The organism is Ornithinibacillus salinisoli (assembly GCF_042684965.1).
Classification (GTDB): Bacteria; Bacillota; Bacilli; order Bacillales; family Amphibacillaceae; genus Ornithinibacillus; species Ornithinibacillus salinisoli.
Genome location: NZ_JBHUMI010000016.1, coordinates 288,358 through 403,700 on the forward strand (window position 1 = coordinate 288,358; position 115,343 = coordinate 403,700).

Below are 115,343 nucleotides of genomic sequence, written 5' to 3' on the forward strand. Positions count from 1 at the left end.
AGTAGAAGGAGTTCGTATTGTTGTTAGAGAATTGTAATATACGGTGTTCCATTTGAACCCGATATATAGATAAAAATTTAGGAGGAATGTTTCATGGAAATTGAAGGATTAATGCCGTTAATAATTATTGCGGTAATACTAATTGCAGTTGCAATTTTATTTACATTTATACCAGTTGCGCTCTGGATTAGTGCACTAGCAGCGGGTGTCCGAGTGGGTATCCTACAACTGATTGGTATGCGTTTACGTCGAGTGGTGCCTAATCGAGTTATTAATCCGTTGATTAAGGCTCATAAAGCAGGACTTGATGTGACTACTCCACAATTGGAGAGTCATTACTTAGCAGGTGGTAATGTTGACCGTGTTGTAAATGCATTAATCGCAGCACATCGTGCAAATATTGAACTTACTTTTGAACGTGCTGCTGCAATCGATTTAGCAGGGCGTGACGTATTAGAAGCAGTTCAAATGAGTGTTAACCCGAAAGTTATTGAAACACCTTTTATTGCTGGTATTGCAATGGATGGGATTGAAGTAAAAGCAAAGGCTAGAATTACAGTACGTGCCAATATTGATCGACTAGTTGGTGGTGCAGGTGAAGATACTGTTATCGCTCGTGTTGGTGAAGGTGTCGTTAGTACAATTGGTAGCTCAGAAACACACGCAAAAGTACTTGAGAATCCTGATTCCATTTCACAAAATGTGTTGAGTAAGGGTCTAGATGCAGGTACAGCGTTTGAAATCTTATCCATTGATATTGCTGATGTTGACATCGGTAAAAACATTGGAGCGATATTACAAACAGACCAAGCTGAGGCTGATAAGAATATTGCACAAGCGAAAGCAGAAGAACGTCGTGCAATGGCTGTTGCCCAAGAACAAGAAATGGTTGCTCGTGTACAAGAAATGCGCGCGAAAGTTGTTGAGGCAGAAGCTGAAGTACCACAAGCACTTGCAGAGGCATTGCGTTCAGGTAAAATGGGTGTAATGGATTATATGAATTACCAAAATATTGATGCTGATACAGACATGCGTGACTCTATTGGTAAATTATCAAAAGAAGATAGCGATGAAAATGATCAGTAATATCGATCAACCTTCAGGAAGGAGGGGTTTGGTTGCAAGAAATATTTGACTTTTTGGCTGGTAACATTATATTTGTTATTATTATTATTGGAGCTATACTCAGGCTTCTTGGAGGATCTAAAGAAAATGAGCAAGAGAAAAGAGGACAGAATCCAAGACCTAGACAAAATCCAGAACCACGGCCAACCGCAACTCCTTCAGGGGGACAGCGGCAAAGGAATAATCAACCAGTGAAGCAAAATGAAACAGCAGCTCAGACGATTTCAATCGAAGATCAACAACAGCAACAGTTGGAAAGGCTAGCTGGTCGTATGAATACTTCAAAGGATCAGTCGATGGATGATCTTACTGGTCACTCAAGTAATTTAGGTGAAACGTTTAAGCAACCAAAACGCAATATCGATTCTCATAAAGAAGAAAATTATCGCAAGCAAATTAAAGGTAATTTATCTCGAAATGGATTGGTTAATAGTGTTATTATGGCTGAAGTATTAGGTTCACCGAGGGCTAAAAAGCCATATCGTAGTGTCATAGCTGATCGGAAGCGTTAAATCATAAGCCATTTATAAGCAGATATACTGCTTATAAATGGCTTTTTTTGTGTTCTTATCTTTACGATTTTCACATAAACATTAATGTGAGAGGAGGCTGCATTTCGTGAAAAAAATGCATCAACGAGTTCGACCTTGGCTAATTAAAAAATTTGCACTTCCTTCTGATGTCGTATTGGAATTACCACGAATAACAATTATCGGTCAGTTACATGTATATATTGAAAATCACAAGGGATTAGCAGTATTTACCGACACGGAACTTAAATTAAAGACCACGAAAGGCTACATACAAATAAAGGGGTCATCATTTGTATTAAAAATGATGTTACCGGAGGAAATACTTTTAGAAGGGAAAATTTCTGATGTGAAATTTATTCCACATTAAATTAAAGTAGGATTTGAAGGGGGTAAATATGAAACAAATACAAGGATCATTCATAACTGGATATGTAACCATAGTAGTTAAAGGTCATATGCCAGAATTGTTTTTTCAGGATTGTATTAATAAAGGTGTTATGGTTTGGGAAATTAAAAGGGTGGATAAACAAGCATGTAGTGGAAATATCAAACTACAAGATATTAACAAAATAAAAAAAATAAAACGCGGAAAAAATTATAAAGTATCCTTCGTAAATAAAAAGGGTTACCCGTTTATCTTATCGCGCTTCTTCAGAAGAAAAGAGATTTTCATTGGCATGGTTCTCAGCATCCTCTTCATATTTTTTCTTTCTAATATTGTTTGGAAAGTTGAAGTTACTGGTGTTCCAAAGGATATTGAGGAGAAGATCAATAAACAGCTGAATAATTATGGTGTCCATCCGGGTGCCTGGTCATTTTCAGTGGACAAGCCAGGGGAAATACAACGAATGCTAACGGATGATATACCCGAATTATTATGGGTTGGTGTGCATAAGAAAGGGACAACCTTTATTCTTGAAGGTGTGGAAAAGACAATTGTAGAGGAAGAAGAAGTGCAGGGACCAAGGAACTTAATTGCAACTAAAAAGGGAGTTATTAAGAATATGTACGTTTCTAAAGGACTTCCTAAAGTGGAAATAAACGATTACGTTGAACCTGGTGATATTCTTGTTTCTGGTACACTAAATGAAGTTGAAACATCTGATGATGAGGGTGAAAAGAAGAACAAATCAATCGTTGTTGCATCTGAAGGTGAAATTATAGCTAACACGTGGTATGAAACGGAGGTTACAGTACCAATACAGGCTAATTATGAGCTATTAACAGGTAACCATGAAAAAAAGTATTATCTAGGCTTTGGTGATTTTCACTTACCAGTATGGGGGTTTGAATCACCAGACTATGAACATACACATCGAGAGGATACAGAAAATGCATTATATTTTTTTAAATGGAAGCTACCGATTTCATTTATCGAAACTACACTAAGCGAAAAAACGTATAATGCTATTGAGCGAACGAAAGAAGAAGCAATACAAGCAGGTATTCAGCAAGCAAAACAAGAGTTGCAATTGCAACTGGGGCAAGATGCGGAAATAATTTCAGAAAAAGTTTTGCATGAATCTGTTGAGAATGGTAAAGTAAAATTAAGTTTGTATATTACAGTAGAAGAAGATATAGCAAAAGCACAACCAATAAATCAAGGAGATTGATTATGCCCGAAAACTTAAATATGATTGATCTGCATGTATCTAGTCAACATGAAGCACTAGAATTATTTGGTACGAATGATAAATATTTAAAACATATTGAAGAGAAATTAAACGTTTCGATCGTTACCAGAGGAGAAAAAGTTGGCGTTTCTGGTAGTGAAGATGATATAAAAATGGTTCAGGACATCTTACTAACCCTTCTAACTGTTGTTAGGAAGGGACTATCGATTTCCGAAAGAGATATCGTTTATGCAATTGATTTAGCACAAGAAGGAAAAATAGATCAATTTGAAACCTTATTTGAAGATGAAATAACGAAGAACGCAAAAGGTAAATCTATTCGGGTGAAAACGTTAGGTCAAAAAAGTTATATTCAGGCGATAAAGTCAAATGACCTAGTTTTTGGAATAGGACCAGCAGGAACTGGAAAAACTTATTTGGCAGTTGTGATGGCAGTTCATGCACTGAAAAATGGTGCTGTTAAACGGATCATTCTAACTAGACCAGCAGTTGAGGCTGGAGAGAGTTTAGGTTTTTTACCAGGTGATTTAAAAGAAAAGGTAGACCCGTATTTACGTCCATTATATGATGCACTACATGATGTATTAGGTGCAGAACACACACTTCGATTAATAGAGAGAGAAACGATTGAAGTTGCTCCACTTGCATATATGCGTGGAAGAACATTGGATGATGCATTTGTAATTTTAGATGAGGCTCAAAATACAACACCTGAACAAATGAAAATGTTTTTAACTCGGTTAGGTTTTGGATCTAAGATGGTAATTACAGGTGATATTACGCAAATCGACTTACCAAAAGGTGTTAAATCGGGATTACACACTGCAAGTAATTTGCTCACAAACATCAAAGGCATCTCATTTATTCATTTAACACAAACAGATGTGGTAAGGCATCCATTAGTACAACGCATTATTCATGCATATGAAGAGAATAGTTAGTATTTTAGATGAATAGTAAGACCCCATCATGAGGGTCTTATTTCTATATCTATGTTGAAAATGAGGTGATACATTTGAAAATCAAATTCCATCATATACTAGATGTATTAAAGATAAAAACAAAGTGGGTAACACTATTATTACCAGGACTTATTTTAGGTATATTCTTTTTCGCAATTTCGTTAAATAATGTATTCACTGAAACATATGATATAGAAAGATTTACAAGTGCAAAACAAACGATCCGGTCCCCTATTACGATTGAAAATGAACAAGAAACCGAACGTAAAACTCGTGAAACCGTTCAGGCTGTGGAGGATCGTTATCTTATTTCAGATGAAGTAACACAAGAACAAATCGGATATATTGAGGAAATATTTGATGCAATAGGAAAATTGGAAAATGAAGTCTTAATTGATGAGGATTCGAGCGAAAATGAGTCTCCAGTTGTACTTACTAATCAAGAAAAAATAATCCGTCTTAAGGAAATTTTGTCACATGAAATAATAGAAAACGTAAATGATACTGTGTTTCTAAAATTAATGAAAGTATCTGAGGAAGCAAGAGAGGAAGGAAAAGAAGTCTTTATAACCGCCATGAAGGAAGTTTTAGAAAGTGGCGTGCGTATCGAAAATAAAAACAGCAGAGTAAATGTTGTGAAAGAAAGTGTAACATATACAACGTTGGATAACGAATTAATTAGTGCACTAGAAGAACTAAGTAGTTTTGCAATTGTTGAAAATTCTTTTTACGATGCCGAAAAAACAGCAGAAGCACGTAAAGAAGCAGCCAACAGCGTTGATCCGGTATTAATCAATGCTGGGGAGATAATTGTTCGCGAGGGACAAACAATTACCAATGAAGTATATGAAAAATTAACTTTAGTTGGCCTTCTGAATAATGAGCGTAATGTATTTCCAGTTATCGGATTATCTTTATTAATATTCTTAATTATAAGTGTTGTTACATATGAAATGATAGTACTTCAAAAACAGAGAAAGCTTGATAAAGGAAAAATTGCATCTATACTGTTAGTCAGTTTAATTGTTGTAACATTTATGAAAGTAATTAGCTTATATACAAACCAAACAAATCAATTATTTTTCATTGTTCCTGTTGCAACAGGGGTATTATTACTTAAATTACTAATTAATGAGCGTTTATCTATCGTTATGGCGAGTCTTTATGCCATCATTGGTTGTATTATATTTAATGGGCAAATACCTGGTGCATTAAATGTAGAAGCAGGAATCTATTTCTTTTTCTCCCAATTAGCAGGTATTATTTTTCTAAGAAATGTAAAAGACCGTTTTGCTATAGTTAAATCAGGATTAGGAATGTCACTAGCCAATAGTATAACCGTATTATTATTTGTATTTCTTTCATTTGAAAAATATTCGTGGTTGGATCTATTAATTCATACTGGATATGGAGTAGCAGCAGCATTATTATCAGCAGTACTAACGATAGGACTATTATCTTACTTTGAATCTGGATTAGGAATTTTATCGGATGTGAAATTATTACAGTTATCGAGTCCAAATCAACCATTATTGAAAAAGATATTAACAGAATCTCCTGGTACGTATCATCACTCGATCATGGTTGCAAATATAAGTGAAACAGCATGTGAAGCGATTGGTGCTAACGGGTTGTTAGCAAGGGTAGGTGCTTATTATCATGATATTGGCAAAACCGTAAGACCACATTATTTTATCGAAAACCAGTTGGCTATTAAAAATCCACATGATGTTATTTCTCCAAAGCAAAGTGCGGAGATCATAATTCACCATCCTTATGATGGTGCGGAAATGTTAAAAAAGCATAAATTACCGAAAGAAATTATTGATATTGCAATGCAGCATCATGGTACAACATTACTAAAGTATTTTTATTACAAGGAAAAGGATACAAATAAAAAAGTAAAAGAAGCAGATTATCGATATCCAGGACCAAAACCTCAAACAAAAGAAGCTGCAATTATTTGTATCTGTGATTCAGTGGAAGCAGCCGTTCGTTCATTGAAGGAACCTACGGAAGAAAAAATAGATGAAATTGTTGCTTCCATCGTTAACGATAGATTAATGGACGGACAATTAGATGAGTGTCCATTGACATTGAAAGAAGTCAAAATCATACACCGAACCATTTGTGAAACACTAAAAGGAATTTTCCATTCCAGAATTCAATATCCAATGAAGGAGGCTAAATAATGCATATCGATTTTCACGATAGTACAAATTCCGTAGAAACGGACTATATTGATTTAATCCATCGGTTAGTTCAGTTTACAGCAAAAAAAGAAAGAATATCAGACCAGGCTGAGGTTTCCATTAGCTTTGTTGATAATAGAGAGATTCAGGAATTAAATAGAAATTATAGACAAAAAGACACACCTACAGATGTAATCTCTTTTGCTTTACAAGAAACTGTTGAAGGTGAATTGAATGTGGTTGGAGAAGATTTGCCGTTAGTTTTAGGAGATATCGTTATTTCAGTAGATCAAGCGAAAGAACAAGCAAAAGATTATGAGCATACGTTAGAAAGAGAATTAGGATTTTTAGCAGTTCATGGCTTCCTTCATTTATTAGGTTATGACCATATGAATGAGCAAGATGAGAAAATAATGTTTCAAAGACAAGATGAAATTTTAGGAGAATTTAAACTTGAACGTTAAAAAAAGAAATATTGGAATTTCATATGCATGGAATGGCATAAAAGAAGTTTTTCGCTCAGAGTTAAATTTTCGTTTACATATTGTTGCGGCAATCGTTGTCATATGTTCAGGTGTAATATGTCATTTAACAAAAATAGAATGGGCTTTTATATTGATTTGTATCGCAATCGTATTAATTACAGAGATAGTGAACAGTGCTATCGAAAAAATGATGGATTTTTTAAATCCAGAACATCATCCATCTGTTAAAGTTATTAAGGATATTGCAGCAAGTTCCGTATTGATAGCGGCTTTTTTTGCTGCAATTATAGGGACAATAATCTTTGCTCCAAAAATAATTGACTTTATCCAAGGGCTCTTGTAGGAGTCCTTTTTATTATCAGAATTTGTCTTTGTGTAACAAAATAGATAAACTTTTCAAAGGTTTTGTCGAATACATGAAAGTAGTTTTTATTTGTAGTATTATATTAATTAACAAACAATAGATAGTGTAAAATGAAATCGGAGGACTCATCATGGAAAATAACTTCAAATCAGGGTTTATTACGATAATTGGTAGACCGAATGTAGGAAAATCAACATTCTTAAATAGGGTAATTGGACAGAAGATAGCAATCATGAGTGATAAACCACAAACGACTAGAAATAAAATTCAAGGAGTATTAACTCAGAGTGATTCACAGTTTGTTTTTATCGATACTCCAGGAATTCATAAACCTAAGCATCGTCTAGGAGATTTTATGGTAGGTCTTGCGGAGAATACGTTAAATGAAGTAGACGCAATCCTATTCATGATTAATGCAGATGAAGGTTATGGTAAAGGAGATCAATACATCTTAGACCTACTCCAAAAGGTTAAGAATCCAGTATTTTTAATTATAAATAAAATCGACTTAATTCATCCAGATGAATTATTTCCGATTATTGACCAATATAAAGATAAATGTAATTTTGAAGAAATTATACCAATATCAGCTTTACAAGGTAATAATGTAAATCATTTATTAGATATATTAAAGCAGCATTTACCTGAAGGACCACAATATTACCCAGCTGATCAAGTTACAGATCATCCCGAAAGATTTATCATGAGTGAATTGATTCGTGAAAAAGTTTTACAGCTTACAAGAGAAGAGATACCTCATTCCATTGCAGTAGTAATTGAAAACATTGAAAAAAGAGATTCCAATGCTGTATTTATTCAAGCTACGATTGTCACCGAGAGAAAAACGCAAAAAGGAATCTTGATAGGAAAACAAGGAAGTATGCTGAAAAATATTGGTAAGGATGCTCGGAAAGATATAGAGGCTTTGCTTGGTACTAAAGTATATTTAGAGTTATGGGTGAAAATTCAAAAAGATTGGCGTAATAAGCAAAGTCAGCTACAAGAGTTTGGTTTCCGAAGTGACGAATATTAGACATGGAAAAATTTATAACTAATTGTTTTGCTATCAGTGGTAATCCTAATTATATAAGGTTGCTGAAGAGACCTTACATTTGGTAAAGGGCGAATTATAGGTGTTGTTTTTTGGGCTGCATTTGGTGTTCTAACTTTAAAACATATACTTGAACAAGTATTAAAAGAAAGGGTGTTTTCTTGTGATCGACTTTACATGGAAATTATTTAGTCAAACAGGAAATATTGAAACCTATTTATTATTGAAAGAGTTAGAAAATGATCCTAATAAAACGGATAGTGAAAACTTAATGGATACAAGTGAGTTACCAATAGATACAAAGATGTAGCATACCGTATAGAAAATAGGTGAATGTGTGTGCTAGAAAAAATTGAGGGTATTGTAATTAAGACAATGGACTATGGAGAAACACATAAAATAGTTACAATTTTTAGTAGGAAGATTGGGAAGTTTTCTGCACTAGCTAAGGGAGCTAAAAAAACTAAGAGTAGGATGGCTGCAGTAACGCAGCCATTCATTTATGGCCAGTTTTTAGTGTATGTCAATTCAGGATTAAGCTCGATTCAACAGGGAGAGATAATCCAATCGTTTCGTACGATAAGAGAAGATATTATAAAAACAGCTTATCTTGCCTACATAACGGAACTAACCGAGAAGCTTATAGATGATCAAAGTCCAGATAGTTATTTATATGACCAACTTTATCAAACCGTAAGTTGGATCGCTGAAAACGAAGATGTGGATATCCCTATTATAATGTATGAATTAAAGCTATTTGCTAAAGGTGGGTTTGCACCTATTCTTGATAAATGTGTACACTGTGGTACAACAGAAAACCTTTCAGCTTTTTCGATTGTGGAAGGTGGTTTATTATGTAGAAAATGTTTATACAAGGATCAGCAAGCTATTTCTTTGTCAATTGCACTCATTAAGTTACTTCATATGTTTTCAAGAATTGGACTCGAGCAAGTTGGTAAGATTTCGGTGAAGCCAGAAAATAAATTATTGTTAAGGAAGCTATTGGACTCCTATTATGATCGATATGGTGGGTATTACTTAAAGTCAAAACGTTTTCTGAGTCAACTAGACCTATTAAAATAAGGACTGTATTCTATATTGCTACTTACGTATTAAACTTAATTTATAGTTGATGTAAAATGTACAGTACCTTAAAATGAAAAAATGTGAAATGATTAAATTTACTGCACCAAATCTCGCTCCAGAAATACTCTTCGCTTTCCGCGGGCGGCTGGTGAGCCTCCTCGAACTCCGTTCTGCGGGGTCTCACCGATGCCTTTCCTCCCGCCGGAGTCTACGTGTATTTCTTCCGCTAGAATAGTGCATGGAGACTTCATAACATGAATTCCCTAGAAATAACTTTCTGTACCATTGGGAAGAGCTCCACTAGTTGTTGAAATCATTAGCTAACACCATTCCATAGCTAGAGAATAACCACTAGCGAATATTCTTACGGAGCGGTTTTGTAGCACTCGACTGAGTTAGATTGTGAAAGTAAATCTACGCAAAGGTTATGTCGCAGTTTATGTAAATTGCAACAAACTGTACGAAAAGAGCATAAAATAAGAAATAAATCGTCCAGAGTTGACAACTGTGAGGAAAATAAAGTATTATTTGTACATATTTTATATAACTCTTTTGCTTTGATGGAGAATAGTACTTATGATTTGTCTATTAATAGCGAGTCCAGGATGGTGGAAGCTGGATAAATAGTCTATAAGGAATGGCGCTCTTGAGCAAGTATGATAAAGTGGCTCTATAACAAATGGAGCAAATAGGGTGGAACCGCGGATTAAAACCCGTCCCTATGTCAGAAATGACATAGGGACGGGTTTTTCATATTTCAAAAAAATTTTATGGAGGATCGTTAAGATGACAATTCAAGAAATGATATTAACACTTCAAAAATATTGGTCAAACCAAAATTGTATATTAATGCAAGCGTATGACGTTGAGAAGGGGGCGGGTACGATGTCACCGATGACACTTTTACGCAGCTTAGGTCCAGAGCCGTGGAATGTTGCTTATGTGGAACCTTCTAGAAGGCCTAACGATGGTAGGTATGGTAAAAATCCGAACCGTTTATATCAACATCATCAATTTCAAGTAATAATGAAACCATCCCCTGATAACATTCAAGAATTGTATTTGGATTCTTTGAAAGCATTAGGAGTAGATCCTTTACAACATGACATTCGTTTTGTGGAAGATAATTGGGAGAACCCAACCCTAGGAGCAGCTGGGTTAGGGTGGGAAGTTTGGTTAGATGGAATGGAAATTACGCAATTCACTTACTTTCAACAAATAGGTGGATTAGAAGCGAGTCCGGTAACGGTTGAATTAACTTATGGAATCGAACGATTGGCATCCTATATCCAGGATAAAGAAAACGTATTTGATCTAGAATGGACAAACGGAGTAACAGTTAAGGATATTTTCTTACAGCCAGAGTATGAACATTCGAAGTATACGTTTGAAGAATCTAATACAAAAATGTTATTTGAGTTATTTTCTATGTATGAACAGGAAGCGAAAGTCACGATGGAGAAGGGGCTTGTTTTTCCAGCCTATGATTATGTTTTAAAATGTTCCCATACATTTAATTTACTTGATGCGCGTGGCGTGATTTCCGTTACGGAGAGAACAGGCTATATATCAAGAATTAGAAACCTAGCCAGAAGTATAGCGAAAGCATATGTTGCTGAAAGAGAAAGCTTAGGGTTTCCGATGCTTAAGAAGGAGGAAGCTTAAATGACGAAAAATGTCCTATTTGAAATTGGTTTAGAAGAATTACCAGCCCGTTTTATTGATGACGCGGAAAAGCAATTAATAACGAAAACGACAAACTGGTTAAACGAATTGCGAATTTCCTTTGAATCGATTACAGGATATTCAACTCCAAGAAGGCTAGCCATATTAATTGAAAATATGGCAGAAGAACAAACAACCATAGAAGAAGAGGCTAAGGGTCCATCCATAAAAATTGCAAAAGATGAAGATGGTAACTGGACGAAAGCAGCTATTGGATTTACAAAAGGACAAGGAAAATCAACAGACGATATTTATATAAAAGAGATAAAAGGTGCATCCTATATTTTTGTAAAAAAACATATTGAGGGAAAAGCTAGCAAGGAATTACTACCAGCATTCAAGGAAATTGTAGAGGCTATTCCATTTGGTAAAAACATGCGCTGGGGAGAGCAGACACTTCGTTATGCTAGACCGATCAGGTGGTTAGTAGCTTTATATGGTAAAGAAGTAATTCCTTTTGAAGTAGCGAATGTAAAAAGCAGTAATATGACATTTGGCCATCGCTTTTTAGGAAAAGAAATTGTCTTAACTAATCCGCTATCCTATAAAGAACAATTAGAAAATAATTATGTCATTGTGGAAGCAAGTAAACGAGAAGAATTAATTACACAAGGAATAAATGATATTATAGAAGAAAAAAGTTTTGATATACCAGTAGATAAGGATTTGTTAAATGAAGTTCGTAACTTAGTTGAATTTCCAACTGTATTTGTTGGTTCCTATGAAAGAGATTACCTAAACCTTCCACCAGAAGTATTAATTACTACAATGAAGGAACATCAAAGATACTTTCCAGTGAAATCTCAGCAAGGGGAGTTGTTACCTTATTTTATAGGAGTACGTAACGGTAACGCCAATTCACTTGAGACTGTCATAAAAGGAAATGAAAAAGTACTCCGAGCAAGGCTATCAGATGCACAATTCTTTTATGAAGAAGATTTAAGACAGTCGATCGACAGTTTTCAGGATAAATTACAAAATGTTGTTTTCCAGGAAAAGTTAGGTACGATTAGTGAAAAAGTAACCCGAGTAGCATTCATAGCTACGAAGATTGCAGAGCTTTTAGAAGTAGAACCATCCACGAGAGAAAATGTTGTGAGAGCTGCTCACATAAGTAAGTTTGATTTAATGACGAACATGGTAAATGAATTTACAGAATTACAAGGTGTTATTGGAGAAAAATATGCAGTGAAATTTGGTGAGAACAAGCATGTCGCTCAAGCGATAAAAGAACAATACTTACCAAATAGTGCAACGGGTGCTTTACCACAATCTATAGAAGGTTCGATAGTTAGTATCGCAGATAAGCTTGATACGATTGTTGGATGTATTTTTGTAGGACTAAAACCAACAGGTTCACAGGATCCATATGGCCTTCGAAGGCAAGCAATTGGTATTTTACGTATTTTGCAAGCAATGGACTGGAATATTTCCGTAAATAAGTTAATGGAAATTCCAGTAAACCTCTACAAAAAAGCAAACATGGAGCAATTAACTAACAATGATTTATATGAAGAAGTTATGGAATTCATGAAACAACGGGCCACCTATTTATTAAAAGAATTAAATATTGAGGCAGATATTACAGAGGCAGTACTCCAAAAGAATGTTGGTATCTTACCATATTCCATTACAAAAGCAAAATTATTATCTAAAAAGCGTAATGATTCTACATTCAAGCCAGTACAAGAAGCATTAGTACGTATATTGAATTTATCTAAAAAAGCAGATGTTAATGAAATAGATCCATCGGTATTTGAAACACCTTCTGAATCCAAGTTATTTGAAGTATATCAACAAGTGAATAATGACTTTAACAGAATGGATTCTGAAAGAAAAGCAGAACAAGCCTTAGAAAGCCTTAGTATGCTGGCTGAACCAATTCATGATTTTTTTGAACATAATATGGTTATGGCCAAGGATGAGTCGATTCGAAATAATCGACTAGCGCTGGTAATGAGATTAGCAGAATTAATTACTAAATTTGCTGATCTTTCTACGATTGAATGGAAACAACAATTTTAGCAATTACTAATACATGTTTTGCTTGCTTCACAGATGAAGCAAGCAATCATGTTTGGAAATGATAGTAATCATCATTTCTTTTCCACTATGTATGAGATATAATTATTCATAAGTAGTATGTCATATTGACTAGGTGGTGAAATAGTGGAGTTATCTAAAAGGCAAGAAAAAATTATCGATATTGTAAAAGAGAATGGTCCTATTACTGGGGAAAACATTGCAGAGAAATTAAGTTTAACTAGAGCGACTCTTCGCCCGGACTTGGCAATTTTAACGATGGCTGGATTTTTAGATGCACGACCACGTGTTGGTTACTTTTACACAGGTAAAACTGGTTCTGAGTTATTAACCGAAAAAATCAAAAGCTATAAAGTACAAGATTATCAGTCAATACCGATTGTAGTACATGAAGGGGTATCTGTTTATGATGCCATCTCAACCATGTTCTTAGAAGATGTCGGTACATTATTTGTTGTTGACGACAAATCTTGTCTAACAGGCATACTCTCCCGGAAAGATTTATTACGAGCTAGTATTGGAACACAAGATTTAAATGTCGTCCCAGTTCATATAATTATGACAAGAATGCCAAACATTACAGTTTGTCGTAAAGATGACTTATTAATAGACATTGCTAATCTGTTAATAAATAAACAAATAGATGGCATCCCTGTCATTAAAGATACAGATAAAGGCTTAGAAGTTACGGGACGAATAACTAAAACAACCATTACCAAAGCTTTTGTTGAATTGATAGCCAATGATCAAGTGTAACTTCTGATCAGCTTCAGTTTATATTGGACTTACATATAGAGGGGAGTTTGAAAGTGATGAGTTATAAGACGTTAGTATATGTTCTATCGGATTCAGTAGGTGAAACAGCTGAATTAGTTATTAAAGCAGGTCTAAGTCAATTTAATAGTGGCGAGTATAAAATAATACGAATTCCTTATGTTGAGGATAAAAAAACTATATATGAATCATTACAATTAGCAAAAGAAGAAAAGGGCATTATTGGATTTACACTGGTAGATCCTGAGCTTAGGAAATATTTAAATGATCTAGCTGTCGAGATGAACGTCGAAGCAATTGATATCATGGGTCCAATGCTTTCCGCAATGGAAAGAGTTTTTCAAAAAACACCCAGACTTGAGCCAGGTCTTGTCCATAAACTAGATGAAGACTATTTCAAAAAAGTAGAAGCAATTGAATTTGCGGTAAAGTATGATGATGGCAGAGATCCTAGGGGTATTTCAAGGGCGGATATTGTATTAATTGGAGTATCAAGAACATCCAAAACACCATTATCCCAATACTTAGCTTTGAAGCGCTTAAAGGTAGCTAATGTTCCAATCGTACCAGAAGTAGATCCTCCTGAAGAGTTATTCGAGGTTGAACCTGAAAAGTGTATCGGTTTAAGAATTAGTCCTCAAAAATTAAATGATATTAGAAAAGAAAGATTAAAGGCTTTAGGTTTAGGTGATCAAGCTACTTACGCTAACATCGAAAGAATCCACCAAGAATTGGAATTCTTTGATAAAATAGTCGAGCGAATTGGTTGCTCTGTCGTTGACGTCTCCAGTAAGGCAGTAGAAGAAACGGCTAATAGTATCCTTCGAATAACACAAAAAAACTCAAATTAAATCAAGCTAAAAAGTAACATTCTACCTTTTAACGTAGAATGTTTTACTTTTTTAATCAAAAAATCACATTTATTGTAGTAATTTACTTAGAAATGTATTATAATTAATATTTGTGTAAAAATAGTATACATATACATTTAATGAGCTTTGTAGGAAGAGATTTTCTGAAAAATAAAACATTCGAAATTAAGAAGGATTCTTCGGTCCTTATGTAGAATTATAGTATTAGAATAGACCAAAGGTTTTTTCTTTATGCAACGATCATGTTATTAAATCGCTTCTTAACAACACAGAATAAACCAAATTAATCCTTCTAAGAGACTAACAATAAATAGAAGGAACTTTTTTTCGACCTTATGAAAAAAATGTCGAAAAATGAAGGGTTTTATTTATGAGTAGAGAATTATATTATACGGGGTGATTCAAAAGGTCTTTTTATCTTTTGGAATACGTTTGAAAAAGTATGGTGGGATATATGTCTAATCAAATACCTGAAGAAGTTATTGAAGACATTCGGAAGTCGAATGATATCGTAGATGTCATTGGTGAATATGTGCAACTAAAGAAACAAGGAAGAAACTATTTTGGACTTTGCCCATTTCATGGTGAAAAAACTCCATCATTCTCCGTAACACAGGAAAAGCAAATTTTCCATTGCTTTGGCTGTAAAAAAGGCGGAAACGTAATGACATTTATTATGGAAATGGAGAGTTATTCTTTTTTTGAGGCAGTTAAACATCTGGCCGATCGAAGCGGCATAAAATTACCTGAAACTGCGAATGGAAGAGAAAACTCCCTATCCGAAGAAAATCAGAATATCATTTCTGCCTATGAATGGTTAACAAAATTATATCATCATTTGTTAAGGTATACGAAAGATGGAAAAGATGGTTATCGATATTTTAAAGAAAGAGGTATTACCGATGAAACCATCGATGAATTCCAGCTTGGATTTGCACCGAACATAAAGGATTTTACTGCAACATTTTTAGAAAAAAAGGGTTTTCATAAACAACTACTTGTGAAAGTAGGAATTCTTACCCTACAAAATGATGATACTGTTACAGATCGTTTCAGGGGAAGAGTAATTTATCCAATCCGAAATCATCTAGGAAAAACAGTAGCATTTGGTGGACGAACAATAACAGACCAAGGACCTAAGTATTTAAACAGCTCCGAGAGTGATCTATTTCATAAGGGGAAAATTCTTTTTAATTTTGACTTAGCAAAAAAACATATTCGTAAGAAGAATGAAGTAATATTATTTGAAGGGCAAATGGATGTTATTTCTGCATACCAAGCTGATATTAAAAATGTAGTAGCAACGATGGGTACAGCATTGACAGAAATGCAAGCGAAATTATTACGACGATATGTTGACAAAGTTATAATTTGCTACGATGCTGATTATGCTGGTATTGAAGCTACTTACAAAGCAGCGATTTTGCTTCAAAGCGTTGGATGTCAAGTCAAAGTTGCAAGAATGAAAGATGGGATGGATCCAGATAATTTTATCCAATCGTCTGGCGCTGATGCATTTAGGACAGAAGTAGTTGAAGCAAGCGATACGTTCATGAGTTTTTACATGAACTACCTAAAGAAAGATTATAATTTAAGTCTTGAAGGAGATCGCATTCAATATATAGAAATTGTATTGAAGGAACTTGCAAAAATCGAAAGTCCTATTGAAAGGGAACATTATGTAAAAGAGTTAAGTAATGAATATGATTTGATGATGGATACATTAATAGATCAAATTCAGACTCATCGTCAAAAATCAAGTCCTCCTAAGGATAAGAGAGAAAAAGACAGATATACTAATAATGGACCAAAACAGTATCAAAAAAGAAAATTATTGCCAGCTTTCCATAATGCTGAAAGAAAGTTAATTGCATATATGTTGCAAGATCGTGCAATTACTGATAAGGTGCAGGAGGAATTAGGGGCTTCCTTTAACATAGATGAACATAAGATAATAGCAACGCATTTATATGCATATTATGAGGAAGGCCATCCGGTCGATGTGAGTATGTTCGTTGAAAAACTAACAGATGACAAATTAAAACAGTTAGTTATTGAGATCGCAATGCTTTCAGTTTATGAAGAGATAAGCGATACAGAGATAAATGATTATATTAGGATCATTCGCTCCGAGTCGAATGACATGACTAGTATCAAACAACTAAAACAAGAACAAAGATTAGCTGAACAACAAAAAGATCCAGTTAAAGCAGCTCAGATCGCAATGAAGATCATTGAAATAAAGAAACAAGTAAAGCATTAAAAAAAAGATTTAAGTAGTCTAAGAAGGAGGGGGACTCATGGCTGACAATAAACCTTCACAAACAAAAGAAAACGAGCCAGAGTTAACACTTGAACAAGCCAAAGATCAGTTATTGGAAATGGGTAAAAAACGCGGTGTTTTAGCATATGAAGAGATCGCTGATCGTCTATCCAATTTTGTAATTGAACCTGATCAAATGGATGAATTTTATGAGTTTTTAGGAGATCAAGGTGTAGAGATTATCGGAGATTCTGAAGAGGATCCGAACATGAAAGAAATTGCTAAAGAAGAAGAATTTGATTTAAATGATTTAAGTGTACCACTTGGAATTAAAATAAATGACCCTGTGAGAATGTACTTAAAAGAAATAGGCAGAGTGGATTTGTTATCTGCAGAAGAAGAAATAGAATTAGCTACTCGTATTGAGCAAGGTGAAGAAGAAGCTAAAAGACGTTTGGCGGAAGCTAATTTACGCCTTGTAGTAAGTATTGCTAAGCGATATGTTGGTCGTGGTATGCTATTCTTAGATTTAATCCAAGAGGGTAATATGGGGCTGATTAAGGCAGTTGAAAAATTCGATTACCGCAAAGGATTTAAATTTAGTACGTATGCAACGTGGTGGATTCGCCAGGCAATTACTAGGGCGATTGCTGATCAAGCTCGTACAATTCGAATACCAGTCCATATGGTAGAAACAATCAATAAATTAATACGTGTTCAGAGACAACTTTTACAAGATCTTGGTCGAGAGCCAACTCCAGAAGAAATTGGAGAAGAAATGGAGCTATCTCCAGAGAAGGTTCGCGATATATTAAAGATCGCACAAGAACCTGTTTCATTAGAAACTCCAATTGGAGAAGAAGATGATTCTCATTTGGGAGATTTTATAGAAGATCATGAAGCAGTTTCTCCATCAGACCATGCTGCTTATGAATTATTAAAAGAGCAATTAGAAGATGTACTAGATACATTAACGGATCGCGAAGAGAATGTGTTGCGATTACGATTTGGGCTAGATGATGGACGTACTAGGACATTAGAAGAAGTAGGGAAAGTATTTGGTGTAACTCGAGAAAGAATCCGCCAAATCGAAGCGAAAGCATTGCGCAAACTTAGACATCCTAGTCGTAGTAAACGTCTGAAAGACTTTATGGATTAAATGAAGTTTGATCATTGTCATGTATTCTATATGGAACAATAAACGATTATGTGACAACCCTCTCTTTCAAAAGAATCACATACTGTAGAAGAAATACTTGAATGAATACAAAAACAAGTATTTCTTCTTACATCATTGATACCGTTTTCATTTCTTGTATTTATTTTATACAATTATAAACGTTTTTGCAACTAGGTATTTTGATTCGTTTTCTAATTGAAACATAAAATGCAAGTGGTTCAATGATATTCAATGATATTTCAGTTATATTTTGATTTGAAATAAATTGTCTATAATTTTTCACATCTTTTTTCTTTAAACTATGTTGGTTTTCGAGTAAAATAAATATAGCTTTGTACAATATTATATATATTGGGGATACATAAGGAGGAAATACAATGAGAAAAAACCCAGTGATTCCATTTGCAATTATAGCTATAGTAGGAATACTTACAGTAATCGTTTTATCTTTTATTGGGGTAGATCAACGCAATAACATAGCGGGTGAAGACGGAGATCATGGTGGAGAAGCCGGCGAAACTGTTGCCGATCCTGATGTGATTTATGAGAATAATTGTTCGTCATGTCATGGTGCCGATCTTTCAGGAAGCTTTGGACCAGATTTAACACAAGTGGGTTCCAATCTTTCACCTGAAGAAATTTCTCAGATCATTCAGAATGGACAAGGAGAAATGCCACCTCAAGGTCAACTTTCTGAAGGAGAAGTTTCTTCCCTCGTAGAATGGTTAAGCGATCATCAATAAATATTAAGTTGTATTAAAAAGTAAGCTTTCTGCCAAAACAGAAAGCTTTTCTTTTAGTTTATGTGTCGGAGGTATGTATGGATCATTCAATTAAGCTGTCTAAAAGATTACAAATTGTAGCATCCTATTTGCCACAAGGAGCAAATTTTGCTGATATAGGTTCTGATCACGCTTATCTCCCATGCTATGTATGTGCAAATGATGTAACTGCGCGTGCAATTGCAGGAGAAGTTAATGAAGGCCCATATCAAAGTGCGAAGGATACAGTTACTTACTACCAAATGAATGGTTCAATTGATGTGCGTTTAGGTGATGGGCTAAATGTGGTTCGTCCAGCAGAAGTGGATCAAGTAGTAATTGCCGGAATGGGTGGAGCGTTAATAAAAAGTATATTAGAACAAGGGAAAGATAAACTTCAAGAAGTTAAGCGTATAATAGCCCAACCAAATGTAGATGAAAAGAATGTTCGTTCCTGGTTAATTAATAATGGGTATGTTATTACACATGAGGGTATTACAGAAGAAAATGGACACACCTATGAAATAATTGTGGCAGACAAAAGTGAAAATCAGATGTCATTAACAGATCAAGAAATACTATTTGGACCATTTTTATTAAAGAATAGACCTAGTGTATTCTATGATAAATGGAAACTCGAACTTGAAAAGCGTTTGCGAGTCATAGAGCAATTGCAACAAGCAAAGGTTAAACCAACGGATAAAATAAAACAGTTTGAGTCAGAATTGAATATGATTGAGGAGGTTTTAACAGATGAGACAAAAGTTAACTAACTCAGACGTATTTAAGATAATGGAACAGTGGGCACCACGTTCTCATGCATATGATTGGGATAATGTAGGATTGCAAATAGGTTCACATAATCAACCAGTTAAGAAAATAATGGTCACTTTAGACGTGATGGAATCAGTGGTAGATGAAGCTATAGATCAACAAGTAAACCTAATTATTGCACATCATCCAATGCTTTTTAAACCTATACGTCAATTGAATACAGATAGTTCCATAGGTAGAACAATAAAGAAGCTACTTGAAAACGATATAACTGTTTATGCCTCACACACTAATTTAGATGTTGCTGTTGGAGGCGTAAATGATATGTTGTCTGATCAATTAAACCTAGGATCAAGGAAAGTATTAGTTCCGACATATCGGGAGCCGTTATACAAGATCGCCATCTATGTTCCACACTCCCATAAATCGAAAGTGCTTGACGCATTGGGTGAAAATGGAGCGGGGCACATCGGGAATTATAGTCATTGCACCTTTCAAACAGAAGGTAAAGGATCATTTAAACCATTAGATGGTTCACAGCCTTTTATTGGAACTACGAATGAAATCGAAAAAGTTGATGAAGTGAAAATTGAAACAATTGTTCAGGAAAGTAATTTGAAAAAAGTTGTACAAGCAATGACTAATAGCCATCCGTATGAGGAGCCTGCATATGATATTTTTCCATTGGAAAATGAAGGAGAGCAGTATGGAATTGGTCGTATAGGTGAATTGGAACACGCGATGAATGTAGAGGCATTTTGTAATCAACTAAAGCTTACTTTAGGTCTAAAGAGTCTTCGAGTAACTGGAGATTTATCAAAAAACGTAAAGAAAGTAGCCGTTTTAGGAGGAAGTGGAGAAAAGTATATCCATGCTGCGAAAAGAAAAGGTGCAGATATTTTTATTACAGGTGATATGACTTTTCATGTAGCACAAGAAGCTTGGCAATTAGGATTAGTCGTTATTGATGCCGGTCATTACATAGAGAAGGTAATGAAAAACGGAACAAAAAATTATTTAGATAAAAGCCTAACAAACACAGGTATCGACATAATAACATCACATATAAATTCGGATCCTTTTCAATTTGTTTAATAGCAGATAATAGGTAAACAATAGAAATGAAAATTGTATTAAGATGATAGCATCATCAAAAGGAGTCAGCTTATGAATAATAAATTCAATGAATTTGCGTTTCAGCCTATTTTGCTGGATGTAATCGAAAAATTAGGTTTTAAACAACCGACCGAAATACAGCAAAAAGTAATTCCTGCTATATTAAAAGGGAAAAGTGTAATAGGTCAATCCCATACAGGTTCTGGAAAAACCCATGCCTATTTATTACCTTTATTTAATCAAATAGATGCTTCGAAAAGGGGAGTACAGTTTGTCATAACTGCTCCTACTAGAGAGTTAGCCACGCAAATATTTGATGAAGTAAAGAAAGTAATTACGTATGCTGAAATGGAACAAACATGGAAAGCCAAGTTATTAGTAGGTGGAACCGATAAACAAAAGATGATAGATAAATTGAAAGAACCACCACAAATTGTAGTTGGTACTCCAGGTAGAATATTAGATCTAGTCAAAAGTGAAGCACTTTCCCTTATTACTGCCAAATCCTTTGTCGTTGATGAAGCAGATTTAATGCTTGATCTTGGCTTTATACAAGAAGTAGATCAACTGCTTGTGCGTTGTAATCAAGAAATACAACTCTTAGTTTATTCTGCTACCATCCCACAACGATTAGAACATTTTTTCAAAAAATATTTAGAAAATCCATTACATGTTAAGATTGATGATCGATTATCACCTGAAACTATGGAACATCGACTAATAGCGGTAAGACATCGAAAAGAAGCAGATATTATACTCGAGCTTTCTAAGGCAATTCAACCGTATTTAGCGATCATATTTACTAACGGTAAAGAAAAAGCAAATGTGTTAGCAGATGAATTGCTACAAAAGGGGCTAGAAGTTGGTTTAATACACGGTGGATTAACTCCAAGAGAACGAAAACGCGTTCTTAAAGATATCCAAAATTTACGTTATCAATATATTGTTGCTACCGATTTAGCAGCAAGAGGAATAGATATTAAAGGTGTTAGTCACGTCATAAACGCACAAATTCCTAAAGAGGAAGATTTTTATATTCATCGTGTAGGTAGAACAGCAAGAGCTGGAATGGAAGGGACAGCAATTAGTTTATACCATGAGGATGATTTGCAGCTCATTCAAAAATTAGAACAAAAAGGATTGCAATTTACTTTTTCAGATATTAAAAATGGACAATGGCAAGAAGCAAAACCATGGAATGAAAGAAATTTAAGAACGAATGTCACGACGGAAGTTGAAAAAGAAGCTTGGAAGCAAGTACGTAAACCTAAAAAAGTTAAACCTGGATACAAGAAAAAAATGAAGAAGCAACAAGAGTCAATAAAGAGACAGATTACGAAAAAAACTAAATATAAAAAATAAGGATAAAAGGGAGAGGTGTACCAAGTGGTTAAAATAGGTTCACATGTATCAATGAGTGGGAAGAAGATGCTTTTGGGGTCAAGTGAGGAAGCTGTATCTTATGGTGCAAATACGTTTATGATATATACTGGGGCACCCCAAAATACAAGAAGAAAAGCAATTGAGGAATTAAATATTGACCAAGGATTAGAGCATATGAACACTAATGGTATTTCAGATATCGTTGTTCATGCACCATATATTATAAATATTGGAAATACTACAAAACCAGAAACGTTTGAATTAGGTGTTAACTTTTTACGAAGTGAGATTGAGCGTACAGCAGCAATCGGTGCAAAACAAATCGTTCTCCATCCTGGAGCACATGTAGGTGCAGGGGCAGAAAAAGGGATTCCAAGAATAATTGAAGGCTTAAATGAAGTTTTAGAAAAGGATAAGGATGTCCAAATAGCCTTAGAAACAATGGCAGGAAAAGGTTCAGAAATAGGACGCACCTTTGAAGAATTGGCAATGATTATTGACGGTGTAACCCATAATGAGAAACTGTCAATATGTATGGATACTTGTCATATCCATGATGCTGGGTACGATATCGTAAATGATTTTGATGGTGTATTAAATCAATTTGATAAAATTATCGGTATTGATCGTATAAAAGTTGTTCATATTAATGATAGTAAAAACGAACGTGGCGCACATAAAGATCGTCACGAAAATATTGGTTTTGGACATATTGGATATGAAGCACTGCATAAAATTATTCATCATCCACAATTAAAAGAAATACCGAAAATATTGGAAACACCTTATGTAGGCGAAGATAAAAAGAATAAAAAAGCACCATATAAATATGAAATAGAAATGATTAAAGATGGAAACTTTATTTCTGATTTGAAAGATATAATTGTTAATCAATAATAAAAAAAGGAATCTTGTCAATTTTGACAAGATTCCTTTTTAGTCATTGTTCGAATAATGACTCTAAACCATAGTATTTAACAATTTCTTGAAATAGTTTGTTTGCTTTTTTTGCCGTTTCAACATTTGTGATTCTTGCTAATTCCTTTAGCATTTTATTACGATCCTGTTTATTAAATGGATCAATCTTATTATTTTGTAAGTAATTCCAAATATCTCTTGCTTCCTTATTCGTTACAGTAAATCCATAATCTTTTCCATAAGCATGAATTTCCTCGGGTGTTAATTGTTTCATTTTACTTATTACAAGTCCTTTAATAAATGTAGACATAATGTAACTCCTTTTTTATGATTGTTGTTACACTATATGCAAGAACTAGGATTTTTCAACTTGTACTTCTATTCATTATGTGAAGGCAAAATTATAAAATATAGAAGGTATTGTTTATTTTCCCAAAAAGTAACATTATATTATGTGAAAGTAACCATAAACTATAGATGCACCTCAACTTAATAAAGGAGGTCTTGATTATGGATGAGTTTAACCGTAGAGATAATATTGAAGATGCTCCAAATCATGGTGACCCGATCGAAAGTGGTCCTGTAGCTCCAGGAAATTTCGATAAGCCGGAAAGAGTCGAGACGTATAGCAATAGAGACGAAGAAACTGCTGCTGAGCTAACTGCAGACGATTATCGTGAACAACGCGTTCAAATAGACGATGATGAAGGTGCAGAGGCTAACACAGCCTTTGGTTGGGTAGCTATTGCTTTGTCAATTGTATCATTCTTTTGGTTACCAGTTATTATGGGCGCAGCAGGTATTATTGTTGGGTTCATGGCCAGAGCTAGAAATGCTGATACTTTAGGTAATATTGCCATTATCGCAGGGGCAATTTCCATCGTATTTGCGCTTTTTATAGGACCATTTCTATAACTATGGAGGCTGATTTCGATCAGCCTCTTTTGTTTTGGTTATTTATTCTTTATATAATGGAAAGAAGTAATATGAGTGAGACTTAATATCATATGGATTAACATTTGGATTCAGTGTTTTAAAATCAGTTAGTATATCATCAATTACTAAGGGTGTATTTTCAAATTCATTCAATTGTTCCGCGATAGATAACACAGTTTCACCTGGTTGTACTTTTATTTTTATTGCTTGAAAGTGACGTGCTTGCTCAGAATCAACTGTAGTAGAATATTCGTTTTTATCTTCACTTATTTGTGTTCCAATTGTCATGTCTTTATAAATACTTACTAAGAATAGTATAATGAATAAATAAAGCAAAGTTTTTTTCATTAAAGTGGCTCCTTTTAGTGAAACTTTAACAATCTTACATACGTATTATGAATGAAAGGTAAAGGAGGGGGATGTAGATGGAAATTTTTAATTATGATTGGATAGGTATGGTAATAACTGGATTTGCTACTCTATTTTTGATTGGTGAAATACTTGTAAATATGCGTGGATTCTTTGCTTTACTAGGTATTGGATTTATTACGGTTTATTTTTCAGTATATTTAGAAACAAACTCCCTTATCATTATGCTTATTATATATTTTGTTGGATTATTACTGATTGTAATTGATGGTAAGCTATTAAATGATGGTACGCTAGCTACTATTGGTGTCGCTAGTATGTTAACAGCAGTTGCACTACCTGCACCAACGTTTACTGCTGGTCTATACGCTGTACTTGGGGTATTGGTCGGAGTAGGTTCATCGTTTTTATTTTTAAAAGTATTTAAACGCCGAAAAATGTGGACTAAACTTGCTTTAAAAGATCGGTTAACAAAAGAAGCGGGATATAGTTCCATGAATCAAGATTATGAAGGTTTAATGGGCCGTGAAGGAAAAACTCTAAATGATTTACGTCCAGTTGGGACTATACGTGTCGACTCAAAGGATTATAGTGCTGTTTCCAATGGTCAATGGATTCCAAAGAATAGTAATGTCCGAATAGTTGTTGTGGATGGAACGAAAATACTAGTAGAAAAAATTGCAGAAGAATAAATTATCAACTCTTGCCGAACCAATGCATCACTTAGGCAAGAGTTTTTATTTTGCCTATCTTTTCACTACGAATAATATAGGGAGGGTAGAAAATAATAGGAGTACGCCAAATGAGTAAGTAATTTGTTTGTAAATTTAATGTAAAGTTTTGCTTTACATACTTTACAAAACGACTATCTTCAACAATAATGATTAAGGCATGTTTAATATATTTCAACAACGTATATGAAGGGACGGAGTAATCATTGAGTAATATTGATCTACAGACACTCCTATTTGAGTTTATTGGAGGATTGGGAATTTTCCTGCTTGGTATTAAGTACATGGGGGAAGGTTTACAGAAATCAGCAGGTGATCGACTACGCGATATTTTGGATCGTTTTACGAGCAATCCTTTCTTAGGTGTTTTAGCTGGTATTATTGTTACTATACTTATTCAGAGTAGTTCTGGTACAACCGTATTGACCATTGGATTAGTTAATGCTGGATTTATGACACTTAGACAAGCAATTGGCGTTATAATGGGTGCTAATATTGGCACGACAGTAACAGCATTTATAATTGGAATAGATATTGGGGAATATGCCCTACCAATAATAGCAATTGGTTGTTTCCTTTTATTCTTCTTTAAGAATACTAAAATCAATAATATCGGTCAGACCGTCTTTGGTTTTGGTGCATTATTTTTCGGATTAGAATTAATGAGTGGTGGATTGAAACCACTGCGTTCATTGGAAGTGTTTCAAGAATTGACACTTGAGATGAGTCAAACTCCTATATTAGGAGTAGTCGTAGGTACGGTATTTACAGTAATAGTTCAAAGTTCAAGTGCCACAATTGGAATATTGCAAACACTTTTTGCGGATGGTGCAATGGACTTAAAAGCTGCACTTCCAGTATTGTTTGGTGATAATATAGGAACAACAATCACTGCGATACTAGCTTCTATTGGTGCAAGCGTTGCTGCTAGAAGAGCAGCGTTAACTCATGTGATTTTTAATGTTATTGGTACTACAATTGTATTAATTTTATTAACACCTTTTACAAATTATGTTGGATTTCTACAAGAGCAGTTCGTTCTAAATAAAGAAATGACCATAGCGTTTGCCCATGGTAGTTTTAATATAGTGAATACATTGATTCAATTACCATTTATTGGTGCTCTTGCCTGGGCCGTTACTAAGATTGTTCCGGGTAAGGATGTTATCATTGAATATAAACCGCAACACTTAGATCCAATATTTATTCAACAATCGTCCTCTTTAGCGCTTGATCAAGCTAAGGCAGAAGTTGTTCGGATGGGTGAATATGCATATAAGGGATTAGAGGAGACAAACCTCTACTTAACAAATCATCATCAGAAGCATTCTGAAATGGCTATTCAGATAGAAGGCGCATTAAATAGTTTAGATCGTAAAATAACTGATTATCTTATTGAATTATCTGGTGAGTCAATGTCTGAATTGGAAAGCGCAAGACATACAGCTTTAATGGATTCAGTTCGTGATATAGAGCGAATTGGTGACCACTTTGAGAATATTATTGAATTAATTGATTATAAAATATCAAATAAGGTCCAATTGACCGATCAGGCAATAGAAGATTTAAATAATATGTTCGATTTAACCATTTTAACGGTGAAACAAGCTATTAAGTCTCTAGATAACACGAATAGAGAAGAGGCTCTAGCTGTCGTTCAAAAAGAAGATCAAATCGATAAAATGGAGCGAGTATTCCGTAAAAAACATATCATTCGTATGAACGAAGGGTTATGTAGTGGTTCTGCGGGTATCGTCTTTGTTGATATCATTAGTAATTTAGAACGTATTGGAGATCATGCAGTAAATATTGCTGAAGCGGTTTTAGGTGAAAAATAATTTTTAAAGTGATGAAATTATTTTGATAAGTATCTTTAAAAGGTGCACAAATTATTATTTGGATAGCAAATCGTACAGTATATCAATTTTACTGTACGATTTTTGCTTTTATTTTTTGAAAATAACATCTTTGAAATTTTGTAAAAGTTTATATTGAAATCTTTAAGTGGAGATGGTATAGTAAATCTTGTCGTTTTAAACATACATATCCAAGTAACGCAAATGAAAAAGTAATTAAAAATTATTGACATATTCTTTATAACATGATAAATTATATTTCGTTGCTAATAAAACAAGCTTACTTGACTAGAAGCACAATGCTTCTATGAATTAACTAGAAGATGTAGGGGTCCAACATCTTTGATTAAGCTTTCAAAAGCAAGATCAGGGAACAATTTTAGATTATTCCACAGTAGCTCAGTGGTAGAGCTATCGGCTGTTAACCGATCGGTCGTAGGTTCGAATCCTACCTGTGGAGCCAAGTGGCGGCGTAGCTCAGCTGGCGAGAGCGTACGGTTCATACCCGTGAGGTCGTGGGTTCGATCCCCTCCGCCGCTACCAACTTATATATTAATTACATCTATGGCGGTCGTGGCGAAGTGGTTAACGCACCGGATTGTGGCTCCGGCACTCGTGGGTTCGATCCCCACCGGTCGCCCCATAAATTTAATATAACGGACCCTTAGCTCAGTTGGTTAGAGCTATCGGCTCATAACCGATCGGTCGCAGGTTCGAGTCCTGCAGGGTCCACCATTAATAACTCGGAGGTATACCCAAGTCTGGCTGAAGGGATCGGTCTTGAAAACCGACAGGGGTGTCAAAGCCCGCGGGGGTTCGAATCCCTCTACCTCCTCCATACATATTAGGGCGTTAGTAGCACCATTTAAAAACTGAAACAACTTGTAGATGTAGGGACACAGTGAATAAGATAAGCTTAGAATCACTACCTTTAATATAATTTATACTATGGCTCGGTAGCTGACCGCTAACATCAATGAAACAACACCTATGTGCAGGTCTGTCCCGAAGCACCAAACATCTCAGAATAGGCTTTTAGATGTAGGGACACAGTGAGTAAGATAAGCTTAATATTACTACCTATAATATTAATTAAACTATGGCTCGGTAGCTGACCGCTAACATCAATGAAACACACCTATGTGCAGGTCTGTCCCGAAGCACCAAACATCTCAGAATAAGCTTTTAGATGTAGGGACACAGTGAGTAAGATAAGCTTAGTATTACTACCTATAATATTAAATTAAACTATGGCTCGGTAGCTCAGTCGGTAGAGCAAAGGACTGAAAATCCTTGTGTCGGCGGTTCGATTCCGTCCCGAGCCACCATTAACTTTAAGAATCAACAAGCATACATGCTTGTTTTTTTAAATTGTCTAGGAAATTGGCGATAAATCAAGTTTATCTAATCTCCTTTGGGGTATCTTCCATTTAAATCACTATTTTCCGTAGTGACATCGAACCATCAACGTTGTGCTGACTAAGTCTCTACATCGCTAACCTGGCGTTAGTGCTTTTGTTTTTATATACATATCTTTTTCTCGTTTACATCGTGGAAAGTATGCATATGATTTGCAACAAATGGAAACCTTTGATAATCTTGCAATTAAAGGATGAATATTCATTCCTTTCATTTAATTAAAAGGAGGAGTTTTATTATGGCTAAATTTGAACTACCTGAATTACCTTATGCATATGATGCATTAGAGCCAACAATTGACAAAGAAACAATGAACATCCACCATACAAAGCATCATAACACGTATGTAACGAAGTTGAATGGTGCGCTTGAAGGCAATGCTGACCTTCAAGGAAAGTCTATTGAAGATCTTGTAAGTAATCTAGATGCAGTACCTGAAAACATTCGTACTGCAGTTCGTAATAATGGTGGCGGACATGCTAACCATAGTCTTTTCTGGAAAGTACTATCTCCAAACGGAGGCGGAGAGCCATCTGGAGAACTTGCAGAGAAATTGAATGCAAAATTTGGTAGCCTTGATAAATTCAAAGAAGAATTTGAAAATGCTGCTGCAACTCGTTTCGGCTCCGGCTGGGCTTGGTTAGTACTTAACAATGGAGAATTAGAAGTTACAAGTACTCCTAATCAGGATTCTCCTTTAATGGAAGGAAAAACGCCATTATTAGGTCTTGATGTTTGGGAGCATGCATATTACTTAAAATACCAAAACAAACGCCCAGATTATGCAAAAGCATTCTGGAACGTTGTTAATTGGGATGAAGTTGCTAAAAACTATAGCGAAGCAAAATAAAGTATAAGGAAAAACACGAGGGAATTCCTCGTGTTTTTTTGTGCTTGAAAAAGCTTGTGCATATCCAATTGTGAATTGCTTAAACTATAAATGGAAAGTAAAAGGAGCAATTCGATATGCAGAAAAATTTTCAACATTTATTTGGTAAAACGGAAGTAAATCGTGATCTTATTCTATTATTATTAATTGGTGGACTATACTCCTTAGGGATTTTCTTATCAAATACATTTGTAAATATATATTTATGGAAGCAGGCTGGGGATTATATTACAATTGCAGTTTATAATTTAGCTATCTTCCTATTTCAACCAATAACATTTATACTTGCAGGTAAAATTGCCAAAAAAGTAGATCGTATAATTGTATTAAGATTAGGTGTAATATTTTTATCCCTATTTTTTTTATGTGTGCTCTTTATTGGTGAAAAAGCTGCTACATATAATTTTTTGCTAGGGAGTTTATTGGGTATTGGCTATGGTTTTTATTGGTTAGCGTTTAATGTATTGACATTTGAAATTACTGAACCTGAAACGAGAGACTTTTTTAATGGATTTTTGGGTGTTTTACAATCTTTTGGGGGAATGATTGCTCCTATATCAGCGGGAATAATTATTTCGAGAATGTCTGAAAATGTAGGTTATACAGTTATTTTTACTGTGTCATTTATTTTATTTATTTGTGCTGTTGTCAGTAGTTTATTTCTAAAACGGCGATCAGCAGAAGGTAGCTTTTATTTTAAGAGAATCGTACAAGAAAGAAAACATAATAAAAATTGGGCTAGAATACTTAATGCCCATGTTTTCCAAGGGTTGCGTGAAGGGATTTTCATGTTTGTTATTTCGATATGGATTTATATTGTAACCAAGAGTGAACTGTCGCTTGGTATGTTTAACTTATTCTTCTCGGGATGTTCATTTATTTTTTATTTTTTAACAACAAAATTTGTAAAACAATCGAAACGTAAGCAATCCATCCTTTTTGGCAGTCTGCTTCTATATCTTTCACTTTTTATCATTTTAATACATGCCAGTTATGTAACACTTATTATATATGGAATTTTGATAGGAATTGCATACCCAATCATTAACGTTCCATATATGTCATTGACATATGATGTTATTGGTAAAGCACGTAAGGCAAAAGAATTACGAATTGAATATATTGTGGTCCGGGAATTTTTCTTAAATATCGGACGAGTGGTTTCTATCACTGTTTTTCTATGTGCGGTTTCGTTATTTGAAGCTGAAAAAATTATACCAATTCTGTTAATTATTTTTGGTGCTCTTCATTTATTTATATATATTTCAATAAGAAATATATATTTAACCAATCCACAAAAAGAAGTACTTATTAAAGATCAAATATCAGACGAAAAAAATCGTTAATACTATTCGTTTATAGTAAAAATGGTGATATAATATAGGGTAGTCTTATAAAAAAGTTTTAATGGGGGAGAAAGATGAAAAAGAATAAAAAGAAGAAGGCACAGTTGCCTTTTCGTTTAAATATATTATTTTTTATTGTGTTCTTACTATTCTCAGTTCTTATCCTTCAATTAGGTGTTGTTCAAATATTAAATGGAGAGAGCTTCCAAGAAGAGATCGATAAAACGATTCAAGATACGACGAAAATTCCAGTTCCGCGGGGAAAAATTTATGATAGAAATGGAAATGTAGTTGTTGATAACAAACCTTTATATGCAATCACGTATACGCCTCCTAAAGGTGTTCAAGCAATTAAAAAGTTAGATGTAGCAGAGAAGCTATCTAAATATATAACTATGCTTGCAAATTGTGAAGGAATTGATGATGCAGATCAATTAGAAGAATGTAAAGCAGAAAGAAATAGTCAGATCAAATCAATAACAGAACGAAATAAAAAAGAATACTGGTATTTAAAAAATCAAGAAGAAGCAGATGAACGTTTATCATTGGAAGAAGCGTCAGAAATGAGTAATGCAGAGCAATATAATGAAATATTGGACCGCATTACTGATGAAGAAATTAGCAATTTTACAGATGAGCAATATGAGGTTATCTTAATTAAGAAGGAATTAGATAAAGCTTATTCCTTATCACCACAAATTGTAAAAAATGAAAATGTTACCCCTGAGGAATATGCACAAGTAGCAGAACATTTGCATGAATTAGAGGGTATAAATGCGACGACTGATTGGGATCGTGAATATCCGTATGAGGATACATTCCGAAGCTTACTGGGATCAATAACTTCCCAAGATCAAGGAATCTTAGCTGAAAAAGAAGATCATTATTTAACCAGAGGTTATAGTCGAAATGATCGTGTTGGTAGAAGTGGATTAGAAGAGCAATATGAAGATTTATTACGAGGAAGAAAAGAACAAATACAATATACGACGAAAAATGGAAATGTTATTGATTCAGAAGTAGTTGTACAGGGGGAACGCGGGAAAGACTTGGTTCTAACCATTGATATGGAATTTCAAGAAAAAGTGGATGAAATTATTCGGAAAGAACTAAAAACAGCTTATGATGTAAATCCATCCGCAAACAAATATATGGAGGATGCAATTGCTGTTGTAATGGATCCTAAGACTGGTGAACTGCTAGCCGTTTCTGGCCAACACTATGATTCCAAAGAAAATGAGTTCGAAAATGTTGCTTTTAAAGCGTTATACGATGCGCATCGTCCTGGTTCAGCAATTAAAGGCGCAACTGTTTTAGCAGGTTTTGAATCTGGAGTGATTTCACCAGGTACATCTTTTTATGATAGTCCGATTACTATTGCAAGTGGGGAATCTAAAGGTTCTTGGACTTCAGGACTTGGATCACTTAATGATATTGGAGCATTACGACGTTCATCCAACGTTTATATGTTTTATGTCGCATTAAAGATGGGTGGGGAAAATAGATACCCATTCCCTAATGGACAGACAGCATCCTTCAACACAGATGCTTGGCAAAAGATGAGAAATTATTTTATGCAATTTGGTTTGGGTGTACAAACGGGTATTGACTTTCCATATGAAGAAACAGGATATAAAGGGGACGAAGCTTTCAATCCAGGTCTTCTAATGGACTTTGCTATTGGACAGTACGATACATTTACAACGTTACAATTAGCTCAGTATGTGTCTACGATTGCCAACGATGGCTATCGAGTTCGTCCTCATTTCTTAAAGGAGGTACGTAATCCTAGTAACACGGATGAACTTGGCTCGCTATTTAAATCTACAAATACAGAAGTCCTTAACCGTGTAGTTATGGACCAAAATCTACTCGATCGAGTTCAGGAGGGATTTCGTCAAGTTTTCCAAGTATCAGGAGGTACTTCCTACAGTTATTTCAAGGATAAGGATTATAACCCAGCTGGAAAAACAGGAACAGCTGAGAATGAAAAATGGGATAATGGTGTTATGTATGAAACGGAAAACTTATCATTAGTTGGCTATGCACCATTTGATGAACCGGAAATTGCGTTTGCTTTAATTGTGCCGAACACAGCTCCTATTAGTAATCGTCACCCTGTAAATAATAAGATCGGTGAAGGAATTTTAGATGCGTATTTTGAACTTAAAGAAAAAAGAGATCAGGGAGAATCTTCTAATGATGAAGAAGATGAAGTAGACGAATAATATTTACCCTAAGACCACATTTGGATCTTAGGGTTTTTTTACATTAATTTTACATAGAATTTATGAAAACTTTATAATGGATTGTTAAGATAAGGATGTAATATATTGAAGGGGGCAGTTGGATTGGTTATTCGTGAACAGTTTCAAAAGCAAATGGAAGAATTAAACCGTGATATTATTGAGCTTGCTCACAAAACAGAAAATGCATTAGGAAGAGCACTAGATGCGTTATATAATCAAGATATTGAGCTTGCGCAAGCTGTTATTAAGGATGATAAAAAAATTGACCAGGACGAAATGGCTATAAATAATGAGACCATTTTACTTATAGCGAAACAGCAACCAGTCGCAACTGATTTAAGGAGATTAATTATTGCCTTACGAATTGTTACAGATATTGAAAGAATGGGGGATAACGCTAAAAATATTGCCAAGTCAACCATTCATTTAGGTGATGAATGTAATATAACTGTTCCTCCGGAGTTAAAAACAATGCGTAACATCACATTAGAAATGTTACAAACAGCTATACGTGCATTCCAATATGAGGACATCTCGGTAGCACAGAAACTAGCAGAACTAGATGATCAAGTTGATAAGATATATAAACATGTAGTTACCACTCTACTAAATGAAACGGCAACGAAACCAGACCATATTCAGTACATCATGCAAATCGCATTTAGTGCGAGATACATTGAGCGATTTGCAGACCACATCACAAATATCGGTGAAAGTATTTTATTTTTGGTAAAAGGTGAGAATTACAACTTAAACTATTAAATCATAAGAAAGAGGAAGCAATTTAGTCACACGAACTAATTGCTTCCTCTTTCTATCTAGTTATCTAGTAATGGCTTCAGCTATCTCGTAGTGACTCATATCACTAGTGATAGTAAATTCACCTAATTGGACTCGTAGACTGTATCCTTCAGAATCCATATATTGAATAAGTTCATCAGCATTTTCAATAATACCGTTTTCTTCCAATTCATGACTAATTGTAGAAGTTGGCATTCCAGATTCGATTGTTAATGTATAGGATTGAACGGATTGCTGTTCAGATTCATCGTCTACTTCCTCTGCTTCTTCAACATTTTCGTTTGAATTCGATTCTGATTCTTCCTGCTCATCCGCTTGATCGGATTCTTCCGATTCATTGTCTTCTTTTGTTGTGGATTCTGCTTCTGCTTCTGTTTCATCTGAATCGTCATTCACTGTAAGAGTAATAAACTCTGACTCATCTAATACGCGATACCCTTCGTTTTCGAGTTCGCTAATCAAGTCATCCACTGCCACTTCTGAAAGATCTTGTTTAGATCCATTATCGAAGTAATTGACAATAAGTGTTATTAAACCTGCTGAAAATAAACCTATTGCAAATGCTCGAATTGAATGTTTCATGATTTTCACCTAACTTTTTAATTTAATTATTCATCCTCTGTTGTTGCTGCAACTTCCATTGACATATCTTCTGTTAGTAATTCTTCTTCCAATATCTTTACTTTTTTCTTTAATTGATAAGTTTCCTGCATAGTTGATATGGACAATTGTTCTAATTCGCTTTCAAGTTTTTCAAATTTATCAGTTAGGAAAAAAGAAACAACAAATAAGGCAATAGCCACTATAATGATAGTTATTCCTGCTAAAATCATTTGTTTACCTCCATTTCATTTACATTACTAGTTATACCATATAAATTGGAAAGAGAAAACAATTAATTTTTTCCATTATCAACTTGATTGATTTCAAAACTTCTGCTATTATAAATAAGTCTGAGATGAATCATAAGATGCCTATAAAGCAAGTTGTTATAGTTTGGAGGGAAAAACATGCGCGTAAATATCACATTAGCTTGTACGGAAACAGGGGATCGTAATTATATTACTACAAAAAATAAGCGTACAAATCCTGAGCGTATCGAGCTTAAAAAATATTGTCCACGTCTAAAAAAACATACGTTACACCGTGAAACAAAATAATTAAACTAAAATCCTCTAAACTGACTTTATTGTCAGTTTAGAGGATTTTTTAATTTTATCTTGTTGTGATAATGTTATTGTATAATAATAAAGTTGGGGGTGTTTGTATGTCTAAAGAAAAATTACGAAAAGCTATGATACATAAACTGAAAAACATTAACAATGAAAATAAGAAAATAATAGAACAAAGGCTTTTACATCAATTAATTCGTACAGATCTTTGGAAACAGGCAAGAACTATTGGTATAACCGTTTCACAAGGGTTTGAATGGGATACAAAATCTATTATTCAATCAGGGTGGAACGAAGGAAAAAAGATGCTTGTCCCCAAATGTATTCCTTCACAAAAAAGATTGCAGTTTTATGAATTACATCATTTCGATCAATTAGAAATGGTATATTACAATTTATTAGAACCTAACCCGGAAAAGACGAAAATTGCGGACTTGTCAGAAATTGATTTATTAATAGTACCCGGACTATTATTTGATAAATTTGGTTATCGAATTGGTTTTGGTGGGGGTTACTATGACCGTCTACTTGAAAGTTATGGAGGGGAAACGGTATCTTTAGTGAGTGATATGCAATTTATTGACGCCATGCCAACTGAAAAATTTGATATACCAGTAAAAAATTTAATAACGGAAACAGGTATAAAAGAAGTTATATCAACTTGATGAAGATTCTTATTTGTAAGCAATATGCATAAATAAATTTTTTCATGAAATAACTAATAACACCATACTATGAAAAGGGTGTTAATATGAGAGTTATTGTTTTTCTGACATGCATTGTAACAGTGATTTCCTTACTCTATAAATGGCGATACCGTGTCATGAATACAATTCTTGCTGTAAGCTTTTTGCGGAAACTGGCAGTAACATTGTCCATGAATATGCCAAATATCCGCTCCAAAATAATTCCTAACCTTTTTAATCAAACGACAGATAACAATTCATTATAAAAGAAGTTGTTTTAAACAGCTTCTTTTTTCTTCTTCATACCAAGAAAAATAGTGATAGTTTTGGTATGATGTACAATAGGGGAGGAGACGAATTGAATGTATGTAAATGAGCTTTTTAAAATGTATACAATCGCTAATAGTCTAACTAAACATAGTAATTATGAAGTGCTTCATATTAACAAGGACGAGAATGAAGTTTGGTTACATAAATATGAAAATAAGACATCTACTGTTATTCGATTCATTCATCATGGGTTTGACTGGAAAAATCATCTAAAAAAAGATGTGGCAGTGGTATTTCAAAAAACGAAAGCAATGAAACGTTTATTACGTGGAAATATAAAAATTCATAATGTTTACTTTGCTACACATGAACCTGTTGACGAATGGGAAATATTAAAAAAACCAATGCAATTACAAGATAAAAAAGATATTAAAATGAATGTTTATTATTTGTCGGAACGGGATTTTGTTGGGGAACAAAACAGATTACTAGATTCCCTTCAAAATCCTATAATTGACTCCCCTGAACTTGATTCTGAAATTGAAATGGAACAATATATTAATCAGTGTAAAATGGATCTAACTCACTTGGTGCAGCACAAGCAAAAGGAAGTATCACAGGTTTATTCCTATGGCAAACCAATTGTTACCTATTTGCTTCTAGCGGTAAATCTGGTCATGTACCTCCTAATAGAAATGATGGGGAGTAGTACAAATACGGAAACATTAATAACCTATGGAGCTAAGTACAATCCAGCAATTATAGATGGAGAATGGTGGCGAATCATAAGTTCCATGTTTTTGCATATTGGATTTATCCACCTCTTTATGAACATGCTAGCAGTATATTATTTAGGTACACTTGTTGAAAAAATATATGGTTCATGGAGGTTTATCACCATTTATTTCCTAGCAGGAATTGGTGGGGGAATTACTAGTTTTGCCTTAACTATAAATGTATCAGCGGGAGCTTCTGGTGCATTATTTGGTTTATTCGGCGCATTATTATATTTTGGGTTGAATTACCGGCGCGTCTTTTTCCAAACGATTGGTAGTGGTTTATTAGTTTTAATTGGAATCAATGTCATCATGGGTTTTATGATTCCACAAATTGATTCTGCTGCACATATAGGTGGACTCATTGCAGGCTTTATTGCTGCTGCGGTCGTACAGTTGCCGAAGAATAGAAAGAAACGTATACCATTAATATTTGCTATTATTTATGGATTATTACTTTATGGAATGGTTACATACGGGATGGAGCAGAATTTATCTAGCCCTGAATTTCAGCTTGGTTACATTGAAGTACTAATGAATCATGATGATTTTGAAGGGATAATTGAGAGCGCATCTCGTGGATTGGAAAATCCCGGCGACTTTGAAGCCCTTCTATTATTTCAACGTTCCTATGCTTATATAAAGTTAAATCAAATTGAATTAGCATTGAAAGACTTAGAAGAGAGTGTATCTCTCCAACAAGAGAATTCTGAAAAAATTCCTCAAGCATATTATAATTTAGCGTTACTGTATTATAATAACGGAAATGATAAAGCCGAAGAAACTATTCGTATTGCAAAAGATTTAATGCCAAATGAGAAAGCTTATGAAGACTTGTATAGGCAGATTATAGGTGAAGACCTTGAATAAAGTGCTCGTACAAGAGCACTTTATTTTTGCGTGATATTTTGGATCAATTTCTCTTTGGAACCGTTTAACTCAAATACTACGAGTAATTGATTAAGTTGTTTATCAAGTAATACGAGTGGGGTATAACTTTGAAGCTTTCCTTGTTTTGAATCTGCTGCAGGAAGTATGTAATTCTTATATAGTCCTTCCCATAATTGCCCAATAATTTTATTAGTTTGCTCCTGATTGAAGCCTGGTAAATTTTCCATGCTATACTTATTTAATTCTGTCAATGGAATGGTATGGTATCTTTCCAAGTCGATTGAAAAGTGGGATAGTAATTGCTGCCAATGTTTAAGGAGTTGTTTATTTTTCTTTTTATCTAATGACTCAGCTACATTTTCTTCTAGTCTATTTGAGGCTGATTTAAATGCATGATATCGATTTTCTTGATACACATATAAATTATCAAATGTCATTTGTTGAATACTTTTTATTGTATTTTCTGGATAGTGAATTTCTCCATGATGAAAAGAGATGGATTCCCAGATAGCATCCGCATTATTTTGTAAATCTCTACTTATTTCTATACGATCTTTATTTTGCTCCCATTTACTCTGTACTCCTACTAAATTTCCATTTGAAAAAAGCAAGGAAACATCCTGCCGTAAATATATATCTTTCTCAATGTTGGAAAAGGTTGTCCAGTCAATCGAATACCCTTGATTATCTTCTGGGATATAGGTTAAAGTGGTCGAAGCATCCACAAATGATAGTTCTTCATCTGGTGGGAAATAGGTGATAACCTGAACAGAATTTATATTTAATACGTATAACACGCCAATCGCTGTAACCAATGAAAAAAGAAGTAATGTTATGGTCTTTTTTTTCAATTTCCTCATCCTCTAGTCTTTTTTATCAATGTATGAGATGAGACAAGCATATATGATTACGGAAAAACGACTGTATAGAATTATAGGAAACGATTAAACTAACTGTATTATTAATAAAGGAATATTTGGTGATGATATGGAAAAAGAAAAACAAGAATTATTTTCTTCATATTCGAAAAACGTTACATATATTCATGACAGATTAGGAATCGATAAAAGTTTTGACATTGTTCATTTAGACCTTGAATATGCAGGTCGAAATATGGCGATGTTTTTTGTTGATGGTTTTGTAAAAGATGATATTTTGCATTTATTAATGAAGCTACTCGCTAAGACTGAACCGAAAGATCTGGAACCTGACCCACTTGAAAAACTAATAAAAACATACTTGCCATATGTGGAATTGGATATGGTTGATGATCTTAATCAGGCATCAGATTTAGTCCTAGGCGGTCCCACAGCATTAGTTGTTGAAGGAATCGATAAAATAATAATTATTGATGCTAGAACCTATCCAGTCCGGTCTCCAGGAGAACCCGATTTAGAAAGGGTAGTTAGGGGTTCTAGGGATGGGTATGTAGAAACAATTGTTTTTAATACGGCTTTAACTAGAAGAAGAGTTCGAGATCGCTCGCTACGTATGGAGTATTTGCAAATTGGGAGGCGCTCTCAAACAGATATTTGCCTATGTTACATTGATGATATTGCGGAGACGGAAAGGGTGGAGGAACTAAAGGAAAGTTTAAAAATGATTGATACAGATGGGCTCCCGATGGCTGAAAAGACCATTGAAGAGTTTATAAGTGGTCAACATTGGAACCCATTTCCAACAGTACGTTATACCGAAAGACCGGATACGGCCGCAACACATTTATATGAAGGCCATGTACTAATTATTATTGACGGTTCACCAAGTGTAATGATTACTCCTTCAACATACTGGCATCATTTGCAACATGCGGAAGAATATCGGCAAAAACCTTTGGTAGGTGCCTATTTACGGTTAGTTCGTTTTATAGCAGTTTTAGCATCGATTTTTATTTTACCGTTATATTATTTATTGTCTAGTAATCCAGATTTATTGCCAAAAGGATTAGAGTATATAGGCCCAAGTGATTATGGTGCAGTACCGTTATTGGCACAATTTATTTTTGCGGAAATAGGTATTGATATGTTGCGAATGGCTGCAATTCATACCCCTACTTCATTAGCAACTGCTATTGGTTTGGTTGCTGCAATATTAATTGGTCAAGTCGCAATCGAAGTAGGGTTGTTCTCCTATGAAGTGATATTGTATTTAGCTATAGCTGGAATTGGAACCTATGCTACGCCTAGTTATGAGCTAAGTCTTGCAAATCGATTAGTGCGGATTTTTCTTTTACTTACAACTTCATTATTCGGTGTTATAGGTTATATGGCAGGGATAACGATGTGGATTATATACTTGATTCGTATGAAGTCGTTTCAATCTCCTTATTTATGGCCGTTTATACCGTTCTCTTCTCATGCATTTCGTGATGTTTTATTACGTTCGCCTATTCCATTAAAAAGCAAAAGACCAACTCTGTTGGACCCTCAAGATCCAGATCGTTAAAAAGATCTGGATTGTTGTTTTGGTAAGAAATTGCTATAATTATTGTGGTGAAAAAATATGAATACATTTTATGATGTGCAACAATTATTAAAAAAATTTGGTATATTTATTTATGTAGGTGACCGATTAGCTGATCTTGAATTAATGGAAATGGAACTTACGGAGTTGTATAAATCCCAACTAATACGAGTGGAAGAATACCAAAAGGCTATTTTGGTATTAAGACGTGAGAAAAGATTAAACAACAATTGAAAGAAGGCTATGCAATGAAAGAGTTAATGATTGGCGTAGACATTGGAGGTACTACGGTTAAACTAGGATTTATAAATGTAGATGGAGAAATTATAGATAAATGGGAGATTCCGACAAACACGAAAAATCAAGGTGTTTCTATTGTTCAAGATATATGGGATTCCATCGATCAAAAACGTATACATTTGAATATAAATCAAGATAATGTAATAGGAATAGGAATTGGAGCACCAGGTTTTATTGACGCTAAAAAGGGTATTGTTCATGAAGCAGTAAATATTGGTTGGAAAGACTTTCATTTAGCCGAAGAATTGAATAAAAAGTCAGGTTTACCAGTGTTCTTAGAGAATGATGCCAACATAGCTGTATTAGGGGAAAATTGGAAAGGTGCTGGTAATCTGGCGAGAAATGTGATTGCAGTCACACTTGGTACAGGTGTTGGTGGTGGTATCATTGCAAATGGCAGAATTTTAAACGGTGAAAATGGAACAGCTGGTGAAATTGGTCACATTATTGTTGAACCAAATGGGTATCTATGTAATTGTGGACGAAGAGGATGCATGGAAACAGTAACCTCTGCTACAGGTATTGTTCGGCAAGGAATGGATGCCATAGAAAAAGAACCTAAGAGTCTACTAAATGATCGTTATAATGAAAATGGTTTCATTACTTCGAAGGATATTTTTCAACTTGCAAAACAGGGTGACAAAATCTGCATAAAAATTGTTAACCGCACGACAGACATTATAGGATTTACAATTGCTAATATGGCAACTATTATTAATCCATCAAAAGTCTTAGTAGGTGGAGGGGTTTCCAAGGCAGGAAGTCAGTTAATTAGTGGAATAAATGAAGCGTTTGTAAAATATGCTTTACCTAGGATTAGTGATGTATGCGAAATAAAAATTGCTCAACTTGGTAATGATGCAGGAATTATAGGTGCTGCTTATCTAGTAAATCAAAAGTTGAAAAATATAACTTTTTAAAACTAATGATTTTATATTCCTTGTGGAAGAAATATACTAAAAGTTGAAACTTTTATAGTGTTTCATACGTCTTATATATTATACACGTGACTTATGCCGTTACGTATATTATTAAAGGGCATAATTTATGATTACGTGACGGAAGTACTTGTAGGAGGATATAAAATGAAATTTACATGGGGAAGAATTCCGCTATATGTTATCGCAACAATATTATTTGGTTTGAAAACGTATATCGTTTATCGTTTCATGTTTTCAATCGAGTTGGAAAACGTAATGCAGGAGTTCATTTTACTAATTAATCCATTTGTTTCTGCTTTTTTAATATTTGCTATTAGTGTTTGGTTTAAAAAGCAGTCACGTCAAATGAAATTTATACGGTATACCGCTTTGATTGGAACTATCATTGTTTTTGCCAATCTAGTATTCTATCGATCTTATACTGACTTTATAACGTTACCTCAATTATTTCAAGGTAGTAATGCAGCAGATTTAAGTACTAGTGTACTAACTTTGATTAAACCTTATGACATATTGTGGTTTATTGATGTTGTTTTCATTTGGTATTTAAGTCGTAAAAAGCAAGATACTTTCGAAACACGTTATAGTAGAAAAGGTAAAATTTTTGCTTTAGCAATGTCTTTTGTTCTACTTGCCGGAAACTTCTTCTTAGCAGAATTGGAAAGACCACAATTATTTAGCCGTGCATTTGATCGTGAATATTTAGTGAAAAACATTGGTTTATTTAATTACCATATTTATGATTTAGTTCTCCATTCTAAAGTAAAATCACAACGTGTTTTCGCTGATGGAAATGAAATTCCAGTAATTAGGAACTATATTGATGAAAATATAAGAAGTGATGAAAAATCTGAATTATTTGGTGTAGCTGAAGGGAAAAATGTTATCTTTATTTCCGCGGAATCTATTCAAAGTTTCGTTATAAATAATGAAGTCAATGGACAAGAGATTACACCTTTTTTGAATAGCTTAATGGATGATGAGGATACGTATTACTTTGAGAATTTTTATCATCAGACAGAGCAAGGAAAAACTTCCGACTCCGAATTTTTAGTGGAGAATTCTTTGTATCCTTTATCAAGAGGAGCTGTATTCTTTACTCATGGTCAAAACGAATATAATGCGACCCCAGAAATATTACATGAACATGATTATTTTTCAGCCGTGTTTCATGCGAATAATAAAAGTTTCTGGAACAGAGATCAAATGTATGAAAATATAAATTATGACTACTTTTACGATATTGAGTCATATGAGGTTACGGATGAAAACTCAGTTGGTTGGGGGCTGAAAGACAAGGAGTATTTTGAACAATCTATAAAATACCTACAGTCTATTGAACAGCCTTTCTATACAAAGTTTATTACGTTAACAAACCATTTTCCGTTCGAACTCGATGAAGAGGACAAAACAATCGAACCGTATGACTCTAATTCAAACACGCTTAATAACTTTTTCCCTACTGTAAGGTATACGGATGAAGCCATAGAGCAATTTTTTAATCAGTTAAAAGATGCAGGTTTATATGAGGATTCGATCATTATTATAATGGGAGACCATTATGGTATAAGCGCCAATCATAACAAAGCAATGAGCCAGTACTTAGATAAGGATGAAATCACGCCATATGATCATGTGCAATTACAAAGAGTACCATTTTACATCCATATTCCTGGACATGGAAAGGGTGAGGTGAAATCTGAAATTGCAGGTCAAATTGATGTAAAACCTACGCTGTTGCATATGCTAGGAATTGAAACAGATAATGATATTTATTTTGGTAACGACTTATTCCATGATGATCGTAAGGGATTCGTAGCATTACGGAATGGAGATTTTATAAGCGATGATTATATCTATACGAGCGATATATGCTATGACCGTCAGTCAGGAGAGCCTTTGGAAGCCGATGAAAGTGGTCTAGATAATGAGTCTGCAACGAATGCTTGCCATCCGACTATGGAAAAGGTAGAGAAAGAATTAAGTTTATCGGATAATATTGTTTACGGAGATTTATTTCGATTTATAGATTTTGATGAAAAATAAAAAACTGTAATTATGCTAATGGTTCTGTTTTTAGAGTAGAAAAAAATTAAACATCAAGAAAAGGAATGCTATTGGCATTCCTTTTCGTATTCATTATGGCAGTGGTGATTATCATAAAAATCAAAAAAAGTATGTCATTTTATGTTAAAAATATTTATTAAGATGTATAAAAAATATGGTTTTGAGATTGAATGTGTCTTAAAGAACGACAAAAAATTATCTAATGGGAATTATTACAATACCGTATTGATGAGGAGATTTAAAAAAGATTAGAATCTAGTTTGCGTTGTAAGTTATTATACTACTGGTTGCTTTCGTTTAAATGTTAATCTCATGCTAAATCGGGCGAACCAAAGATGGAGTTAAACTTGGAGTAGTTAAGAGCAGGAGGTCATAGAGAAAATGTTGAATCAGCTTTAGAGACGGGAGGCGAGAAGTATGTGAAGAGGCTGAACTAATGAACAACTATATAGAAAACTACACTACAAAATCTGTATATTAATCAAACGAGTTCGATTATGCCAACTGGAAAACACTCTTTACTTATTTTGCAGTTGTTTAGTAGAACAAGAAATTAGATTAGAATATGCCAACCCTATGAAGATGAGGAATTCTAAAATGAAGATAATAAAATATAAGGAATCTGATATTGAAGAGATTGTCTCATTATTTTATGAAACGATTCATTCAGTAAATTTAAAGGAATATACCCAATCAGAATTGGATGCTTGGGCTCCAAGAGATGAAAAAAAATCTAAAATGAAATCCTGGAAGGAATCACTGCGGCAAAATATAACATATGTTGCTAAAATTAATGATAAACTAGTTGGTTTTAGCGATTTAACGCAGAATGGACATTTAGATAGACTATTTGTTCATAAGGACTATCAAGGACAAGGTATAGCTACAGCTTTAGTTGATATACTTGAATCCGAGGCAAAGAAATTAAAGCTTTTAGAAATTGATACGGAAGCAAGTATTACAGCTAAGACATTTTTTGAACATCGAGGCTACAAAGTCGTTTGTGCACAAACTGTAGTACGCAAGGGTGTAAAATTAAATAATTTTAAAATGATTAAAGAAATATAATTATCATATTTATTATCAATCTAAATCAATTTAGAGAAGCATGTTTTTTAGTCCATTAACGAGTGTTTTGATTCACTAGCAGATCGTCAACGTGACAGTCTTTTTTTATGAAATGCAGTTCAAAAGTAAAAATTGTGTGTGTTTTAGATAATAAGTAAAAAAATCTCAAAATAATTCGTTGCGGTTAGGGGTAAGAAGGTCATGAATTTAATATTAAAAAAATTATCTATAAATATGCTAGAAATTTGTTTCGATTTGAAAGTGAAAATAAAGAATACTTTGAGAAGTTAGTACCGCCAAGAAGTAATGATTATTATGAATATGATAAGTTTTTTATTATTTTGGAGTCGCTATTGGAGGAACAAGATGAAGAGAAATCTTTTTTCTATTTAGTAAAAAATGATTGGGATGCTATTATAGGAAGAATAAATATTGTGGATATCGACTGGGAAAGTGGACACGGCAATTTAGGATATAGAATTGGACGTACTCATACTGGGAAAGGCATTGCAAGTAAAGCGTTAAATATGCTACTTAATCAAGAAAATAAAATAACACAGCTATCAGCCAAAACAACACAAGATAATATTGGCTCACAGAAAGTTTTGGAGAAAAATAAATTTGAAATTGTTGAACTACGCAAGGAAGCAGATTATAACTTTATTTATTATCGGTGGTTTAAAAGGTAACTCATACTCAACTATTGAGGAGTCGTACTAACTTTTCAGGATTGTGAAGTAAGGATTATTTTGATATCAATTTGGTTGCTGAGGAGGTTTAGGGTGGTTCGAACAAAACAAAATCTCATGGGAGCAATTCCTTTTAATCTATAGTTTCACTAAATGCAACAGTTCTGACATATTCTATCAACTACAGACACAATATTTACCACTTGTTGCTAGCGCATTTACTAATGGTATATCGTCAAGACTTGGCAAGATAGAGGTGGATAAATTATTAGTGATTTACAAATAAATTAGTCTTTCGCTATTTAACAAAAGCGCGCTATTCTTGAACATTGGCTTTTAAAACATAAAGTTAGATTGATTTCCTAATTGTTCGTGTTATGCCCCAAAATAGAAAGCGGTATACAAATGCAATAAGAAAGATGAAATAAACAAATTCGAAAAGAGAGAAGGGTGTATAATCGATTAAATAAGAATTAATAAAAATTATCATTAAAGACAATAGCTCCATTAAAGAGTTTTTAAACCCATTTTTTTCGTATAAGTACTTAGTTTTTTTGAAATTAAAGACATCTTTTAATTCCTCACTAGAAAATCCTTTGACAATACTTAACCCGATTAAATAAATGCTCAGAGCAGGTACATAGGCCATACTCAAAACCTGTGTTATTACACAAAAAAATATGGTGAATAAAAGTAAGTACATTTTACTATTCTCCTTGCTTTTTAATATACTTACTAGATTACATTAAAAAGAACATCATGTATACGGTATACGCTTCCAATGCTAAAAAGTAACTAGGAGGGTTCGAGTGTTTTTAAAATTAAGCATTGTTGTGATATTTACCACTTGTTGCAGACGTGTTTACCAATGTGAAACATCAAGAGAATGCGGGTTTAAAACGTTAAGGATTTTGAAAGATAAAATAGCCTAATCCCTCGTAATTTTAAGGAATTAGGCTTATGACCTTCAACAATCGTCCCTGACAATTGATGGTCATTTATTTCCGACTGGGTTATTTTGGGTAATATCTTTATTTTCTTTAAAAGCTTCAATGAGCATATCAGAGAAAGCTTTTGTCACTTCATTATTATTATCTAACTCAGGGTCTAGAATTGTCACATTCATGCCAATAATTTTATGAGATTGAAGTATTGTTTTTAGTAACACCTTAAGTTCCGAAAACTGTAGTCCATTAGGTTCTGGACAATCTACACAAGGCATAATTGAACCATCCAGCACATCAGCATCTAAATGCAGCCAATAACCATCAACACCCTCGTGCTTTACAAAGTCATTCAGATGCTCGGTCGTCTTATCCAATCCTTCGCGCATTACGTATTCGGCACTCCAACAAGAAATCTCATCCATCTCAGCTTCTGCAATAATATCCTGCTCAGGATCAGATTCACGGTAACCCAATGTAAGTACATGTTTACTTTTAACATAAGGTTTCCGGTTCTCTAAATTCGATAAAATGTCTGTGCCTTTTCCCGTGATAATGGCTAATGCCATGCCTCCAACAACAGCATATTCTTTATTCCCCCTGTGGTAATAGTCTGGATGCGCATCAAGATGAATCAAACCAAATCTTCCTTTACGTGCTAAAGCAAGCGTACTTCCAACTAATATACTGCAATCACCACCTAATACTAAAGGAAATCCCTTAGTGTCCAGAACCTCTTCTACAGCATCTGCTAAATCAATCGAAAATGAAGCCAACACGTTACCATTAAGAGCCCCGTCATTATAAACCTTTTCCTCCGGATATGTCGGTTTAGGTAATATCTTTGTAGCTGTAGGGTCGAGTGTGGAGTGAAAACCGACCATTTTTAGGGCATCTGGGAGTTTATCACACCCTCTTTCTTTACCATTGGCGTGTCTGCTCAACCCAAGGTTAACTGGGGCATGAATAATGTGAATATCTTTAACCACCATAACCATCTCCTTTAGTTAAAACTTGACTCCAACATAATGTAAGCGTTAAAGTATTATTTAAGTATTACTATAACGCAATATATGTAAGGAGTCAAATCAATATGAAGAATTACAACAGTGATTGGTTAACATTCACATTAGATATTATTAATAGCTATGATCCTTTTTTTGAAGTACCTGAACAGCTGTCCAGCCCAAATGATTTAAATAGCCTGTTTAAAAAACATGACTTATTTTCTTTTAAAACCTCAACTTTTGAAGATGTATTAGCTATTCGCACTTATCGGGATGAATTGCGTGCACTAATTCAGGAAGAAAATGATTCAAGGTTAGTGGAATTTCTCGTGCAGTATGAATCAAACAGCCCCATGCAATTACGTTTATCGACACTTGGAAATGGGAGGTTTACGTTTGTTTATGAGCAACCTGACAAAGCTCCCTTGATAAACCAAATTTTCGCAATCTGTTCATTTTCTTTAGGAAAAGAATTGGTTGACTACGGAAGAGAACGTTTAAAGTCATGTATTGCAAAACCTTGTGAAGAAATCTTTATAGATCGATCAAAAAATGGACGTCAACGGTTTTGTGGTAAAAAGTGTTCCAATCGTTTTCATGTTCAAAAACATCGCCAACGTAATACTTAATCGTCAATTACGTCAGTAAAGCAATTTTACATTCGCGTCCCATTTACAAATTCCTTTTTTAAAGAATCTGGCCGTTTGTGGAAGACTGATCTTATTAAAAGTCAATCAAATTTGAATACGGATGGTACAACATTTTATTTGCTGTCATCGGAGACAAATTAAAAGAGGAGGGATTGACAATAGATGGAATTAATCAGTTAATTTTACTTTAAGAAACCATGAAAAAGTTAAAGAACGTGATTATCGATACGACCATATTTTTCTATTGGTAAAATTTTATAATTTCTCTTGGAATATTATGTTAGTATTGAAATGTAAGAATATTAAATTAACATAGCAGGTTTGTACAAAAGGTATATTTTAGGGGTTGAATAGTGGAACACGATCATTGTTAAAGGGGGGAAATAATTGGTACCAATTATTTTATCTATAATACTAATAATTGCTCTTGTTTTTTCCATTATTGTTGTGGTTCAGAAAAGAAAAAAGGCTGGTATAAAAGGGATTAAGAGTGCTTTAACTACAATTTTTCTCTATCTGATTGCTATAACAAATCTATTAGCTTATTGGTTTAATTTTCTGGGGTTATTGAATTGGTCTATTTCTGTTATTTTGTTGATTTTAGGTGCATATTTTACAAAATATATGCCAATACCTGAAAGATGATTGTTAAAATACAGTATTTTGGTTAAATAACTTATTAATCAAGGCTTTATACTCTTTTTCTTCGAAAGTGATAGCTATTCTATCTATTTTTTGCGAATCTGGAAATAAAAATGGCGTACGACTAAATTTAGTTTTTGTTGGACCAATCAGACTGTAAATTATGTTAATAACTTTAAAACAGTTTATATCTAATCCGTCTTCTGAAACATTTTTTATACTTATTGTTATGAAGTTATCTTGTTTTGTAAATCTTGTTATTCTGGGTGGGATAATCTCTACTTTACAAAGTGTTTGAACAGCATCTCTAAAATAATCTTTCTTTATTTTCATAATAATCCAACCTTTTTTACCAAAATTGTCACAAATTAGGGAACGATTGTCCGCTTCGCTGTCCCGTCCGAAGCGAATGGATGAAATGGAAATGTCGCAATTTAAATCACTCACAAATGAAGTTCCAATACTTGAAAAATGCAACAAACTTTTAAATAACAGAACAAGAGAAAAGCGAACAAATCCCTCCGGATTGTTCGCTTTTCAGGTTTACACTGCGTCTTTAAGTACTTGAATAATTGTTGCTATAGAGAAAAATCCAAAGGATAAAGCAGAAATAGCGGAAAACCCTAAAGCAAAAAAGTTTTTAAATTTTAATTGACGAACAACAGATACTACAGAAACCAGTGCCACAATTAATAACATAATTGCTAAAACGATGTGTTGTGACATATATAACATCCTCCTTATGTACTTCTCTTGAAATGATTGAAATTAGAATTGTATTTGTATTATTATGTATCTAACCAACACTTATACTTTATTTTAGTATAAATAATTTACTTTGTCGAGTTATTATAAGTGTTTTTTGTGAACAATTAGTAGCTATATGAGGAGAGGTAGAAGATGCAAATTAATCAAATGTCTTTAGGGCCATTGGGAACCAACTGTTATATTATATACGATCAAAAGGAAGCATTAATTATTGATCCAGGTGGAGAACCCGAGAAAGTAATTGACTTCTTAGATAGTAATAAGCTTACACCTAAGGCTATTCTTTTAACACATGCACATTTTGACCATATTGGCGGAGTAGATAAGCTGCGTCATTTTTATCAAATAGCAGTTTACTTACATAAATTAGAAGAGAAATGGTTGTCAGATTCAGCTTTAAATGGTTCACAATTATTTATGGGTCATGAAATATCATCAACGGAGCCTGATGAATTTCTACATACCGGTGAGATGAATGTAGCCGATTTTTCTTTTCATGTGTTACATACACCTGGGCATTCACCAGGAAGTGTTTGTTTCGTTTTTCATCATAATAATTTCGTAATCGGTGGAGATGTTCTATTTAATCGAGGAATTGGACGAACAGATTTACCAGGTGGAGACTTTAGTTTGTTAGAAGAGAGTATTCAACAGAAGGTATATAAATTACCGGATCATTATGTAGTTTTCCCTGGTCATGGTCCCAAAACAACTATCGGGGAAGAAAAGCAAAATAATCCGTTTATACAAGCATAAAAAAACCCTTCTTTTGTAAGAAGGGTTTTAGGGGGGATGTGTTCTGCTCTTTGTTGGTTAGGGATAAAAGTTAAGCTACAATTATAACTATAAATGCTAATTAACAGCATGTCAATAGCGTTAACTAAAAAACAAAAAACCCTGCAAGGGTATTATGTAAGCAGGGTTTTTGTTGTGTTTTTAGTGTCCAAATCCAGGGACTAAAATAAATTCTGAATACCAAGTAAATCCAATCATAAATACAGTACAATAAGCTCCGAACAAATACATATACATACGTTCAGATAATTTTAAATAACTTACTGTTAGGAAAAAAGCCGTTTGAACTAGGAAAAGTAGTGCTGTTTTCTGCATGTCACCAACATAAAACATAACTGTAAATATACCCGTCCAAAAGGCAAGCACTCGAAACATTCGATCCATGCTTTCCCCTCCTTTTAGGTGTCTTCATCATTGTTATTATAAACGAGGAATCGAATAATGTAAATGAATCACATTAAACATTTGCAAGTTTTGCTTCATACAAGTTGTCCGTAACTAAGCATTTATTAACTCAACTTGGGTTATTACGGTATAGTGTGTATCGTTTACGGTTGTAATATTCATATACAAGCTAAGAGTGGAATCATTCAACTGGAAATAAGTGATTTCTACAACTCCATCAGGGAATACATATGTTACTGTATCTTCCGTATTAATTAATGATTCGATATCCTTGTAAAAATTTGTATAACCCATTTGAAATAAGGTTTCGATTTTGATATTTTCTATTATTTTATTTGTAACATGTAGGTTGTTTTGGAATGTGACAATGTTAGTCGCTACGAAGATAAATACAATTAATGAAATGAACATGACATAAGGTAGGGCAAATCCTTTTTGGTTAGTCATATACAAATAAGACCTTTTCGTACAATTCGCCTTGTAGTGTCATGACTTTTACTCTTACTCCGTTAGGGAGAGGTGTGAATTGTAAATTTTGAATATCTCTAAGATAAATTTCATGTCCCATATCATTCACTTGTCTTCGAACAAGGGTATTGTATTTTTCAATTGATGCTTTATCTCCATTCTGTAATGTAAGTAATAATCTTTTAGAGGAGATATCTATTTTCTTTATATTGATTAATTCATTTTGTAAGAGATGAAAAAATTGTTGGACAGAAATTTCATCGTAATCAGATTCGAAATCCACTGTTTTAATGATGTGGATTATTAGTGGGAGGGTTATTGTAATAATTGTCACCATTAAAAGCATGGAATACATGGTAAAACCTCGTTCGTTACTGGGGTAATCCATATAAACATAATTTATCTGCTTGTTTTTTAGCATTTTTCCATTCTACACATCCTTTCAAATAATTATTTTCTTTTGAAAAGAGAAATTGATATGATGTGTTATCTATTAATATTTCCTTCGCTTTTGGATATTGGACATCTTTATCCCATAGAATAAGTTGTAACTCATCATGTAATCGGAGGGATATCACGCGTCTTTCTTTTAAGGTAGTACGTTCCTTATCTACCAATGAGTTAATCGGAACAACGGTACTAATAATAAGTAGGACGATGCTTAAAGATATTAATACTTCTATGAAGCTAAATCCATCATTCTTTTTCAATATATCCTCTTCCTTTACCGATTGGAAAAATAATTTTGTAAGTGGATCTTCCAGTAAATACGGAAATCGTTCCTGCTTGTCTTATAGATCCATTCCTGTTAAATGAAATACTGTTTAGGTTTCTTTTATCGATTCTCCAGCCTGGAGGGAGCTCTCTTGTAGCTATAATTTCCTGTGTGGTTCCATTTAGTATTGTATAGTCTTCCTGATTAAAAATGATTCGAATATAGTCTTTCGATCCCAGAGATAAATTCTGAGTATATAAAACATCGAACTGAAAGGTATTGAAAAATTGATTCTCTTGTTGGTTGGATACAGTAGAAATGGTTAGTGGCATAGTCAGTGCTAGAAGGATGGACAATATTGCCAGTACAAAAAGTAGTTCTACAAGAGTGAAGCCATTCCGTTTACTCTTAGTCATTCTCCTTCAGGAAGGAATACCTTTCCATCTACATATAGAAGCTCTTGATTTCCTTGGCAATACTTCTGTTCGTCTGTTATATACTCATTCGAAACCAACTCATCTAGGTCTGTTGGGTGGTTTCCATTATCTAAGAAATAGGTGTCGACTTGGGCTTGAACTACTGTTACTAATGCATTGCATCCCTTCTTGGAGACTGCTTCACTCTTATTTCCAATATTAGGTATAATTAATATTAATAATACGGAAATAATCATTAATACGATCAACATTTCGATAACTATAGGTAAATACCCATGTAGGTCATAAAAACACATGGGTATTCTTTTTTGTATGGTGCCAAGTGTAAGGATCACCATCAATAGGGATTGCAACTTCGATAGGGATTCCGTTGAATACTTCAGTAATTAATATTATTTTATTATCATATACAATACCACGAGGGAAGAGTGTACCAACTAATTGAGCACGTTCTAATCCAGTTAATTCACTTTCAATATTTTTAGCAATTGCCATGTATTGATATAAACTTTCGTAAGTAAAGGAGCTAGAATCAATAGCTGTTAATTTTCTTTTTAGCTTAATTAAAGTTTCTTCTTGGACTTCAATTTTTGAATGAAATACTTTTTCTTTTTCCAGGTATTTGTCTTTCTTTAAATCACCGGAAAGATAAATATCTAGTAATCTATCCAACGATGCTTTTAAATCGGTTATAGTTTTTTCTTGTTGTTTTATTTCAGATTTTAATATATTTACCTCATTTTTATCATATTCGATACGAATATATTTTTTAGCTAATTCTTCGCTTGTTAGAACGTCTTTTAAAGCTTTTATAATGTTGTTATCAAAACGAACTGTATTAATACTTAAATCGCATTGTGATTTAATACTCTTTTTTCGTCCATGTTTAGCATAATAATTCGGTCTTTCTTTTGTTCCATGTTGTGAAATAGAAATTGTTCTTTCACAATGTCCGCAAGTTATATGTGTCCGTTTCAACATATGAATATTATCTGAGTTTTTACGGCCAGACACACTGAACTGTCCACTTCGTTTTTCTTTTTCTTCCTGGATTTTGTTATATGTTTCTTCGGTTCTAAGTGGTTCATAAACATAAGCTTTTATTTGCTCGCCATCAGTAAATTCTTTTTCCTGAATACCATGAAATGCTTTTGAAGTTAAACGAGTGTGTATCAAATGTTCATTCCATTGCTTTCCGGTAGGTGTTTTGGATATCTCATTTAATTTATCACTAATCGATTTCATACCAAGCTGTTTCTGCAAATAAAGATCATCGATAAACGGAATCACCCATTTCCAATCTTCTTTAGCTTCATATTTAGATGTTTGCTTATTGTACTTATATTCAAATGGTGGAATTCCCCAGCCTTTACCTTCACGTAGTCTTTGACGTTTGCCACGCATCATTCTGCGCACAACTGCTTTCTTTTCACGTCTAGCTATAAGGTTCTTAATATCTGAAATAAATTCATCATCTTCATTCGCTAGATCAATAATTGTCCCTGGTTCTGCAATCTTTACATTATTATCTCTTAAAGTTGATTTAAGGTATTCCCAAGCTACTGTGTCAAGACGTGATAAACGGTCCTGATCAATAACCAAAACAACATCTACTCCACCTTCTTCAACAATGTCAAGTAATGCATTCAAACCATCCTTTTTCAATTTACCTCCTGACTCAACATCTTTAAATTCACCTATTAGCTTCCAACCTTGTTGTGAAAGATATTTATTTAATTCTTCTTTTTGTGCTGCTAAACTAAACTTTTTTTCTTGTAGTTTAGTTGATACACGGTAATAATTTGCAACTCTCATATGACCCACTCCTACTTTTTTTGAAAAAATATAGAACAAATGTTCGCATTTATGTTATAATAATGACAAATAAATTTCAAAAGTATTACGTTTATGCAACAATTCCCATTTAAATTTTCCAAATTATATGGTATAAATGTTGTAAGTTATCTAGCTGACAAGCGTCGGCGAGTAGACTAAATCTACTCATTTATCGCCTACTTCTACCCATTCGTATAGATCTTCTATACTGCAATGCAATATAGTTGATATGTTTTTAGCAACCTGTAATGTCATGACGGTAGGGGGATCGTTTACATATTTGTTAATTTGTTGTCTAGTAACACCTAACTTGGCTGCTAATTCCAACTGTGACATTTTTGCATTTTGCAAACGTTCTCGAAGTAGGCATCTTCCGACTTGATAAGCCAAACAGACACCTCATTTATACAATTTTTTATTACACTTAAAAGGCGGCGATGTAATGACAGAAGATGAATTAAAAAACATTGTAATTCTAGTACAACTGATCAAAAAGGGTAGTATCAAAAATATGGACGAATCGTTAATCCTTTTTCTCAAAGAAATCAACAGCAAACTTGATATTATCCATTAACTCTTTTCTTTTATCACTTTCTAAACTAAGTGCTTTTTCGGTAATTTTTTTAATCAATATCATATCATCATAATCTAAATCTTTGGTCTCGGCTACTTTAGAAGCATTTTGCAAAGCTTTATATTCATTGTCATTTTTGGTAGCCGGGAAAAGATCGTCAATACTAATATCAAATATCTCAGCTATTTTAAATAGATTGTCATAACTAACTTCCCATTCTCCCTTTTCATAACCAGCGACAGTATTTTGAGCTACTCCTAGTTTTTTTCCTAATTCAGTTTGATTCATTCCTTTCTTTTTTCTATATTCTTTAATTTTACTTCCAACATACTTGTTTATATCCAATGTATTTTCCTCCATCTTTCTCAATTTCGTATAAAATTTTTAAGTATATACTGAGTATATACCTTTCTGTTGACTATAGTATATATCAGTAGTAATAATGTTTCAATAATAAATATCAGTTTTTTTGATTTTTTTATTGACTTATCGGAAAAACTGATATATTATGACATTAATCGACAACGAAAGGAGGAAAAACAATGCATTGGGAATTAATTAAGTTACGTAAATCCAATAAAATAAGTCAAGGTCAAATGGCTAAGTATTTAAACATTAATCCATCTACTTATTCAAAAAAAGAAAATGGGCATTATGATTTTAAATTAGAAGAGATATATAAGATTGCTAGATTCTTTAACAAACGAATTGATGATATTTTTTTACCTACAAATATCAGAAATACTGATATTAGAGAAAGCAGGTGTGATCATGCCTCTACCAATTGACCTAGATCTACTAAAAAAAAGAGAGGAGATCCCCGAGAAGTTAGCCGAGTTATCATACGGAAATGCAGAAAAAGCAATTTTACTACTAAGGAAATGGGGAGAACGAAAGTCTCCAATTACTGTTTTACACAAAGAAATTAGCGATTGTTTAAAGAAAAGTGAGGTGAGTTAAATGACTGTACCGTTTTTACCACAGTTTGAAGATCGTTTTCTTGAGATTGATGAAATGAAAGAGCCTACTCGTTCAAAGCGTCTTGCAATTTTAATGACTGATATGGAAGGTGTTTACGATATTCCATTGAGTGGTCGCGATAGGGACAACGAATTTACTGATAACAATCCTGAAGTAATGACTCTTTATAAAAAAGTAAGTATGGCTAGGGAATTTTAGGAGGTGGGTTTAGATGATTAGCAACGAAATTTTTGATTATGTAGCAGATGGTGATTTGCACACAAAACTTGATAGTGTTGAGTATTCTACTAATCTACGAGAAATCGTAACAGTTGGTCAGATGATAGAACGTGCTGAGAGGGGTGAGTAAGTGAGTAAACGTATTTGGACAGCCTTTGTCATTATCGCTGCTTTAACACTTGGAGTTTTAACCTGCCTTACTGTAGCAACTATAGATTTGCTTAAGTAGTTTTTAATCCCCTGAGAGGAGGTGAGATAAGTGAACGAGCAAGAATTTTATAATTGGCTATTTGCAGATTATGGTTGGCAAAAAGAAAAACCCACTGACGGCAATCAGTGAGCAAGAAAAATATATTCACAGACATTATAGCACGAAATGAAGTGATGTAAATGAAACTTTTTTTACACCAGGATAGAGCATTGAATGAAACCTATGATCAAAACAGAGTTGCTTACTACTTAGACATGGGATTAGGTAAAACATTTGTAGGCTCTGAAAAGATGTGGGAACTCAATACACCTTACAATCTAGTAATCTGTCAAAAGTCAAAAATTGGTGATTGGAAAGAACACTTTGAAACGCATTATCCAGAGTACCATGTCATTATTTTCGACAAACAGTCACTAGATAAGATCCCAAAAGATAGTGTATTGATAATTAATTACGACAAAGTGTGGCGAAGACCAGAACTAGAAAAATTAAACCATTTCACACTCATGTTAGATGAAAGCAGCATGATTAAAAATGAGAAATCCAATAGGTCTAAATTCATTTTAAGTTTAGCTGCAGACAACGTTATTTTATTAAGTGGTACACCAACAGGCGGTAAGTATGAGGAACTTTGGAGTCAACTTCACTTACTAGGTTGGAACATTAGTAAAAAGCTATTCATGAAACAGTTTGTTGTTTATGAATGGGATGAACTAAATCAAAAAAATAAAATTGTTGGTTATAAAAATGTAGACAGGCTTAAACGTAAATTACGTAAACATGGTGCGGTGTTTATGAAAACAGATGAAGTATTCGATTTACCAAAGGTAAACGATCAGATTGTAAAAATACCAGGGACAAAAGAGTATATGCAGTTTGCTAAGGATCACATCATTGAGTTAGATGACGAGTTATTGGTTGGTGATACATCAACAACTAAGAAATTATACTTACGGCAACTAGCAGGTGTTTACAACCAAAATAAACTGCAGTACGTGAAAGATTTAATTGATAGCACCAATGACCGCATCATCATTTTTTACAACTTTAAAAAGGAATATGCTGCATTAGTTGAAATGATTGATAGACCAATTGCAACCATTAATGGTGATTTGAAAGATTTAAATGCTTATGACGAGCATGAAAATAGTGTAACACTTATCCAGTATCAAGCAGGAGCCATGGGTCTTAACTTACAAAAAGCTAACAAAATAGTTTATTTTTCGCTTACTGACAAAAGTGAACTATTTGAACAGAGCAAGAAACGGATCCACAGAATAGGACAGGAAAGACCATGTTTCTATTATTACTTGCTTACTGCAGGAAGTATTGAATGGCGCATGAAAGAAGTCCTGGAACAACGGAAAGATTACAGTGATGAGTTATTTGAAGAGGAGGAAATGTGAGTGAACGTAACTTATAAAGGTTATATGTGTGATGTTAGTTTTGCACAATATGGAAATGGTAACAATGCAATCCAATTAATCGGTAGTGAAGGAACTGATTATGAAGGCGAATTAGTTGGTGTTGCTTCCGTTAATGGTGAACTGAAATTAGAAGATGACGTTGTCGGCATTAAAACGTGGTCTGAAAACGAGGGAATTGATCAATCTTTAATAGATGGTGGAGTTATTGAACCGGAATTACTTGGCCTTGAACCTACAGGTTTTGTTGCAATAGAACACTATAAATTAACGGCGGCATCATTAGAAGAAATAGAGAAGTTGAAGGAGGTTAAATCCTAATGGGAGAAATGGCAGAGTTAGCACATGAAGAATACATGTTCAATCAATTTGTTAAGCAACAAAAAGAATTAAAAAACAATCCATACAAAACTGAAACAGTTTTAAATCGCTCTAATTGGGTTGATGGATTGGGTACAGTTCACGAATTAAAGGATATGGATAAAGACTATTTACAAAACGTATTGTTCTTCATTTATAAAAGACGTGATTTTTACTGGCTTAACTGTAATAACGTTAGTTTGATTGAAAAATTTAAAGATGGTGATGAGTTCTTTCAAATAGTAATTCGTAACAGTACCATATGGAAATCTATAATCAATGAATTGCAAGAGCCGACTGAAGGTTTCAATTTTGAATTCACTATACCAGGAGAACTAAACAATGGGTGAAGTAGCAGAAATGATTATTGAAGGTATTTTGTGTGAAACGTGTGGAGTTTATATAGACGATTCCAATGGTGGTTTTCCAAGAAAATGTGAGGAGTGTGATAACGAATGATAGTTTGGATAGTGTTATACACCGAATACATGGATGATGAACAAGTTTTAGGTGCATTTGATAGTGAAGAAGCTGCTAAGTATTTTATTGGTAACTATGCCTTAAAAAATGATATTCATTCTGAAAATTTAAATCTTGTTAAAACGAAAGTAGAGGTGAATCAGTAAGTGAACGAACTACAAGTGAAAACTATTAATCTTACACCTGCAGTAGTTGAATTTAATTATGAAGAAATATCCATGATGTTGGACGATCAACTTGCTAAATATGAAGGTCTTACCTTTACGGAAAAAGATGCCGCAGCATGTAAGAAAACCATTACCGAATTAAATAAAGGTAAAAAGGCATTGGACACGTACCGTAAGAAAACGAAAAAAGAATTAACCGAGGAAGTAATAGCCTTTGAAAATAAATGTAAAGTATTAGGCAGTAAATTTGATGAAGTAATTAATCCATTGAAAGAACAGCATGATCAGTTTGAAGAAGAGCGCAAGAATATCAAGCGTTTGGAGATTGAAGGATTAATTGATCACTTGGTCCATGTGGAAAATCTTAATGAAAAGTATGCAGCGAAGTTAACCGTTGAAGATTCTTATCTTACTAAAAGTAAAACAATCAAATCTATCAAAGAGGAATTAACTACAAAGGCTGCACATCTTGGGGTCCAGCAGGATAAAGAGGAAGCTAATCTGGAAGTAATTAAAAGTCATGTTGAGTTAATTAACACTAAGTATGGTGTAAATTTACTAGAAGAATCTTACACTACATTACTTGAATATCAGAGTGTTGGTGAAATCAAAGGAATAATTGAGAATCACGCACAACTTCAAGTTGATAAGGAAGAAGCTGAAGCGAAGGCGGTTGAGTATAAAGAAGTTCCACTTAGTTCAGCTCCCAAGTCAGTAAGTAATGATGACTATGAATTTATTGAAGTTTACACAGTAACCGGGACTGAGTCACAACTAGATGCTCTGGAAGAGTTTATGGACCGCGAAAAAATTAAATGGACCGTGAATAAGAAATGAAAGAATCAGCATTTCAAGCCAAAGTAATGAAATATCTTAAAGAAAAACAAGTTTGGCATATAAAATACTGGGCGGGATCCCAATACACCAAAGAAGGTATACCTGACATATTAGCTTGTATAAATGGAACCTTTCACGGGATCGAATTAAAAACAGATGTTGGACAACCTAGTAAACTACAACTCTATAACATTCGGAAAATAAAAGATTCAGGTGGAGAGGCCTATATTCTTAGACCAAAAGATTTTCAAGCCTGGAAAGAGAGGTGGTTTGGATGAGTGATAAAAAGGTATTAATCACCGTTGGGAATGTAACAATCAAGGAGTATGACAACATGAATGTAGTGGTTGAAAGGTATGAAGAAGTGTTTATACCTAAAACCAAAGAAAAAATCAAAAAGTGGGTATTTAAAGGTTATTCACGAAGTGTTTTATCAGCGTTATTGATGATACAACGTAATGAATTGCTTATTGATAGGGGAAGTGTTACTAGCTTGGATGATTATGTGAAGCAAGTTAATGATTCTAATAATAAGTTACTGGAAGCGGTGAGGGAATGACACAGTATTCATACAGCAGAGTCTCTTTATTTGAAGATTGCCCATACCATTTCAAGTTACGTTACATTGATAAGTTAACTGAAATACCTGATCTAAGTAACCCTGCTAATCCTTTGATTATAGGACACGCACTCCATAAAGGAATTGAAACAGATGTGTCAACTGCGGTAAATGATTACTACAATAGCTTTCCAGAAGTAACGGATCGAATGATTGAAGAAGCTATGAAACTAGAAATCTTGATTCCGAAAGTAAAAGCATTTCTGGAGCAATTCGTAGGATTTGAGTTTGTCCACGAGTACAAGATTGATAAACCGGATTATCTAGGATTCGTGGACTTACTCCTTGTTAGTCCTAATAAAGAATGTATGCTCTTAGACTTCAAATATTCCAATAACGTTAAAAATTATATGGATAGTGGGCAACTTCACATTTACAAGCATTATATTGAACAAAATGGTTATGACATAAAGCGAATGGGTTACTTGTTTGTTCCTAAAACAAGTATTAAACAAAAACAAACGGAAGACTTATTCCAATTTCGTAAACGTCTTGTAGAAACACTAGATGACATGGAACCAAAGCTTGTACCAATTGAATATGACGAAATGAATGTGATCTACTTTCAAAACAGTATTAAGAAAATAGAAGCAGCAAAGGAATATCCAAAAAACGTAAGTGGTAATTGCTTTGGCTGCAATCCAAGATTTAAGCCTGATTACTTGGAAATAATAACAAACTACAAAGGAGAAGAAATTATGAAACTACCTAGTACACAGCGTAGAAACGTTGAAAAAGTAACAAAAAGAGTATTTTGGCTTTATGGTGCACCATTTAGTGGAAAAACAACATTTGCTAATGACTTCCCAAATCCACTAATGCTAAATACTGATGGAAACATCCGATTTGTGGATGCGCCATTTATAAGTATTGCAAATGAGGTTAAAACAACTGGTCGTGTTACTAACACCACACTTGCATGGGATATTTTCAAAGACACAATTAGTGAACTTGAAAAAAAGGATAATGAATTTAAAACAATTGTTGTTGATTTATTGGAGGACACTTACGAAGCATGTCGTCTTTACATGTACGACAAATTAGGTATAGAACATGAAGCTGATAACAGTTTTAAAGCATGGGATATGGTTCGTACTGAGTATTTGAGCACGATTAAACGGGTCATTCACCTAGACTATGAAAACATCATTTTTCTTTCACATGAAGATACTACTAAAGATGTTACGAAAAAGTCTGGTGATAAAATCACTTCTATAAAGCCAAATTTACAAGACAAAGCCTCATTAAAAGTCGCAGGTATGGTTGATATTGTAGGAAGAGTTACTGCAGATGATTCAGAACGTAGGATAGAGTTTAAATCTAAAAACTATGTATTCAGTGGTGGACGTTTACCAGATCTACCAGTGTCAGAAATTGATCTTGATGTTAAACAATTGTTTGATGTTTACGATAAGGCAAATGCAAATTTACATGGTAAAAAAGATGCTAATAAACAGGAAGAAACAGAAGATACCAAACCTAAACGTGAGCGTAAACAACGTAGTTCTGAGTCTGCTGAAGAACAAGCTGAGGAAGAAACACCTGCAGAAGAAAAACCGAAACGCCAAAGAAGAACATGCAATCCTGCAGAAGAAACTGAAAACGAATCAGTAAAAGAGGAAAAGCCGAAACGTCAGCGTAGACAACGCAAATCAGTTGAGGATGATGATACTCCTCCAGGTGAAGAAGAGGAATCAACTGAAGATAAAGAGGAAACTCCAAAGCGTACTCGTAGACGTAGAACTCGTGGTTAATATCTAAAAATCTATTAATAAAGGGGAAATGGATAATGCCAGTAAAAGAACTAAATGCAAAGGAACAACATTACGCAGATACTCGTGATGAAGCAGAGGAGTTAGTAACTGAAGCAAAGGATGACATTTATCTTACATCATTTCAAATTAGCGAAAAGCACAATAAATATGGTACCTATTTCTTAGTTGATCTAAAGTTCAGTTATGACACGCCAAGAGAAATTATGGAAAATGCAACTTCTAAAAATGATGAGGTTCCAAAAGAACAACATGATGGTGTGGAGTACAACGTTGAAGGTGACGGAACAGTAAGTGTAAATACAAAAGAGGAGGCTGAATAATTATGGCAGATAATAAGTTTGATTGGAGCAAGTTTGATAAAAACGTAGATTTGGAAGCATTGGAAGCAGATGTAAAGGATGTTGAGGAAAATGGCGGTGGAGACTATCAGGATGTTCCAGAAGGGCAGTATGAGGTAGCTGTTGAAAAAATGGAGCTAACTGAATCTAAAAAAGGAGATCCAATGCTAACTATTTGGTTCTCAATATTAGAGGGTGAGTTTGAAAAGCAAAAAATCTTCTACAACGGTGTAATGCAACCACAAAATGATAAGGCATTTGGTTTCCAGGTACATCGAAACAATGAAATGTTACGTGCTTTGTGGGATTGTGAGAAAGATGATGTTAAATTTATTGGTTTCAAAGATTATGCGGAATTGGTGCTAGACATTCATGAAGAGATCGATGGTCAGTTTGAATATCTGTTAGATAAAACAACAGATAAAAAGGGTTATGATCAGTACAAAATTGTAGAGATCTTTGAAGTTGAATAATTGAATAGGGGGAGCCTAAAAGCTCCCTTTATAGATTAGTAAGACGATATTTTAAATTCTCTTCCCAATACGATGTTATTCCAGCGCATACAGGAATTATGATAACGAAGTATGCACCCAAAAAGTCAAAAAGCCAGATTGTAGTAACAATTAAAAATAACCATGATCCTAAGTATATACCAATTGCACCGCGGTAAGAAAATTTATAAGACTTTAAGATTGGTAAATAATAAATTCCAGCAATGGCAATACCACTAAGAAATAATGTAATAGACAAAAATAATAGGAACGGATTCCATTCATTTAAAATATTTAATATGCTCACATTAATGGATGTTACTTTCTCTGGTAAAACAAGAGTGATTTCTGAATTGCCTTTTTCGAAGAAAATAAAAATTTTATAGAATGCGTTGATCATTAAATAGTAAAGTAATATTAGCCAGGAATATTGTGGAATCAAATAAATATTTAATTTTCTTGCTCTAGTGAAAATTTCCCCTGTGAAGTCCATATTAACCCTCCTTTTGTTAATATATCGGCACAAAGTAAAGAAAATATTAGTAGGTGATAAAAACCATGCTCTTTTATGACTTTGAAGTGTTTACTGAGGATTGGCTTGTCGTAATAATAGATGCTGCTAAAAAGTCAGAGGTTATTTTCCAAAATGATGAACAAGGTTTAATTGATTACTATAATCAACATAAAAAAGATATTTGGGTTGGATATAATTCACGACACTATGACCAATACATTTTAAAAGCTATCATTTGTGGATTTAGTCCCCAAGAGATTAACCATTGGATCATTGTAAAACGTGAACCAGGATGGAAGTTCTTTAAAGACTTTTGGAAAATACAGCTGTTTAATTTTGATGTAATGATAAACAGGTTGAGGTCATTAAAACAACTGGAAGGATTTATGGGCCATAACATAAAAGAATCTGACGTTTCATTTGATATTCATCGTCAATTAACTGATAGAGAATTGGAAGAAGTGATTAAATATTGTCGTCATGATGTACACGAAACAATGCACATATTTATGGAAAACATAACTGAATTTGAATCGCAAGTTGATCTTCTGAAAATGTTTAACTTACCCTTACGTAATATATCAAAAACAAAAGCACAACTGTCTGCATTTATTTTAGAAGCAAAACAACCTAGGATCCCAAGAGAAGATGAATTTGATTTCAATTTCCCTTCTACATTGCAGATTAACAAATATACCAATGTGTTGGATTTCTACAAAGAAAATCGGAACTATGACAAAGTACTTGAAACTAAGATAGCTGGTGTTCCGCATTTATTCGCTTGGGGTGGTCTACATGGAGCAAGACATAATTATATCGGTACTGGCTACTTTCTAAATATAGACGTAGCTTCTTACTACCCGGCACTCATGATCGAGTATGAATATTTAAGTAGAAATGTAAAGAATCCTGAAAAGTTTAGGGAGATACGTGATACCAGGTTAAAATATAAGGCTGCTAAGGATAAAAGACAAGCACCCTTAAAAATTGTAATCAATGGCACCTATGGAGCAATGAAGGATAAATACAATGGTCTTTATGATCCATTGCAAGCGAACAATGTTTGTATCGGTGGTATGACGTTGTTACTAGATTTGATTGAGAAGTTGGAACCTCATTGTGAGATTATCCAAAGTAATACAGATGGAGTCCTAGTTAAGCTAAATCATGAAGATGATTATGAACTAATAGATGATATCTGCTATGAGTGGGAACAACGGACCAAGATGGAATTGGAATTTGATGAATTTGTCAAGGTTATCCAAAAAGACGTAAATAATTATATTTTGGTTGATTCAGAAGGTAATTATAAATCAAAAGGATCTTACGTAAAGAAATTAAACAATCTAGATTATGATTTACCAATAATTAATGAAGCCATAGTTAATTATTTTGTGAAAGGTATTGATCCAGAAGACACTATTTTCAATTGTAAGGACCTTATTAAGTTTCAAAAAATTGTAAAGATCAGCAGTAAATATGAATATGCGCGTTATGGTACCAGGCGCATGAATGAAAAGGTGTTTAGGGTTTTCGCTTCAGTAGATAAAAATGACAAAGAAATACGGAAAATAAAGAATGGTTCTGCAGAAAAAATAGCATATGCACCTGAACATAGTTTCATCATAAATGATGAACTAAAAGAAATAGAGATACCTAGTAAATTAGATTACTGGTGGTATCTCGACTTAGCGAATAAGAGAATAAATGATTTTATTGGAGAGGAAGGTTAGATGAAGGATGATTGGTTACGACAAATGTTTATCGAATCGTTGGTAGAACAAATGTTCAAATCAAAAATAAACAATAAACCCATGAGTTACGAGGAAATGGAATACAACTGCAAAACATCTATAACTGATGAAGACATGTTGCGTATTCAAATAGACTATGCTCTTGATACTGGAAATAAAGAGTTATTCATGAGGTTGACTCAGCAGTTGAAGTGTGAGGTGTAACTTATGGATATAGAAGATAGAATGAATGGGGTGAAATCGTGAGTGATAAAAGTACCTGGGTTACGATAGAACAATTAGATACTCCATTATGTGATGTGTTTCCAGGAACAAAAACGGATGGAACGGTTAGAATGTGGGTTTTAATAGCTGAATCATTCTTAGGGTTAAAAAAAGCTGATTTAGAAAGCATGGAACATGCAGAAATGAATAAATACATTGATTCACTTGATGAAGAGTTACAAAGAGTGCTTTAGGGTGGGAAAAACACCACCTAGATAGAGGTGGTGTTAATTTTAAACACGACTATTAAGCCAATCCCACATTTTTTGTGGAGCCCAACCAGAGTATTCTGTGACTTTAGAAATTAATACTGTGTCATTGGAATCTATTTTGGATTTTAATCGATCACGCATGGTGGTTGCGCTATAGGAAGTATCTACAAACCAAACCGATTCCATATAATGCGCCCAAGAACCAAAACTTTTAATTTCGTCATAAACTTTTGTGTAATCCTGTCCAGGACTATTTAAGTCATACGTAATTAAGTAAACAGCCATTATTTTTCACCTCCATTCTATAATCCTATATTCGACATTAGAATGGAAAATCCTACAAAAATACTAAAATTACATCAGAAAGTAGGTGATTAACATTTATAAGGGTTATCTGAAGGGTAATGGTAAACATGCCGGAACGAAATTTAAAGACGGTGGGAAACTATTATCCTATCATACAGCAAGAAAAGAAGATTCCTATGTTGGTATCTTGGATGACGAATATATCATGGTAGATATAGATGATATAGATGAAGCAGAAACACTGATGGATATAGTAGAAGATAAAGATATTCAATGTTCTGTATTGGAAACCAATAATGGAATGCACTTTTATTTTAGAGGATATGACTTAACAAGCAATAAAATAAAATGGTATTCCAACATTGGGATTCATTGTGATTACAAATTAGGAATTAAGAACACAGCGGATCCATTAAAAATAAATGGTAATACCCGTAAGTGGATTCGTAAGGCTGAACAACACGAACCATTACCTGTGTGGTTGTATCCTTACAACAAGAAAAATCCTAACCTAAATAAGTTAACTGAAGGTGATGGCCGTAATGACAAGCTATTCACATATATTTTAAAAATGCAATCTCAGGGAATGGCGAAGAATGATATTAAAGAAACTATATCAATCATCAATAAGTTCATGTTGGACGATCCAGTAGATAAATCAGAGTTAAACATCATCTTACGTGATGAAGCATTTTTGAAAGAATCCTTTTTTATAAAGGGTTCTTTCCAACATGAAAAGTTTGGCAATTTCTTAATTAATGAACATCACATTTGTAAAATTGCTAACGTACTACACATATATAAAGATGGTGTTTACTCTGATAGTCAGGAAGACATTGAAGCAGCAATGATTAAACACATACCAAATCTAAAAAGAATGCAACGGCAAGAAACACTTTTTTACCTGCAGCTAAAAGCAAAAGATAAACAATTTGCTTCTACCAAATATATTGTAGTGAAGAATGGTGTATTTAATCTAGATACTTGGGAGTTACAAGACTTTACCCCAGAGATTATAACAACAAACAAAATTCCTGTTGCATATATTAAAGGCTCATATTATGAAGTAACCGATAAAACCTTAAATAAAATGGCAGTAAATGATAAGAAAATACGTGCGGTGTTGGAAGAGATACTAGGTTACATTTTATTTAGAAGAAATGAGTTTGCTGCAACATTTATTTTGACTGGTGACGGGTCCAATGGTAAATCATCATATTTAAAGATTATTCGTAACTTAGTTGGAACAGATAATACTGCTTCATTAGATTTAAAAGAACTTGACCAGCGATTCAAGACAGCTGAATTGTTTGGAAAACTTGTCAATATTGGTGATGATATTTCAAAAGGTTACATCAAAGAATCATCTGTTTTTAAGAAGTTAAGTACTGGTGAAACATTAAACGTAGAACGTAAAGGAAAGGACCCTTTTGATTTTACGAATTATGCAAAGCTAATTTTCAGTGCTAATGAAATGCCACGTATTAATGATTTTTCAGATGGTCTAGGGCGACGATTACAGATAGTACCATTCAAAGCAAAATTCAGTCCTGATGATAGTGATTATGATCCATTTATTACTGACAAATTACTCTCCAATGAAAGTATGCAATATGTTTTGGTACTTGCATTGAAAAGTCTACAACGATTACTTAAAAATAATAAATTCACTAAATCAAAAGCTGTTGAAAATGAACTTGAAAAATATAAAGAGGAAAACAATCCTATTATTTCATTTGTAAATAATGAAGATATTGAGTTGGAACGTTCTATTGTGGGTGACTTGTATTTGGAATATAAAGCATACTGTTCCATGAATGGTTATCAAGCAGTTAGTAACATTAGTTTTAGTAAAAGTGTTAAGCAACTTTTTAAATTAGATACAAGAGTTCAAAAGATAGATGGTAAAAGTAAAAGAATTTTTATAAGTGACCAATGAAAATTTCCTCTTGACCAAAATCGGTCAAAAATAGGGGGGATTTGACCATTTTTGGTCACAAAAAACCACTTTATTACCTAATTTATGGTAATAAAGTGACTTGGTTACAGTTAAATGCGTAACCAGTTACAGAAATGAGTAACCGTAAAAATACAGTAATATCAATGGTTTAAGAAGTACGGTTACGCGGTTACAGATGAAACTACTTTCTTTAAAAATATATATAGAAAAATAAAAAAGTTAAATATAAATAAGAAATATAGGGGTAAATGCGTAACCGAAGGGTAAAAAATATCGTATGAAATCAATAGTATCAAGGAGTTTGAACGGTTACAGAAGGTTACAGAAGGTTACGCATTTTAGTCAAAAAAGGCAGGTGGGCATGTTGTATGAATGGTTAAAAGATTATCAGCAGTTGATGAATGATATTGATTATCTTCACTTTCAGCTTGAACAGAATGAAACTGAATTAAAAAGATGGACTAGCGGTGATCTATTTAATGTTCGACTTAATGAAGATTCTATTGCTTCAGGATTAGAAGAAAGAATAGAAAAAATAAAAGATGAGATAGTAGTTAAAGTAAAACAAAAAGATCAAATGGTTCAATTAGTAAGTACTTTTAAAGGTCTTGATAATAAGATACTTAAAATGAAATATATTGACGGTATGACTTTAGAAAATATTGCTGAAGCATTGAACTATAGTGCCAGTCATATTAGAAAAAGACATGCTGAATTAGTAAGAACCATTAAATTTTTAGAAATGTACCATTCGTGTTCACTCACATAGTGTATGTAATCTATTGAAAAAACCATTTATAGTAATAACATAGAAATCTGACAAAAGGGCGACTTCTTATAGTTGCTCTTTTTTAGTAGGTGACTAGAATGAAACTAAAAAATCATCTAAGTAAAGAGCAGCTGCATAAATTACAGAAGCTGAAAAAAGAAGAGAAAGTTAACTGGCACGAGCTAATGGGTGTTAATCGTGATACGTATAAACGTGGTAAAGGTGGAGCGATAAGGAATAACAGAAAATAAAGAGGAAAACCCTTCCTTTTGTCGAATTAAGTAGATAGAAGGAGGTGAATCTATTGAGTAATTTAATTTATGAATTTAGTATTTTGTATAATAAGAGACAGACTTCTTGGGAATTTGAAACACCACAAGCTAGGAACACTTTTTTTGACACTGTAAAAGAAAAGTTTTCTGGGAAAGAATACGTCAACAAAAATAAAGCTTTGGGAAAGAAAGACATTGTTCAGATTTCCGTTAATGATGTACGACAGGATTCTATTGAGGGGATTGCAGATATTGTTCCGTATGAATGGTATGACGGAGAAGTATATAACGAATTGATGGAATTTGTAACAAATGAATATAAAAAGTATTAATCGTTAAGGCATCTCAAACAGAGGTGTCTTTTTATTTTGGTGGTGATCTATATCGCTGAATACAAAACAAGAGAACAAAAGCGTAAATTTTATGATGGTGGTCCATGGAAACAAATGCGTGAACATATTAAGAAACGTGACAACTATGAATGTCAGGAATGTAAACGATTAGGACGAGTGACTATTGATACTAATGAATACAGTGAAAGTGCTAAGCGTAAGAAGATCATGCTTGTTGTGGACCACATTAAGGAAATAGAAGATTATCCTGAGCTTGCACTTGATAAAGATAATCTAGAAACAAAGTGCGTGAACTGTCACAACAAAAAGCATGGTAGGTATGTTGATTACTCTAAGTGGAGAAAGAAACCGAAATGGGATGATGAATGGTGGTGAAAGAATTGGATGTCCAAGAAGCTTGCGAGACATTAGAAGGTCTGTTGGAGAGAGAATCAAAAGTAGAGAATGGCCATTTAACCATGAAAGAATTTAATGCACTGAACAAGTTATTACTTGAAGCTACAGTAAAGCTTGGATATAAAGTACAGGAAGAAAATAAATAACCCCCCACCTAAAAAGTTTCGCGATTTTATCACCGGGGGCACCGGTAAGGGGGGAGTCTACTGTCTAAAAATATTTGAAAATCCACACTCGTATTAGGGGGGATAAAAAATAGAGGGGGGGTGTTTTTGTGAGTAGAGCTGTCAAAATCACTGATTTGGAAAAACAGTTATTGCTTCGCATTGATACAAGAGATTTAATCGAAGTTGATAAAGTAAAGCGGTATGTCGCTCTTGTGAAGCAAACGAGAAAACTTCAAACTGAGATAAACAAAAATGGTGTGCTGACTAAAACAGTAAATGGTAGCCAAGAGTTTATGAAAGCAAACCCAGCGATTAAAGACTTAAATAGTCTCACAAAAACATTAATTTCTCTTGAAAAATCTATCAAATTTGAAATGATCAATCCCCCTGATCTAGATAAGGACAAGAAGGATAATGACGAACCAGAAGTCAGTGACTTATACTGATCCAGCAAAAGTATGTAGATGAATATATTAAACAGTGGCGAACAGGTAAAATCATTTTCAATCAAGAGCGTATAGACTTAATTAAGCAATTGGAATCTGAAGTGCTGCCTAGAAGCGATATATATTTTGATGAAGAGCAAATTGAGCAATGTATTAACTATATTGAAAAGTGGTATTTCAAACTGGAACCATTTCAAAAGTTTATCATTCCTTTCATATTCCTTAAATATAAGAAGCGCGATAAACTATTTTACAAAGACATTGTGATTGTCATAGCCCGTGGTAATGGGAAGAACGGTCTTATTTCTGGATTAGGTGATTATTTCATTAGTCCAGCTCATGGCATTGAAGGATACAACGTTGATGTGGTAGCCAACAGTGAAGAGCAAGCGGAGACGTCGATAAAAGAAGTTTACAACATGAAAGAAAAAAATAAGAACTTCATGAAAAAGTTTTTCTCCTGGACTAAGACTAAAATCACTGGGAAATCTTCTTTAGCTGAGTTTCGCTTTCGGACATCAAATGCTGACACAAAGGATGGCGGACGCCCTGGTTGCTTGATTTTTGATGAATGGCATATTTACGAACAAATGAAACTGATTAATACACTTAGCTCAGGTTTAGGAAAAGTAAAACATAGAAGGCGTATATTCATATCCACCAACGGTCATGTCCGTGGTGGTTTTTTTGATAAATTTATCGAACAATGCCTAGAAGTATTGAAGGGTGGAAGCAAGCGACAAAACCGCTTTGTTTTTATCTGCAAGATGGATAACAAGGATGAAGTGGAAAACCCAGACTTATGGGAAAAAGCTAATCCAATGTTTAGCCAGCCAAGAAGTCCATATGCAGAAGAACTGTTTGATACAGTGATGGACGAATATTTAGACTTGGAAGACGATCCTTCTGGACGTTCAGAGTTCATGGCTAAAAGAATGAATCTTCCACAAGAGGACACTACAACTAGGATAGCTTCTTGGGATGACATTATGGCCACGAACAAACCTATACCTTATGAGAATCTGCAACACCAAACCTGTATAGGGGCTATAGACTTTTCTTTTATAAAAGACTTCACAGCTTGTGGCGTATTGTTTAAAGATGGGGAGAATTATATTTGGGATAGTCACCAATTTGCAAGACGTGATTTTGTGAAAGAAGCAAACCTAAAGCCACCAATAGATGAATGGGAAGAGCAAGGATTGCTAACTTTACTGGATGAACCAGCAATCAACATACAGCACATGGTAAATTATTTCTGCGAGATGCGTGAGAAATACGGCTTGAATATAATTGTCGGAGATACATTCAGGCTAGATATTGTAAAAACTGCATTAGAAGCAGAAGGGTTTACAGTTTTGTATATACGTAATCCGCGGGCCATTTACGCAAAACTTGCACCAAGAGTGGAGATGCTCTTTGCACAGCATAAAATCATCTTTGGAGACAATCCATTGATGAGGTGGAATACCAATAACATTGCTGTAAAAGTTAAGGCTGATGGTAATAAAGACTTTTTAAAGAAGGATGAAGTTAGAAGGAAAACAGATGGATTCACAGCATTCGTATATGCGTTATGGCAGGCAGATAACTTTCTGACTGAAGAAGAGGACTTCTTCTTAGATGCGATTGATTTTTAGGGAGGTGATGAAAAATAGGGATCCTAGATGTATTTAAAAAACATAGTGAATTGGAATATATGCTTGACTTAGGTTTGTTAGAAGATACATCAAATCGAATTCACATGAAAAAGATAGCCATACAAACGTGCATTAATTTACTTGCACGAACGATTAGTATGTCTGAGTTTCGAGTGAAAGATGGAAAAAAATCTATTAAAAATGAACTCTATTACCGGTTGAATGTAAAGCCAAATCAAAATCAATCCGCATCTACGTTTTGGGAGAAAGTTATTTACAAACTTATTTATGATAACGAGTGTTTAATAATCCAGTCAGACACACAAGATTTACTAGTTGCTGATACATTTACCAAAGTCGAATATGCACTTTACGGTGATACTTTTAAGGATGTAACGATTAAGAACCATACGTATCAACGAACATTCAAGCGAGAAGATGTTCTATACCTAGAATACAACAATGAAAAACTAACTCCTATTATAGACGGACTTTATGCTGATTATGGAGAGTTGTTTGGACGAGTTATTAATGCTCAAAAGCGTAAGAGCCAAATTCGTGGAACAGTTGATGTAGAAGGTTTAACAGGCACCGATAAGGAGAAAACAGCTAAGGTTCAAAACTTTATCGATAGGGTTTACAAGGCTTTTACTAACAAAGATATAGCAGTTGTTCCGCAACAAAAAGGCTATAAGTACCAAGAACACAGCAAAGATGTAAAAGGTCACCCTGTAGATGAGATAGAGAAAATTTCGGACGCTTTTTTAAAGCAAGTTGCTAGAGCGTTGAATATACCAATTCCACTTGTTTTAGGAGAAAATGCTGATATTGAGAAACCTACACGTAACTTTATGTTATTTGGAGTGGATCCATTTATCAAAAAGATTGGCGATGAATTAAATGGTCAGTTATTTACTAGAACTGATTATTTCAAAGGCAAGAAAATGGAAATTAAGCGTGTGTCTTATCGTGATATTTTCGATGTTGCAGCAGCAGTTGATAAATTACGTGCAGCTGGTGTGGCTAATGGTAATGAATTAAGAGATAAGTTAGGATGGGATGAAGTTGATGATCCAATTCTTGAGAAATACTTTATTACCAAGAACTACACTGAGGATTCATTAGAAGGAGGTGAGAATTAGTGAAGACATTTGACTTAAATAAAGTCCTAAACATTAAACAAGTTTTTGACATTAGGAACCAAGCAGAAGGCGTTTTAAAGCTATCAATCTATGGTTTTATCGGCGGTTGGAGAAACAGTGCAGAGAATATCCTACAACAAATTGAAAATGCAGATGTGGAAGAAATTCATGTGCATATCAATAGTGGCGGTGGTTCTGCTTTTGATGGGATTGCAATTGGAAATATTTTAAAAAACCATAAAGCAAAAATAATTGTGCACATTGATGGTTGGGCAGCAAGTGCTGCATCTATTATTGCAATGGCGGGTGATGAAATTATTATGCCTAGCAATACAATGATGATGATTCATCAAGCAAGTACTTTTGAATATGGTAATGCTGAATTGTTTGAAAAAACTGCGAAGGATTTGCGTAAAGTGGATAAAGCAGTAACAGCTTCTTATCGAAAGCGCTTTGTCGGTAGTGATGAAGAACTTGAAGAGTTACTAAAAGAAGAAACATGGTTGAATGCAGATGAAGCAGTTGCATTAGGATTTGCTGACAAGGTAGAAGATGAAATTGAACTTGAAGAACTGGAAGAGGAACAAGACGAACCTGAAAATATCAAAGAAAGTCTAGTTTCGAAATATGCAGCTCAAACAAAACCAAATAACCCAAAACCAAAAGAGTCTGAACCTGCTGAACCAAAGCAGAATCTATCAGAGCTCTTTTTAAATTTGAAATAAAGGAGAATGACAATGCCAATTAAATTTACAAATTTTGAAGAACAAAAATCAGCGTTTGCAAAAGTAACACAGGAGGGGACTCCCGAAGAACAAGCGGAAGCACTTAACAATATGCTAAATGCACTTGCTTCTGATGTGCAAAAAGATATCTTGAATGAAGTGAATACACGTATGGCCGACAACTCAGTTTTACAAGCCAGAGGTCAAAACGTGTTAACAAGTGAAGAATACAAATTCTTTAATGCTGTTGTTGAAGAGGGTGGATTTAAGGAAACAGAAACTCTACCAAAAACCACACAAGAACGTGTTTTTGAAGAACTAAAAGAAGAGCATCCGTTAATGCAACATCTGGGTTTACAAACTCTTGGAGCAGTAACTGAATATATTTATTCCGATCCAGAGGGTGCCGCAGTATGGGGGCCATTATTTGGTGATATTAAAGGGCAATTAAATGCTGCATTCCGTAAAGAATCTATTACTCAACTTAAATTAACAGCATTTATTCCACTTGCGAATGACATGTTGAAATTAGGACCAGCTTGGGTAGAACGGTATGTTCGCACCATTATTAAAGAAGCAATGGCAGCTGGTCTCGAACGCGGATTTATTGCTGGAACAGGGAAGGACATGCCAATTGGTCTATTAAAAGACCCAAGTGGAAGTGTTGTTGATGGTGTATATCCTGATAAAGAAGCTGCAGGTACATTAACATTTGAACCAGGACGTAAAACCATTAATGAATTAAGAGATGTTGTGAAACTTCTTGCAAAAAAATTAGATGGTAAAGGGCAAGATGCAGACCGACCTAAAAAGGTTGCTGGAAAAGTGGTTATGGTTACAAATCCGTTTGATACTTTTGACATCCAAGCAAATGCAACAACTCAAAATGCTAATGGAGTTTATGTAACTAACCTACCTTTTAATCCAATAATGACTGAATCAGTATTTGTGCCAGAAGGTAAAGTATTATTCTTTGTCAAAGGAGAATACTTAGCTGCGACAGGTGGAAGTGACCCTATTAAAAAGTATGAAGAGACAATGGCTCTTGAAGATGCAACGTTGTTTATCTCAAAACAATATGCTACAGGTAAACCAAAAGATAAGTATGCTTCACAAGTTTATGACTTGAACCTAGTAAATGAAGAAGAACCTGCAGGCGCATAAATTGGAGGTGATCTAGTTGGTCACTGATGAACTAGTAAAAGAATTTAAAGAACGAATGCATATATCTCATTCAAGTGAGGACAGCAATCTAAAACGGTTGTTGTCCTTTTCTGTTGCATTTGTGGAGGACAAATGTGGGGAATTCGACCTCACCGGTGAAACCAATCTCGATATCCGGGCTAAAGAACTTGTACTGGAACGTGCACGATATGCTTATAACGATGCGGTTGAGTATTTTGATGATAACTTTCTAAGTGATATCGTCGGTTTAGGTTTAGATATGGTCTTTGCGCAGGAGGCTGAAGCTGATGAGGAAGTTTGAATATAAGCCACCGAGAGTCCATGCAGGAGAATTACGTACTCCAATATTCTTTTATGAATACGCACCTAACCAGGGACCTGAACCTGGCGAAAAAGAGAAACGTACTTTGTATGATTGCATGGGAAAGATTGATGAAGTGTGGATGAAAGATGTAGAGTTGGCTAAATCAAACGGAACCTTATCAGATATTACTATAACCATAAGGGATCCTTTGAAGGACTACACACCAACAGATAAACATTATATATCGATCGAACATCCAAAGTACAAAAACAATCGATATAACGTAAAACATGTTCAGCCAGACCCTCAAAACAATCGTTTTATTAATGTCATGGCGAGGTTGGTTTAATGAGTGTCGAAATTAGAGGTATTGATCAACTTGTTGCTGAATTGGAAAGAAGATTTGGTAAGGAGAAAATGCAACGTATTAGCGACAAAGCCCTGACGGATGCAGCTAAAGAATTTGTCGATGAATTAAAAATGCAATTCGAATTGTTTAAAGACCAAGGATATAGTATCGAAGAGATAACTATACACGGTCCTATATGGGATAAAGCAGGTAATCGAGTGATCAAAATACATTGGAGAGGACCACATGGTCGTTATCGTATTATTCATTTGAATGAGTGGGGTACCGTACAGAACCCTAATCCGAGAGGCAAAGGAGCAGTTGCTAGAGCTATGAAGAATAGTGAAAGAGCATATCGTGCTGCTGTACGCAAAGCATTGGAGAGTGGTTTGTAATGGATATATTAGACGAAATATATAATGGGCTGATTGCTGATGAATATATCTATGAACAAGCATTTGGGAGAATTAAGTTCTACGAATATCCAGCAACTGGTGATGTAGTTAATCCACATATAGTAATAGATCCGATTGACCCACCTTCTCCAGATGACTTTGCAGACAATAAATGGACCACATTAGATTACTTAGTTCAGATTGATGTATGGACTAAAAATCGAAAGTTAACAGATGCCGTTGCTGATAAGGTAAGAGTTGTTATGTGGGAACGATTTGGATTTAAACAAAATGCAGGACCAAAAGAATATGATGAAGGTGTTTTCCGTGATGCTAGAAGGTACCGTGGAAAATTACATCGTCATGATTTTGAAAATTTATAAGGAGTGATTAATTTGGCAGGAGAAGAAAAGAATTATAGAGCTTCCACAGGAGTAGAAGAATTCTATTACGGAATAATTGGGGATGGGACTACTGCTACGGAAATAGAACGAGTAAAATTTTTGCAGAATATTACCGTTGATATGCCACAAGAGATTGTTCGTGCTCATGGTGACAATACAACTGCTGAAATGGCTGTTTCAAGTGGAAATGTTTCCGTAACATCGCAATTCCATAAGATTCCGATTGAGGATAAGCAGAAATTATTAGGTTGGGAAACTGTCGAAGGTTTGACTGCAGCTGGTAATGAAGACAACCCTCCATATGTTGCAGTTATTTTTGCCAAAACATATGAAGATGGTTCCCGTGAATATGTTGGACTTCCAAAGGGAATGTTCACACGTCCAAACGTTACTGGTGCAACTAAAGGTCAAACTACCGAGTTTTCAAACGAAGAGATTGCAGCACAATTTATGGACCGTAAAGTAGATGGGTTTAGTAAACATAAATCTGTTATTTTTGCTGAAGACGCTAAGGGTGATACAACAAATAGAGATGCGTTATTTACAAAAGTATTTGGAATCGCACATCCTGATGTTGTACCGGAAGGAGCTTAAGTATGAATAAGCCAGAAATTATAGAAAAATTGAATGAATTAGGCGTTGAATTTGATGAAAAAGCTAATAAAGATGAATTAAAGAAATTGTTAGAACAACAAGATAATACAGAACATGAACCAAAAGAAGAAACACAATCATCCGAACCCACAGCGCAGGAAGAATTGGCAAATCTAGAATCAAAACAATATGTAGTAATTCATGATTTTAAGGATTTACAAGATAACGACACGATTTACATCAAAGATGATATTTACCCTAAAACAGAAACTAAGATAAGTGACGATCGCATTAAAGAATTAATGTCATCTGAAAATAAAATTGGTAAACCATTAATCCAAGAGCAGGATTAAATCCCTGCTCTTTTTTACTATTAGGAGGTAAAAGAAATGGCTGAATTAAAAAGACATATGATCGAACTAGTGAAAGAAGTGAAAGAAGGAGAAATTGTCACCGAGAAATATTTAACCCCTGCATTTATCCCCATGAGCGTTATATACGAAGCTATCGATATGATGAACGAGATTGATAAGACAAGTGCTGAAAACGAAAAAGAATTAATCGATAAATTACTAGTTTTTGTTGCTGATAAAGCATACGGTGGTCAATTTACGAAAGAAGAATTGTTTAATGGGTTACATGCCCCTGACTCCATGAGAGTTCTGCAACAACAAATTCTATTTATTGCTAGGGGGACGCAAAATGCAGAAACAAAAAAGTACCTGGCGAAGAAGAGTTAGTTGAAGAAGATTTTACTCCTGAGAAACAAAAGGAATATTTAGACAAGATTATCCTGGACATGATGAAGCAAGGCAAGGATATAAATGAAGTATTGAACATGCCATTTAATTTTGTCCTAGATATTTTAGCTGATAAAAATAAACCGAAGAAAGAAAAGTCGTTAATCGCAGCATTTGGTGGTTAATTTATCCCTCAAAGGAAGGAGGGTGAATATTGGATAGAATAGAAGGTCTTTCGATAGGACTTGATTTAGACAGCTTAGCATTGGAGAGAGGCTTAACTGGTGTTAAAGATCGACTACGTACCGTTAACTCAGAGATGAAGCGTAATATGTCTGCCTTTGACCGTGGAGATCGTTCTATCGAAAAATATGAGACTAGAGTACAAGGCCTTAATAAAAAGCTAGAAGTTCAAAAGAAAGTTACCGAGGAAAATTATAAAGAATATCAGAAAATGGTTCGTGAGCACGGCGAAGGATCGAAAGAAGCAGAGAAGGCAGAACGTGCTTATAACAACCAAGCTGCAGCCTTAAACAATCTAGAAAGATATGTAGAAGGCGCAACTAAAGAGCTAGAAGAAATGCGTAAAGAACAAGCATTTTTGGAATCTGGTTGGGGAAAGCTATCAACTGGTTTAGATAAGTTTTCTGGCAAGATGAATAGCATGGGAGACACATTAACTGGCGTTGGTCGAACACTAAGTATGCGTGTCACTGCACCAATTGTTGCTGCAGGAGGAGCTGCGTTTGCCGCAGCAGATCAAGTCGATAAAGCTTATCGAGATATTAGAGTAGGTACAGGAGCAACAGGGGATGCTCTAGATGATCTAGAAAAGTCATTTGATAATGTATTTACAAGTGTACCTGATGGAGCAGATCAAGTAGCCAATTCTTTAGCCAACTTAAACACTTTTACCGGTGCAACAAATGATACCTTAGAGAATTTAACTACAAGTGTATTAGATGTATCACGTTTACTAAAAGAGGATGCTACGGCGAACTCCCAAGCATTTGGAGAATCCTTGAAGCAATGGCAAAGACCAGCAGAAGAAGGTACAGCAATATTAGATTATCTGTACAAACTGACACAAGATTATGGTATTGGTTTAGGTGAATTAAATGGTCAGTTAACCAATTATGGTTCTGTATTAAACAACGCGGGATTCAGCATGGAAGAAGCAGCTCACTTTATGGCTAGTATGGAATCAAACGGTATAGCTGTAAGCCGTGTTATGCCAGGACTAAATAAAGCATTTCGTAATTGGGCTGGAGAAGGTAAAAACAGTCGAGAAGAATTAGAAAAAATTGTTGAAACAATAGCTGAAACTGAAGATAAACAAAAAGCATTGTCTTTAGCAACGGATACATTTGGAGCAGAAGGTGCCCAACGTTTAATGACGGCAATACGTAACCGTGCTATTCCAGCATTTGAAGACTTAGCTGGTGGCGTAGAAGATGCCAGAGGATCCATTCAAGAAACAGCCGAAGAAACAAAAACCATTGGTGAAGAGTTTGCGGAATTAAAGAACACTACTATACGCTCATTACGACCTGTTGGAGAAATACTATTAAACTTATCTAAGGATTATTTACCACCTGTTATTGAGGGTGTGACTAACTTAGCAGAATGGTTTGAGGAATTGGACGACACTACTAAGAAAACCATTCTTAGTGTTGCTGGTGTTACTGCAGCATTGGGTCCTGCTAGTTTACTACTTGGTAGCACATTTAAAATAGTTGGATCTCTTGCAGGAGGATTGTCTACTATAACAGGTATCATCGGTAGAGCAGGCGGAGCTGGTTTATTAGGTCGATTAGGATTAATGGGTACTATGACAGGTCCAGTAGGGCTAACAATTGGGACAGTCGGAATGTTAGGAGCAGGAATATATGCCTTAACTCGTGAAAGCGAAAATCTTCATGATGTGAACTGGGATATCGTTGAAAGTTTACGTGAGGAAGTGAACTCGGCTGATGATCTGATTGCTGAATACGAAAAGCTTGAAAGTCAAAACCGATTAACTAAAGAAGAAATGCTTCGCTACATGGATGTATTAACAGAACTAGAACAAGCTAAATCTGAAGAAGCAATTACCAAACTAAGAGAAGAACAAGCAAGTTTGGAAGAGCAATCAGGTATGACCAAAGAGGAATTAGGAAGATTCATAGAAATTAATGATGAGATAATAAAACAATCTCCCAACACTGTACAAGCAATTTCCGAACAGGGCAATGCTCTTATTGAAAATTTAGATGCATATAAAGCTTTGAACGAAGAAAAACGTACTGAGTTATTACTTACGGCAGAACGTGAACTTGAAAAGGCATTGGAAAATGAGACTCAACATCTAGAAGACCAACGAGATTTGACTAAAGAAATAGCTGAACTTGGTCAAGAAATTGAACGAACTAGACAAGCAAGGGTAGATAACACTAAAGAGTTATCAGATGCAGAAGAAAAGTTAAAAAGTATTCAAGAGGAAATAAGTCAATTAGAACAAGATGGCACTGCTGAAGCTAATTTAAAGCTAGTAAGTTTACAAGCACAACAAAGAGAACAAGCAACCATTGTAATGGATTTAGAAGCTGAAAAAGAAGCGCTTAAAGGAACACATGATGAGCTGTTAGAAAATCTTCAAACAGCTGGAGACAAGCTTGAAACTACTCGTGAAGAAATAAGAGAAATTGAAAACCTAAAAGCTGATTATGAAGAATTAATTCTTGCGCAAGCTGGAATCACATCAGAACGTGGTAAAGGTTTAGATAAGATTCAAGAGGAACTCGAATTAAATAAACAGAAGAAAAGGGATATAGATGAAATAAATAGCAGAACTGAAGGTGGTATAGGTAATTACGAGGAGCAAAATGAAGAATTAAGGTTACAGCGTCAAAAATTGTTGGATGCTAAAAAAGAATTAGAAAATATAAATGAGTTGGCAGAAAAGACTATATATAATAAAAAAGTTAACTTATCAACGAATCCATCTTTAGATAAACTTAACCGTGATATTGCTGAAAGCGTTCATAAACGAGTGACTGTTGGTGTGGATATGGGTCCACAACGTTTAGCGTATGCTGACGGTACTCCATCAGGAGGTCATCCTATTGATGGTCCTGCAATAGTTGGTGATGGTGGTGGTAGAGAATTGATCGCATTACCAAACGGAAGAATGTTTTTATCACCAAACACTGACACACTTTTAAATTTACCAAAAGGCACACATGTTGTCCCGCATCAAGAGACTAGAAAACTATTAAATACTCCAAAATACGCAAGTGGTACAAGTGGTTGGAGAGGTTTGGTTGATAATTTACGTGATAGTGAGTTTATGAAGTTGTTGGCACTTGTGGCTAAAAGTGTTGGAAGTGAACCTAATCAAAACACAGCCGTTCATCAGCAGTCCTCTAATGATAACAGGGACATCATTGTATTATTACAAGAATTGATAAATGCTGTTCGTGAGGGAAAAAACATTGTCATGAATGAACAAGAGGTAGGACGTATAGTTGAACCAATAGTTACAGAAACACAAGAAAGAAATAAGAGAGTGAGGGATATATTTGCATAGATCACTAGCATTTAATGGTATTCGTAAAGATTGGTTGTATCTGTTAAGGGGAAGGCAAGAATCCCCTTACGCTCCTATCAACAATACTATGATTAGAGTACCAGGCATGGATGGCGCGCATGTATCATCATCTAATTCAGATGAATTATACGTATATCAACCTGTTGGATTCAAAGTTACAGATGAAGAACACGAGCAGGAATTGTTAGACGAACTAAAAGAATGGCTTATCACAGAAAATGATACAGAAATTCAGTTTGATAATGTGCCAGGTAAAACATATATTGGTAGATTAACATTAAGTATGAGTGACTATAGGAGAGATGGTAGTCTACGTTCTGGCACGCTTATTTTTATTTGTGATCCATACAAATATGGTCCTGAACAAGGTCCTTTTTTATTTGAAAATGATGCATTAACTTTGAATAATAACGGTACAGCGGAAGCTTATCCAATCATAGAAGCAATCACCAAGCAAAGCGTAACATCTTTTATGGTTGCAAAAGGTACAGAAGATTTTTTTATGATTGGGCAACCCTTTGACATTGATAAGCAATCTGTAGAGCAATATCCTGAAGTTTCCTTTTATCCGATGGAATCACTTGTTGGATGGTCACCAATGACGGAAGGCTTCCTATTTGATGATGAAGTAACGGGAGGATATGTCAGTAACGGAACTGTGGAAGTAGCTGGAGGAGCTTCCTTTTCCCCTTATTCTTTTGGTACTGAACGCGCAGGTTGGTACGGTCCTGCGATTAGAAGGTCGCTCCCTGAGGCTATTGGCGACTTCCAAATTACATTTGGGACATCTTTGTACAGTAACGGAAATGGTATAGGTAAAGTATTTGCATTATTTTTAGATGAGAACGATAAAATTGTTGCTTCAATTGGGCTTATAAATACACGAATGGGTACGAGAAATGCCAGAGTTTTAGCTCGTATGAATGATGGTCAAAATTACCGAAGAACAAGAGTTATGGACTACCCAGGTGATTCTGGATCTGAATCAACTGTTTTTAGTAGCCGTCCTTTAAATATTCAATTGAAACGAGAAGGAAATAAGTACTACGCTCGTACTTGGCAAGTTAGAGATGGAGAAGCTCACGCTAGACATGCTGAAGACATAACTTCAGAAGTTATAGAGTTTCAAAGACCAATTCGCCAAGTCGCTCTGTATTTCGCAAAATACGGTTCAAATCCTTCATTGAGTATGCAATCTATCGGATTAAGAGTGAAGAAAAACAACACTTTATTACTTGATGAAAGCATGATACCTTACATCGCACACGCTGGGGATAAAATTGCAGTTGATTGTAAAAAAGAACTGGTAATGATTAATGATGAACCAGTAACAGATTTAAAAGCATTTGGTGCTAATTATTTTGCGCTGGATACAGGAAAAAATAATTTATTTACATTTCCAGAAGGTGCTTTTGATACTAGTATTAAATGGAGGAATAGTTTCAAATAGACTATTAATTATTATTTTCTTTAATGTAGAATTACGATATAATGCTTCTTGACTACAAGGAGGGCATTATACTTGAATTATGTAATAAAAAGAGACGTAAGAATCGATATTTTAAGGGCTTTAGCTATCTTCTGCATTATACTAGCACACACAGCACCAATCGAAACTATTTTTATAATAAGAAATTTTGACGTAACTCTAATGGCTTTTCTGATGGGAGCCTCATTCTATTTAAGTAATCAAAAACACGGAGGTTATGCCTATGGTAATTATTTGATTAAACGCTTTAATAGACTAGTTCTTCCAGCATGGAAATTCCTGGTTTGTTTCTTTATTCTTTTTTATGTACTATCTTTACTACTAAGTGAATCATTTTATTTTTCATATGAAAACATTTTAAAATCATTCTTGATGATTCAAGGAGAAACATACATGTGGATATTGGCTGTGTTTTTTATGGTTGCGCTTGTGAGTCCATTTGTACTTCAAATCAGTAATAGAATAAAAAGTAATCTAGTTTACTTTATTATGTTGGTAGGAGCATACCTTACCTATCACTATATTATTATTATTTTTAATGAGTCAATATCAAATACTCAGATACAAGAACTGTTTCAAAATTTTATTGTCAATGGTATAGGTTATTCATTGGTAGCCGCAATAGGAATTAGACTGTATAAAATAGATAAAAATAAATTGTTACTAATCTCAAGTTTGTTTTTACTGTTGTTTATAACATTATCTATATATCATGACTTTACACCAATACAAACATTTAAATATCCACCGTCTATTTATTACTTTTCATATGGGTTATTCGTAAGCATGCTTCTCTTTTACTTACTAAGTTTTGATAAAATTAAAAGTATGTTTAATTTTAAGTTTACAATATGGTTATCTACAAATTCACTACTTTTATATTACTATCATACGATTCCTATATATTTGCTAAAGTTTCAAGGAGATTATTTACCTAAGTGGATAGAAATGAATTTTGTAACTCGATTTATATTTTTGTTCGGTTTCGCACTAGTGATGGTGTTCATTCATAATATTGTTAAAAAGAAGATACCAAAGACTAAGCACTCTTAATACAGAGTGCTTTTTTTATTACTAAAATGAGAGGTGATAACTTGATCCACATATTGAATCATCAAACAGATGAGATCGTAGACTTCTACAGTAACAAGAAAAAGAAGTTTTGGAACGACGTACATTTTAGCAGTCTGGAAAAGTACCAAGAGTATTTAAATTTCAAAATTTTATATAATAACAGTGAACATATCCAACAGCGTAACCGAGTCATTATACCTGGAGAAGATGGAGACTATCGTGAATTCATAATAAATGAAGCCCTTAAAGATGAACAAAACAAAGAAGTGTATACCATTGCATCCTTTGTTGATGATTTGAAAAAGGAGAAAACAATCCAACCTCAAATGTTTGATGGTGTAGCAGTGAATGCTTTCTTGGATGTCGTTCTATTAGGTACTGGATGGAAACGAGGTAAAACGGATTACCTAGGTATTCGTACCATTCCAGTTGAAAATATCTCCTATCCTTTTTCTGTATTAAAAACAGGTGCCAAAGCATTTGAGGGTGAATTAAACTTTCGTATTGAGACGGAAGGAAATAAAGTAACTGGTCGATATGTTGATTTAGTCGAGAGACAAGGTTCCTGGAATGGAAAAGAAATTACAGTAGGTAAAGATTTAATTGGTGTAAAGAGGCGTGAGAGATCTGATATTGTAACAGCTTTGGAATGCTATGGTCCTGAACGTGAAGATGGTACACGTTTGAAAGTTAATGTTACGGATGAAGATGCACGTAAGCGATGGGGAAGGCCAGCAAACAATCCTCAGCACCTATGGGCTGTTTACGAACCTCAGTCAATAGATGAAGATATGACAGAGGAAAAGTTACGATCATTAGGGGAAACAGAACTTAAAAAGCGTGTTAACTCTGTTATTGAATATGAAGCAGATCAGGCTTCCATTGAACACATCTTTGGCTTCGATCACGAGAAGGTTAGAAAAGGCGATACAGTACGAATCAAAGATACTTCGTACACACCTGCATTATATTTAGAAGCACGAGTGAAGTCAGTTGAACGAAGTCTATCCAATCCATCAAAGAAAAAATACATCTTGGGTGATTTCATCGAGTACGAAGAAGAGGATCTATTGAAACTGTTTCGAAGTATGCAAAAGGTGCTGTCTCAGAAGATTACCGAGCAACAGTTACAAGAATATGCGGAAAAGATAATACCGGAGCAACTTACCCCACCAGATCCAATTGAACATCCTAAATGGGTGGATACAAGTGTTAGTCCACCACAAATGAAACTGTGGGATGGCGAGAACTGGACAACTGTTAAAGGAGAAAAAGGGGATATTGGACCTCAAGGATCACAAGGTGTAGAAGGTCCACAGGGAATCCAAGGTTTGCAAGGTCCACAAGGAGACCAAGGTATTCCTGGAGAGCCTGGCGAAAATGGCTTAACTGCTTATGTTCATATTGCTTATGCTGATGATGCTTTGGGAAATGGGTTTTCTCAAGACGCAACGGATAAGGATTATACTGGTATGTATACTGACCATTCGTCTACAGACAGTACAGATCCATCTAAATACAAATGGAGCCTAACTAAAGGATTGAAAGGTGATCAGGGGATACCTGGACAACCTGGTGAGGATGGACGTACCCCTTATTTCCACACAGCTTATGCTAATAGCGCTGATGGTACTGTTGATTTTAGTACTACGGATAGTGCCAATAAGTTATATATTGGTCAGTATGCAGACTATGTACAAAACGATAGTAGCGACCCAAGTGAATACGCCTGGACGAAAATTAAAGGGGATAAAGGTGATAAGGGAGACACTGGTTCACAAGGACCTGAAGGACCTCCTGGTAAAGATGGGATAGCATATATGGGCCCAACCGCTCCAAGTAACCCTGGGTTCAATTCAACATGGTTTCAAACTAATTCAGATGGAAATGTCATTGCGATTAAAAAATGGACTGGCACTAACTGGACTATTTATAAAATGGATGTAGATGTGTTATCCGTTATTAAATTGTCAGCTCTAAGTGCTGATTTAGGAAATGTTACTGCTGGTGATATAAAAGGTGTAACCATGAATTTGGGTAATGGAACACTTGTCGCAAATGATGACGGGACTGTAACCTTTTCTAATGAAAAAGGGACATTCGATCTAACAGGATTGACGGTTAAGGATGGTAGTTTCTTTTTAGAAGATGACACCACAGATACAAAATACTCAATCGTACCCAAAACAAACTTATTTAACGATCATTCATTTGAAATGATTACAAGAGGTGATCACTATAGTGGTACTACTTATTTACTGCCAAATAGACCTGATTACTTCTACGCATGGGGAACATTTGGTTCACCAAGACTTATATCTACCTTGCAAAGTAGTTTAGGTCTAGTAGGGATGTTTGGTAGCCAAGCGGGGCTTGTAAGAAACGGCGATTATCTATTGCAATCGATACCTTTAATGGCAAACCAGACATATACTTTATCTAGTTATTTCATTCCGGATAGTAGGATTGCTGGAGTTGCACCTAGATTATTGGTTCGACAATATGATATTGGTGGAACGGAGAAAAATAGATGGGAACAAATTTTTCCTGAAATAATGAATAAAGAAAATGTTAAACGTTACTCTTTGACCTTTACTACTCCTACTTCATTTGCAGACGGTGACTATTTTACATTCTCCGTGTTATCCAGTGATACACGATGGGCGATAGTAGACGGGATGCAGTTGGTTGAAGGTGATTACCCAGTACTATATGACCCTGAAATACAACTTTATAATTTTTTTAATGCTGTAAAAGGGTCAGTTCCGGAATCTATGTATCTAAGAAATTTAGAACTATCTGGTAAATTAACTGTTGCTCAAGGCGGTAACGCATTTGATATGCAATCAAAATCTACAGATGACAACGCATCTGTTTATATCGCTTTTAGTAATTTAGCAAGACGATTAGGTTATTTTGGATATGGATCATCAACTAACAATATCTTTTACATTACCAATGAAGTAGGTGACCAAATTCGGTTAGGTAATAATGTTTCAGTTCAAGGAAGTCATTCCGTTAGTGGTACAAAATCAGCTGTAGTAGAAACAGAAAACTATGGAATGCGAAAGATGTACTCACTCGAAACTCCGGACAGTCGTTTTACCACGTTTATGGAGATGGCATTAGATGTAGGGGAGCATGTAATCGAAATCGAGCCAATGTTTTTAGAAACGGTAAACGGATTCTTTATTGTACCGCACATTCAAAATAATGCAGACGTTGCTATCTTAGAGAGAAATGAAACCAGCTTTAAAGTATTAATCGAAAAACATGCTGCGGAAGTTGTATTTGAGGTGAATGGTAAGCGAAGAGGGTATGAAGAGGTGTATATGGAAGAATTTGCGATAGAGGGAGAAAACGCCAAATAAGACGTATTTATTATTTTTTAAAAAAGGGAAAAACCTCCTTTTTGTCGAATTAGTGATTAGACAGAAAAGAGGAGGGATGAATTGGGTTACTTAATCTTTATAGATACCAATGTTGTGCATAACGACTTTTTCTTTAAAAGTAGCGCTATTAAAAAATTATTGAAGTTTACTAATCATGAACCAGTTAAACTCTGCATTACTGAATTTAACTATAACGAAATTATAAAAAAGTATAGAGATAATGTGAGACCAGCTTTAAAAGAAGTACGAGAGGTCAGAAAAAGTGTAAGCAAAAAAATAGAAGCATTAGGAATTGATAACCTATTTGACTTGGAAAAGTTAAGAGCAGAGAAGTATGTTGATCAATATAAACGATTTTTAGATGATACCATTGAAAATAATCAAATACAAATAGTTGGCTATCCAACAGGAGAAAATGTTACTGCACAAATATCAGAGAAATATTTTCTAGGAATTAAACCTTTCGGTGAAAATAAATTATCCTTCCAAGATGCTATCATTTGGCAAAGTATTGTAGAATATTGTGAAGAAGAAGATCCTGAAAATGTTGTGTTTATATCAAACAATAGTAAAGATTTTGCCGATAAAAGCAAAAAAAGTATTCACGAGGATCTAGAAGTCGATATTAGCGGACTTCTTTTTTACAATTCAGTTGGTGCATTTCTTGAAAACGAAGAATATCACTTACATGATTACTTCATCGATAATTATGAATACAATAATGAACTGTTGGAAAATGAATTAAGGAACTACTTCGATGGTAATTCTTCTTTGGATTATACAATCAATGATCTCCTAATGAATTCTGAGTTTGAAGGAGAGTACTATAGCGGATGGGGAACCGATGGTCACATCGATGAGATGGACTTCGAGATACATGATGTAACATTGGATATCCAAGAGAATGAATTATTAATCTCCTTTGGTGTAGATTTATATGTTAGTTTTAGTATAGAAACGATAGATCCATCCTTCGAAAGAGGTGATTCTGGGGATGGGATGCTCTCGGAAAGTAGTAGTACATGTATGTATTTACAGGGAGATATAACCTATTCTCTTGATGAAGAAATAATGGATGATTATGTAGAAAAAGAAATAGAATTTCAATAAGCATCTCAATCGAGGTGCTTTTTTATGTCATAAATAGGGGGTCGAACATGGAAAAGCAAAAAGAAGATATGCCCATCTGGCAGAATCACGAACAAAGAATCACGGCTTTAGAGGTTACCATGCAGGGCTTATCGCACAAGATGGATAGCGTACAAGAGACCATTAAAGAGAGCAACAAAGAACAAAAGGAGTTGCTCAATACCATTAATAATCGCATGGTAGACGAGTTTTTTAAAAAGAAAAAAGTCAATTTGAACAACGGATGGAAGCTACTTTTTACCCTTTTAGGTGGAGGTAGTTTTTTATATTTGTTGATAGATCAATTGATCAAATGAGGAGGTGAAAATACATGGTTGAAATACTAGCAGTTGCTACAGTGATTGCGCCAGTAACAGCAGGTGCAGTTCAAGCGGTGAAATCAGCAACAGGAATTAACAAACGATATATCCCAGTAATGGCAATGGCAGTCGGCATCGGATTAGGTGCAGCTGCTTTTTTTGTTGACATTGGATTAGGCGAGAGAATTTGGGCAGGTGGTATATCTGGTCTAGCTTCAGTAGGTTTGTTTGAATTAGGTAAAAATTCGAAGGGAGATAATTAGTTATGACTAAACGAATTGACGATCCAGGACACGGTGGAGCAGATCCAGGCGCACAAGCAAATGGCATTAAGGAGAAAGAATATACCCTTGAAGCCGCTAAATATGTGAATAGCAGACTAAAAGAGTTGGGTATTGATAGCGATATGACTCGGACTGCTGATGTTACTTTAGATCAAAAAGACCGCACTGCTAAAACTAGTCGATATGCAAAAGGTATTTCCCACCATTACAATGCAGGTGGTGGGGCTGGTGCGGAATTTATTCACTCTATTTATGCAGACGGAAAGTTTGAAAAGCTATTAGCAAAAGAATTCAAGAAAGCAGGGTACCCTTTACGACCTAATACAATTTATACACGGAAGTGGGGAAGTCAAGATTATTACTTTATGCACCGTGAAACAGGTAATTGTAGAGTGACCATTGTTGAGTACGATTTTGTTGATGGTCCTAATGCAGCAAAATTGAAAAACAAGTCGTATCGTGAAGGCATGTATGAATGTGTAGTAAAAGCTGTTTGTATTGAGGAAGGAGTGAAGTATAAAGCAGTAAAGGAATTAACTCCACCAAAAAGTAAAGGCAGACCAGAACCAACAGATAATGATCGTTGGAGAATCCAATCAGGTTTATTTGATGATGCTGAATCTTATGCAAAGGCGATAGACAAACTCGAGGATGAATATGGTTGGTTATTACATGAAAAAGCAAACAGCACAGAATTGAATCCACGTTATCGAATAGTTACAGGATTATTTACTGGAAAGAATGTAGCAGAGTATTACGCAGAAGAGTTAAGGAAAGAATTTGGTTGGCTAGTAAGTGTTATACCTAGATAAGATTAATCTACAATAGTTTTTAAAAATTATCTGATTTACAAAGCCTACCTTGCGGAAACAGGGTAGGCTTTTTGCTGTTGAACAAAAAAATGTCTTTTTATATGTGCTTTTTTTTAATTTGAAACCCACTTAGAAAAGTTTGCAATACCATGACTATCTACTACGCTCTTTTTCCAATCTTTTGCGTGTGAGTAATAGCCAACTAAGTCTCTTACAATTCCATAACCAGAATCGCTGTGCTTATCATAACTGATATTAGAATAATATGGTATTCCTGTATTTATAGCTCCTTTAGTTCCAAAGTAATCCATTACTGTATAGTGCATGTCATAGACGCCATTCAACCATTCATTTTGAATATACATATTTTTAATTGCTGAGTCATAAACCCCATTTTTATTAGCATTCCATTGTACACTTGGTACTTGGAATTTAGGGATCGGCAAGGCGTTGAAAGTATATACCCCACTGATACTTGTCTTTTTTACCGGACCTCCATGTTTGAATTTTGGACCACTATTAAGCCAATTAGCAGAACGAATATCTAGATAAGTTTTGGATGCTATGTATCCCCCTAAGGAGTGACCGGTGAAATACCATTTGTAATTTCGGTATTCTGGATAAGTATTATAAATATAATTTAAGTATAGTTGTGCATGGTACAGTTGTCCGGGATTGTCATTTTGCATAATGTTTAGGGATGTAAGTAAATCAGCCAAGCTATCTGGGTTTGTACCTGCAAATGCTATATATAATTTTCTGCTTCTTTCAGCTACTACAGTTACTGCTTGGAATCCAGTATTATTTAAATATCCTGGTAATCCACTGTTGAGTTCACCTGCTGGATGATCAGGGTTATTGAGTGAATCAAACGAGTCAATTACTTCAAACTTGTTGCCATATAATCCAGTCAATTGGTTTTGGATACTTCTTTCACCGGAACTGTAGCCATTTACCTTATAAACTTGTGAAGAAAGTTGATAATACAATGCGTTAGGGTTGTCAGAATATCCCGCATTTGCTGGTACTGATCCAAAGAATGATACTGAAATTATTGCTACCATAGATAGTAATAAATACTTGAATCCTTTTTTCTTCTTCATTTAAAAACTCCTTATCCTATTATTTTTATCAATCCAAATTATATAATATTTTTAAATATATTTATGACAAATTATTAAAAGTTTACGTAAAATTAAAACTACTTTAATAAAAAGACTTTGCTAAATACAAAGTAGTTTTTAAAAATCATCTACTCGAAAACCCCAGTTTTCCACGACTGGGGTTTTTTCTTTTTAGGAAAGCAGGAAATATTTTAACGGATTACACTGTCGGATTTTGTAAAACTTTCCCAAGTTTGTTGAACAGGAAACTGGTTAGATTTGTCGAATTCTTAAATATAAAAAGGAGGAGAGTTGAATGAAAAAAATTGTGTATTTATTTTTGTTGTTTGCTGTATTATTTAGTGTTATTCCGGAATTATCTGCAAGTGCAGAAACCACTAGGTTAGAAATAAATCATAAGTTTACAACATATGATGAGCCCTCTTTTACATCAGACGAGTCAGCAACATACGGTGCTCAAACTGTAACAGTATTAGACCAACAAGGGGATTTTTGGTATCTAATAAGCACTAATCGTGGAGATAAATGGGTTTACTACAATCCAGATTTAGGCAGAAAAACTTATGATTATCGATTTGTTGGATATGAAGAACCATCATTCTCATCAGAAAGAGCTACTAGTTTTTCTCCAACAACGGTGACCGTTACTGCAAAATATAACGATTGGTATCAGATAGAAACAACTAATTATGGTAATGTTTGGGTTTATGATGGTCGATTATCGGTGCCTCATAAATTTGCAGCTTATGATTCTCCCTCATTCACCTCAGAACAAGCAGGCACATTTAGTTCACAATCCGTACGTGTTGTTGATAAAAAAGGAAGTTATTGGTATCAAATTGTAACTAGTAAATACGGCAATAAGTGGATATATTACAACCCTAATATTGAGGACAGACTAACTTTTAGCTATAGGTTTGATATTTATGAACAACCTACATTTAACTCATCACGTTTATCTAGTTATGCACCTCAAACTGTTAATGTAACTGCAAAACATAACCATTGGTATCAAATAGAAACAGGTAAATATGGGTTGGTGTGGGTATATAAACAGAGACTTAGTATTCCACATAGATTCAGTGCATATGATTCACCTTCATTTACATCAAATGAGGCAGCCCAATTTGGTTCGCAAACAGTAACAGTAGTTGAGAAAAAGGGGACTTATTGGAATAAAATTAGAACTAGCAATTATGGTGAAAAATGGGTGTATTATAATGGGAATTTAAGTACTCTTACTTTAGATGAGCGCTTTAATGGCTATAGTGAGCCAAATTTCTCGAACAAAGTATCAGGTTTCTCCCCAACAACCGTTAGAATCACTGCAAAATATGGTGATTGGTATCAATTTCAATCATCAAACTTTGGAAACTTATGGGTTAACATAAGTGAGTCTTCCCAGTCATTTGAATTACCGTTAGAAAGTAACAATTATATAATTACTTCTAGGTTTGGACCAAGAGGTTCTGGATTTCATAACGGTATTGATCTAGCTCAAAATGGAACAGTAAGAATTGTTGCTGCAGCGAGCGGCGTTGTATCAAGATCATATTATAATTCCAGTTGGGGGGAAGTTGTCTTTATTAGACATACTATAAATGGAAGAAGTTATGAAACGATATATGCTCATATGAGATCTGGGTCAAGGCAAGTCTCTGTAGGTCAGAGCGTTAGCCAGGGACAATTTTTAGGATACATGGGAAGTACAGGAGACAGTACAGGGCAACATTTACACTTTGAAATTCATAATGGTTCTTACAAAAATCCAGTAGACCCTGAAAATTTCATTGATTTTTAGTTATAGAAATAACCCAACTGTTTCCGCAGTTGGGTTATTTCATTTGTAAATTATTAGTTGTAGATAATTTTAAAAGTGTCTCATTTAACATCATGTATTGTGTAGTTCTTGGATCTTTTTTATCTTTAGTGTTATACAAATCGAATAATATATTTAATGTCTTATCAATTATGTCTATACTTGTCATTAAAATTAACCTAATTTCTGGTAATAGTTTTTTGACATCTGGATACCACTTAACTGTTCTAATATCATTTTTTTCGTTGTATTCAAAAAGATCTTCAATTGTTCTAGGATTAGCATGGATTTCCTCACTAAATAGCCTATAAACGTAAGAATATAACTCCTCTAAACCTACTTCTTTTGAAAGGACCTCCAAATTTGGTAGTGCTTTAATTTTATGCTTTTTTAAATGATCGTGCATAATTTTAATATCATCTTCAGATATTGACTGAGTAACCTGTTCACTAAAACCTTTAATTTTATTTTCTTTAATGATCCTCATCCACTTCAATCTTTTAATCTCATCCTGTTGAATATACTGTATAGCGTTAGAATAATCCAAAGAGCAAAATTTTAGTTTAATTAATTTCTCTACCATCGATCTAATTACTACTTTTGCATCACTAGTTAGACCCCGCAAAGTTAATTCATAAATAGAAGCTAAGCTATTAAGTAACAGAATATATAATCCGGAAATTGATACTTCTTGTGCGTTTTTATCATGTATTTCTATATTAAATTTAAATCTATGGCAAAGTTCGTTGTAATCTTTCACTAAATTAAAGTACTCTTTATTATTATGGTAAATATCTTTTGATAGAATTTTTGTCTCTTCTGATAAGTAACCTTCAAAATTAAAAGACATTTCAAAACCTCCAACAGTATAATTTTTATTTACAGTTAGTGTATCACATGTTAAAGTAAGAACAAACGTTCTTATCGAGGTGAGAAGAATGCACGATAGAGGATCCATTAAATGGACATCGATGATGATACCAGAACACGTAAAGATGTTACAGGAAATTCGTGAACGACAGAATTACAAACAAAAGCCTGTAATATCTGATTATCAAAAAGAGGAAATTAATATCCATTTGCAGATGGCAATTCACAATGATTTAACGATCGAGTTGGAATACTTTAAGGACCACGATTACCACAAGATAAAAGGGAAGTTATTATCTGTTGATGTGTTAAATCAGTACGTAAACATAGAAGATGAATATATACCATTAGATAATCTGACTGGTACATGGATAGATTAAAACCCCTCAAACGAGGGGTTTTCTTTTATTCGGTAATAGTAGCACTAGATATTTTTAGAAACTGCCCATCGGTTACATTCACGGTATATCTGCCATTAAATATCTCATTATCAACAATTTCGCTATTTCCAACAGGACCAGACATTATTGCTACGTAACCTTCACCAAAACTCTCAATAACATATTGACCTGCAGGTATATCCACTCCTACTTTATACCAGCCAGAGTCCTTATAATCTTCAAGGTCATTCAATACTTCGTAAATTTCCTTGGCACTACTTACATTAAGTGTTTCAAATGCCTCCGCACTTATCAGAACACCTTGAGTTTCAATATTACCAACATCATGTACGGAGACATAACCAAAACTATCAAAGTTTTCATTATCAATAATATTTCCTGCAAGATCTTTTTCAGCATAATATTGCCCGCTACCTTCAAAAGGAATATAAGCATAATCACCTTTAGGTATATCCCCCTGTGTATATGAACCAGTATCAAAGGCTTGGTTTGAGTCAATTAAACTCACTATATCCTGTAGCATTAATTGTTGAGGAGTGAGTTCAATAGGCTCTTCTTCAATTTCTTCTTCATCCTCTTCAACGTCTTCTTCTTCTTCTTCGGTACTTACTTCAGAATCTGTATCTTCAACTTCTTCAACAACTTCAGGTGTATCTTCTTCTTCCGTATCCGATGCAACCTCTTCTGTAGGCGTCATAGCAACCCCAACTATAAATACAACAATTGAAATAATTGTAATTAATCCACCTTTATATTTCTTCTTTTTAATCAACCCTAAAATCAATAGAACAATACCAACAATAACTCCAACTAATCCTATGACCCCAAAAAATGTACTCACATTAATTTTCCCCTCTCAAATTATTTAATTCAATAGTAACATGTTATAGGGGATTTCGAACTATTTTTTCTCAAAAATTGACAATTTTTTGTCTAAACTTATATATTGATTATTTAATCTCAATATTTGTCTTTTGATTACATTTTGATATTCACGAACCTTTTGCTTATGATATGCGGGTAATTCGAATGTATTTTTCTCAGTTTTTATTAATTCGGTTAGTAGTTTTTGTTCGGCATTATATAATTCTTTTTGCTCTTTTATTATTAATAGGTAATCACCCCTATTCATTTCAATAAGCGTAAATCCTTTATTATTTTTCAACATGGTACTAAACTCCTTTTATATCGTATCTATTAATTGAAACATGGGCCACATTAACGTTAAGTAGATAAAGATGATAAAGATAGCTAATATGACATAAAAAACCGGTTGGATATACGTAAACATCTTCATAATTTTACGATGAATTTCTTCCGTTAATAATTGTGCGTATATGGATAGGTCTTTTTCTAATGAATAGGCATCGGTGTTTTTTTGGAATATGATGATTAATTGTTTCTCTAATAAAGGTAATGGAGTTAAAACTTGGATTATTTGACTCCCCTTAGACAATTCAAGAACAATATTTTTGGCATAAAAACTGATTATTGGTAGTTTCTGTTGTTGAGAAAGAATAGTAAATATATCCTTTATGGACATCCCTGTAGATAAGAGGGAAGACAGATGCGTTGCAAAAAGAAAGGAAGTCTGCATTTTTAAATAGTATTTGTAAAATGGTATTGCTTGATAGATCCTAATTCTTTTTTCAATTGGGATACTATGTTTCTTTCTTCTCCAAAACAGGAGTAATCCGACTAGAATCAGGATAGCAATACTTATAAGGTTACTCATAAATTCAATGATATAAAGTGAAAATTCAATACTTGAGGATGCTTGGGGACTGGATTGAAATAGGTCAATAAAAGTAGGGAGAATGGAACGATTGAGAAAAAATACAAGTAATGTGAAGATGATTAAGAGGATGAGTGGGTATCGGATGATTTGTTCGAATTTTTTGACATACCCTATTCGTTTTTCATACATATCCATACAGTTTGCCAAATTTGATGGTAAATCTCCATTAGAACGGGAGAGAAATAAATAGGAACAAATGGTAGAGTGAAATCCTACTTTTTGAAAAGCGTGATCAATGGGATCACCATTTCGTAGCATGATAATCACTTGATCAGCAGTTTCTTCTAATGATGGATCCCATTTTATTGTTTCTAGTGCTCGGAGTAAAGAGTAACCATTATTTAATGATCGTGCAAGTCTGTGTAAAAAGCGAAGTTGCAAATCACTTTTTAATGATTTTTTTCTAATACTTCTTAAATGTTTCCTCCGTAATAAATCCATAAGCATATGCCTTCTTTCTTAAACGGTAAAATGAATGGCGATGATGGTGTGCGACCGTATCGTCCCCTCTCAATGTTGCTTGTATTAAATCTTCATCTAAGAGCTCCAATATTGCGGCACGTCTTGGAATGGAATGATGATTTGTGATTATAGGGAGTAGCTGAATGGAAGCAATCCCTATTAGAGATTGTGCTAAATCTGTTTTGTTCAATCCCATTTCTAATAAACGATGAATGGTTCCCAGTGTATTTTTAGCATGTAACGTACTTAAAACGAGATGTCCGGTTAAAGAAGCATCGAAAGCAAATTCAGCAGTATGTTGATCCCGAATTTCACCGACCATGATAATATCGGGGTCGTGTCTTAAAGCTGCTTTCAGGCCAGATTGATACGTAATACCTGCTCGTTCATTTACTTGTACTTGTAATATATCGTTTAGTTTCTTTTCTATCGGATCTTCTAATGTAATTGTTTGGAATGAACTTTCTTTTAACAATGATTGGAGCAATGCGTATAGTGTAGTTGTTTTACCACTACCTGTGGGGCCAGTTAGTAAGATAAGTCCCGCTGGATTCGTAATCCACTGCTTTAATACAGTTAATTGATCTGGGAAGAGAAAAAGTCTCTCAATAGGGAGGTTTTCTTCTTGAGGTAAAATACGAATTGCTAAACTTTCCGTTTGATTAACAGGTAGAGTGGATAAACGAAGGGCGATCTTTTTTGTACCGAAGTGATGTGTGATAGATCCATCTTGCGGTTTTCTTATTTCACCAATATCCATTCCTGATGTAAACTTATAATAGGTGAGTAATAAATCGTATTGTGTTGTTTCAATGGAATCATACAATATGCGTTTGCCAAGTATACGAAAATAAATTTTTGTTTTTTGTGGGAATGGATAAAAGTGAATGTCTGAGGCTTGTTGGTTAATCGCACAGATTAGAAGTTTTTCCGAAAGTGCTGCAGTGGGGTTCAATGTGTTAACACCTCCTCAAATTATTGCAACAATATACTAAATTCGACATGATTTGCTAAACTCCTTCTTTTTTTATAATTTTTTTCTAAAAAGGTGTGAATAAATTGGAATGCATTTATTTAATCGGTTTTATGGGAAGCGGAAAGTCTACAATAGGCAAGTTGCTATCACGGGTTTTAGATGTTCCTTTTATGGATACGGATGAATATATCGTAGAAAAAAATCAAATGAAGATAAATGATATCTTTGAAAAAGAAGGGGAGATAGCGTTCAGAAATTATGAGTCACAAGCACTAAAAGCGTCTAAATCAGGGGTGATTTCTACTGGTGGCGGTATCGTAGAGAATGAAGATAATATGAAATGGATGAAGCAAAATGGGGTAATTGTTTATTTGCAAACTTCATTTGAAGAGATTTCAAACCGTTTAAAAGAAGATCCTACAAGGCCATTATGGAATAAAAGGATTAAAGAACGACATGAATTATTTCATCAAAGGTGCAACATGTATTCGAAATGTGCGGATTACATTGTGACTACAGATAAGAAATCCGTAGAAAATATAGTCGATGACATAAAAGAACGGATATACGAATAACTTTAACCCAATTTGTGAAATATATAGTTAAGAAATTCTATAAGGGTGATTAGGTTATGTCAAATGACTATATTAAAGGTGTAACTGAAAAAGTTGTGTCATATATGGACTTACCGAGGGAAGAAAAGAGAAAAAGAAGAGAGGAACATAAAGCGGAAAAGCAGCAAAAAAATAACTTGAATCGCTGGTTTGGTGTTTTACCTCTCGCTATTAGAATTTCTTTGAAGAAAGATTGAAAGCAGGCCCTATAAAAAGGACCTGCTTTCATTATGCATCCGCATTCGAAAAACTAGGTATCAAATAAAATAAACCACCGTTTATGACCGAAACTGTAATCTTCGGACTGTATCTTTCACTAATTTCATCGATTTCTTTTTGAATCTGTTTTTCTTCTTGATCTGTTTTACCATGATAAAAATGCTTAAGTAATTCCACTTCTTTTTCTAGTTCATGTAAGGAATCTGTGGCCCATTGGTGTTCTTGGTTATGAATGTAGTCGTCAAGAACAGCTTTCATACGATTAAATCCACTTTGAACTTTAATAAGTGGAGAAATCGTATAACAATAATCTGAAATAGCAGATTGTAGGTCAATTTTCTTTAACTGTTCCATCATGTTTGCTTTCATTACCCCATTTACTAAATTTAAGCCCAAAGAGAAAATTTCATCTTTCTTTTGCTTGCCTATATAACTAATTTTGATATTCATTACTAACCAAGGGTGTAATGCTGTGTTCTTGGTTGCATGAATACTTTGAAATAGTTTGGTGTATTTTTCATTTTCTTTCAAATGGTTAAGGATTTGTTGAAGTCGTGGACTTCCAAAATGAATCCGATCCCCTTTTTCATCTTTTTTTTCCGGATTTGTTATTAAAGTCAGTTTCATCGGATCTCCAGGATGTCCCATTTTCTTAATATAATGCCAGTAAAAAGGGCGGTTCATTAATGCTCTGTCCATATCCTCGGTTAACTGAATGTTCATTACGCCGTTTTCATTACTCAAAATGTTACAATGATGAGCAGTAAAATAATCTTGTAAGAAGATATTAAGGTTAGATATTGCCATACTGTTGCTCCTCTTGTTCATCATATTGTGTATTACTAATAATGGATGATAAATTATCAAGTTTTATTTTTGCTTCTCCTGTTGTTGATGATTCATTAAAAATTGTGTTGATTTCTGATTCAAGATCTTTAATGTGAAGTTCAGCGAGAATATCATCCAAATGGCCAATGACTTGTTCAAACAAGTTAATCTTTTCGTATAACAATTTCATAATATGCTCTTCTACCGTGTCTTTAATAGCAAAATTATAAATATGAACATCTTTTTCTTGACCGTACCGGTGAATTCTTCCGATACGTTGTTCAAGTCTCATTGGATTCCAAGGTAAATCGTAATTAATCATGTAATTACAAAACTGTAAGTTAATACCTTCTCCACCTGCTTCGGTTGCTATTAGTACTTGGGCACGATCCTTAAATAACTGTCGCATCCAGTCTTTTTTTCCTCTCTTAAATCCACCTCGGAACGGAACAGAGGTGATACCGTGTTGTTGTAAGTACCATTGTAAGTAAAGCTGTGTAGCTCGATATTCTGTGAAAATAATGACCTTTTCATCACCGAACTGTTTGATTAATTCTACAGCTTTTTCTGCTTTTGCATGATGAGGAAGTTGTTCAATTTTCTTTATAATTGGTTCGATATACTCTAAATTTTCCTCTGTTACTAACTTTTGTAATGATAAAAAGCACGCTTCCCTTGAAGAGCAAATTTCACGCAAATAGGTTATTTTCGAGAATGTTGAAAACGGTTGAACCGTTGTATCTAATTGTTGATAGACCTCTTTTTCTTCTTTCGTAAAATCTACCCAAATTGTTTCGATGTGTCGCTTGGCATTATTTAATGAAGTACTCTGTCTAGTATTTCGTACCATTACCTTTTGAACGAGTTGTTTTAAATAAATATCTTGATTAATTTTCTTACGATCTTTTCCATATTGTTCAACAAACGAGTCATAATTTCCTAAATGACCTGGTTTTAATATCGATACTAAATTAAAAATTTCTATAAGTTTATTTTGTACAGGTGTTGCTGTTAGAAGAAGGCAATATTTTTTCTTTAATGAACGTACAAATTCATAGTTTTTCGTTTTATGATTTTTAAGTTTATGTGCTTCATCAATTAAGAGAAAATCATAGTCAATGTCTAATATCGCTTCCCGATGTGGCTCCCGTTTTGCGGTATCAATGGATGAAACTACTATTTCATATTGATCCCAATTATAATTCTTCCGGTGTTCAATTGCCGGGATGTAAAACTTTTCATTGAGTTCCCGAACCCATTGATTAACTAAAGATGCGGGTACTAGAATTAAAGCTTTTTTAACTAACCCTCTAATCATATACTCTTTTAGAATGAGACCAGCTTCTATCGTTTTACCAAGACCAACTTCGTCAGCTAATATTGCTCGTCCATTCATATGTTCGATAGCTTGTTTAGCTGTATCTATTTGGTGTGGTAAGAAATCAAGATGCGGTAAGAATTCTAATGCACGTAATCCATAAAATTCAGTAGTCACTGTTGTTTGTTCTGCTTGATATGCCATATCAAAAAGTTCCCAAGACGATAATGGTCCATCTTTATCAATGGTATCTTGAAGATTTGTAATAAATGTAGAATCATAAGTAATATTGATATTATTCATTCCAAACTTCCTTTTTATATAATAATGAAAAGATAAAAAAATTTTATTGAGAATAAGACACAAGTAAGCGTTTCTATGATATAATGAACGCGATAAAAAATAGAGTTTTTCACCGATACATAAGTTAGTATAACCAAAATAATCTATTTTCATAAAAGGCGAATGATTACAAGGGGAGAGTTTATTTATAGTTGTTTTTACTAACTATAAATAACGCCGAAGGAGCAAGCGTTTTCGTGAATCTCTCAGGCAAAAAGACTCTTGTAGGACGCACCTCTGGAGAGCGTTTACAGTTTGTAAACCACCCACGAAGCAAGCATCCATTTGGATGCGCAACTTTCTGGTCGTAGGACAGAGATTTTTCTGATAACAGTGAAATCTCTATTTTTTTATGCTTGAAAACTGTTATTAGCGATGCTTATTTGCTAATACCTGAGGTGCACTTATTTAGATGGGATGCGTTCCTATCTATCAAAAAAGGAGTGGTAATGTGAGTGAGATAAAAAGAACCCCTTTGTACCCTGTATATGAAAAGTACGGTGCGAAGACGATTGATTTTGGTGGTTGGGAGTTACCTGTTCAGTTTTCTAGTATCAAGCATGAACATGAGGTAACACGAACAAAAGCGGGATTATTTGACGTATCCCACATGGGAGAAATTATCGTTAAAGGACCTAAGAGTCTAGAATTCTTACAAAAAATTGTTACAAATGATGTATCCAAGTTAACACCGAAAAAAGCACAGTATTCACTTATGTGTTATGAAAACGGTGGAACTGTAGATGATTTCCTTATCTATATGCTGGCTGAAAATAATTATTTGATAGTTGTAAATGCTGCAAATACTGATAAGGATTACGCTTGGTTAGAAGAGAACAATTTTTACAGCCAAGAAGAACTATCTATTAAGAATGTTTCATCAGAATACGTTCAATTAGCTCTTCAAGGCCCCCTTGCAGAAGAGATCTTACAAACAGTAACTGAAACAAATTTAAGTGAAATTAAGTTTTTCCGTTTTGAGGATAGTGTACAGTTTCAATCCATAGAAGCAGGAGCATTAGTTTCAAGAACCGGCTACACAGGTGAAGATGGCTTTGAAATATATATAGATCCAGCAAATGGATGTGACCTATGGGATCTATTGTTAGAGGCAGGAAAAGAAAAAGGACTAGAACCGATTGGGCTAGGTGCTAGAGATACACTAAGGTTTGAAGCGAATCTACCATTATATGGGCAAGAGATATCGAAAGAAATTACACCAATCGAAGCTGGTCTGAAATTTGCGGTTAAAGTCGATAAGCCAATGGATTTTATTGGGAAAGAAGTATTGAAAGAACAAATTGAAAATGGACCTGCTAGAAAGATTGTGGGACTAGAAATGATAGATAAAGGGATTCCACGTCATGGTTATGAAGTATATGATGGTGAAGATAAAGTTGGTTTTATTACATCAGGAACCCAGTCACCAACATTGCAAAAGAATATTGGTCTAGCTCTAGTACAAGCGAATTCGGCTACCCTTGGTACAGAATTAGTTGTACAAGTGCGAAAGCGAAAATTAAAAGCGGAAGTTATTTCAAAAAAATTTTTAAATCCAAATAAATAAGGGAGGGTATATGATGGAATTTCGTTATTTACCAATGACAGAAGCGGATAAACAAAAAATGCTGCAATCAATTGGAATTGATACTACGGAAGAGCTATTTTCTGATATTCCGAGTAAGGTACGATTTAATCGTGAATTAAATTTAAAAAAACCTGCAAATGAACCTGAACTTATGAAGGAGTTAGTAGCTTTAGCTAATAAAAATGCTAACGTAAAACAAAATAGTTCCTTTCTAGGTGCAGGGGTTTATGATCACTTTATCCCATCTGTTGTTGATCATGTTATTTCTAGGTCTGAATTTTATACTGCGTATACACCATATCAGCCGGAGATATCCCAGGGAGAGCTACAAGCTATCTTTGAATTTCAAACAATGATTTCTGAATTAACCGGAATGCCTGTTGCCAACTCATCGATGTATGATGGAGGAACGGCATTGGCAGAAGCAGTAAATCTAAGTGCTGCACAAACAAAAAGAAAGAAAATATTAGTGTCTAAAACGGTCCACCCAGAATCTCGCGCAGTCATCGCGTCTTACGCAAAAGGACCAAATTTGGAGATAGTTGAGATAGATCATAAGGATGGTATTACCGATTTAGAGAAATTAGCAAATGAAATAGATGAGAATACAGCAAGTGTGGTAATGCAATATCCAAACTTCTTTGGACAAGTTGAATCCTTGCATAAAGTAAAAGAGATCATTGATACACAAAAGAAAACGATGTTTATTGTTTCCAGTAATCCGTTAGCATTAGGGTATTTAACTCCTCCAGGAGAATTTGGTGCGGATATCGTTGTTGGTGATACACAGGTTTTTGGAATTCCCGCCCAATTTGGTGGACCACATTGTGGTTTTTTTGCAACAACTACAAAACTAATGCGAAAAGTACCTGGTCGCTTAGTAGGTCAAACAACTGATGAAAATGGAGTAAGAGGATTTGTACTAACATTACAGGCGAGAGAACAACATATTCGTCGTGATAAAGCTACATCGAATATTTGCTCCAACCAAGCCTTAAATGCACTAGCTAGTTCTGTTGCGATGAGTTCAATTGGAAAGCATGGTTTAAAGAAAATGGCAGTGTTAAATATGCAAAAAGCGAGATATGCAAAACAGAAATTTGAAGAAGCTGGATTTACTGTTTTATCAGAAGGGTCATTCTTTAATGAATTTATTGTTAAACTATCAACTTCCGTATCAGATGTAAATGATAAATTAATAGAAAAAGGTATTATTGGTGGATATGATTTAGCTTTTGCTTATCCAGAGCTCGAAAATCATATGTTAGTTGCTGTAACAGAAATCCGTACAAAAGATGAAATTGATGCTTTTGTTAAAGAATTGGGGGATATACATGGCTAATAAAGATTTTCCGCTAATATTTGAACGTAGTAAAGAAGGAAGAACAAGTTATAGCTTACCAGAATTAGATGTTCCTGATATTAATTTGGAAGAAGAATTTGAGGAATCCTATATTCGTAAAACAGCTCCTGATTTACCAGAAGTTAGTGAATTAGAAGTAATGAGACATTATACAGGGTTGTCTAATCGTAACTTTGGGGTTGATTCAGGATTTTATCCACTAGGTTCCTGTACGATGAAATATAACCCTAAAATTAATGAAGATGTTGCACGTTTAGAGGGATTTAGCCACATTCACCCTTATCAAGACCCAAGAACCGTACAAGGCGCTTTAGAAATGATGTATGATTTACAAACCTCCTTAAGAGAAATTACTGGTATGCATGAAGTATCTCTTCAACCAGCAGCAGGAGCACATGGCGAGTGGACTGGGTTAATGATGATCCGTGCCTTTCATGAAGCTAATGGTGACTTTAATAGAACAAAAGTAATTGTTCCAGATTCTGCACATGGAACAAACCCAGCTTCTGCCACGGTAGCAGGATTTGAAGCAGTTACAGTAAAATCGAATGAAAAAGGATTAGTAGATTTAGAGGATTTGAAAGCAGTAGTTGGGGAAGATACAGCAGCATTAATGTTAACAAATCCAAATACACTAGGACTTTTTGAAACGGAAATAGTAGAAATGGCAGAGATTGTTCATGAAGCAGGTGGGAAGTTATACTATGATGGTGCAAATTTAAACGCAATCATGGGGTATGCTAGACCTGGTGATATGGGATTTGATGTTGTTCATTTAAATCTTCATAAAACTTTCACTGGCCCTCACGGTGGTGGAGGTCCTGGATCTGGTCCTGTAGGTGTGTCAGAAGAATTAGAACCGTATCTTCCAAAACCTATTTTAACAAAGAAAGAAGACCAATATGTATTTGAATATGATCGCCCACAATCAATAGGAAGGGTAAAACCTTATTATGGAAACTTTGGTATAAATCTGAGAGCGTATACGTATATTCGGACAATGGGTGCAGAAGGTTTGAAAAAGGTAAGTGAATATGCTGTACTAAATGCGAATTATATGATGCGTAAATTGGAGAAGGAGTATGATCTTCCATATCCTCAGCATTGTAAACATGAGTTTGTTTTATCAGGGAGAAAACAGAAAAAACTAGGAGTACGCACACTTGATATCGCAAAACGATTGTTGGATTATGGCTATCATCCACCAACAATTTATTTCCCATTAAATGTGGAAGAAGCATTAATGGTTGAACCAACAGAAACCGAATCTAAAGAGACGCTAGATGGTTTTATTGATACAATGCTTTCTATTTCAGAAGAAGCAAAAAATGAACCAGAATTAGTTCAAGAAGCCCCACATGATACAATTGTAAAGCGTATGGACGAGACTACAGCGGCAAGAAAACCAATTTTAAGATACTACAAATAAATAATAGCCTAAGGTGAACAAACACCTTAGGCTATTTTGATAGTTACTCGAGTTATTTTGACTTGATCTTACCTGTCCATTTCTTAAATCCGCCTTTTAGTTGGCTGATATCCTCATATCCTTTTTTATGCAATAACTGTGCAGCTCGTGCAGATCGAGAGCCACTTTGACAGTAAAGGTAAACTGGCTTGTCTTTACGCAATTCCACTAAGCGCTGGCGTAATTGGGTTACTGGAATATTTCTTGCACCCAAGATATGGCCTCTTTCAAATTCTTGTGGTTCTCTTACATCAATTAATTGTGCTTTTCGATATCCTTCACGAAATTGTTCTTCGGTAATTGTTTTTAAATACATCCGCTGTCTAAAGAAGCGAAAAATACCGAAAGCTAAAAGGATTACGAGTGCAATTACTAAAAATTCCATGAATCATGTCCCCCGTCTTTCACATTAGTACATGTTCTATTATATGGCTATTTCATTATTTTTTCAAAGTTTTTTTAGGTGATTCGTAAATTATAGAGCTGTTCAAAATAATTTCATAAAATCTTATCTATACTCGAACTCATAAAAACCCGATAATAAACGAGTTTGTCGAACATTATCAGATCATGTCTAATACATCAGAAAAAGCAAATTGCAAAAGTTTCTATTTTGAAGGATTTTTTTAATTGTAGCTTTCATTTCCTTTAAATATCTATCTTTTTTTCAAATTATCTCTTGTTGACAAATTTCATTTGATTCGTTCCATACACAATATATAGTGTATTTTATAAAATGGAATACAATATATTGTGTAATTTATTTTAAAGTGGTATTGTATATTTAGATAATTTATAAAAACTATTAATTAAATGAAAGAGTAAGAAAAGGAGTGTTCCAATGTCAGTGATTGTCGAAAAACTGAATAGTATTAATGTGGAAATGTTAAATGAGGATATTAAACTTTTTCCACAAGTACATCCGATAACGGAAGATATGAAATTGACACATAAGGGTGTTTCGCGATTAGTCATGCTTGATCGCTATGCTTTTAAAGACACGGAGAAAAAGTCGCTAAAAGAAGGTGACTTCGTCGTACTTACTGTAAAAGCAGATCCGAAGTTTCCAGCACGTGGTTATGGCTTTGTTAAATCGATTGATTGGTCTAGTAAGGAAGCGATCATTAAGGTGGATCCAGAATTTCTATCTGTGTTAGATGGAGAAGAAGCCTCATCTGGAGAGGTGAAAAGAGGACTGGATGTCATTGATAAACCCCTTGAGGTTTACTATGAGCAAATTGCTAAACGTAATGCAACAGGATTGGCAAGCGTTGAAGTAACTGATGATAAGAAGCAAGAATGGATAGAAAAGTTTAATAAGGAATTAGCTAATTTGAACTTTATACCTGCTGGTAGGGTATTGTATGGTGCTGGTGCTGAGACAGATGTTACATACTTCAATTGTTATGTAATGCCCTATATAAAAGATTCACGCGAAGGAATTTCCGACCATCGGAAACAAGTAATGGAAATCATGAGTAGAGGTGGCGGAGTTGGTACGAACGGATCTACGTTACGTCCACGAAATACGTTGGCAAAAGGTGTTAACGGAAAATCTTCAGGATCTGTATCTTGGTTAGATGATATTGCGAAGTTGACGCATTTGGTTGAGCAAGGTGGATCAAGACGTGGGGCACAAATGATAATGCTCGTAGATTCTCACCCTGATATTATTGAATTTATTATTTCTAAAATGCAAAATCCTAGAATCTTACGTTATCTAATTGAAAACACAGAAGATCAACAAATTAAGCGTTTAGCTCAAGAAAAGCTAAAATTCACCCCACTTACAGAAACAGAAACGGATCTTTATCAAGGAATACTTAATTACAAAAACATTCCTGGTCAAGGTGGATTTACTAGTGCTACTTTTAAAGAGGCAGAAGAAAAACTTAGAACGGGTGGAACATATTCGGTTCAAAACTCTGAATTTTTAACTGGCGCAAATATTTCGGTATGTATAACGAAAGAATTCATGCAGGCTGTTGAAAATGATGAATTGTATGAGCTAAGATTCCCTGATGTGGAAAATTATACTGCAGAAGAAATGAAAGCATACAATGAAGAGTGGCATAACGTTGGAGATGTCCGAAAATGGGAAGAAATGGGATATGGTGTTCGCGTTTATCGACGTATGAAAGCGAAAGAGCTTTGGAATCTAATCAATATTTGCGCAACATATTCTGCTGAACCAGGCATTTTCTTCATAGACAATGCCAACGATATGACCAATGCGAAAGCATATGGAGATCAAGTAGTTGCTACAAATCCGTGTGGAGAACAACCTTTAGCACCATATTCTGTCTGTAATTTAGCTGCTGTTAACTTAGCTGAAATGGCAGATAAAGATTTATGCACAGTTAACTATGATAAGTTAAAAGAAACAGTACGTATTGGTGTAAGAATGCAGGATAACGTTATTGATGCAACACCGTATTTTTTAGCAGAAAACAAAAAACAAGCATTAGGAGAACGTCGAGTAGGCCTCGGGGTTATGGGTCTTCATGACCTACTGATTTATTGTGAAACAGAGTATGGATCAGAAGAAGGTAACAAACTAGTCGATAAGATTTTTGAAACCATTGCTACAACTGCTTATCGCGAATCTATTGAACTTGCCAAAGAAAAAGGAAGCTTCCCGTTCCTTATTGGTGATACTGAGGAAGAAACAATGGATCTCCGCAAAGCGTTTATTCAAACAGGCTATATGAAAAAAATGCCTGAAGACATAAGAGAAGATATATTAAAATATGGTATACGAAACTCTCACTTACTAACCGTTGCTCCAACTGGAAGTACTGGGACTATGGTTGGCGTTAGCACAGGTTTAGAACCTTACTTCTCCTTCTCGTATTTCAGAAGTGGAAGATTAGGTAAATTTATTGAAGTAAAAGCTGATATTGTACAAGAGTATTTAGACAGAAATCCTGATGCAGATTCAGAAAAATTACCTAGATGGTTTATTACCGCAATGGATCTTGCACCAGAAGCACACGCGGATACACAATGCGTTATACAACGATGGGTTGACAGCTCTATCTCTAAAACGGTAAATGCGCCAAAAGGATATACAGTTAGTCAGGTAGAGCAAGTTTACCAAAGACTCTATAATGGCGGTGCCAAAGGCGGTACGGTATATGTTGATGGAAGCCGTGACTCACAAGTATTAACATTAAAAGCGGAGGAAAATACATTCGGTGAACAAACGGAATTATTTGATGAAGTGGAAGAAAAACCGAAAGTAGTGCTAATGGATACGATTCAAGAACTGGATAAGACAAATGTAACTATTGGATCTGAAGTAGGAGATACTTGTCCAGTTTGTCGAGAAGGTAGTGTAGAAGATATTGGTGGCTGTAATACCTGTACTGGCTGCGGAGCTCAACTGAAATGTGGATTGTAAGTAATATTATAGCGGAACTGACTATTTTGTTAATGAGGTCGGTTACCAGTCACAAACATTAAAAATCTAAGGACCATCAATTTGTATATCAATTTGGTGGTCTTTTCTTGTTATTAGGTACTGTGAATACTGCACGTGAACAAGGAAGGGAGAGATACCTCCAAATCCTTACCTATCTATAAAAATAGGGTGATCAAAATGGATCACTTTTCCTTATTGGCAACAATCGATTATGTTTTTGGAATATTATGTTAGTATTGTAATATAGAGATATTGAACGCTACAGGTTAGGTGGAGGACATAGTATACGTGCTTTTTTATATCGGTAAATCCATGAATAGGTAAGTTAACTTTGAGCTACTTGAAAGTTCCTATTTTTTCTTTAGAATCCTTAGAATGAAGGTGTTACAGTATGCGACGAATTATGGTGATTGGGATTTCATCAGGTGTAGGGAAGTCAACATTTGCGCAAAAATTAGGGAAAGCGCTACATTTAAATGTTTATCATTTAGATGCTTTATTTTGGAAGCCAGGCTGGGTAGAAGCCTCATTAGAAGAATTTTCAAAAGCACAACAGGAAATTGTGAATCAACGTGAATGGATTATTGAAGGAAATTACAGTAATACATTCGATATACGTGCAGAACATGCAGATACAATAATATACTTAGAACTTCCACTTCATGTTTGTTTGTATCGTGTTGTTAAGAGATGGTTAATGAATATAGGAAGAACACGACCTGATATGGGGGAAGGGTGTAAGGAAAAATTAGATTGGGACTTTATGAAGTTTATATTTACTACTTACTATCCTCGAAAAAGAAAAATGAATGAACGATTTCAGTCTTTGCAATCATTGGGTTCTAAAAAAGAGATTATTATCTTAAGGAGTAAAAAAGAGATTCATTCTTATTTAGAATATATAAAAAGACAAAAAGAATTAGTTTATAAACCTCAATAACATGTAAGCTAATAAAATAGATATTCTTACAGAGAAATAGACAACTCTTCCATTAAATGGAACAGTTTATACCAAAATTATGTAGCGACCAGATGTCCACTAAAATAACTTTAAGGGATTAACAATGAAAATTCGCACGCAGCATCCGCCAAAATAGCCAATATTTTCGATTGAAAACGGACTTCAAAATTTTGTTTTCAGGTCTACCTTTCTTGGTTTTAACTTGTCTATTATTCCAAACTACGTTATTCTCTAAAAAGAAACAGTTTTGCCCTAGATAAAAAAAATTCCATGAAATGGGGAGATCATATGCCGACACCGAGTATGGAGGATTATATTGAACAAATATATAATTTAATTGAAAATAAAGGATATGCACGAGTATCTGATATCGCTGAAGCGTTAATGGTACATCCTTCATCTGTTACAAAAATGGTACAAAAGTTAGATAAGGATGATTATTTAAACTATGAAAAATACAGAGGATTCATTTTAACTGATAAAGGAAACAAGATTGGAAAACGATTGGTATTTCGACATGAGTTATTAGAAGACTTCCTTGAAATTATAGGTGTCGATAAGGAAAATATATATAATGATGTAGAAGGAATTGAACATCATTTGAGTTGGAATTCCATAGACAGGATAGGAGATCTTGTAGCCTACTTTAAAGAAGATAAATCAAGAATCGAAACATTAAAGCAAATACAAAAAGAAAATAAATAACTAATGCAAATATACATAAGGATTTAGTTCTAATTTCTCCTTCAAAAGCTTAAAAATATAGAAAAGAGCATAAAGGAGAAAGCGTATGAAAATTGATGCTGTTTTTTCCGGTGGGGGAGTTAAAGCATTTGCGTTTATTGGAGCATTAGAGAGTTTGGAAGAAAGAAACCTAGAGCTTGAACGTGTTGCAGGAACTTCAGCTGGTGCTATACTTGCAGCATTTCTTGCAGCAGGGTATACCGTGAAGGAAATAAGACATATTTTAGATAATCTAGATTTAAAAACGTTCTTTGACCCACCACATTTTAGTAAAATTATCCCTGGAAGCAAGTGGTTGTTATTATATTTTCAAAATGGATTATATAAGGGAGATAAATTTGAAAACTGGCTATATATTCAATTAGCCAAAAAAAACATATACACGTTTCGCGATGTACCGGAAAATTATCTCAAAGTCGTAGTTAGTGATTTAACCTTAGGGAAGCTTGTAGTCATACCAGATGATTTAGAAAGAATTTATGGAATCAATCCTAATCATTTTCTTATTTCTAAAGCAGTCCGGATGAGTGCGGGTTTCCCTTATTTTTTTATGCCGAAAAAACTTCCCGGAAAAACAAATGAAAAAAGCATTATGGTTGATGGGGGGTTGCTAAGTAACTTTCCGCTTTGGGTATTCGATCAAGATCAAAATAAGCAAAGAAGACCAGTGTTAGGAGTTAAACTAAGCGATTCCACTGAAATGATACAACCACGGCGGATAAAAAATGCATTAGAGATGTTGCACGCCTTATTTTCAACGATGAAACAAGCACATGATGCGAGGTATGTATCAACTTCAGAAGGGAAAAACATTATATTCATTCCTGTAAAGAACGTAGAAACAACTGATTTTCGAATCAGTTCAGAATCCAAAAAAAAGTTAATAGATGAAGGGAAACAAAGAACGAAAATATTCTTACAATATTGGTCAACATAAAAAGCGAGTTTCTAATTAGATGCTCGCTTTTTACGTTTTGATTTATTTCCATCAATGACCCGCAAATGATTTGGTCGCTTTTTACTAATCTTCTTCTTTAGTGGAACTTGTTGTTGCGTGCGGTGTGTAGTTGAAGATTTTACGTTCGGATCATGTTGCTGTTTATACTTTACTTTGGACTGTTTGACTGCTTGTTTATATTTCTTCATATCTGGAGAAGCGGTTCTTTTTTTGAGAAATAGAAAGTAGATTACAGCAAATATTGCTGCACCAAAACCAATCGTGATTAATATGTTCAAAAGGAAATTGGTTGTATTCGTAAATAGTTGCGAAATCAAGCCTACAATTGCTAGCCCTATGATAATGTAAATGAAGTTTTTCAATCCGTTCATACTCCTTTCTTATCTACATCCCAATTTATTTATGTAAAGGGAATAATTTATACAACCCAATAGAATGGTAATTATAACAAAATCTATCAAGAATAGTCTTACCTTTTTTAATCGAAATATTCATGTTTAACAATATTCCTAACCAAATCTATTTGATGAATGTATCATGTTTATTTTACTAAAGATTATAAAGGATAACTAGTCCGTGACTCTAATATTACGTTACAATTCTGATAAAAAATCAATGATTTGTTTTATAGCCATTGGTCATACTAAAGAATGGAGGTTGATATAATGAGTGAGAATAAAAAACTTGAACAAAACAAGCCGGAGCAGTCGACTACAATTTTCGGGAGAGCGTTACTTACAGGGTTTATCGGTGGATTAGTGTGGAGTTTTTTTGGAGTTATTAATTACTACTTTAATTTTTCGGAAGTATCACCAAGATCATTTTTACTACGATCTTGGTTGCGAGCAGGTTGGACAGACGGATGGTTGGGAGATGTTATTTCCGTCTTGTTAGTGGGTGTAATATCCGTGGGTGTTGCACTAATGTATTATATGATGTTTCGGAAGATTAATTCCATGTGGGTTGGTGCCGGATATGGCTTAGTATTATGGGGTATTGTGTTTTACGTTTTTAATCCTATATTTCTTAATATACCGAGCTTGTTTGATTTGAATGTCAATACGATTGTGTCATGCATTTGTTTGTATTTGTTATACGGAATATTTATCGGATTCTCGATTTCTTATGACTACAATGATACGATATTGAAAAATAACAATACTTCAGAGGAAAAAGCTTCGAATTAGTTTGTTTTTGGGCGAAATGGTTATTCAAATGGTGTTGTTTATGATAAACTAATTACGTCCAACTATAAATTACAAAGGGATGAATGGTACTTGAAGCGGCTCTTATTATTAAATGGACCTAATATTAACATACTGGGAAAACGTGAAAATGAAGTTTATGGGGATTTTACACTTTTGGATATTGAAACAGAAATTAGTGAACTAGTTGAAGCCAATGGATATAAATTGGATAGTAAACAGTCCAATCATGAAGGGGAACTGGTAGACATTATTCAGGAAGCTGAAGGGGAATATGAGGGTATCATTTTTAATCCTGCTGCATATACCCATACTAGCATCGCACTACATGATGCAATAAAAGCGATTTCAACACCAGTCGTCGAAGTACATATTTCAAATATTCATAGTCGTGAATCTTTCCGCCATAAATCACTTCTTGCTGGAGTCTGTTATGGACAAATTGTTGGATTCGGGAAGCAAAGTTACCGTTTAGCAGCTTTAGCTCTATTGCCAGAACAATTAAATGCTTCTATCATTCGATAGTTTTTACATGTAGGAAAATAGGGAAAGGGATGAGGAAATGGAGAAACTAAAAAAATTGAGAAATGCCTTAGAGAAAAAGGAACTTGATGCTCTATTAATCGCAAGTCCTATTAATAGAAGGTATCTTACTGGATTTACTGGAACTGCAGGTGTAGCTATTGTTACAAAGAATGATGCACGATTTATTACGGATTTTAGATATACGGGACAGGCGACAGAACAAGCGAAAGAATTCACAGTAATCGAGCATAAACAATTAATTGAACTTGAAATCGCAGATCAGATAAAACAATTAAATGTTAAGCGATTAGGATTTGAAAAAAATCATATGACATATGCTACATATGAACATTATAACAAAGTTATTGACGCAGAATTAGTTCCAACAAGTGACACTGTAGAGAATATCAGATTAGTTAAAACTGCAGACGAGCTTTCCATTATGAAAAAAGCAGCAGAAATTGCTGATCAGGCATTTGAGCATATTCAAGGCTTTATTAAGCCGGGAGTAAAAGAAATTGATGTATCTAATGAGCTGGAATTTTTCATGCGCAAGCAAGGTGCTACTTCTTCTAGCTTTGATATTATTGTGGCATCTGGTTTTCGATCTGCAATGCCACATGGTGTAGCCTCCACGAAAGAGATTCAGACAGGGGAACTTGTTACATTGGACTATGGTGCACTATACCAAGGGTATTGTTCGGATATTACTCGTACGTTTGCTGTAGGGGACATTAGTGATGAATTAAAGAAAATTTATAATACAGTTCTTGAAGCGCAATTACTTGGAGTAGATGGAATCAAACCAGGTATGTCTGGTAAAGAAGCAGATGCATTAACGAGAGATTATATTACTGAAAACGGATATGGGGAATACTTCGGTCATTCGACTGGACATGGTTTAGGAATGGAAGTACATGAAGGTCCTGGACTATCGTATCGTAATGAAGGAAAATTAGAAACTGGAATGGTTGTAACGGTAGAACCAGGAATCTATGTTCCAAATGTTGGAGGATGTAGAATAGAGGATGACATTGTGATTACAGAAAACGGCAATGAGCGATTGACTACCTCTCCAAAAGATCTAATTCAGCTATAGATATAATTTTTATTGTTCATGAAGGAGGAAAAAGTAATGATTTCGGTAAATGACTTTAAAACAGGTTTAACAATTGAAGTAGATAATGATGTATGGCAAGTATTGGACTTCCAACATGTAAAGCCAGGAAAAGGAGCAGCTTTTGTTCGTTCTAAACTCCGTAACTTAAGAAATGGAAACATTGCTGAAAAAACTTTCCGTGGTGGGGAAAAGGTGGGTAAAGCCCATGTGGAACATAAAAAAATGCAATATCTATACGCATCAGGTGATTCACATGCATTTATGGATACAAACACTTATGAACAAATTGAATTGCAAACCAGTCAAATTGAGCACGAGTTGAAATTTATTAAAGAGAATATGGAAGTTGCTATTATTGCCTATGAAGGTGAGATACTTGGTGTTGAATTACCAAATAATGTGGAATTAGAAGTTGTTGAAACAGAACCGGGCATTAAAGGTGATACGGCTAGTGGAGGTACTAAACCGGCTACTTTAGAAACGGGTCTTACGATACAGGTGCCGTTCTTTATTAATAAAGGTGATGTTCTTATAGTTAGTACTTCGGATGGTAAGTATATGTCAAGAGCATAGTAATGAAGTGAAGATATAACATGAAAAAAGCAGTCCTAAATGGGCTGCTTTTTTCATGTTATAAAAGGTGTTCTCTTGTCATATATTTATCTAGTAAACATACATATACTATAAAGCTACTATATGAAGTGAGGACATGCTATGCAAGAGATTTTGCGATTATTTCCAGATGATATCCAGCGTGGTATACAATTGAAAATTTCCAACAGGTGGGACAAGCTCCAAGAAATTCGCTTGCGTTTAAATCAACCTGTCGAGCTGATTTTTGATGAGGCAATTGAATGGATCTATGCTTTGAAACCTACGCGAAAAGATGGCGTGTATATGATCAATCAGTTAAGTGAGTTTTCCTTATATCGTATGGAGGATGAACTTCGTGAAGGCTATATTACGATTGAAGGTGGTCATCGTGTTGGGATATCAGGAAAAGTTAATACACTAGGTGGTTCTGTGAAGGCTATACAACACATTACCTTCATGAATATAAGGATTGCAAAAGAAAAGGTGGGTGCCGCCAATTCTATCATTCCATACTTATATGACAAATGTTATTTAAATACGTTGTTCGTAGGAGCACCTCAATCTGGAAAGACAACCCTCATTCGAGATGTGACAAGAATAATTGCAACCGGCTGGAAAGACATTCTCCCTAAAAAGGTAGGCGTTATTGATGAACGCTCAGAAATAGCTGCATCAATCAAAGGAATTCCACAGCATGACTTGGGACTGCGTACAGATGTAATGGATGCTTGTCCGAAAGCAGAAGGTATGATGATGATGATTCGTTCTATGTCACCTGAAGTTTTAGTAGTGGATGAAATAGGAAGTGAAAAAGATGTAGAAGCGCTAATAGAAGCAATCAATGCTGGGGTCACTGTTATTTGTACGATTCATGGGCAGTCACTTCAAGAGCTTAAACATAGACCTTCTGTACAGCCATTATTACAACAAGAGGTGTTTCGAAGAATTATTTTGTTAGAAAACAGCAGTGTTCCTGGAAAAGTGCATAAGGTTTACAACGAAAAAGGAGATAATGTATTACAACGAGCTGGGGTGATTTCCAGATGAAATGGATAGGAGCTCTGTTGCTTATAAGTACGACAACCTGGTTAGGGTTTGATTGGAGTCAAAATTTAACCAAGCGACCGAGACATATAAGACAGTTTAAAAATGCATTGCAAATATTAGAGGCAGAGATATTATATAGCCAATTACCATTGCCAGATGCATTTGCGACAATTGCAAAACAAATTCCAGAACCGAGTAAAAGTTTTTTCTTCACTCTATCTGATGCGATGGCAAAGAGGAAAGTAGATTTAGTTCCTACTTGGGAAAGTGCTGTTGAAAAGCTAATAAATATA

At 34.4% G+C, this 115,343-nt stretch carries 132 protein-coding genes, 6 tRNA genes, 1 pseudogene, 2 riboswitches and 1 other annotated feature (2 of these 142 only partly in view); of the genes and pseudogenes, 110 read left to right on the plus strand and 29 right to left on the minus strand.

The genetic code is table 11. The features are described 5' to 3' along the window. The 23 genes from ACFSTA_RS12015 to ACFSTA_RS12125 all read left to right on the plus strand — a co-directional run. On the plus strand, positions 1-37 hold the 3' portion of the coding sequence (locus tag ACFSTA_RS12015; RefSeq protein ID WP_377556951.1) for an NfeD family protein. It extends 1,289 nt beyond the left edge of the window; 37 of the gene's 1,326 nt are visible here — the last part of the coding sequence; its start codon lies beyond the left edge, outside the window; it ends in the stop codon at positions 35-37. A 56-nt stretch (positions 38-93) separates the two neighbouring features. Beyond that, positions 94-1,086 carry a flotillin-like protein FloA gene (gene floA, locus ACFSTA_RS12020; RefSeq protein ID WP_377556952.1) on the plus strand — a complete coding sequence of 331 codons (993 nt, stop codon included), beginning with the start codon at positions 94-96 and terminating at the stop codon, positions 1,084-1,086. A 32-nt stretch (positions 1,087-1,118) separates the two neighbouring features. Further along, complete coding sequence (locus ACFSTA_RS12025) at positions 1,119-1,637, plus strand: hypothetical protein (RefSeq protein ID WP_377556953.1); 519 nt, start codon at positions 1,119-1,121, stop codon at positions 1,635-1,637. Positions 1,638-1,743: 106 nt separating this feature from the next. Beyond that, entirely contained in the window at positions 1,744-2,025 is a 282-nt protein-coding gene (gene yqfC / locus ACFSTA_RS12030) for a sporulation protein YqfC (RefSeq protein WP_377556954.1), read from the plus strand. Positions 2,026-2,053: 28 nt separating this feature from the next. Beyond that, positions 2,054-3,271 (plus strand): sporulation protein YqfD, encoded by a 1,218-nt coding sequence (yqfD, locus tag ACFSTA_RS12035; protein WP_377556955.1) that lies wholly within the window; start codon positions 2,054-2,056, stop codon positions 3,269-3,271. A 2-nt stretch (positions 3,272-3,273) separates the two neighbouring features. Further along, a complete protein-coding gene (locus ACFSTA_RS12040; RefSeq protein WP_377556956.1) occupies positions 3,274-4,233 on the plus strand; it encodes a PhoH family protein in 960 nt (319 codons plus the stop codon). 74 nt (positions 4,234-4,307) lie between these two features. Further along, on the plus strand, positions 4,308-6,446 hold the full coding sequence (locus tag ACFSTA_RS12045; RefSeq protein WP_377556957.1) for an HD family phosphohydrolase: 2,139 nt from the start codon (positions 4,308-4,310) through the stop codon (positions 6,444-6,446). After that, the gene (gene ybeY / locus ACFSTA_RS12050; RefSeq protein WP_377556958.1) at positions 6,446-6,910 is read left to right on the plus strand and encodes an rRNA maturation RNase YbeY; all 465 of its coding nucleotides are present in this window, start codon (positions 6,446-6,448) and stop codon (positions 6,908-6,910) included. The genes ACFSTA_RS12045 and ybeY overlap by 1 nt, the downstream gene beginning before the upstream one ends. Continuing rightward, positions 6,900-7,274 carry a diacylglycerol kinase family protein gene (locus ACFSTA_RS12055; protein WP_377556959.1) on the plus strand — a complete coding sequence of 125 codons (375 nt, stop codon included), beginning with the start codon at positions 6,900-6,902 and terminating at the stop codon, positions 7,272-7,274. The genes ybeY and ACFSTA_RS12055 overlap by 11 nt, the downstream gene beginning before the upstream one ends. A 151-nt stretch (positions 7,275-7,425) precedes the next feature. Continuing rightward, a complete protein-coding gene (gene era / locus ACFSTA_RS12060; protein WP_377556960.1) occupies positions 7,426-8,328 on the plus strand; it encodes a GTPase Era in 903 nt (300 codons plus the stop codon). 181 nt (positions 8,329-8,509) lie between these two features. Next, complete coding sequence (locus ACFSTA_RS12065; protein ID WP_377556961.1) at positions 8,510-8,656, plus strand: YqzL family protein; 147 nt, start codon at positions 8,510-8,512, stop codon at positions 8,654-8,656. A gap of 29 nt (positions 8,657-8,685) precedes the next feature. Next, the gene (recO, locus tag ACFSTA_RS12070; protein ID WP_377556962.1) at positions 8,686-9,429 is read left to right on the plus strand and encodes a DNA repair protein RecO; all 744 of its coding nucleotides are present in this window, start codon (positions 8,686-8,688) and stop codon (positions 9,427-9,429) included. Between the two features lie 551 nt (positions 9,430-9,980). After that, positions 9,981-10,156 (plus strand) — a binding site (T-box leader). Between the two features lie 62 nt (positions 10,157-10,218). Beyond that, positions 10,219-11,097 carry a glycine--tRNA ligase subunit alpha gene (gene glyQ, locus ACFSTA_RS12075; protein WP_377556963.1) on the plus strand — a complete coding sequence of 293 codons (879 nt, stop codon included), beginning with the start codon at positions 10,219-10,221 and terminating at the stop codon, positions 11,095-11,097. Continuing rightward, on the plus strand, positions 11,098-13,182 hold the full coding sequence (gene glyS, locus ACFSTA_RS12080; RefSeq protein ID WP_377556964.1) for a glycine--tRNA ligase subunit beta: 2,085 nt from the start codon (positions 11,098-11,100) through the stop codon (positions 13,180-13,182). It abuts the gene before it with no gap. 144 nt (positions 13,183-13,326) lie between these two features. Beyond that, the gene (locus ACFSTA_RS12085) at positions 13,327-13,956 is read left to right on the plus strand and encodes a helix-turn-helix transcriptional regulator (protein WP_377556965.1); all 630 of its coding nucleotides are present in this window, start codon (positions 13,327-13,329) and stop codon (positions 13,954-13,956) included. Between the two features lie 56 nt (positions 13,957-14,012). Further along, entirely contained in the window at positions 14,013-14,825 is an 813-nt protein-coding gene (locus ACFSTA_RS12090; RefSeq protein ID WP_377556967.1) for a pyruvate, water dikinase regulatory protein, read from the plus strand. Between the two features lie 475 nt (positions 14,826-15,300). After that, positions 15,301-17,109, plus strand: coding sequence for a DNA primase (gene dnaG / locus ACFSTA_RS12095; protein ID WP_377556968.1), 1,809 nt, complete (start codon positions 15,301-15,303; stop codon positions 17,107-17,109). 37 nt (positions 17,110-17,146) lie between these two features. Continuing rightward, the gene (gene rpoD, locus ACFSTA_RS12100; protein ID WP_377556969.1) at positions 17,147-18,268 is read left to right on the plus strand and encodes an RNA polymerase sigma factor RpoD; all 1,122 of its coding nucleotides are present in this window, start codon (positions 17,147-17,149) and stop codon (positions 18,266-18,268) included. 398 nt (positions 18,269-18,666) lie between these two features. Next, a complete protein-coding gene (gene cccA, locus ACFSTA_RS12105) occupies positions 18,667-19,032 on the plus strand; it encodes a cytochrome c550 (RefSeq protein ID WP_377556970.1) in 366 nt (121 codons plus the stop codon). 77 nt (positions 19,033-19,109) lie between these two features. Beyond that, complete coding sequence (locus ACFSTA_RS12110; RefSeq protein WP_377556971.1) at positions 19,110-19,823, plus strand: tRNA (adenine(22)-N(1))-methyltransferase; 714 nt, start codon at positions 19,110-19,112, stop codon at positions 19,821-19,823. Continuing rightward, the gene (locus tag ACFSTA_RS12115) at positions 19,804-20,919 is read left to right on the plus strand and encodes a Nif3-like dinuclear metal center hexameric protein (RefSeq protein WP_377556972.1); all 1,116 of its coding nucleotides are present in this window, start codon (positions 19,804-19,806) and stop codon (positions 20,917-20,919) included. Before ACFSTA_RS12110 ends, ACFSTA_RS12115 begins: the two co-directional genes overlap by 20 nt. A 72-nt stretch (positions 20,920-20,991) precedes the next feature. Next, complete coding sequence (locus tag ACFSTA_RS12120) at positions 20,992-22,302, plus strand: DEAD/DEAH box helicase (RefSeq protein WP_377556973.1); 1,311 nt, start codon at positions 20,992-20,994, stop codon at positions 22,300-22,302. A gap of 24 nt (positions 22,303-22,326) precedes the next feature. Then, positions 22,327-23,220: a deoxyribonuclease IV gene (locus tag ACFSTA_RS12125; RefSeq protein WP_377556974.1), complete on the plus strand. Its 894-nt coding sequence runs from the start codon at positions 22,327-22,329 to the stop codon at positions 23,218-23,220. Between the two features lie 43 nt (positions 23,221-23,263). On the opposite strand, the gene ACFSTA_RS12130 is transcribed toward ACFSTA_RS12125, so the two are convergent. After that, entirely contained in the window at positions 23,264-23,551 is a 288-nt protein-coding gene (locus tag ACFSTA_RS12130; protein ID WP_377556975.1) for a DUF2624 domain-containing protein, read from the minus strand. Positions 23,552-23,751: 200 nt separating this feature from the next. Between ACFSTA_RS12130 and ACFSTA_RS12135 the strand changes: the two genes are divergently transcribed. Then, positions 23,752-24,156, plus strand: a complete 405-nt coding sequence (locus ACFSTA_RS12135; RefSeq protein ID WP_377556976.1) for a hypothetical protein — start codon at positions 23,752-23,754, stop codon at positions 24,154-24,156. 42 nt (positions 24,157-24,198) lie between these two features. On the opposite strand, the gene ACFSTA_RS12140 is transcribed toward ACFSTA_RS12135, so the two are convergent. Beyond that, positions 24,199-24,525: a hypothetical protein gene (locus tag ACFSTA_RS12140; protein ID WP_377556977.1), complete on the minus strand. Its 327-nt coding sequence runs from the start codon at positions 24,523-24,525 to the stop codon at positions 24,199-24,201. A 77-nt stretch (positions 24,526-24,602) separates the two neighbouring features. Between ACFSTA_RS12140 and ACFSTA_RS12145 the strand changes: the two genes are divergently transcribed. From ACFSTA_RS12145 to phoU, 12 genes are all read left to right on the plus strand, one after another. Beyond that, the gene (locus ACFSTA_RS12145; protein ID WP_377556978.1) at positions 24,603-25,238 is read left to right on the plus strand and encodes an NfeD family protein; all 636 of its coding nucleotides are present in this window, start codon (positions 24,603-24,605) and stop codon (positions 25,236-25,238) included. Positions 25,239-25,483: 245 nt separating this feature from the next. Next, positions 25,484-27,115 carry a Na/Pi cotransporter family protein gene (locus tag ACFSTA_RS12150; protein ID WP_377556979.1) on the plus strand — a complete coding sequence of 544 codons (1,632 nt, stop codon included), beginning with the start codon at positions 25,484-25,486 and terminating at the stop codon, positions 27,113-27,115. 406 nt (positions 27,116-27,521) lie between these two features. Beyond that, positions 27,522-27,596 (plus strand) — tRNA-Asn (locus tag ACFSTA_RS12155). Positions 27,597-27,599: 3 nt separating this feature from the next. Beyond that, positions 27,600-27,676, plus strand: a tRNA-Met gene (locus tag ACFSTA_RS12160). A 24-nt stretch (positions 27,677-27,700) separates the two neighbouring features. Next, positions 27,701-27,776 (plus strand) — tRNA-His (locus ACFSTA_RS12165). A gap of 15 nt (positions 27,777-27,791) precedes the next feature. Further along, positions 27,792-27,868: transfer RNA gene (locus ACFSTA_RS12170), tRNA-Ile, on the plus strand. A gap of 10 nt (positions 27,869-27,878) precedes the next feature. Beyond that, a tRNA-Ser gene (locus ACFSTA_RS12175) sits at positions 27,879-27,971 on the plus strand. A 414-nt stretch (positions 27,972-28,385) separates the two neighbouring features. Beyond that, positions 28,386-28,461 (plus strand) — tRNA-Phe (locus ACFSTA_RS12180). Positions 28,462-28,790: 329 nt separating this feature from the next. Further along, positions 28,791-29,402, plus strand: coding sequence for a superoxide dismutase SodA (gene sodA, locus ACFSTA_RS12185; protein ID WP_377556980.1), 612 nt, complete (start codon positions 28,791-28,793; stop codon positions 29,400-29,402). 116 nt (positions 29,403-29,518) lie between these two features. Further along, positions 29,519-30,787 carry an MFS transporter gene (locus tag ACFSTA_RS12190; RefSeq protein ID WP_377556981.1) on the plus strand — a complete coding sequence of 423 codons (1,269 nt, stop codon included), beginning with the start codon at positions 29,519-29,521 and terminating at the stop codon, positions 30,785-30,787. A 74-nt stretch (positions 30,788-30,861) separates the two neighbouring features. Further along, the gene (locus ACFSTA_RS12195; RefSeq protein ID WP_377556982.1) at positions 30,862-33,015 is read left to right on the plus strand and encodes a peptidoglycan D,D-transpeptidase FtsI family protein; all 2,154 of its coding nucleotides are present in this window, start codon (positions 30,862-30,864) and stop codon (positions 33,013-33,015) included. 123 nt (positions 33,016-33,138) lie between these two features. Then, a complete protein-coding gene (gene phoU, locus ACFSTA_RS12200; RefSeq protein ID WP_377556984.1) occupies positions 33,139-33,798 on the plus strand; it encodes a phosphate signaling complex protein PhoU in 660 nt (219 codons plus the stop codon). A gap of 60 nt (positions 33,799-33,858) precedes the next feature. Here phoU and ACFSTA_RS12205 read toward each other — a convergent pair whose 3' ends face one another. Together ACFSTA_RS12205 and ACFSTA_RS12210 are read right to left on the minus strand one after the other, a co-directional pair. Beyond that, positions 33,859-34,419 (minus strand): hypothetical protein, encoded by a 561-nt coding sequence (locus tag ACFSTA_RS12205; RefSeq protein ID WP_377556985.1) that lies wholly within the window; start codon positions 34,417-34,419, stop codon positions 33,859-33,861. 26 nt (positions 34,420-34,445) lie between these two features. Then, entirely contained in the window at positions 34,446-34,670 is a 225-nt protein-coding gene (locus ACFSTA_RS12210) for a hypothetical protein (RefSeq protein ID WP_377556986.1), read from the minus strand. Between the two features lie 177 nt (positions 34,671-34,847). Between ACFSTA_RS12210 and rpmG the strand changes: the two genes are divergently transcribed. The 3 genes from rpmG (at position 34,848) to ACFSTA_RS12225 (ending at position 37,611) form a co-directional block, all read left to right on the plus strand. Then, positions 34,848-34,997, plus strand: coding sequence for a 50S ribosomal protein L33 (gene rpmG, locus ACFSTA_RS12215; RefSeq protein WP_019377954.1), 150 nt, complete (start codon positions 34,848-34,850; stop codon positions 34,995-34,997). 107 nt (positions 34,998-35,104) lie between these two features. Next, the gene (locus tag ACFSTA_RS12220) at positions 35,105-35,674 is read left to right on the plus strand and encodes a 5-formyltetrahydrofolate cyclo-ligase (protein WP_377556987.1); all 570 of its coding nucleotides are present in this window, start codon (positions 35,105-35,107) and stop codon (positions 35,672-35,674) included. 383 nt (positions 35,675-36,057) lie between these two features. Continuing rightward, positions 36,058-37,611, plus strand: a complete 1,554-nt coding sequence (locus ACFSTA_RS12225; RefSeq protein WP_377556988.1) for a rhomboid family intramembrane serine protease — start codon at positions 36,058-36,060, stop codon at positions 37,609-37,611. Between the two features lie 20 nt (positions 37,612-37,631). Here ACFSTA_RS12225 and ACFSTA_RS12230 read toward each other — a convergent pair whose 3' ends face one another. After that, entirely contained in the window at positions 37,632-38,483 is an 852-nt protein-coding gene (locus ACFSTA_RS12230) for a hypothetical protein (RefSeq protein WP_377556989.1), read from the minus strand. A 136-nt stretch (positions 38,484-38,619) separates the two neighbouring features. Between ACFSTA_RS12230 and ACFSTA_RS12235 the strand changes: the two genes are divergently transcribed. The 7 genes and pseudogenes from ACFSTA_RS12235 (at position 38,620) to ACFSTA_RS12265 (ending at position 45,160) form a co-directional block, all read left to right on the plus strand. Further along, the gene (locus tag ACFSTA_RS12235) at positions 38,620-40,077 is read left to right on the plus strand and encodes a spore germination protein (RefSeq protein ID WP_377556990.1); all 1,458 of its coding nucleotides are present in this window, start codon (positions 38,620-38,622) and stop codon (positions 40,075-40,077) included. A gap of 57 nt (positions 40,078-40,134) precedes the next feature. Further along, positions 40,135-40,329, plus strand: coding sequence for a YqgQ family protein (locus tag ACFSTA_RS12240; RefSeq protein ID WP_377556991.1), 195 nt, complete (start codon positions 40,135-40,137; stop codon positions 40,327-40,329). 14 nt (positions 40,330-40,343) lie between these two features. Further along, positions 40,344-41,315, plus strand: coding sequence for an ROK family glucokinase (locus ACFSTA_RS12245; RefSeq protein WP_377556992.1), 972 nt, complete (start codon positions 40,344-40,346; stop codon positions 41,313-41,315). A gap of 165 nt (positions 41,316-41,480) precedes the next feature. Further along, positions 41,481-43,382, plus strand: a complete 1,902-nt coding sequence (locus tag ACFSTA_RS12250) for an LTA synthase family protein (RefSeq protein ID WP_377556993.1) — start codon at positions 41,481-41,483, stop codon at positions 43,380-43,382. 156 nt (positions 43,383-43,538) lie between these two features. Then, positions 43,539-43,655 (plus strand): annotated as a pseudogene (locus ACFSTA_RS12255) (GNAT family N-acetyltransferase); the annotation flags it as partial. A 345-nt stretch (positions 43,656-44,000) separates the two neighbouring features. Further along, positions 44,001-44,471, plus strand: coding sequence for a GNAT family N-acetyltransferase (locus ACFSTA_RS12260; RefSeq protein ID WP_377556994.1), 471 nt, complete (start codon positions 44,001-44,003; stop codon positions 44,469-44,471). 245 nt (positions 44,472-44,716) lie between these two features. Further along, complete coding sequence (locus ACFSTA_RS12265; protein WP_377556996.1) at positions 44,717-45,160, plus strand: GNAT family N-acetyltransferase; 444 nt, start codon at positions 44,717-44,719, stop codon at positions 45,158-45,160. A 994-nt stretch (positions 45,161-46,154) separates the two neighbouring features. Here the strand turns inward: ACFSTA_RS12265 and ACFSTA_RS12270 are convergent. Beyond that, a complete protein-coding gene (locus ACFSTA_RS12270; protein WP_377556997.1) occupies positions 46,155-47,093 on the minus strand; it encodes an arginase family protein in 939 nt (312 codons plus the stop codon). A gap of 104 nt (positions 47,094-47,197) precedes the next feature. Here ACFSTA_RS12270 and ACFSTA_RS12275 point away from each other — a divergent pair, with 104 nt between their 5' ends. Together ACFSTA_RS12275 and ACFSTA_RS12280 are read left to right on the plus strand one after the other, a co-directional pair. Further along, the gene (locus ACFSTA_RS12275) at positions 47,198-47,740 is read left to right on the plus strand and encodes a CGNR zinc finger domain-containing protein (protein ID WP_377556998.1); all 543 of its coding nucleotides are present in this window, start codon (positions 47,198-47,200) and stop codon (positions 47,738-47,740) included. Positions 47,741-48,148: 408 nt separating this feature from the next. Further along, complete coding sequence (locus ACFSTA_RS12280) at positions 48,149-48,406, plus strand: hypothetical protein (protein ID WP_377556999.1); 258 nt, start codon at positions 48,149-48,151, stop codon at positions 48,404-48,406. Positions 48,407-48,409: 3 nt separating this feature from the next. On the opposite strand, the gene ACFSTA_RS12285 is transcribed toward ACFSTA_RS12280, so the two are convergent. Next, positions 48,410-48,736, minus strand: coding sequence for a hypothetical protein (locus ACFSTA_RS12285; protein ID WP_377557000.1), 327 nt, complete (start codon positions 48,734-48,736; stop codon positions 48,410-48,412). A 210-nt stretch (positions 48,737-48,946) separates the two neighbouring features. After that, on the minus strand, positions 48,947-49,129 hold the full coding sequence (locus tag ACFSTA_RS12290) for a DUF2759 family protein (protein ID WP_377557001.1): 183 nt from the start codon (positions 49,127-49,129) through the stop codon (positions 48,947-48,949). A gap of 174 nt (positions 49,130-49,303) precedes the next feature. On the opposite strand from ACFSTA_RS12290, the gene ACFSTA_RS12295 reads away from it, so the two are divergent. Next, positions 49,304-49,927: an MBL fold metallo-hydrolase gene (locus tag ACFSTA_RS12295; protein ID WP_377557002.1), complete on the plus strand. Its 624-nt coding sequence runs from the start codon at positions 49,304-49,306 to the stop codon at positions 49,925-49,927. Between the two features lie 180 nt (positions 49,928-50,107). Here the strand turns inward: ACFSTA_RS12295 and ACFSTA_RS12300 are convergent, their stop codons facing one another. From ACFSTA_RS12300 to ACFSTA_RS12340, 9 genes are all read right to left on the minus strand, one after another. Next, on the minus strand, positions 50,108-50,350 hold the full coding sequence (locus ACFSTA_RS12300) for a DUF2626 domain-containing protein (RefSeq protein ID WP_090867161.1): 243 nt from the start codon (positions 50,348-50,350) through the stop codon (positions 50,108-50,110). Positions 50,351-50,464: 114 nt separating this feature from the next. After that, positions 50,465-50,818, minus strand: coding sequence for a hypothetical protein (locus ACFSTA_RS12305; protein ID WP_377557003.1), 354 nt, complete (start codon positions 50,816-50,818; stop codon positions 50,465-50,467). Then, positions 50,811-51,194: a competence type IV pilus minor pilin ComGF gene (locus tag ACFSTA_RS12310; protein ID WP_377557004.1), complete on the minus strand. Its 384-nt coding sequence runs from the start codon at positions 51,192-51,194 to the stop codon at positions 50,811-50,813. The genes ACFSTA_RS12305 and ACFSTA_RS12310 overlap by 8 nt, the downstream gene beginning before the upstream one ends. A 16-nt stretch (positions 51,195-51,210) precedes the next feature. Continuing rightward, a complete protein-coding gene (locus ACFSTA_RS12315) occupies positions 51,211-51,549 on the minus strand; it encodes a prepilin-type N-terminal cleavage/methylation domain-containing protein (protein ID WP_377557005.1) in 339 nt (112 codons plus the stop codon). Beyond that, positions 51,536-51,970: a competence type IV pilus minor pilin ComGD gene (comGD, locus tag ACFSTA_RS12320; RefSeq protein WP_377557006.1), complete on the minus strand. Its 435-nt coding sequence runs from the start codon at positions 51,968-51,970 to the stop codon at positions 51,536-51,538. The genes ACFSTA_RS12315 and comGD overlap by 14 nt, the downstream gene beginning before the upstream one ends. Then, complete coding sequence (comGC, locus tag ACFSTA_RS12325; RefSeq protein ID WP_377557007.1) at positions 51,967-52,287, minus strand: competence type IV pilus major pilin ComGC; 321 nt, start codon at positions 52,285-52,287, stop codon at positions 51,967-51,969. The genes comGD and comGC overlap by 4 nt, the downstream gene beginning before the upstream one ends. Continuing rightward, the gene (locus tag ACFSTA_RS12330; RefSeq protein ID WP_377557008.1) at positions 52,274-53,806 is read right to left on the minus strand and encodes a recombinase family protein; all 1,533 of its coding nucleotides are present in this window, start codon (positions 53,804-53,806) and stop codon (positions 52,274-52,276) included. Before ACFSTA_RS12330 ends, comGC begins: the two co-directional genes overlap by 14 nt. A gap of 186 nt (positions 53,807-53,992) precedes the next feature. Continuing rightward, positions 53,993-54,217 (minus strand): helix-turn-helix transcriptional regulator, encoded by a 225-nt coding sequence (locus tag ACFSTA_RS12335; protein WP_377557009.1) that lies wholly within the window; start codon positions 54,215-54,217, stop codon positions 53,993-53,995. A 133-nt stretch (positions 54,218-54,350) separates the two neighbouring features. Further along, a complete protein-coding gene (locus tag ACFSTA_RS12340) occupies positions 54,351-54,746 on the minus strand; it encodes a helix-turn-helix domain-containing protein (RefSeq protein WP_377557010.1) in 396 nt (131 codons plus the stop codon). A gap of 197 nt (positions 54,747-54,943) precedes the next feature. Here ACFSTA_RS12340 and ACFSTA_RS12345 point away from each other — a divergent pair, with 197 nt between their 5' ends. The 14 genes from ACFSTA_RS12345 to ACFSTA_RS12410 all read left to right on the plus strand — a co-directional run bounded on the left by ACFSTA_RS12345 (position 54,944) and on the right by ACFSTA_RS12410 (position 62,285). Continuing rightward, on the plus strand, positions 54,944-55,189 hold the full coding sequence (locus ACFSTA_RS12345) for a helix-turn-helix transcriptional regulator (protein WP_377557011.1): 246 nt from the start codon (positions 54,944-54,946) through the stop codon (positions 55,187-55,189). Continuing rightward, positions 55,173-55,361, plus strand: a complete 189-nt coding sequence (locus tag ACFSTA_RS12350; RefSeq protein WP_377557013.1) for a hypothetical protein — start codon at positions 55,173-55,175, stop codon at positions 55,359-55,361. The genes ACFSTA_RS12345 and ACFSTA_RS12350 overlap by 17 nt, the downstream gene beginning before the upstream one ends. After that, positions 55,362-55,580, plus strand: a complete 219-nt coding sequence (locus ACFSTA_RS12355) for a hypothetical protein (RefSeq protein ID WP_377557014.1) — start codon at positions 55,362-55,364, stop codon at positions 55,578-55,580. Positions 55,581-55,593: 13 nt separating this feature from the next. Continuing rightward, positions 55,594-55,731, plus strand: a complete 138-nt coding sequence (locus tag ACFSTA_RS12360) for a hypothetical protein (protein WP_377557015.1) — start codon at positions 55,594-55,596, stop codon at positions 55,729-55,731. 260 nt (positions 55,732-55,991) lie between these two features. Further along, positions 55,992-57,218 (plus strand): SNF2-related protein, encoded by a 1,227-nt coding sequence (locus tag ACFSTA_RS12365; protein ID WP_377557016.1) that lies wholly within the window; start codon positions 55,992-55,994, stop codon positions 57,216-57,218. Then, positions 57,219-57,557: a hypothetical protein gene (locus ACFSTA_RS12370; RefSeq protein ID WP_377557017.1), complete on the plus strand. Its 339-nt coding sequence runs from the start codon at positions 57,219-57,221 to the stop codon at positions 57,555-57,557. Next, complete coding sequence (locus ACFSTA_RS12375; protein WP_377557018.1) at positions 57,557-57,946, plus strand: hypothetical protein; 390 nt, start codon at positions 57,557-57,559, stop codon at positions 57,944-57,946. Before ACFSTA_RS12370 ends, ACFSTA_RS12375 begins: the two co-directional genes overlap by 1 nt. A gap of 105 nt (positions 57,947-58,051) precedes the next feature. Further along, on the plus strand, positions 58,052-58,222 hold the full coding sequence (locus ACFSTA_RS12380) for a hypothetical protein (protein ID WP_377557019.1): 171 nt from the start codon (positions 58,052-58,054) through the stop codon (positions 58,220-58,222). Then, complete coding sequence (locus tag ACFSTA_RS12385; protein WP_377557020.1) at positions 58,223-59,080, plus strand: DUF1351 domain-containing protein; 858 nt, start codon at positions 58,223-58,225, stop codon at positions 59,078-59,080. It begins immediately after the preceding gene. Then, entirely contained in the window at positions 59,077-59,358 is a 282-nt protein-coding gene (locus ACFSTA_RS12390) for a VRR-NUC domain-containing protein (protein WP_377557021.1), read from the plus strand. Before ACFSTA_RS12385 ends, ACFSTA_RS12390 begins: the two co-directional genes overlap by 4 nt. Beyond that, a complete protein-coding gene (locus tag ACFSTA_RS12395) occupies positions 59,355-59,639 on the plus strand; it encodes a hypothetical protein (protein WP_377557022.1) in 285 nt (94 codons plus the stop codon). Before ACFSTA_RS12390 ends, ACFSTA_RS12395 begins: the two co-directional genes overlap by 4 nt. After that, positions 59,636-61,453, plus strand: coding sequence for an AAA family ATPase (locus tag ACFSTA_RS12400; protein WP_377557024.1), 1,818 nt, complete (start codon positions 59,636-59,638; stop codon positions 61,451-61,453). Before ACFSTA_RS12395 ends, ACFSTA_RS12400 begins: the two co-directional genes overlap by 4 nt. A 35-nt stretch (positions 61,454-61,488) precedes the next feature. Beyond that, positions 61,489-61,794, plus strand: coding sequence for an organic solvent tolerance protein OstA (locus ACFSTA_RS12405; RefSeq protein WP_377557025.1), 306 nt, complete (start codon positions 61,489-61,491; stop codon positions 61,792-61,794). 2 nt (positions 61,795-61,796) lie between these two features. Further along, positions 61,797-62,285 (plus strand): DUF669 domain-containing protein, encoded by a 489-nt coding sequence (locus tag ACFSTA_RS12410; protein WP_377557026.1) that lies wholly within the window; start codon positions 61,797-61,799, stop codon positions 62,283-62,285. A gap of 28 nt (positions 62,286-62,313) precedes the next feature. Here ACFSTA_RS12410 and ACFSTA_RS12415 read toward each other — a convergent pair whose 3' ends face one another. Then, a complete protein-coding gene (locus tag ACFSTA_RS12415; protein WP_377557027.1) occupies positions 62,314-62,796 on the minus strand; it encodes a hypothetical protein in 483 nt (160 codons plus the stop codon). 65 nt (positions 62,797-62,861) lie between these two features. Between ACFSTA_RS12415 and ACFSTA_RS12420 the strand changes: the two genes are divergently transcribed. From ACFSTA_RS12420 to ACFSTA_RS12430, 3 genes are read left to right on the plus strand one after another with little or no spacing between them, the layout of a single operon-like run. Next, a complete protein-coding gene (locus ACFSTA_RS12420; protein ID WP_377557028.1) occupies positions 62,862-64,550 on the plus strand; it encodes a hypothetical protein in 1,689 nt (562 codons plus the stop codon). Further along, a complete protein-coding gene (locus ACFSTA_RS12425; protein WP_377557029.1) occupies positions 64,551-64,775 on the plus strand; it encodes an IDEAL domain-containing protein in 225 nt (74 codons plus the stop codon). Between the two features lie 38 nt (positions 64,776-64,813). After that, the gene (locus ACFSTA_RS12430) at positions 64,814-65,029 is read left to right on the plus strand and encodes a hypothetical protein (RefSeq protein ID WP_377557030.1); all 216 of its coding nucleotides are present in this window, start codon (positions 64,814-64,816) and stop codon (positions 65,027-65,029) included. Between the two features lie 39 nt (positions 65,030-65,068). Here the strand turns inward: ACFSTA_RS12430 and ACFSTA_RS12435 are convergent, their stop codons facing one another. Continuing rightward, entirely contained in the window at positions 65,069-65,332 is a 264-nt protein-coding gene (locus tag ACFSTA_RS12435; RefSeq protein ID WP_377557031.1) for a hypothetical protein, read from the minus strand. A gap of 94 nt (positions 65,333-65,426) precedes the next feature. Between ACFSTA_RS12435 and ACFSTA_RS12440 the strand changes: the two genes are divergently transcribed. The 27 genes from ACFSTA_RS12440 to ACFSTA_RS12570 all read left to right on the plus strand — a co-directional run bounded on the left by ACFSTA_RS12440 (position 65,427) and on the right by ACFSTA_RS12570 (position 89,282). After that, entirely contained in the window at positions 65,427-67,292 is a 1,866-nt protein-coding gene (locus ACFSTA_RS12440; protein WP_377557376.1) for a DNA primase family protein, read from the plus strand. A gap of 385 nt (positions 67,293-67,677) precedes the next feature. Beyond that, positions 67,678-68,082 carry a sigma factor-like helix-turn-helix DNA-binding protein gene (locus tag ACFSTA_RS12445; protein WP_377557032.1) on the plus strand — a complete coding sequence of 135 codons (405 nt, stop codon included), beginning with the start codon at positions 67,678-67,680 and terminating at the stop codon, positions 68,080-68,082. Between the two features lie 98 nt (positions 68,083-68,180). Further along, a complete protein-coding gene (locus ACFSTA_RS12450; protein WP_377557034.1) occupies positions 68,181-68,333 on the plus strand; it encodes a hypothetical protein in 153 nt (50 codons plus the stop codon). Positions 68,334-68,386: 53 nt separating this feature from the next. After that, positions 68,387-68,686, plus strand: coding sequence for a hypothetical protein (locus ACFSTA_RS12455; RefSeq protein WP_377557035.1), 300 nt, complete (start codon positions 68,387-68,389; stop codon positions 68,684-68,686). Positions 68,687-68,737: 51 nt separating this feature from the next. Further along, positions 68,738-69,082, plus strand: a complete 345-nt coding sequence (locus ACFSTA_RS12460; RefSeq protein ID WP_377557377.1) for an HNH endonuclease — start codon at positions 68,738-68,740, stop codon at positions 69,080-69,082. Further along, positions 69,076-69,249, plus strand: coding sequence for a hypothetical protein (locus ACFSTA_RS12465; protein ID WP_377557036.1), 174 nt, complete (start codon positions 69,076-69,078; stop codon positions 69,247-69,249). Before ACFSTA_RS12460 ends, ACFSTA_RS12465 begins: the two co-directional genes overlap by 7 nt. A 128-nt stretch (positions 69,250-69,377) precedes the next feature. Next, positions 69,378-69,716, plus strand: a complete 339-nt coding sequence (locus tag ACFSTA_RS12470) for a P27 family phage terminase small subunit (RefSeq protein ID WP_377557037.1) — start codon at positions 69,378-69,380, stop codon at positions 69,714-69,716. Continuing rightward, positions 69,713-71,356, plus strand: coding sequence for a terminase TerL endonuclease subunit (locus ACFSTA_RS12475; protein ID WP_377557378.1), 1,644 nt, complete (start codon positions 69,713-69,715; stop codon positions 71,354-71,356). The genes ACFSTA_RS12470 and ACFSTA_RS12475 overlap by 4 nt, the downstream gene beginning before the upstream one ends. A 59-nt stretch (positions 71,357-71,415) precedes the next feature. Next, the gene (locus ACFSTA_RS12480; RefSeq protein WP_377557038.1) at positions 71,416-72,498 is read left to right on the plus strand and encodes a phage portal protein; all 1,083 of its coding nucleotides are present in this window, start codon (positions 71,416-71,418) and stop codon (positions 72,496-72,498) included. Next, entirely contained in the window at positions 72,498-73,223 is a 726-nt protein-coding gene (locus ACFSTA_RS12485; RefSeq protein WP_377557039.1) for a head maturation protease, ClpP-related, read from the plus strand. The genes ACFSTA_RS12480 and ACFSTA_RS12485 overlap by 1 nt, the downstream gene beginning before the upstream one ends. Before the next feature lie 12 nt (positions 73,224-73,235). Continuing rightward, positions 73,236-74,387, plus strand: coding sequence for a phage major capsid protein (locus ACFSTA_RS12490; protein ID WP_377557040.1), 1,152 nt, complete (start codon positions 73,236-73,238; stop codon positions 74,385-74,387). Positions 74,388-74,403: 16 nt separating this feature from the next. After that, positions 74,404-74,709 carry a phage gp6-like head-tail connector protein gene (locus ACFSTA_RS12495; protein ID WP_377557041.1) on the plus strand — a complete coding sequence of 102 codons (306 nt, stop codon included), beginning with the start codon at positions 74,404-74,406 and terminating at the stop codon, positions 74,707-74,709. Further along, positions 74,696-75,061 carry a phage head-tail adapter protein gene (locus ACFSTA_RS12500; protein WP_377557042.1) on the plus strand — a complete coding sequence of 122 codons (366 nt, stop codon included), beginning with the start codon at positions 74,696-74,698 and terminating at the stop codon, positions 75,059-75,061. Before ACFSTA_RS12495 ends, ACFSTA_RS12500 begins: the two co-directional genes overlap by 14 nt. After that, positions 75,061-75,456 carry a hypothetical protein gene (locus ACFSTA_RS12505; protein ID WP_377557043.1) on the plus strand — a complete coding sequence of 132 codons (396 nt, stop codon included), beginning with the start codon at positions 75,061-75,063 and terminating at the stop codon, positions 75,454-75,456. Before ACFSTA_RS12500 ends, ACFSTA_RS12505 begins: the two co-directional genes overlap by 1 nt. Further along, entirely contained in the window at positions 75,456-75,839 is a 384-nt protein-coding gene (locus ACFSTA_RS12510; RefSeq protein ID WP_377557044.1) for a DUF3168 domain-containing protein, read from the plus strand. The genes ACFSTA_RS12505 and ACFSTA_RS12510 overlap by 1 nt, the downstream gene beginning before the upstream one ends. Positions 75,840-75,851: 12 nt before the next feature. Further along, positions 75,852-76,454 (plus strand): major tail protein, encoded by a 603-nt coding sequence (locus ACFSTA_RS12515; RefSeq protein WP_377557046.1) that lies wholly within the window; start codon positions 75,852-75,854, stop codon positions 76,452-76,454. A 2-nt stretch (positions 76,455-76,456) separates the two neighbouring features. Then, positions 76,457-76,807, plus strand: a complete 351-nt coding sequence (locus ACFSTA_RS12520) for a hypothetical protein (protein WP_377557047.1) — start codon at positions 76,457-76,459, stop codon at positions 76,805-76,807. 36 nt (positions 76,808-76,843) lie between these two features. Beyond that, the gene (gpG, locus tag ACFSTA_RS12525) at positions 76,844-77,194 is read left to right on the plus strand and encodes a phage tail assembly chaperone G (protein WP_377557048.1); all 351 of its coding nucleotides are present in this window, start codon (positions 76,844-76,846) and stop codon (positions 77,192-77,194) included. A 59-nt stretch (positions 77,195-77,253) separates the two neighbouring features. Continuing rightward, entirely contained in the window at positions 77,254-77,379 is a 126-nt protein-coding gene (gene gpGT / locus ACFSTA_RS12530; protein WP_377557049.1) for a phage tail assembly chaperone GT, read from the plus strand. Positions 77,380-77,408: 29 nt separating this feature from the next. Continuing rightward, entirely contained in the window at positions 77,409-80,762 is a 3,354-nt protein-coding gene (locus ACFSTA_RS12535; RefSeq protein WP_377557050.1) for a phage tail tape measure protein, read from the plus strand. Beyond that, on the plus strand, positions 80,755-82,233 hold the full coding sequence (locus ACFSTA_RS12540; RefSeq protein WP_377557051.1) for a distal tail protein Dit: 1,479 nt from the start codon (positions 80,755-80,757) through the stop codon (positions 82,231-82,233). The genes ACFSTA_RS12535 and ACFSTA_RS12540 overlap by 8 nt, the downstream gene beginning before the upstream one ends. Before the next feature lie 72 nt (positions 82,234-82,305). After that, a complete protein-coding gene (locus ACFSTA_RS12545; protein ID WP_377557053.1) occupies positions 82,306-83,325 on the plus strand; it encodes an acyltransferase family protein in 1,020 nt (339 codons plus the stop codon). A gap of 41 nt (positions 83,326-83,366) precedes the next feature. Beyond that, positions 83,367-86,717 carry a phage tail spike protein gene (locus ACFSTA_RS12550; protein WP_377557055.1) on the plus strand — a complete coding sequence of 1,117 codons (3,351 nt, stop codon included), beginning with the start codon at positions 83,367-83,369 and terminating at the stop codon, positions 86,715-86,717. An 81-nt stretch (positions 86,718-86,798) separates the two neighbouring features. Continuing rightward, on the plus strand, positions 86,799-87,848 hold the full coding sequence (locus ACFSTA_RS12555; protein WP_377557056.1) for a PIN domain-containing protein: 1,050 nt from the start codon (positions 86,799-86,801) through the stop codon (positions 87,846-87,848). Between the two features lie 47 nt (positions 87,849-87,895). After that, positions 87,896-88,183 carry a hypothetical protein gene (locus tag ACFSTA_RS12560; RefSeq protein ID WP_377557057.1) on the plus strand — a complete coding sequence of 96 codons (288 nt, stop codon included), beginning with the start codon at positions 87,896-87,898 and terminating at the stop codon, positions 88,181-88,183. A gap of 14 nt (positions 88,184-88,197) precedes the next feature. Continuing rightward, complete coding sequence (locus tag ACFSTA_RS12565) at positions 88,198-88,449, plus strand: holin (protein WP_377557058.1); 252 nt, start codon at positions 88,198-88,200, stop codon at positions 88,447-88,449. Between the two features lie 2 nt (positions 88,450-88,451). Further along, positions 88,452-89,282 (plus strand): N-acetylmuramoyl-L-alanine amidase, encoded by an 831-nt coding sequence (locus ACFSTA_RS12570; protein WP_377557059.1) that lies wholly within the window; start codon positions 88,452-88,454, stop codon positions 89,280-89,282. A 113-nt stretch (positions 89,283-89,395) separates the two neighbouring features. On the opposite strand, the gene ACFSTA_RS12575 is transcribed toward ACFSTA_RS12570, so the two are convergent. After that, positions 89,396-90,385, minus strand: a complete 990-nt coding sequence (locus ACFSTA_RS12575; protein ID WP_377557060.1) for a hypothetical protein — start codon at positions 90,383-90,385, stop codon at positions 89,396-89,398. A 316-nt stretch (positions 90,386-90,701) separates the two neighbouring features. Between ACFSTA_RS12575 and ACFSTA_RS12580 the strand changes: the two genes are divergently transcribed. Next, complete coding sequence (locus ACFSTA_RS12580; protein WP_377557061.1) at positions 90,702-92,207, plus strand: peptidoglycan DD-metalloendopeptidase family protein; 1,506 nt, start codon at positions 90,702-90,704, stop codon at positions 92,205-92,207. A gap of 34 nt (positions 92,208-92,241) precedes the next feature. Here the strand turns inward: ACFSTA_RS12580 and ACFSTA_RS12585 are convergent, their stop codons facing one another. After that, entirely contained in the window at positions 92,242-93,075 is an 834-nt protein-coding gene (locus ACFSTA_RS12585; RefSeq protein WP_377557062.1) for a DUF5677 domain-containing protein, read from the minus strand. 88 nt (positions 93,076-93,163) lie between these two features. On the opposite strand from ACFSTA_RS12585, the gene ACFSTA_RS12590 reads away from it, so the two are divergent. After that, positions 93,164-93,475 (plus strand): YolD-like family protein, encoded by a 312-nt coding sequence (locus ACFSTA_RS12590; RefSeq protein ID WP_377557063.1) that lies wholly within the window; start codon positions 93,164-93,166, stop codon positions 93,473-93,475. 25 nt (positions 93,476-93,500) lie between these two features. Here the strand turns inward: ACFSTA_RS12590 and ACFSTA_RS12595 are convergent, their stop codons facing one another. Genes ACFSTA_RS12595 through comGA form a run of 4 tightly spaced genes read right to left on the minus strand, consistent with a single transcriptional unit; the run spans position 93,501 to position 96,711 of the window. Beyond that, a complete protein-coding gene (locus ACFSTA_RS12595; protein ID WP_377557064.1) occupies positions 93,501-94,337 on the minus strand; it encodes a hypothetical protein in 837 nt (278 codons plus the stop codon). Positions 94,338-94,397: 60 nt separating this feature from the next. Beyond that, positions 94,398-94,664, minus strand: coding sequence for a hypothetical protein (locus tag ACFSTA_RS12600; RefSeq protein ID WP_377557065.1), 267 nt, complete (start codon positions 94,662-94,664; stop codon positions 94,398-94,400). Positions 94,665-94,679: 15 nt separating this feature from the next. Next, complete coding sequence (comGB, locus tag ACFSTA_RS12605; protein ID WP_377557066.1) at positions 94,680-95,735, minus strand: competence type IV pilus assembly protein ComGB; 1,056 nt, start codon at positions 95,733-95,735, stop codon at positions 94,680-94,682. After that, positions 95,698-96,711, minus strand: coding sequence for a competence type IV pilus ATPase ComGA (comGA, locus tag ACFSTA_RS12610; protein WP_377557067.1), 1,014 nt, complete (start codon positions 96,709-96,711; stop codon positions 95,698-95,700). Before comGA ends, comGB begins: the two co-directional genes overlap by 38 nt. Positions 96,712-96,815: 104 nt before the next feature. On the opposite strand from comGA, the gene ACFSTA_RS12615 reads away from it, so the two are divergent. Both ACFSTA_RS12615 and ACFSTA_RS12620 read left to right on the plus strand, forming a co-directional pair. After that, positions 96,816-97,307, plus strand: coding sequence for a shikimate kinase (locus ACFSTA_RS12615; RefSeq protein WP_377557068.1), 492 nt, complete (start codon positions 96,816-96,818; stop codon positions 97,305-97,307). Positions 97,308-97,363: 56 nt separating this feature from the next. Next, positions 97,364-97,543 carry a YqzE family protein gene (locus ACFSTA_RS12620; RefSeq protein WP_377557069.1) on the plus strand — a complete coding sequence of 60 codons (180 nt, stop codon included), beginning with the start codon at positions 97,364-97,366 and terminating at the stop codon, positions 97,541-97,543. Positions 97,544-97,574: 31 nt separating this feature from the next. Here ACFSTA_RS12620 and ACFSTA_RS12625 read toward each other — a convergent pair whose 3' ends face one another. Both ACFSTA_RS12625 and ACFSTA_RS12630 read right to left on the minus strand, forming a co-directional pair. Further along, positions 97,575-98,372 (minus strand): YqhG family protein, encoded by a 798-nt coding sequence (locus ACFSTA_RS12625; RefSeq protein ID WP_377557071.1) that lies wholly within the window; start codon positions 98,370-98,372, stop codon positions 97,575-97,577. Continuing rightward, complete coding sequence (locus ACFSTA_RS12630; protein WP_377557072.1) at positions 98,359-100,014, minus strand: DEAD/DEAH box helicase; 1,656 nt, start codon at positions 100,012-100,014, stop codon at positions 98,359-98,361. The genes ACFSTA_RS12625 and ACFSTA_RS12630 overlap by 14 nt, the downstream gene beginning before the upstream one ends. 162 nt (positions 100,015-100,176) lie before the next feature. Continuing rightward, positions 100,177-100,285, plus strand: a riboswitch (glycine riboswitch). A gap of 3 nt (positions 100,286-100,288) precedes the next feature. Continuing rightward, positions 100,289-100,371: riboswitch (glycine riboswitch) on the plus strand. A 133-nt stretch (positions 100,372-100,504) separates the two neighbouring features. On the opposite strand from ACFSTA_RS12630, the gene gcvT reads away from it, so the two are divergent. The 3 genes from gcvT to gcvPB are packed head-to-tail and all read left to right on the plus strand — an operon-like array spanning position 100,505 to position 104,433. Continuing rightward, positions 100,505-101,620, plus strand: coding sequence for a glycine cleavage system aminomethyltransferase GcvT (gcvT, locus tag ACFSTA_RS12635; protein WP_377557073.1), 1,116 nt, complete (start codon positions 100,505-100,507; stop codon positions 101,618-101,620). Positions 101,621-101,633: 13 nt separating this feature from the next. Continuing rightward, positions 101,634-102,983 carry an aminomethyl-transferring glycine dehydrogenase subunit GcvPA gene (gcvPA, locus tag ACFSTA_RS12640; protein WP_377557074.1) on the plus strand — a complete coding sequence of 450 codons (1,350 nt, stop codon included), beginning with the start codon at positions 101,634-101,636 and terminating at the stop codon, positions 102,981-102,983. Further along, positions 102,976-104,433, plus strand: coding sequence for an aminomethyl-transferring glycine dehydrogenase subunit GcvPB (gene gcvPB, locus ACFSTA_RS12645; RefSeq protein ID WP_377557075.1), 1,458 nt, complete (start codon positions 102,976-102,978; stop codon positions 104,431-104,433). The genes gcvPA and gcvPB overlap by 8 nt, the downstream gene beginning before the upstream one ends. Positions 104,434-104,485: 52 nt before the next feature. Here gcvPB and ACFSTA_RS12650 read toward each other — a convergent pair whose 3' ends face one another. Next, on the minus strand, positions 104,486-104,857 hold the full coding sequence (locus ACFSTA_RS12650; protein WP_377557077.1) for a rhodanese-like domain-containing protein: 372 nt from the start codon (positions 104,855-104,857) through the stop codon (positions 104,486-104,488). A gap of 456 nt (positions 104,858-105,313) precedes the next feature. Here ACFSTA_RS12650 and ACFSTA_RS12655 point away from each other — a divergent pair, with 456 nt between their 5' ends. The 4 genes from ACFSTA_RS12655 (at position 105,314) to ACFSTA_RS12670 (ending at position 110,538) form a co-directional block, all read left to right on the plus strand. Next, on the plus strand, positions 105,314-107,875 hold the full coding sequence (locus tag ACFSTA_RS12655) for a vitamin B12-dependent ribonucleotide reductase (protein ID WP_377557078.1): 2,562 nt from the start codon (positions 105,314-105,316) through the stop codon (positions 107,873-107,875). Between the two features lie 412 nt (positions 107,876-108,287). Further along, on the plus strand, positions 108,288-108,836 hold the full coding sequence (locus ACFSTA_RS12660; protein WP_377557079.1) for a DNA topology modulation protein: 549 nt from the start codon (positions 108,288-108,290) through the stop codon (positions 108,834-108,836). Between the two features lie 309 nt (positions 108,837-109,145). Further along, positions 109,146-109,562 (plus strand): transcriptional regulator MntR, encoded by a 417-nt coding sequence (gene mntR, locus ACFSTA_RS12665; protein ID WP_377557080.1) that lies wholly within the window; start codon positions 109,146-109,148, stop codon positions 109,560-109,562. A gap of 85 nt (positions 109,563-109,647) precedes the next feature. Beyond that, positions 109,648-110,538: a patatin-like phospholipase family protein gene (locus tag ACFSTA_RS12670; protein WP_377557081.1), complete on the plus strand. Its 891-nt coding sequence runs from the start codon at positions 109,648-109,650 to the stop codon at positions 110,536-110,538. A gap of 11 nt (positions 110,539-110,549) precedes the next feature. Here the strand turns inward: ACFSTA_RS12670 and ACFSTA_RS12675 are convergent, their stop codons facing one another. Beyond that, positions 110,550-110,930 (minus strand): SA1362 family protein, encoded by a 381-nt coding sequence (locus ACFSTA_RS12675; protein ID WP_377557082.1) that lies wholly within the window; start codon positions 110,928-110,930, stop codon positions 110,550-110,552. A gap of 294 nt (positions 110,931-111,224) precedes the next feature. Here ACFSTA_RS12675 and ACFSTA_RS12680 point away from each other — a divergent pair, with 294 nt between their 5' ends. From ACFSTA_RS12680 to spoIIIAB, 6 genes are all read left to right on the plus strand, one after another. Beyond that, the gene (locus ACFSTA_RS12680) at positions 111,225-111,746 is read left to right on the plus strand and encodes a YqhR family membrane protein (RefSeq protein ID WP_377557083.1); all 522 of its coding nucleotides are present in this window, start codon (positions 111,225-111,227) and stop codon (positions 111,744-111,746) included. Between the two features lie 90 nt (positions 111,747-111,836). Beyond that, positions 111,837-112,289: a type II 3-dehydroquinate dehydratase gene (aroQ, locus tag ACFSTA_RS12685; protein WP_377557084.1), complete on the plus strand. Its 453-nt coding sequence runs from the start codon at positions 111,837-111,839 to the stop codon at positions 112,287-112,289. Positions 112,290-112,326: 37 nt separating this feature from the next. Then, a complete protein-coding gene (locus tag ACFSTA_RS12690) occupies positions 112,327-113,388 on the plus strand; it encodes a M24 family metallopeptidase (RefSeq protein WP_377557085.1) in 1,062 nt (353 codons plus the stop codon). Between the two features lie 36 nt (positions 113,389-113,424). Next, positions 113,425-113,982, plus strand: coding sequence for an elongation factor P (gene efp / locus ACFSTA_RS12695; RefSeq protein ID WP_377557086.1), 558 nt, complete (start codon positions 113,425-113,427; stop codon positions 113,980-113,982). A 141-nt stretch (positions 113,983-114,123) separates the two neighbouring features. Then, positions 114,124-115,050 carry a stage III sporulation protein AA gene (spoIIIAA, locus tag ACFSTA_RS12700; protein ID WP_377557087.1) on the plus strand — a complete coding sequence of 309 codons (927 nt, stop codon included), beginning with the start codon at positions 114,124-114,126 and terminating at the stop codon, positions 115,048-115,050. Next, on the plus strand, positions 115,047-115,343 hold the 5' portion of the coding sequence (spoIIIAB, locus tag ACFSTA_RS12705) for a stage III sporulation protein SpoIIIAB (RefSeq protein ID WP_377557088.1). It continues 216 nt past the right edge of the window; only the first 297 of its 513 coding nucleotides appear in the window; its start codon is at positions 115,047-115,049; the stop codon falls past the right edge of the window. The genes spoIIIAA and spoIIIAB overlap by 4 nt, the downstream gene beginning before the upstream one ends.

What these genes read in the sequence shown, in the direction of transcription:
- floA (WP_377556952.1), top strand. Translation starts at nt 94, where the DNA reads ATGGAAATTGAAGGATTAATGCCGTTAATAATTATTGCGGTAATACTA.
- yqfD (WP_377556955.1), top strand. Translation starts at nt 2,054, where the DNA reads ATGAAACAAATACAAGGATCATTCATAACTGGATATGTAACCATAGTA.
- ACFSTA_RS12040 (WP_377556956.1), top strand. Translation starts at nt 3,274, where the DNA reads ATGCCCGAAAACTTAAATATGATTGATCTGCATGTATCTAGTCAACAT.
- ybeY (WP_377556958.1), top strand. Translation starts at nt 6,446, where the DNA reads ATGCATATCGATTTTCACGATAGTACAAATTCCGTAGAAACGGACTAT.
- era (WP_377556960.1), top strand. Translation starts at nt 7,426, where the DNA reads ATGGAAAATAACTTCAAATCAGGGTTTATTACGATAATTGGTAGACCG.
- glyQ (WP_377556963.1), top strand. Translation starts at nt 10,219, where the DNA reads ATGACAATTCAAGAAATGATATTAACACTTCAAAAATATTGGTCAAAC.
- glyS (WP_377556964.1), top strand. Translation starts at nt 11,098, where the DNA reads ATGACGAAAAATGTCCTATTTGAAATTGGTTTAGAAGAATTACCAGCC.
- ACFSTA_RS12090 (WP_377556967.1), top strand. Translation starts at nt 14,013, where the DNA reads ATGAGTTATAAGACGTTAGTATATGTTCTATCGGATTCAGTAGGTGAA.
- dnaG (WP_377556968.1), top strand. Translation starts at nt 15,301, where the DNA reads ATGTCTAATCAAATACCTGAAGAAGTTATTGAAGACATTCGGAAGTCG.
- rpoD (WP_377556969.1), top strand. Translation starts at nt 17,147, where the DNA reads ATGGCTGACAATAAACCTTCACAAACAAAAGAAAACGAGCCAGAGTTA.
- cccA (WP_377556970.1), top strand. Translation starts at nt 18,667, where the DNA reads ATGAGAAAAAACCCAGTGATTCCATTTGCAATTATAGCTATAGTAGGA.
- ACFSTA_RS12110 (WP_377556971.1), top strand. Translation starts at nt 19,110, where the DNA reads ATGGATCATTCAATTAAGCTGTCTAAAAGATTACAAATTGTAGCATCC.
- ACFSTA_RS12115 (WP_377556972.1), top strand. Translation starts at nt 19,804, where the DNA reads ATGAGACAAAAGTTAACTAACTCAGACGTATTTAAGATAATGGAACAG.
- ACFSTA_RS12120 (WP_377556973.1), top strand. Translation starts at nt 20,992, where the DNA reads ATGAATAATAAATTCAATGAATTTGCGTTTCAGCCTATTTTGCTGGAT.
- ACFSTA_RS12130 (WP_377556975.1), bottom strand. Translation starts at nt 23,551, where the DNA reads ATGTCTACATTTATTAAAGGACTTGTAATAAGTAAAATGAAACAATTA.
- ACFSTA_RS12135 (WP_377556976.1), top strand. Translation starts at nt 23,752, where the DNA reads ATGGATGAGTTTAACCGTAGAGATAATATTGAAGATGCTCCAAATCAT.
- ACFSTA_RS12140 (WP_377556977.1), bottom strand. Translation starts at nt 24,525, where the DNA reads ATGAAAAAAACTTTGCTTTATTTATTCATTATACTATTCTTAGTAAGT.
- ACFSTA_RS12145 (WP_377556978.1), top strand. Translation starts at nt 24,603, where the DNA reads ATGGAAATTTTTAATTATGATTGGATAGGTATGGTAATAACTGGATTT.
- sodA (WP_377556980.1), top strand. Translation starts at nt 28,791, where the DNA reads ATGGCTAAATTTGAACTACCTGAATTACCTTATGCATATGATGCATTA.
- ACFSTA_RS12190 (WP_377556981.1), top strand. Translation starts at nt 29,519, where the DNA reads ATGCAGAAAAATTTTCAACATTTATTTGGTAAAACGGAAGTAAATCGT.
- ACFSTA_RS12195 (WP_377556982.1), top strand. Translation starts at nt 30,862, where the DNA reads ATGAAAAAGAATAAAAAGAAGAAGGCACAGTTGCCTTTTCGTTTAAAT.
- ACFSTA_RS12205 (WP_377556985.1), bottom strand. Translation starts at nt 34,419, where the DNA reads ATGAAACATTCAATTCGAGCATTTGCAATAGGTTTATTTTCAGCAGGT.
- ACFSTA_RS12210 (WP_377556986.1), bottom strand. Translation starts at nt 34,670, where the DNA reads ATGATTTTAGCAGGAATAACTATCATTATAGTGGCTATTGCCTTATTT.
- rpmG (WP_019377954.1), top strand. Translation starts at nt 34,848, where the DNA reads ATGCGCGTAAATATCACATTAGCTTGTACGGAAACAGGGGATCGTAAT.
- ACFSTA_RS12220 (WP_377556987.1), top strand. Translation starts at nt 35,105, where the DNA reads ATGTCTAAAGAAAAATTACGAAAAGCTATGATACATAAACTGAAAAAC.
- ACFSTA_RS12225 (WP_377556988.1), top strand. Translation starts at nt 36,058, where the DNA reads ATGTATGTAAATGAGCTTTTTAAAATGTATACAATCGCTAATAGTCTA.
- ACFSTA_RS12235 (WP_377556990.1), top strand. Translation starts at nt 38,620, where the DNA reads ATGGAAAAAGAAAAACAAGAATTATTTTCTTCATATTCGAAAAACGTT.
- ACFSTA_RS12240 (WP_377556991.1), top strand. Translation starts at nt 40,135, where the DNA reads ATGAATACATTTTATGATGTGCAACAATTATTAAAAAAATTTGGTATA.
- ACFSTA_RS12245 (WP_377556992.1), top strand. Translation starts at nt 40,344, where the DNA reads ATGAAAGAGTTAATGATTGGCGTAGACATTGGAGGTACTACGGTTAAA.
- ACFSTA_RS12250 (WP_377556993.1), top strand. Translation starts at nt 41,481, where the DNA reads ATGAAATTTACATGGGGAAGAATTCCGCTATATGTTATCGCAACAATA.
- ACFSTA_RS12260 (WP_377556994.1), top strand. Translation starts at nt 44,001, where the DNA reads ATGAAGATAATAAAATATAAGGAATCTGATATTGAAGAGATTGTCTCA.
- ACFSTA_RS12275 (WP_377556998.1), top strand. Translation starts at nt 47,198, where the DNA reads ATGAAGAATTACAACAGTGATTGGTTAACATTCACATTAGATATTATT.
- ACFSTA_RS12285 (WP_377557000.1), bottom strand. Translation starts at nt 48,736, where the DNA reads ATGAAAATAAAGAAAGATTATTTTAGAGATGCTGTTCAAACACTTTGT.
- ACFSTA_RS12290 (WP_377557001.1), bottom strand. Translation starts at nt 49,129, where the DNA reads ATGTCACAACACATCGTTTTAGCAATTATGTTATTAATTGTGGCACTG.
- ACFSTA_RS12295 (WP_377557002.1), top strand. Translation starts at nt 49,304, where the DNA reads ATGCAAATTAATCAAATGTCTTTAGGGCCATTGGGAACCAACTGTTAT.
- ACFSTA_RS12300 (WP_090867161.1), bottom strand. Translation starts at nt 50,350, where the DNA reads ATGGATCGAATGTTTCGAGTGCTTGCCTTTTGGACGGGTATATTTACA.
- ACFSTA_RS12305 (WP_377557003.1), bottom strand. Translation starts at nt 50,818, where the DNA reads ATGACTAACCAAAAAGGATTTGCCCTACCTTATGTCATGTTCATTTCA.
- ACFSTA_RS12310 (WP_377557004.1), bottom strand. Translation starts at nt 51,194, where the DNA reads ATGTATTCCATGCTTTTAATGGTGACAATTATTACAATAACCCTCCCA.
- comGD (WP_377557006.1), bottom strand. Translation starts at nt 51,970, where the DNA reads ATGACTAAGAGTAAACGGAATGGCTTCACTCTTGTAGAACTACTTTTT.
- comGC (WP_377557007.1), bottom strand. Translation starts at nt 52,287, where the DNA reads ATGTGTTTTTATGACCTACATGGGTATTTACCTATAGTTATCGAAATG.
- ACFSTA_RS12330 (WP_377557008.1), bottom strand. Translation starts at nt 53,806, where the DNA reads ATGAGAGTTGCAAATTATTACCGTGTATCAACTAAACTACAAGAAAAA.
- ACFSTA_RS12345 (WP_377557011.1), top strand. Translation starts at nt 54,944, where the DNA reads ATGCATTGGGAATTAATTAAGTTACGTAAATCCAATAAAATAAGTCAA.
- ACFSTA_RS12350 (WP_377557013.1), top strand. Translation starts at nt 55,173, where the DNA reads ATGCCTCTACCAATTGACCTAGATCTACTAAAAAAAAGAGAGGAGATC.
- ACFSTA_RS12355 (WP_377557014.1), top strand. Translation starts at nt 55,362, where the DNA reads ATGACTGTACCGTTTTTACCACAGTTTGAAGATCGTTTTCTTGAGATT.
- ACFSTA_RS12360 (WP_377557015.1), top strand. Translation starts at nt 55,594, where the DNA reads ATGATTAGCAACGAAATTTTTGATTATGTAGCAGATGGTGATTTGCAC.
- ACFSTA_RS12365 (WP_377557016.1), top strand. Translation starts at nt 55,992, where the DNA reads ATGAAACTTTTTTTACACCAGGATAGAGCATTGAATGAAACCTATGAT.
- ACFSTA_RS12375 (WP_377557018.1), top strand. Translation starts at nt 57,557, where the DNA reads ATGGGAGAAATGGCAGAGTTAGCACATGAAGAATACATGTTCAATCAA.
- ACFSTA_RS12380 (WP_377557019.1), top strand. Translation starts at nt 58,052, where the DNA reads ATGATAGTTTGGATAGTGTTATACACCGAATACATGGATGATGAACAA.
- ACFSTA_RS12390 (WP_377557021.1), top strand. Translation starts at nt 59,077, where the DNA reads ATGAAAGAATCAGCATTTCAAGCCAAAGTAATGAAATATCTTAAAGAA.
- ACFSTA_RS12395 (WP_377557022.1), top strand. Translation starts at nt 59,355, where the DNA reads ATGAGTGATAAAAAGGTATTAATCACCGTTGGGAATGTAACAATCAAG.
- ACFSTA_RS12400 (WP_377557024.1), top strand. Translation starts at nt 59,636, where the DNA reads ATGACACAGTATTCATACAGCAGAGTCTCTTTATTTGAAGATTGCCCA.
- ACFSTA_RS12405 (WP_377557025.1), top strand. Translation starts at nt 61,489, where the DNA reads ATGCCAGTAAAAGAACTAAATGCAAAGGAACAACATTACGCAGATACT.
- ACFSTA_RS12410 (WP_377557026.1), top strand. Translation starts at nt 61,797, where the DNA reads ATGGCAGATAATAAGTTTGATTGGAGCAAGTTTGATAAAAACGTAGAT.
- ACFSTA_RS12415 (WP_377557027.1), bottom strand. Translation starts at nt 62,796, where the DNA reads ATGGACTTCACAGGGGAAATTTTCACTAGAGCAAGAAAATTAAATATT.
- ACFSTA_RS12420 (WP_377557028.1), top strand. Translation starts at nt 62,862, where the DNA reads ATGCTCTTTTATGACTTTGAAGTGTTTACTGAGGATTGGCTTGTCGTA.
- ACFSTA_RS12425 (WP_377557029.1), top strand. Translation starts at nt 64,551, where the DNA reads ATGAAGGATGATTGGTTACGACAAATGTTTATCGAATCGTTGGTAGAA.
- ACFSTA_RS12435 (WP_377557031.1), bottom strand. Translation starts at nt 65,332, where the DNA reads ATGGCTGTTTACTTAATTACGTATGACTTAAATAGTCCTGGACAGGAT.
- ACFSTA_RS12450 (WP_377557034.1), top strand. Translation starts at nt 68,181, where the DNA reads ATGAAACTAAAAAATCATCTAAGTAAAGAGCAGCTGCATAAATTACAG.
- ACFSTA_RS12480 (WP_377557038.1), top strand. Translation starts at nt 71,416, where the DNA reads ATGCTTGACTTAGGTTTGTTAGAAGATACATCAAATCGAATTCACATG.
- ACFSTA_RS12490 (WP_377557040.1), top strand. Translation starts at nt 73,236, where the DNA reads ATGCCAATTAAATTTACAAATTTTGAAGAACAAAAATCAGCGTTTGCA.
- ACFSTA_RS12500 (WP_377557042.1), top strand. Translation starts at nt 74,696, where the DNA reads ATGAGGAAGTTTGAATATAAGCCACCGAGAGTCCATGCAGGAGAATTA.
- ACFSTA_RS12505 (WP_377557043.1), top strand. Translation starts at nt 75,061, where the DNA reads ATGAGTGTCGAAATTAGAGGTATTGATCAACTTGTTGCTGAATTGGAA.
- ACFSTA_RS12510 (WP_377557044.1), top strand. Translation starts at nt 75,456, where the DNA reads ATGGATATATTAGACGAAATATATAATGGGCTGATTGCTGATGAATAT.
- ACFSTA_RS12520 (WP_377557047.1), top strand. Translation starts at nt 76,457, where the DNA reads ATGAATAAGCCAGAAATTATAGAAAAATTGAATGAATTAGGCGTTGAA.
- gpG (WP_377557048.1), top strand. Translation starts at nt 76,844, where the DNA reads ATGGCTGAATTAAAAAGACATATGATCGAACTAGTGAAAGAAGTGAAA.
- gpGT (WP_377557049.1), top strand. Translation starts at nt 77,254, where the DNA reads ATGATGAAGCAAGGCAAGGATATAAATGAAGTATTGAACATGCCATTT.
- ACFSTA_RS12560 (WP_377557057.1), top strand. Translation starts at nt 87,896, where the DNA reads ATGGAAAAGCAAAAAGAAGATATGCCCATCTGGCAGAATCACGAACAA.
- ACFSTA_RS12565 (WP_377557058.1), top strand. Translation starts at nt 88,198, where the DNA reads ATGGTTGAAATACTAGCAGTTGCTACAGTGATTGCGCCAGTAACAGCA.
- ACFSTA_RS12570 (WP_377557059.1), top strand. Translation starts at nt 88,452, where the DNA reads ATGACTAAACGAATTGACGATCCAGGACACGGTGGAGCAGATCCAGGC.
- ACFSTA_RS12575 (WP_377557060.1), bottom strand. Translation starts at nt 90,385, where the DNA reads ATGAAGAAGAAAAAAGGATTCAAGTATTTATTACTATCTATGGTAGCA.
- ACFSTA_RS12580 (WP_377557061.1), top strand. Translation starts at nt 90,702, where the DNA reads ATGAAAAAAATTGTGTATTTATTTTTGTTGTTTGCTGTATTATTTAGT.
- ACFSTA_RS12585 (WP_377557062.1), bottom strand. Translation starts at nt 93,075, where the DNA reads ATGTCTTTTAATTTTGAAGGTTACTTATCAGAAGAGACAAAAATTCTA.
- ACFSTA_RS12590 (WP_377557063.1), top strand. Translation starts at nt 93,164, where the DNA reads ATGCACGATAGAGGATCCATTAAATGGACATCGATGATGATACCAGAA.
- ACFSTA_RS12600 (WP_377557065.1), bottom strand. Translation starts at nt 94,664, where the DNA reads ATGTTGAAAAATAATAAAGGATTTACGCTTATTGAAATGAATAGGGGT.
- comGB (WP_377557066.1), bottom strand. Translation starts at nt 95,735, where the DNA reads ATGGATTTATTACGGAGGAAACATTTAAGAAGTATTAGAAAAAAATCA.
- ACFSTA_RS12620 (WP_377557069.1), top strand. Translation starts at nt 97,364, where the DNA reads ATGTCAAATGACTATATTAAAGGTGTAACTGAAAAAGTTGTGTCATAT.
- ACFSTA_RS12625 (WP_377557071.1), bottom strand. Translation starts at nt 98,372, where the DNA reads ATGGCAATATCTAACCTTAATATCTTCTTACAAGATTATTTTACTGCT.
- ACFSTA_RS12630 (WP_377557072.1), bottom strand. Translation starts at nt 100,014, where the DNA reads ATGAATAATATCAATATTACTTATGATTCTACATTTATTACAAATCTT.
- gcvPA (WP_377557074.1), top strand. Translation starts at nt 101,634, where the DNA reads ATGGAATTTCGTTATTTACCAATGACAGAAGCGGATAAACAAAAAATG.
- gcvPB (WP_377557075.1), top strand. Translation starts at nt 102,976, where the DNA reads ATGGCTAATAAAGATTTTCCGCTAATATTTGAACGTAGTAAAGAAGGA.
- ACFSTA_RS12650 (WP_377557077.1), bottom strand. Translation starts at nt 104,857, where the DNA reads ATGGAATTTTTAGTAATTGCACTCGTAATCCTTTTAGCTTTCGGTATT.
- ACFSTA_RS12655 (WP_377557078.1), top strand. Translation starts at nt 105,314, where the DNA reads ATGTCAGTGATTGTCGAAAAACTGAATAGTATTAATGTGGAAATGTTA.
- ACFSTA_RS12660 (WP_377557079.1), top strand. Translation starts at nt 108,288, where the DNA reads ATGCGACGAATTATGGTGATTGGGATTTCATCAGGTGTAGGGAAGTCA.
- mntR (WP_377557080.1), top strand. Translation starts at nt 109,146, where the DNA reads ATGCCGACACCGAGTATGGAGGATTATATTGAACAAATATATAATTTA.
- ACFSTA_RS12670 (WP_377557081.1), top strand. Translation starts at nt 109,648, where the DNA reads ATGAAAATTGATGCTGTTTTTTCCGGTGGGGGAGTTAAAGCATTTGCG.
- ACFSTA_RS12675 (WP_377557082.1), bottom strand. Translation starts at nt 110,930, where the DNA reads ATGAACGGATTGAAAAACTTCATTTACATTATCATAGGGCTAGCAATT.
- ACFSTA_RS12680 (WP_377557083.1), top strand. Translation starts at nt 111,225, where the DNA reads ATGAGTGAGAATAAAAAACTTGAACAAAACAAGCCGGAGCAGTCGACT.
- ACFSTA_RS12690 (WP_377557085.1), top strand. Translation starts at nt 112,327, where the DNA reads ATGGAGAAACTAAAAAAATTGAGAAATGCCTTAGAGAAAAAGGAACTT.
- efp (WP_377557086.1), top strand. Translation starts at nt 113,425, where the DNA reads ATGATTTCGGTAAATGACTTTAAAACAGGTTTAACAATTGAAGTAGAT.
- spoIIIAA (WP_377557087.1), top strand. Translation starts at nt 114,124, where the DNA reads ATGCAAGAGATTTTGCGATTATTTCCAGATGATATCCAGCGTGGTATA.